The 115343-nt window shown below is 59.9% G+C and carries 99 protein-coding genes and 2 pseudogenes (2 of these 101 cut by a window edge); 52 read left to right on the top strand and 49 right to left on the bottom strand.

What is annotated here, in order from left to right:
* From ACA064_RS02060 to ACA064_RS01980, 17 genes are all read left to right on the top strand, one after another.
* Positions 1-96 carry the final stretch of a phosphopantetheine-binding protein gene (locus tag ACA064_RS02060; RefSeq protein ID WP_497671902.1) on the top strand. Its footprint begins 177 nt before the window's first position, so the window shows 96 of its 273 coding nt (coding positions 178-273); its start codon lies beyond the left edge, outside the window; it ends in the stop codon at positions 94-96.
* Positions 97-105: 9 nt separating this feature from the next.
* On the top strand, positions 106-360 hold the full coding sequence (locus ACA064_RS02055) for an acyl carrier protein (protein WP_497671901.1): 255 nt from the start codon (positions 106-108) through the stop codon (positions 358-360).
* The gene (locus tag ACA064_RS02050; protein ID WP_497671900.1) at positions 357-902 is read left to right on the top strand and encodes a COG4648 family protein; all 546 of its coding nucleotides are present in this window, start codon (positions 357-359) and stop codon (positions 900-902) included. The genes ACA064_RS02055 and ACA064_RS02050 overlap by 4 nt, the downstream gene beginning before the upstream one ends.
* Positions 899-2578: an ApeI family dehydratase gene (locus ACA064_RS02045; protein ID WP_497671899.1), complete on the top strand. Its 1680-nt coding sequence runs from the start codon at positions 899-901 to the stop codon at positions 2576-2578. Before ACA064_RS02050 ends, ACA064_RS02045 begins: the two co-directional genes overlap by 4 nt.
* A 167-nt stretch (positions 2579-2745) precedes the next feature.
* Complete coding sequence (locus ACA064_RS02040) at positions 2746-3480, top strand: glycosyltransferase family 2 protein (protein ID WP_497671898.1); 735 nt, start codon at positions 2746-2748, stop codon at positions 3478-3480.
* Positions 3477-4421, top strand: a complete 945-nt coding sequence (locus ACA064_RS02035) for a lysophospholipid acyltransferase family protein (protein WP_497671897.1) — start codon at positions 3477-3479, stop codon at positions 4419-4421. The genes ACA064_RS02040 and ACA064_RS02035 overlap by 4 nt, the downstream gene beginning before the upstream one ends.
* Positions 4402-5946 (top strand): HAL/PAL/TAL family ammonia-lyase, encoded by a 1545-nt coding sequence (locus tag ACA064_RS02030; protein ID WP_497671896.1) that lies wholly within the window; start codon positions 4402-4404, stop codon positions 5944-5946. Before ACA064_RS02035 ends, ACA064_RS02030 begins: the two co-directional genes overlap by 20 nt.
* The gene (locus tag ACA064_RS02025; protein ID WP_497671895.1) at positions 5939-6364 is read left to right on the top strand and encodes an acyl-CoA thioesterase; all 426 of its coding nucleotides are present in this window, start codon (positions 5939-5941) and stop codon (positions 6362-6364) included. The genes ACA064_RS02030 and ACA064_RS02025 overlap by 8 nt, the downstream gene beginning before the upstream one ends.
* Positions 6361-6963 (top strand): outer membrane lipoprotein carrier protein LolA, encoded by a 603-nt coding sequence (locus ACA064_RS02020; RefSeq protein ID WP_497671894.1) that lies wholly within the window; start codon positions 6361-6363, stop codon positions 6961-6963. The genes ACA064_RS02025 and ACA064_RS02020 overlap by 4 nt, the downstream gene beginning before the upstream one ends.
* Positions 6947-9286: an MMPL family transporter gene (locus tag ACA064_RS02015; RefSeq protein ID WP_497671893.1), complete on the top strand. Its 2340-nt coding sequence runs from the start codon at positions 6947-6949 to the stop codon at positions 9284-9286. The genes ACA064_RS02020 and ACA064_RS02015 overlap by 17 nt, the downstream gene beginning before the upstream one ends.
* The gene (locus ACA064_RS02010) at positions 9283-10443 is read left to right on the top strand and encodes a sodium:proton antiporter (RefSeq protein WP_497671892.1); all 1161 of its coding nucleotides are present in this window, start codon (positions 9283-9285) and stop codon (positions 10441-10443) included. The genes ACA064_RS02015 and ACA064_RS02010 overlap by 4 nt, the downstream gene beginning before the upstream one ends.
* Positions 10430-11677, top strand: coding sequence for an NAD(P)/FAD-dependent oxidoreductase (locus ACA064_RS02005; protein WP_497671891.1), 1248 nt, complete (start codon positions 10430-10432; stop codon positions 11675-11677). The genes ACA064_RS02010 and ACA064_RS02005 overlap by 14 nt, the downstream gene beginning before the upstream one ends.
* Positions 11678-11717: 40 nt before the next feature.
* Entirely contained in the window at positions 11718-12203 is a 486-nt protein-coding gene (locus ACA064_RS02000) for a hypothetical protein (protein WP_497671890.1), read from the top strand.
* Complete coding sequence (locus ACA064_RS01995) at positions 12200-13396, top strand: beta-ketoacyl-[acyl-carrier-protein] synthase family protein (RefSeq protein WP_497671889.1); 1197 nt, start codon at positions 12200-12202, stop codon at positions 13394-13396. Before ACA064_RS02000 ends, ACA064_RS01995 begins: the two co-directional genes overlap by 4 nt.
* Positions 13393-13857 carry a hotdog family protein gene (locus tag ACA064_RS01990; RefSeq protein WP_497671888.1) on the top strand — a complete coding sequence of 155 codons (465 nt, stop codon included), beginning with the start codon at positions 13393-13395 and terminating at the stop codon, positions 13855-13857. The genes ACA064_RS01995 and ACA064_RS01990 overlap by 4 nt, the downstream gene beginning before the upstream one ends.
* A complete protein-coding gene (gene fabG / locus ACA064_RS01985) occupies positions 13850-14578 on the top strand; it encodes a 3-oxoacyl-ACP reductase FabG (protein ID WP_497671887.1) in 729 nt (242 codons plus the stop codon). The genes ACA064_RS01990 and fabG overlap by 8 nt, the downstream gene beginning before the upstream one ends.
* Positions 14578-15804 (top strand): beta-ketoacyl-ACP synthase, encoded by a 1227-nt coding sequence (locus ACA064_RS01980; protein WP_497671886.1) that lies wholly within the window; start codon positions 14578-14580, stop codon positions 15802-15804. The genes fabG and ACA064_RS01980 overlap by 1 nt, the downstream gene beginning before the upstream one ends.
* 429 nt (positions 15805-16233) lie before the next feature.
* Here the strand turns inward: ACA064_RS01980 and ACA064_RS01975 are convergent, their stop codons facing one another.
* A complete protein-coding gene (locus ACA064_RS01975) occupies positions 16234-17133 on the bottom strand; it encodes a LysR family transcriptional regulator (RefSeq protein WP_497671885.1) in 900 nt (299 codons plus the stop codon).
* A 151-nt stretch (positions 17134-17284) separates the two neighbouring features.
* On the opposite strand from ACA064_RS01975, the gene ACA064_RS01970 reads away from it, so the two are divergent.
* On the top strand, positions 17285-18526 hold the full coding sequence (locus tag ACA064_RS01970; RefSeq protein ID WP_497674155.1) for an MFS transporter: 1242 nt from the start codon (positions 17285-17287) through the stop codon (positions 18524-18526).
* Between the two features lie 17 nt (positions 18527-18543).
* Here the strand turns inward: ACA064_RS01970 and ACA064_RS01965 are convergent, their stop codons facing one another.
* The 12 genes from ACA064_RS01965 to ACA064_RS01910 all read right to left on the bottom strand — a co-directional run bounded on the left by ACA064_RS01965 (position 18544) and on the right by ACA064_RS01910 (position 34835).
* The gene (locus ACA064_RS01965; protein ID WP_497671884.1) at positions 18544-18891 is read right to left on the bottom strand and encodes a YgiW/YdeI family stress tolerance OB fold protein; all 348 of its coding nucleotides are present in this window, start codon (positions 18889-18891) and stop codon (positions 18544-18546) included.
* A 109-nt stretch (positions 18892-19000) separates the two neighbouring features.
* Complete coding sequence (hemE, locus tag ACA064_RS01960; protein ID WP_497671883.1) at positions 19001-20068, bottom strand: uroporphyrinogen decarboxylase; 1068 nt, start codon at positions 20066-20068, stop codon at positions 19001-19003.
* 192 nt (positions 20069-20260) lie between these two features.
* Complete coding sequence (locus ACA064_RS01955; protein WP_497671882.1) at positions 20261-21679, bottom strand: FAD-dependent oxidoreductase; 1419 nt, start codon at positions 21677-21679, stop codon at positions 20261-20263.
* A 118-nt stretch (positions 21680-21797) separates the two neighbouring features.
* Positions 21798-26246: a glutamate synthase large subunit gene (gene gltB / locus ACA064_RS01950; RefSeq protein WP_497671881.1), complete on the bottom strand. Its 4449-nt coding sequence runs from the start codon at positions 26244-26246 to the stop codon at positions 21798-21800.
* Positions 26247-26594: 348 nt separating this feature from the next.
* The gene (locus ACA064_RS01945) at positions 26595-28181 is read right to left on the bottom strand and encodes an SPOR domain-containing protein (protein WP_497671880.1); all 1587 of its coding nucleotides are present in this window, start codon (positions 28179-28181) and stop codon (positions 26595-26597) included.
* Between the two features lie 10 nt (positions 28182-28191).
* The gene (gene aroB / locus ACA064_RS01940) at positions 28192-29292 is read right to left on the bottom strand and encodes a 3-dehydroquinate synthase (RefSeq protein WP_497671879.1); all 1101 of its coding nucleotides are present in this window, start codon (positions 29290-29292) and stop codon (positions 28192-28194) included.
* Positions 29293-29439: 147 nt separating this feature from the next.
* On the bottom strand, positions 29440-29958 hold the full coding sequence (gene aroK, locus ACA064_RS01935; protein WP_489358841.1) for a shikimate kinase AroK: 519 nt from the start codon (positions 29956-29958) through the stop codon (positions 29440-29442).
* 4 nt (positions 29959-29962) lie between these two features.
* Entirely contained in the window at positions 29963-32041 is a 2079-nt protein-coding gene (locus tag ACA064_RS01930) for a type IV pilus secretin PilQ (protein WP_497671878.1), read from the bottom strand.
* Between the two features lie 13 nt (positions 32042-32054).
* Complete coding sequence (locus tag ACA064_RS01925; protein WP_497671877.1) at positions 32055-32582, bottom strand: pilus assembly protein PilP; 528 nt, start codon at positions 32580-32582, stop codon at positions 32055-32057.
* Complete coding sequence (gene pilO, locus ACA064_RS01920) at positions 32579-33202, bottom strand: type 4a pilus biogenesis protein PilO (RefSeq protein ID WP_497671876.1); 624 nt, start codon at positions 33200-33202, stop codon at positions 32579-32581. The genes ACA064_RS01925 and pilO overlap by 4 nt, the downstream gene beginning before the upstream one ends.
* The gene (locus ACA064_RS01915; protein WP_497671875.1) at positions 33199-33771 is read right to left on the bottom strand and encodes a PilN domain-containing protein; all 573 of its coding nucleotides are present in this window, start codon (positions 33769-33771) and stop codon (positions 33199-33201) included. Before ACA064_RS01915 ends, pilO begins: the two co-directional genes overlap by 4 nt.
* The gene (locus ACA064_RS01910; protein ID WP_497671874.1) at positions 33771-34835 is read right to left on the bottom strand and encodes a pilus assembly protein PilM; all 1065 of its coding nucleotides are present in this window, start codon (positions 34833-34835) and stop codon (positions 33771-33773) included. Before ACA064_RS01910 ends, ACA064_RS01915 begins: the two co-directional genes overlap by 1 nt.
* Positions 34836-35056: 221 nt before the next feature.
* On the opposite strand from ACA064_RS01910, the gene ACA064_RS01905 reads away from it, so the two are divergent.
* Positions 35057-37495, top strand: coding sequence for a penicillin-binding protein 1A (locus ACA064_RS01905; protein ID WP_497674154.1), 2439 nt, complete (start codon positions 35057-35059; stop codon positions 37493-37495).
* A 142-nt stretch (positions 37496-37637) separates the two neighbouring features.
* Here ACA064_RS01905 and ACA064_RS01900 read toward each other — a convergent pair whose 3' ends face one another.
* Positions 37638-38906, bottom strand: coding sequence for a malic enzyme-like NAD(P)-binding protein (locus tag ACA064_RS01900; RefSeq protein WP_497671873.1), 1269 nt, complete (start codon positions 38904-38906; stop codon positions 37638-37640).
* A 369-nt stretch (positions 38907-39275) separates the two neighbouring features.
* On the bottom strand, positions 39276-39509 hold the full coding sequence (gene rpmE / locus ACA064_RS01895; RefSeq protein WP_150644193.1) for a 50S ribosomal protein L31: 234 nt from the start codon (positions 39507-39509) through the stop codon (positions 39276-39278).
* Between the two features lie 344 nt (positions 39510-39853).
* Here rpmE and ACA064_RS01890 point away from each other — a divergent pair, with 344 nt between their 5' ends.
* The 10 genes from ACA064_RS01890 (at position 39854) to ACA064_RS01845 (ending at position 52699) form a co-directional block, all read left to right on the top strand.
* Complete coding sequence (locus ACA064_RS01890; protein ID WP_497671872.1) at positions 39854-42073, top strand: primosomal protein N'; 2220 nt, start codon at positions 39854-39856, stop codon at positions 42071-42073.
* Between the two features lie 268 nt (positions 42074-42341).
* Positions 42342-44078 (top strand): arginine--tRNA ligase, encoded by a 1737-nt coding sequence (gene argS, locus ACA064_RS01885; RefSeq protein ID WP_497671871.1) that lies wholly within the window; start codon positions 42342-42344, stop codon positions 44076-44078.
* Between the two features lies 1 nt (position 44079).
* Positions 44080-44778: an SPOR domain-containing protein gene (locus ACA064_RS01880; protein WP_497671870.1), complete on the top strand. Its 699-nt coding sequence runs from the start codon at positions 44080-44082 to the stop codon at positions 44776-44778.
* Positions 44779-44931: 153 nt separating this feature from the next.
* Positions 44932-45462, top strand: coding sequence for an ATP-dependent protease subunit HslV (gene hslV, locus ACA064_RS01875; protein WP_150802257.1), 531 nt, complete (start codon positions 44932-44934; stop codon positions 45460-45462).
* Positions 45463-45518: 56 nt separating this feature from the next.
* Positions 45519-46856, top strand: a complete 1338-nt coding sequence (gene hslU / locus ACA064_RS01870) for an ATP-dependent protease ATPase subunit HslU (protein WP_497671869.1) — start codon at positions 45519-45521, stop codon at positions 46854-46856.
* 64 nt (positions 46857-46920) lie between these two features.
* Entirely contained in the window at positions 46921-47298 is a 378-nt protein-coding gene (locus tag ACA064_RS01865) for a gamma-butyrobetaine hydroxylase family protein (RefSeq protein ID WP_497671868.1), read from the top strand.
* Between the two features lie 250 nt (positions 47299-47548).
* Positions 47549-49228 (top strand): class II poly(R)-hydroxyalkanoic acid synthase, encoded by a 1680-nt coding sequence (gene phaC, locus ACA064_RS01860; protein ID WP_497671867.1) that lies wholly within the window; start codon positions 47549-47551, stop codon positions 49226-49228.
* Positions 49229-49362: 134 nt separating this feature from the next.
* Positions 49363-50220, top strand: coding sequence for a poly(3-hydroxyalkanoate) depolymerase (gene phaZ / locus ACA064_RS01855; protein WP_497671866.1), 858 nt, complete (start codon positions 49363-49365; stop codon positions 50218-50220).
* A 113-nt stretch (positions 50221-50333) separates the two neighbouring features.
* Entirely contained in the window at positions 50334-52016 is a 1683-nt protein-coding gene (gene phaC, locus ACA064_RS01850; protein ID WP_497671865.1) for a class II poly(R)-hydroxyalkanoic acid synthase, read from the top strand.
* Between the two features lie 62 nt (positions 52017-52078).
* Entirely contained in the window at positions 52079-52699 is a 621-nt protein-coding gene (locus tag ACA064_RS01845; protein ID WP_497671864.1) for a TetR/AcrR family transcriptional regulator, read from the top strand.
* A 163-nt stretch (positions 52700-52862) separates the two neighbouring features.
* On the opposite strand, the gene ACA064_RS01840 is transcribed toward ACA064_RS01845, so the two are convergent.
* The 3 genes from ACA064_RS01840 to ACA064_RS01830 all read right to left on the bottom strand — a co-directional run bounded on the left by ACA064_RS01840 (position 52863) and on the right by ACA064_RS01830 (position 54477).
* Complete coding sequence (locus ACA064_RS01840; protein WP_497671863.1) at positions 52863-53639, bottom strand: phasin family protein; 777 nt, start codon at positions 53637-53639, stop codon at positions 52863-52865.
* 10 nt (positions 53640-53649) lie between these two features.
* The gene (locus ACA064_RS01835; RefSeq protein WP_497671862.1) at positions 53650-54072 is read right to left on the bottom strand and encodes a phasin family protein; all 423 of its coding nucleotides are present in this window, start codon (positions 54070-54072) and stop codon (positions 53650-53652) included.
* 129 nt (positions 54073-54201) lie between these two features.
* Positions 54202-54477: a polyhydroxyalkanoic acid system family protein gene (locus ACA064_RS01830; RefSeq protein ID WP_497671861.1), complete on the bottom strand. Its 276-nt coding sequence runs from the start codon at positions 54475-54477 to the stop codon at positions 54202-54204.
* A gap of 155 nt (positions 54478-54632) precedes the next feature.
* Between ACA064_RS01830 and ubiE the strand changes: the two genes are divergently transcribed.
* From ubiE to ACA064_RS01775, 11 genes and pseudogenes are all read left to right on the top strand, one after another.
* Positions 54633-55403, top strand: a complete 771-nt coding sequence (gene ubiE / locus ACA064_RS01825) for a bifunctional demethylmenaquinone methyltransferase/2-methoxy-6-polyprenyl-1,4-benzoquinol methylase UbiE (protein ID WP_007989286.1) — start codon at positions 54633-54635, stop codon at positions 55401-55403.
* Positions 55403-56026: a ubiquinone biosynthesis accessory factor UbiJ gene (locus tag ACA064_RS01820; protein ID WP_497671860.1), complete on the top strand. Its 624-nt coding sequence runs from the start codon at positions 55403-55405 to the stop codon at positions 56024-56026. The genes ubiE and ACA064_RS01820 overlap by 1 nt, the downstream gene beginning before the upstream one ends.
* Positions 56023-57627 carry a ubiquinone biosynthesis regulatory protein kinase UbiB gene (ubiB, locus tag ACA064_RS01815; protein ID WP_497671859.1) on the top strand — a complete coding sequence of 535 codons (1605 nt, stop codon included), beginning with the start codon at positions 56023-56025 and terminating at the stop codon, positions 57625-57627. Before ACA064_RS01820 ends, ubiB begins: the two co-directional genes overlap by 4 nt.
* A gap of 79 nt (positions 57628-57706) precedes the next feature.
* Complete coding sequence (hisI, locus tag ACA064_RS01810; protein WP_497671858.1) at positions 57707-58099, top strand: phosphoribosyl-AMP cyclohydrolase; 393 nt, start codon at positions 57707-57709, stop codon at positions 58097-58099.
* Between the two features lie 2 nt (positions 58100-58101).
* Positions 58102-58434 (top strand): phosphoribosyl-ATP diphosphatase, encoded by a 333-nt coding sequence (locus ACA064_RS01805; RefSeq protein WP_007899279.1) that lies wholly within the window; start codon positions 58102-58104, stop codon positions 58432-58434.
* A gap of 26 nt (positions 58435-58460) precedes the next feature.
* The gene (locus ACA064_RS01800; protein ID WP_497671857.1) at positions 58461-58742 is read left to right on the top strand and encodes a twin-arginine translocase TatA/TatE family subunit; all 282 of its coding nucleotides are present in this window, start codon (positions 58461-58463) and stop codon (positions 58740-58742) included.
* A gap of 10 nt (positions 58743-58752) precedes the next feature.
* The gene (tatB, locus tag ACA064_RS01795; protein ID WP_497671856.1) at positions 58753-59211 is read left to right on the top strand and encodes a Sec-independent protein translocase protein TatB; all 459 of its coding nucleotides are present in this window, start codon (positions 58753-58755) and stop codon (positions 59209-59211) included.
* A complete protein-coding gene (gene tatC, locus ACA064_RS01790; RefSeq protein ID WP_497671855.1) occupies positions 59208-60008 on the top strand; it encodes a twin-arginine translocase subunit TatC in 801 nt (266 codons plus the stop codon). Before tatB ends, tatC begins: the two co-directional genes overlap by 4 nt.
* Positions 60005-60712: a 16S rRNA (uracil(1498)-N(3))-methyltransferase gene (locus ACA064_RS01785; RefSeq protein ID WP_497671854.1), complete on the top strand. Its 708-nt coding sequence runs from the start codon at positions 60005-60007 to the stop codon at positions 60710-60712. The genes tatC and ACA064_RS01785 overlap by 4 nt, the downstream gene beginning before the upstream one ends.
* Positions 60713-60906: 194 nt before the next feature.
* A pseudogene (locus ACA064_RS01780) lies at positions 60907-61965 on the top strand (methyl-accepting chemotaxis protein); the annotation flags it as partial.
* Complete coding sequence (locus ACA064_RS01775; protein WP_497674153.1) at positions 61960-62823, top strand: methyl-accepting chemotaxis protein; 864 nt, start codon at positions 61960-61962, stop codon at positions 62821-62823. The pseudogene ACA064_RS01780 and the gene ACA064_RS01775, both read left to right, overlap by 6 nt.
* A 105-nt stretch (positions 62824-62928) precedes the next feature.
* On the opposite strand, the gene ACA064_RS01770 is transcribed toward ACA064_RS01775, so the two are convergent.
* The 18 genes and pseudogenes from ACA064_RS01770 to hutC all read right to left on the bottom strand — a co-directional run bounded on the left by ACA064_RS01770 (position 62929) and on the right by hutC (position 85788).
* A complete protein-coding gene (locus ACA064_RS01770; protein WP_497671853.1) occupies positions 62929-63663 on the bottom strand; it encodes an amino acid ABC transporter ATP-binding protein in 735 nt (244 codons plus the stop codon).
* Positions 63656-64408, bottom strand: a pseudogene (locus ACA064_RS01765) (amino acid ABC transporter permease); the annotation flags it as partial. The pseudogene ACA064_RS01765 and the gene ACA064_RS01770, both read right to left, overlap by 8 nt.
* Before the next feature lie 224 nt (positions 64409-64632).
* Positions 64633-67200: a glucans biosynthesis glucosyltransferase MdoH gene (gene mdoH, locus ACA064_RS01760; protein ID WP_497671852.1), complete on the bottom strand. Its 2568-nt coding sequence runs from the start codon at positions 67198-67200 to the stop codon at positions 64633-64635.
* On the bottom strand, positions 67193-69031 hold the full coding sequence (locus tag ACA064_RS01755) for a glucan biosynthesis protein G (protein WP_497671851.1): 1839 nt from the start codon (positions 69029-69031) through the stop codon (positions 67193-67195). The genes mdoH and ACA064_RS01755 overlap by 8 nt, the downstream gene beginning before the upstream one ends.
* A gap of 275 nt (positions 69032-69306) precedes the next feature.
* A complete protein-coding gene (gene dtd / locus ACA064_RS01750) occupies positions 69307-69744 on the bottom strand; it encodes a D-aminoacyl-tRNA deacylase (protein WP_497671850.1) in 438 nt (145 codons plus the stop codon).
* Positions 69741-70712, bottom strand: coding sequence for a prolyl aminopeptidase (gene pip / locus ACA064_RS01745; RefSeq protein WP_497671849.1), 972 nt, complete (start codon positions 70710-70712; stop codon positions 69741-69743). Before pip ends, dtd begins: the two co-directional genes overlap by 4 nt.
* A 261-nt stretch (positions 70713-70973) precedes the next feature.
* Entirely contained in the window at positions 70974-71774 is an 801-nt protein-coding gene (hutG, locus tag ACA064_RS01740; protein WP_497671848.1) for an N-formylglutamate deformylase, read from the bottom strand.
* Positions 71775-71784: 10 nt separating this feature from the next.
* Entirely contained in the window at positions 71785-72990 is a 1206-nt protein-coding gene (gene hutI / locus ACA064_RS01735; RefSeq protein WP_497671847.1) for an imidazolonepropionase, read from the bottom strand.
* 17 nt (positions 72991-73007) lie between these two features.
* Complete coding sequence (locus tag ACA064_RS01730) at positions 73008-74417, bottom strand: amino acid permease (protein WP_497671846.1); 1410 nt, start codon at positions 74415-74417, stop codon at positions 73008-73010.
* Between the two features lie 152 nt (positions 74418-74569).
* Entirely contained in the window at positions 74570-76102 is a 1533-nt protein-coding gene (hutH, locus tag ACA064_RS01725) for a histidine ammonia-lyase (protein WP_497671845.1), read from the bottom strand.
* 121 nt (positions 76103-76223) lie between these two features.
* Positions 76224-77747, bottom strand: a complete 1524-nt coding sequence (gene hutH, locus ACA064_RS01720; RefSeq protein WP_497671844.1) for a histidine ammonia-lyase — start codon at positions 77745-77747, stop codon at positions 76224-76226.
* A 141-nt stretch (positions 77748-77888) separates the two neighbouring features.
* Positions 77889-78719, bottom strand: coding sequence for a quaternary amine ABC transporter ATP-binding protein (locus tag ACA064_RS01715; RefSeq protein ID WP_150644190.1), 831 nt, complete (start codon positions 78717-78719; stop codon positions 77889-77891).
* Complete coding sequence (locus ACA064_RS01710; RefSeq protein WP_150802289.1) at positions 78716-79567, bottom strand: ABC transporter permease; 852 nt, start codon at positions 79565-79567, stop codon at positions 78716-78718. The genes ACA064_RS01715 and ACA064_RS01710 overlap by 4 nt, the downstream gene beginning before the upstream one ends.
* 70 nt (positions 79568-79637) lie before the next feature.
* On the bottom strand, positions 79638-80606 hold the full coding sequence (locus tag ACA064_RS01705; protein ID WP_497671843.1) for an ABC transporter substrate-binding protein: 969 nt from the start codon (positions 80604-80606) through the stop codon (positions 79638-79640).
* 68 nt (positions 80607-80674) lie between these two features.
* Positions 80675-82147, bottom strand: coding sequence for a purine-cytosine permease family protein (locus ACA064_RS01700; protein ID WP_497671842.1), 1473 nt, complete (start codon positions 82145-82147; stop codon positions 80675-80677).
* A 165-nt stretch (positions 82148-82312) separates the two neighbouring features.
* Complete coding sequence (hutU, locus tag ACA064_RS01695; protein WP_497671841.1) at positions 82313-83992, bottom strand: urocanate hydratase; 1680 nt, start codon at positions 83990-83992, stop codon at positions 82313-82315.
* A 488-nt stretch (positions 83993-84480) separates the two neighbouring features.
* A complete protein-coding gene (locus ACA064_RS01690) occupies positions 84481-85053 on the bottom strand; it encodes a HutD/Ves family protein (RefSeq protein WP_497671840.1) in 573 nt (190 codons plus the stop codon).
* Between the two features lie 24 nt (positions 85054-85077).
* Positions 85078-85788: a histidine utilization transcriptional repressor HutC gene (gene hutC, locus ACA064_RS01685; RefSeq protein WP_497674152.1), complete on the bottom strand. Its 711-nt coding sequence runs from the start codon at positions 85786-85788 to the stop codon at positions 85078-85080.
* A 145-nt stretch (positions 85789-85933) separates the two neighbouring features.
* On the opposite strand from hutC, the gene ACA064_RS01680 reads away from it, so the two are divergent.
* Entirely contained in the window at positions 85934-87298 is a 1365-nt protein-coding gene (locus ACA064_RS01680) for a formimidoylglutamate deiminase (RefSeq protein ID WP_497671839.1), read from the top strand.
* A gap of 97 nt (positions 87299-87395) precedes the next feature.
* On the opposite strand, the gene ACA064_RS01675 is transcribed toward ACA064_RS01680, so the two are convergent.
* Positions 87396-87965, bottom strand: coding sequence for a lipocalin family protein (locus ACA064_RS01675; RefSeq protein WP_497671838.1), 570 nt, complete (start codon positions 87963-87965; stop codon positions 87396-87398).
* Between the two features lie 36 nt (positions 87966-88001).
* Entirely contained in the window at positions 88002-88256 is a 255-nt protein-coding gene (locus ACA064_RS01670; protein ID WP_497671837.1) for a hypothetical protein, read from the bottom strand.
* 256 nt (positions 88257-88512) lie between these two features.
* Between ACA064_RS01670 and ACA064_RS01665 the strand changes: the two genes are divergently transcribed.
* Positions 88513-90405 (top strand): methyl-accepting chemotaxis protein, encoded by a 1893-nt coding sequence (locus ACA064_RS01665; protein ID WP_497671836.1) that lies wholly within the window; start codon positions 88513-88515, stop codon positions 90403-90405.
* A 62-nt stretch (positions 90406-90467) separates the two neighbouring features.
* On the opposite strand, the gene ACA064_RS01660 is transcribed toward ACA064_RS01665, so the two are convergent.
* The 5 genes from ACA064_RS01660 to ACA064_RS01640 form a co-directional block, all read right to left on the bottom strand.
* A complete protein-coding gene (locus ACA064_RS01660; RefSeq protein WP_497671835.1) occupies positions 90468-91070 on the bottom strand; it encodes a DUF924 family protein in 603 nt (200 codons plus the stop codon).
* Between the two features lie 4 nt (positions 91071-91074).
* Positions 91075-92085 carry a class 1 fructose-bisphosphatase gene (locus ACA064_RS01655; RefSeq protein ID WP_497671834.1) on the bottom strand — a complete coding sequence of 337 codons (1011 nt, stop codon included), beginning with the start codon at positions 92083-92085 and terminating at the stop codon, positions 91075-91077.
* A 173-nt stretch (positions 92086-92258) separates the two neighbouring features.
* Positions 92259-93632, bottom strand: coding sequence for a DUF3999 domain-containing protein (locus tag ACA064_RS01650; protein ID WP_497671833.1), 1374 nt, complete (start codon positions 93630-93632; stop codon positions 92259-92261).
* The gene (locus ACA064_RS01645; RefSeq protein ID WP_497671832.1) at positions 93629-97186 is read right to left on the bottom strand and encodes a DUF2339 domain-containing protein; all 3558 of its coding nucleotides are present in this window, start codon (positions 97184-97186) and stop codon (positions 93629-93631) included. Before ACA064_RS01645 ends, ACA064_RS01650 begins: the two co-directional genes overlap by 4 nt.
* Positions 97187-97384: 198 nt before the next feature.
* Positions 97385-99835 (bottom strand): glycogen/starch/alpha-glucan phosphorylase, encoded by a 2451-nt coding sequence (locus tag ACA064_RS01640; protein ID WP_497671831.1) that lies wholly within the window; start codon positions 99833-99835, stop codon positions 97385-97387.
* A 264-nt stretch (positions 99836-100099) separates the two neighbouring features.
* Here ACA064_RS01640 and ACA064_RS01635 point away from each other — a divergent pair, with 264 nt between their 5' ends.
* Entirely contained in the window at positions 100100-100540 is a 441-nt protein-coding gene (locus tag ACA064_RS01635; RefSeq protein WP_149416955.1) for a YkgJ family cysteine cluster protein, read from the top strand.
* Positions 100541-100701: 161 nt separating this feature from the next.
* Here ACA064_RS01635 and typA read toward each other — a convergent pair whose 3' ends face one another.
* Together typA and thiI are read right to left on the bottom strand one after the other, a co-directional pair.
* Positions 100702-102522 (bottom strand): translational GTPase TypA, encoded by a 1821-nt coding sequence (gene typA / locus ACA064_RS01630; protein WP_497671830.1) that lies wholly within the window; start codon positions 102520-102522, stop codon positions 100702-100704.
* Positions 102523-102661: 139 nt separating this feature from the next.
* Positions 102662-104116 (bottom strand): tRNA uracil 4-sulfurtransferase ThiI, encoded by a 1455-nt coding sequence (gene thiI, locus ACA064_RS01625; protein WP_497671829.1) that lies wholly within the window; start codon positions 104114-104116, stop codon positions 102662-102664.
* Positions 104117-104447: 331 nt separating this feature from the next.
* On the opposite strand from thiI, the gene glnA reads away from it, so the two are divergent.
* The 6 genes from glnA (at position 104448) to ntrC (ending at position 110418) form a co-directional block, all read left to right on the top strand.
* Complete coding sequence (gene glnA / locus ACA064_RS01620) at positions 104448-105854, top strand: glutamate--ammonia ligase (protein ID WP_497671828.1); 1407 nt, start codon at positions 104448-104450, stop codon at positions 105852-105854.
* Between the two features lie 191 nt (positions 105855-106045).
* On the top strand, positions 106046-106471 hold the full coding sequence (locus ACA064_RS01615; protein WP_497671827.1) for a cupin domain-containing protein: 426 nt from the start codon (positions 106046-106048) through the stop codon (positions 106469-106471).
* Positions 106472-106498: 27 nt separating this feature from the next.
* On the top strand, positions 106499-107017 hold the full coding sequence (locus tag ACA064_RS01610) for a DUF4124 domain-containing protein (RefSeq protein ID WP_497671826.1): 519 nt from the start codon (positions 106499-106501) through the stop codon (positions 107015-107017).
* Positions 107017-107643 carry a DUF4124 domain-containing protein gene (locus ACA064_RS01605; protein WP_497671825.1) on the top strand — a complete coding sequence of 209 codons (627 nt, stop codon included), beginning with the start codon at positions 107017-107019 and terminating at the stop codon, positions 107641-107643. The genes ACA064_RS01610 and ACA064_RS01605 overlap by 1 nt, the downstream gene beginning before the upstream one ends.
* A gap of 253 nt (positions 107644-107896) precedes the next feature.
* Positions 107897-108982 (top strand): nitrogen regulation protein NR(II), encoded by a 1086-nt coding sequence (gene glnL, locus ACA064_RS01600; RefSeq protein ID WP_497671824.1) that lies wholly within the window; start codon positions 107897-107899, stop codon positions 108980-108982.
* The gene (gene ntrC / locus ACA064_RS01595; RefSeq protein WP_497671823.1) at positions 108979-110418 is read left to right on the top strand and encodes a nitrogen regulation protein NR(I); all 1440 of its coding nucleotides are present in this window, start codon (positions 108979-108981) and stop codon (positions 110416-110418) included. The genes glnL and ntrC overlap by 4 nt, the downstream gene beginning before the upstream one ends.
* Positions 110419-110969: 551 nt before the next feature.
* Here the strand turns inward: ntrC and ACA064_RS01590 are convergent.
* Positions 110970-111410 (bottom strand): hypothetical protein, encoded by a 441-nt coding sequence (locus ACA064_RS01590; protein ID WP_497671822.1) that lies wholly within the window; start codon positions 111408-111410, stop codon positions 110970-110972.
* Between ACA064_RS01590 and ACA064_RS01585 the strand changes: the two genes are divergently transcribed.
* Complete coding sequence (locus ACA064_RS01585; RefSeq protein ID WP_019691309.1) at positions 111409-111864, top strand: tRNA (cytidine(34)-2'-O)-methyltransferase; 456 nt, start codon at positions 111409-111411, stop codon at positions 111862-111864. The two genes, ACA064_RS01590 and ACA064_RS01585, sit on opposite strands and share 2 nt — an antisense overlap.
* Before the next feature lie 132 nt (positions 111865-111996).
* Here the strand turns inward: ACA064_RS01585 and secB are convergent, their stop codons facing one another.
* Genes secB through ACA064_RS01570 form a run of 3 tightly spaced genes read right to left on the bottom strand, consistent with a single transcriptional unit; the run spans position 111997 to position 113197 of the window.
* The gene (secB, locus tag ACA064_RS01580; protein WP_497671821.1) at positions 111997-112485 is read right to left on the bottom strand and encodes a protein-export chaperone SecB; all 489 of its coding nucleotides are present in this window, start codon (positions 112483-112485) and stop codon (positions 111997-111999) included.
* 42 nt (positions 112486-112527) lie between these two features.
* Positions 112528-112782, bottom strand: coding sequence for a glutaredoxin 3 (gene grxC, locus ACA064_RS01575; RefSeq protein ID WP_497671820.1), 255 nt, complete (start codon positions 112780-112782; stop codon positions 112528-112530).
* 1 nt (position 112783) lies between these two features.
* The gene (locus tag ACA064_RS01570) at positions 112784-113197 is read right to left on the bottom strand and encodes a rhodanese-like domain-containing protein (protein WP_497671819.1); all 414 of its coding nucleotides are present in this window, start codon (positions 113195-113197) and stop codon (positions 112784-112786) included.
* Between the two features lie 149 nt (positions 113198-113346).
* On the opposite strand from ACA064_RS01570, the gene gpmI reads away from it, so the two are divergent.
* Both gpmI and ACA064_RS01560 read left to right on the top strand, forming a co-directional pair.
* Positions 113347-114876, top strand: a complete 1530-nt coding sequence (gpmI, locus tag ACA064_RS01565) for a 2,3-bisphosphoglycerate-independent phosphoglycerate mutase (protein WP_497671818.1) — start codon at positions 113347-113349, stop codon at positions 114874-114876.
* Positions 114877-115165: 289 nt separating this feature from the next.
* Positions 115166-115343, top strand: the 5' portion of a protein-coding gene (locus ACA064_RS01560; RefSeq protein WP_497671817.1) for a murein hydrolase activator EnvC family protein. 1112 nt of this gene lie beyond the right edge of the window; only the first 178 of its 1290 coding nucleotides appear in the window; the start codon lies at positions 115166-115168; the stop codon falls past the right edge of the window.

The raw sequence follows: 115343 nt of genomic DNA, 5'->3' as shown, positions 1-115343 counted from the left end.
GGCATCAAGATCGACGCTGACGCCAAGGACACCCGCAATCACTTCACCAATGTGGCCAGCCTTGCGGCTTTCGTCACTGCAAAACAGGCAGCTTGAGACCGGACCATGCAAACTCGTGACGACATTTTCAACACCCTGCGCGATGCCCTGGTCGAACTCTTCGAGCTGGAACCCGAACGCGTCACCCTTGAGTCCAACCTGTATCAGGACCTGGAAATCGACAGCATCGACGCGGTTGACCTGATCGACCATATCAAGCGCCAGACTGGTAAAAAAATTGCCGCCGAAGAGTTCAAGGCAGTGCGCACTGTCAGCGACGTGGTCGAGGCGGTCTACCGTCTGGTTCACCCGGCCGCATGAGGCGTTTGATTGGCCTCGGCCTGCTGCTGGCGGGCCTGCTGTACCCCTTTGCGGTGTATTACGGCATGGAGCATTTCGCCCCGTGGCAGTTCGGCCTGCTGCTGGGCAGCCTGTGGCTGGCGCGCGCGCTGACCAGCGCGCGGCGTCCCGGCAGCCTGTGGATGGCAATCGCTGCGATTGCTTTTTGCCTGTTGCTGGCGTTGCTCGATAGCCCGCTGTTGTTGCGCTGGTACCCGGTGCTCATCAGTAGTTTCATGCTGGCGCTATTTGGCCTGAGCTTGAAATACGGGCCACCGGTGGTTGAGCGACTGGCGCGTTTGAGCGAGCCGCAACTGCCGGACGAGGCGATCCACTATACCCGCCAGGTAACGATTGCCTGGAGTGTGTTTTTTCTCTGTAACGGTTTGCTCGCCGCCGCCCTGACCCTCTGGGCGCCGCTGAGTTGGTGGGCGTTGTACACCGGCCTGATCTCCTACGGGTTGATGGGTTTGCTGTTTGCCATTGAATGGTTATTGCGACAACGCGTACGAGGCCGCGCATGAATTGGATAAAACTTGAGCATCTGTTGCTCAAGGCTCAGCCAGGGCGCGCCGTGACGGCTGACCCGGCACTGAACCATGTTGAGCTATGCACCCAGGCGTCAAGCCTCGCTGCCGGCCTGCAAGCCCAGGGCGTACAGCGCATTGCCGTGTCTCTGGAAGACGCCGCTGACCTGGCGATTGCCCTGCTCGGCGCCTGGCGCGCCGGAGTCAGCGTGTTGTTGCCCGCCGACCTGCAAGCCCAAACCCGGCAACGCTGGTCGAACGAGGTCGACCTGTGGCTGACCGATCAGGCGGACGACGCCGCACTCAGCGATCTGTTTCAAGCCCCGCTGCCTCCAGCCGAACTGGATCTGGACCAATGCCATCTGAGCCTGTGCACCTCCGGCTCCAGTGGCGAACCCAAACGCATCAAAAAAAACCTGCGGCAACTGGCCAATGAAGTTGAAGCCCTGGAGCAGCTCTGGGGCGCGGATCTGGGCGAGGCCTGCATCATCGGCAGCGTCGCCACCCAGCACATTTACGGCTTGCTGTTCCGCGTACTCTGGCCGCTGTGTGCGGGGCGCCCGTTCGTGCGCAGACAACTGCCATTCCCCGAAGACTTGCAGCGCGCCAGTCGTGAACACCCGGCCTTCGCCTGGGTTGCCAGTCCGGCGTTGCTCAAGCGCATGGGCGACAACCTCGACTGGCCTGCACTGAGCACTGTGCGACGGGTGTTTTCTTCCGGTGGCGCCTTGCCTGCCGAGGCCGCGCAGCGCTTGCGGCAACGCTTGCAGCAATGGCCCACGGAGATTCTCGGCAGTTCGGAAACCGGCGGCATCGCCTGGCGTCAGGGCGACAACCTGTGGCAGCCGTTTGCTGATGTACAACTGAGCCAGGACAGTGACGGCGCGCTGCGCGTTGCTTCGCCGTACCTGCCTGCAGGTCACGTCGAACAGACTGCCGATGCCGCACGAATAGCCACTGACGGGCGCTTCGAGCTGCTGGGACGGCTGGACCGGATCGTCAAACTGGAAGAAAAACGTATCTCGTTGCCAATGCTCGAACAGGCACTGGCCAACCACGCCTGGGTCGCCGAAGCGCGTCTGGGCGTGGTCCAGGAAAACCGTGCGTCCCTGGGTGCCTTGCTGGTGTTGAGCGAACAAGGCTTGCATGCCTTGCGCCATCAAGGCCGGCGCACCCTGACCGAGGAATTGCGCCAACACCTCAGCCTGCATTGCGAGACCCTCGCGTTGCCGCGGCGCTGGCGCTTGCTGCCTCAAATGCCGTTGAACGCCCAAGGCAAGCTGCCGCAAGCCGAGGTCGAAGCCCTGCTGCTGGCTCCGCGTCCGCAAGCGCCGCAAGTGCTGGAACAGCTCGAAGCCAACGGCGAGTGGAGCCTGCAACTGGCGGTGCCGCCGGACCTCGCCTGCTTCAGTGGCCACTTCCCGAAAACTCCGGTATTGCCCGGTGTGGTGCAAGTCGATTGGGCGTTGAGCCTGGGTCGGCAGTTGCTAGACTTACCTGGCAAGTTCGTCGGGATGGAAGTGTTGAAGTTCCAGCAACTGGTGCGCCCCGGCGATCAAGTCCAACTGCACCTGCGCTTCGACCCTGAGCGCGGCAAACTGTACTTCACCTATCGCAATGACACCGCGACCTGCTCCAGCGGGCGGATATTGCTGGAGGCGGTGCATGTTTAACCAGTTGCCTCTGTGGCGAGGGAGCTTGCTCCCGCTGGGCTGCGAAGCAGCCCCAAAACCTGCAATTGCGGTTTGTCTGACACAACTCGTTAGCTACATTGCGACCGTTTCGCGCTCGAGCGGGAGCAAGCTCCCTCGCCACACCAGGGATGCGGAGGTTGCGACCCATGCATAACCCCTGCGCCATCATCCCAGTCTACAACCACGAAACCACCGTCCCGACCGTGGTCGAGGCGGTCCGCACCAACGGTCTGCCCTGCATCCTGGTGGACGATGCCAGTAGTCCGTCCTGTGCAGCTGTGCTTGAGCAGCTGGCTGAGGCTGAACACATCTACCTGGTCAAGCACGCGGTCAACCAAGGCAAAGGCGCGGCAGTCATGGACGGTTTTCGCGAAGCGTCGCGCCTGGGCTTCAGTCATGCCCTGCAAGTGGATGCCGATGGCCAACACGACCTGCGCGACATCAAGGCCTTCATCGAAGCTTCACGCACTCATCCGCAAGCGCTGATCTGCGGACACCCGAAATATGACGCCAGCGTACCGAAAGGCCGTTTATATGCACGTTATCTGACTCATGTTCTGGTCTGGATCAACACCCTGTCGCTGCAGATTATTGACTCCATGTGCGGCTTTCGTGTCTATCCATTGCCGCCGACCCTGGCACTCATCAACTCGGTGCAGATCGGCAAACGCATGGACTTCGACTCGGACATCATCGTCCGCCTGGCCTGGCGCAATCTGCCGATGCATTGGCTGCACACCAAGGTCCATTACCCGCAGGATGGTATCTCGCACTTTCGAATGTTCCACGACAACGTGCTGATTTCGCGCATGCACACCCGGCTGTTTTTTGGCATGTTGCTGCGCGCGCCGATGATTCTTTGGCGACGGTGGCGGGCATGAGCATCAACACTGACAAGGAACACTGGGCCGAGCACAAGGAACGCGGCAGTTTCTGGCTGATGAAACTCATGGCGTTCGGCATCAAAATGCTGGGTCGCAGAGTGTTGAGCCCGGTGCTGCACGGTATCGTCCTGTACTTTTACCTGTTCGGTCGAAGCGCGCGGCAGAGCGCCTGGCAATACCAGCAACACCTCGCCGACTGGAGCGGGCGCACGGTGCTGCGCCCCACCCAGCGGCGGGTGTTCGGCCAGTTCATGGCCTTTGCCGACTCAATGCTCGACAAGCTCGACGTGTGGAACGGCAAGCTGGGCATCGAGCAAATCGAAATCGTCGATCCGGCGCTGCTGCGCCAACGGTTGCGCGGCGAGCGCGGACAAATGCTGGTGGGCGCGCATCTGGGCAACCTCGAGGTTTGTCGTGCACTGGCCGAGCTGGGCGAAAAAGTGACGATGAACGTGCTGGTGCACACCAAGCACGCCGAACGCTTCAACCGCCTGCTCGGCGAAGCCGGGGCGACCCACCTGCGACTGATCCAGGTCAGCGAACTGGACCCGGTGATCATGCTGCAACTCAACCAGCGGCTGGATCGCGGTGAGTGGCTGGCGATTGCCGGCGATCGCGTGCCGCTACACGGCGGACGCACTGTGCAAGTCGACTTTCTCGGGCATCCGGCAGCCTTTGCGCAAGGTCCGTGGCTGCTGGCCGGGCTGCTGAAGTGCCCGGTCAATCTGTTGTTTTGTCTGAAGCACGATGGGCGCTATCGGGTAATTCTCGAGCCTTTCGCCGACGCCGTAATCTGGAAACGCAGCGACCGCGAGCAAGTTATCGCTCAGTGGGCTGCACGCTACGCCGAACGTCTGGGGAAATATTGTCTCGAAGCGCCCCAACAATGGTTCAACTTTTACCCCTACTGGAAGACCGATGACGACGCATCCGCTTGAGCCGGTAATCTTCGGCGAACTCCCATTGAGCATTGAAAACGTGCTGGCCCTGGCTAACCGTCAGGTGCCTTTGCTGCTGCAAGGCGACCCCGAGTTCCGCCAGCGCATCGCCAAGGGCGCGCAGTTTCTCGATTCCTTGCTGGACAAGGAAGGCGTGATCTATGGCGTCACCACCGGCTACGGCGATTCCTGCGTAGTCGCGGTGCCGTTGCACCACGTCGAGGCCCTGCCCCGCCATCTGTACACCTTCCACGGCTGCGGTCTGGGCAAAATGCTCGATGCCAAGGCCACCCGTGCAGTGCTGGCGGCGCGTCTGCAGTCACTCTGCCAGGGTGTGTCCGGGGTTCGCGTGGAACTGCTGGAGCGTCTGCAAGCCTTCATCGACCTGGACGTTCTGCCGCTGATTCCCGAAGAGGGTTCGGTGGGCGCCAGCGGCGATCTGACGCCGCTGTCTTACGTGGCCGCGACCTTGTCCGGCGAGCGTGAAGTGATGTTCCGCGGTGAACGTCGGCAAGCCGCCGATGTGCACCAGGAACTCGGCTGGACCCCGCTGGTGCTACGCCCCAAAGAAGCCCTGGCGCTGATGAACGGCACCGCCGTCATGACCGGTATTGCCTGCCTGGCCTTCGCCCGCGCCGATTACCTGCTGCAACTGGCCACGCGCATCACCGCGCTGAACGTGGTCGCGCTGCAAGGCAACCCCGAGCATTTCGACGAGCGTCTGTTCGCCACCAAGCCGCACCCGGGGCAAATGCAGGTCGCCGCGTGGTTGCGCAAAGACCTGGCGATCGACGCGCCGACCGCACCACTGCATCGCCTGCAGGACCGCTACTCGCTGCGCTGCGCGCCCCACGTGCTCGGCGTGCTGGCCGATAGCCTGAACTGGCTGCGTTCGTTCATTGAAATCGAGCTCAACAGCGCCAACGACAACCCGATCATCGACGCCGAAGCCGAACGGGTGCTGCATGGCGGGCATTTTTATGGCGGGCATATCGCCTTCGCCATGGACAGCCTGAAAACCCTGGTGGCCAACGTCGCCGACCTGCTCGATCGGCAACTCGCGCTGCTGGTGGACGTGCGCTACAACCATGGCCTACCGAGCAACCTGTCCGGCGCCAGCGCCGAGCGGGCGATGCTTAATCACGGTTTCAAAGCAGTACAGATCGGCACCAGCGCCTGGACCGCCGAAGCCCTGAAAAACACCATGCCGGCCAGCGTCTTCTCGCGCTCCACCGAGTGCCATAACCAGGACAAGGTCAGCATGGGCACCATCGCCGCCCGGGATGCGATCCGCGTGCTGGAGCTGACCGAACAAGTCGCCGCCGCCACCTTGCTGGCGGCCAACCAAGGCGTCTGGCTGCGCAGCCAGGCTGAAGACGCGCGACCATTGCCGCCGGCCCTGGCGGAGATGCACGAAGAGCTGGCCAAGGATTTCCCGCCGGTTATCGAAGACCGTGCGCTGGAAGCCGAACTGCGCCTGTGCCTGCAGCGTATCGCCGAGCAACACTGGAGGCTGCATGCGTAGCAAGGGAGTGATTCACGCCGATACGGAAATCCTCGTACCCTTTTTCGACATCGACACCATGGATGTGGTCTGGCACGGTCATTACGTCAAATACCTGGAAGTCGCCCGCTGCGCCTTGCTGGACAAGATCGGCCACAACTACACGCAGATGAAAGATTCCGGATACGCGTGGCCGGTGATCGACCTGCAATTGCGCTACGTACGCGGCGCCACTTTCGGCCAGAAGCTCAACGTGCGCGCAAGCCTGGTGGAGTGGGAAAACCGCTTGAAGATCAGCTACCTGATCAGCGACCTGGAAAGCGCCGAACGCTTGACCCGCGCCTGCTCCGTGCAGGTCGCGGTGGATCTGGCCAGCCGCGAAATGCAGCTGGCATCGCCCAAGGTGTTTATCGACGCCGTCGAGAAGGTGTTGCCATGAGCCCGTTGTTCAGAATCCTCAGCGCCCTCGCGTTGCTCGGCCTGTCATCGCTGGCCAACGCCTTCGACCTGCAACAACTCAGTGATCAGCTCGCCAAACCAGAGGTGATTCACGGCAGTTTCATCCAGGAAAAACACCTGCGCGCTCTGCCGCAGCCGCTGACCAGCAAAGGCACTTTCGTCCTGGCGAAAAACCACGGGTTGCTCTGGCTGTTGAAAACCCCGCTGCCACAGGACTACCGCATCAGCGCCAAGGGCATTGCCCGGCGTGAGGGCAACGGCTGGCAAATGCTCCCGAACAAGAGCGCCGGCGCCGAGCAGAATCGCTTGTTCCTCGCTGTTCTGCAAGGTGACAGTAGCGGCCTGCAACGGGACTTCGATCTGCATCTGGAGGGCGACGCCCAACAGTGGAAGCTGACTCTGACGCCGCGCTCCGTGCTGCTCAAGCAAGTCTTCACCCAGATCAACATCGACGGCGGTGAGTTGGTACAACGCATCGAGCTCCTGGAAACCCAGGGCGACAGCACCCTGCTGCGCATGCAGGACACCACCAGCAGCCAACCGTTGAGCGATGCGGAGCAACATGACTTTGCCGAGTGAACGCTGGTTGCCTCGCCTGTTCCTGATCCTGTTGGTGGCCGTATTGGCGCTGGCCGGCTGGCAGTGGCGTGGCGCTGCGCCGTTGTCCGCCAACCTGATGGAGCTGGTCCCGGGCAGCGCGCCGGATGCGCTGGAATTGCGCGCCGAACAGCGCATACAAGAGCCGCTGAACAGCGAAGTGCTGGTATTGGTCGGTCATGCCGATCGCCAACAAGCCATCGCCATGGCCGAGCAGCTTGGGGATCAATGGAAGGCCAGCGGCTTGTTCGAAAAAGTCCAGTGGAACCTGCAAGCGGACCTGCCGGCGTTGCGCACCCAGTTGCTGCAAGGTCGGCTGGCAATGCTCGCGGAAGCGGATCGCCAGCAACTGATCGAGCAGCCCCAGGCGTTTATCCAGCAGCGCGTGCAAGCACTGTTCGATCCCTTTACCGGCTTCAGTCTGGTGCCGAGCCAGGACGACTGGCTGGGCCTGACCGGACGTATTCAGAACAGCCAGCCGCAGCGTGGCGCGGTGCAATTGGATATTGGTAGCGGCGCGTTGATTGCCGATGCCGACGGCAAGAGTTGGGTACTGCTACGGGCTCGCACTCAAGGCAATGCCTTCGATATGCACTTGCCGCTGCAAGTCGCCGAGCTACTGAAACAGAGTCGCGAACATGCAGCGCAGGCCAACGTGCAATTACTCGCGGCAAGCGGCCTGCTGTACGCCGCCGCCGGTCAGCAACAGGCAACCCGCGAAATCACCTGGGTCGGTGGCGGTGCCACCGTCGGCATTCTGTTGCTGCTTTTGTTCGCCTTCCGGCGTTTTCGAGTGCTACTGGCCTTCGTGCCGGTACTGGTGGGCATGCTGTTTGGCGCAGTGGCTTGCGTGGCGCTGTTCGGCCACATGCATGTAATGACACTGGTGTTGGGTTCGAGCCTGATCGGCGTCGCGGTCGACTATCCACTGCATTATTTGTCCAAGAGCTGGAGCCTGAAACCCTGGCACAGCTGGCCGGCGCTACGCCTGACCTTGCCAGGGTTGACCCTGAGTCTGGCCACCAGTTGCATTGGCTATCTGGCGCTGGCCTGGACGCCATTTCCGGCATTGACCCAGATCGCGGTGTTCTCTGCAGCCGGTTTGCTCGGCGCTTATTTGTCTGCCGTGTGCTTGCTGCCGGCAATGCTCAAAGGCACCGACCTGCGCCCGGCGCAGTGGCCGCTGCAAGTCGCACAATTCCTGGTGGACATGCGTAAAGCACTGCTGCGTCGGGTTCACAGCCCGATTCTTTTGGGGTTGCTGGTGCTGTTTTGTGCTGGCGGTCTGTGGCAACTCACCACCAAAAATGACATCCGTCAATGGATCAGCGCGCCGCCCCAACTGATGAACGAGGCCCAGACGATTGCGCGGATCACCGGCTATCAGCCCACCAGCCAGTTTTTCCTGGTGCGCGCAGCCGATCAGCAGCAACTGCTTGAACGTTCGACCGCCCTGAGCCAGCGTCTGGATCAACTGGTCAACCTGGATAAGCTTCAGGGCTACCTGGCCCTGAATCAACTGGTCAGCCCGCCCAGCGAACAACAACGGGTTCGCGACGCCCTGAAAAAACTGCCGCAGTACTGGCAGCCACTGCTCGACCTCGGTGTACCGGCCAGCGCGCTGCAAGCCGAACTGGCGCAGTTGCAGACGCTGCCCGTCCAGAACATCGATGCCGCCCTGACCGGGCCGCTCGCCGAGCCGTGGCGCCAGTTGTGGCTGGGCTCCACCAGCGATGGCGTGGCCGGGATGGTCAGCCTGCAAGGTCTGAACAACCCGGCGTTGCTGCGGGTTCAAGCGCTGGATTTGCCCGGCGTGCAGTTAGTTGATCGGCTGGGGGATCTGAACACTATCTTCGCCGCGACCCAGGTCAGCGCCGCTGAATTGAAACTGCTGTCCTGCGTGCTGATCGTGCTGCTGTTGATTCTGCCGTTTGGCTTCGGCGGCGCGCTGCGAATCGTTGCCCTGCCGTTGCTGGCGGCGTTGTGCAGTCTGGCCAGCCTTGGCTGGCTGGGGCAACCGCTGACGCTGTTCAGCCTGTTCGGGCTGCTACTGGTGACGGCCATCAGCGTCGACTATGCGATCCTCATGCGTGAGCAAATCGGCGGCGCGGCGGTGAGCCTGCTCGGCACCCTGCTGGCGGCAGTGACCACCTGGCTGTCGTTTGGTCTGTTGGCGATTTCCAGCACCCCGGCGGTGAGCAATTTCGGTTTATCGGTGAGCCTGGGACTGGCCTACAGCTTTATCCTTGCACCCTGGGCCAGACCTCAGGCCCACGGCGTACCAGCAGTGGAGTCGAGGGTATGATGATCGCACTGTTCTGGCTGCTGGCCCTGGCGCTGTTCGCGGTGGCGACCTGGGTCGGGCGGCGTTTCGGTATGATTCCGATAGTCAGCCAGTTAGTGCTGGCGACCTTTGGCCTGCCGCTGTTGATGCTGTTGTGGATCGAACCGCACTGGCAGCTGAGCGGTGCCGAACTGGTGTCGCCGGGCTGGCTGAAAAACCTCTACAGCCTGGGTTTTGCGCTGTTGCTTGGGCACATCCTGAGTGACGTGATCGAGCTGCGGCTGGATCGCCAGAGCCTGAAAATCGCCCTGCCGAGCTTCTGCATTCCGTTCGCCTGCGGGCTGGCCACTGCCCTCTGGCTGCTGCCAAGCCAGCCGTGGCTGAGTTCGCTGGCCGTAGGTCTGCTGTTCGCGATCACCGCGATCCCGGTGCTCTATTTGTACCTTCTACACATCGGCTATCCACTGGCGGCCACCCGCCGGCTGGTGCAGACCGCGATCGTCATCGACCTGACCTGCTGGAGCCTGTTCGCCATCGCCCAAGGCAGCCTGCACCTGAGCAGCCTGCTGCTGCCGCTGGCCGGCGCCTGCCTGCCATTGCTGCTACGGGTGCTCGGCCTGCGTCAACCGCGGCTCTACAGCCTGGGCTTTTTCGGACTACTGGTGGTCGCCGAACACTACAAGCTCAATGCGTTGATTCTGGGTATCGGATATGTGCTGTGGATGGCTGCCCTCAAACTGCCACTGGTACTACCGTTGAAAGCCAGCTGGATGAACCCGTTGCAGACCTATATCGCCATCCCCCTGATCCTGACCTTCGGCATCGTGCAGATCGATGTACACAGCGCCATGGACAGCCTCAGCTGGTTCCAGCTCGGCGCTCTGCTGATCCTGCCGATCCTCAGCAAACTGCTGGGCAACTGGCTCGGCCTCGGCTGGGCCGGTGCTTCCTTTGCCGGCGCCAGCCGCTGGCGGGAAAGCCTGCTGCTGAACATTCGTGGCTTGAGCGAGATCGTCTTTCTCAATCTACTGCTGCAACAACAGCTGATCAGCCCGGCGCTGTACTTTGCGCTGATGTTGATGGGCTTGATTGCGACCTTGTTGCCGGCCGTTGCCGGTATCCACCGTACCCCCTCCCAGATCGCCGTCCCGGCAAGGAACTCCAGTGCCCACAATTGAAATGGAACGTCGTCAGGTTGTGATCATCGGCGCCGGCCCTTCCGGTGCCATCGCCGCCGCGCTGCTCAAGCGTAAAGGCCACGATGTGCTGATCATCGAGCGCCAGCATTTCCCCCGCTTTTCCATCGGTGAAAGCCTGCTGTCCCACTGCCTGGATTTCGTCGAAGAAGCCGGCATGCTCGACGCCGTCAATGCCGCCGGTTTTCAGCTGAAAAACGGTGCGGCCTTCGCTTGGGGCGAACGCTACAGCGCCTTCGATTTCGGTGACACCTTCAGCAACGGCAAGCCGACCACCTTCCAGGTGCTGCGTGCCGATTTCGACAAGTTGCTGGCCGATCAGGCCGAGTTGCAGGGCGTGGCCATCCGTTATGGCGAAGAGATCATCAGCGCCGACTTCGACCTGCCGAAACCGCAGTTGAACGCCCGTCGCGAAGACGGCAGCGAGTACCGCATCGAAGCCGACTTCGTCCTCGATGCCAGTGGGTATGGCCGCGTGTTGCCACGCTTGCTGGATCTCGAAGCACCGTCGAATTTCCCGGTGCGCCAGGCGGTGTTCACCCATATCGAAGACCATATCGACAGCCCGCGTTTCGAGCGGGAGAAAATCCTCATTACCACTCACCCGATCCATCGCGATATCTGGTTCTGGACTATCCCGTTCAGCAACGGGCGCTGCTCGGTGGGCGTGGTCGCCGCAAAAGAACACTTTGAAGGTCGCCCTGACGATCTGGATGAGTGCCTGCGCAGCTTTATCGATGAAACCCCAAGCCTTTCAGGCGTGCTGAATAACGCTGTATGGGACACCCCAGCGCGGGCCATCGGCGGTTACTCGGCCAACGTCAAAACCCTGCACGGGCCGGGCTTCGCCTTGCTCGGCAATGCCGCGGAATTCCTTGACCCGGTGTTCTCCTCCGGCGTGACCATCGCCATGCGTTCGGCGAGCATGGCCGCCGGCGTGCTGCATCGCCAACTGGAAGGTGAAAACGTCGACTGGCAAAGCGAGTTCGCCGCGCCCTTGAAGCGTGGCGTCGATACCTTCCGTTGCTACGTAGAAGGCTGGTACGCAGGGACTTTCCAGGATGTGATTTACCATTCGGGCGGTGCGCCGGAGATTCGCGGCATGATCAGTGCGATCCTCGCCGGTTATGCCTGGGATGAGCGCAACCCGTTTGTCAGCGAATCCAAGCGACGCCTGCGGATGCTCTCGGAAATCTGTGCGAGCGAAGCGCCATGAAGAAAGGCCCCGCGCGCAACACCCTTGGAGGTAAAATCTGATGATCCGCGCGCTGCTCTTGAGCTGTGTTCTGCTGCTGAGCGCCTGCGCCAGCCAGGCACCGTTGCCTGAGAGAAACCCGAGCCTGGCGCTGCCACTGCAATTGCACATCGAACGTCAGCAGGCCGGGCAACGTCAGGACTGGCTGCTGGTGATCCAGCGTGAAGGGCCAGGCATTCGCTGGTCGCTGATGGACCCGCTGGGAATCCCGCTGGCCCGTCAGCGTCTGGTCGAGGGCCAGTGGCAGGCTGACGGCTTGTTGCCGCCCAACCCGGAAGCTCGTGAGCTGTTTGCCGCGCTGTTGTTTGCCTTGACGCCTGAGGGCGAACTGCTCGGCAACTACCCAAAGGCGCAACAACAAGGTTCGCAGCGCGAGCTAGGCCCGCGCTGGCAGATTCGCTATCAACAACCACGGATCTTTGAATTGAACCTGCCGCAAGGCTTGCGCTATCACATCACTCCACTGACCGCCGAGACTGCGTCATGACGGCTTATTTGAATGCCCTGGGGCTGATCTGCAGTTTAGGCCGCGGTAAGCAGGAAGTTGCGCGCAAGCTATTTGCCGGAGACTGCTCCGGCATGTGCCTCGAGTCCGGCTGGGTGCCTGATCGTACATTGCCCGTGGCAGCCGTAAAAGGCGACCTGGCGGCGATTCCCGTCGAACTCGCCCAGCAACGCAGCCGCAATAACCAGTTATTGCTGGAAGCCGCACTGCAGATTCGGGATGACATCGACCAGGCGATTCAGCGCTATGGTCGCGGCCGTATCGGTATCGTCCTCGGCACCAGCACCTCGGGCATCGATGAGGCCAGCCAGGGGATTGCCAGCTACCTGCGCGACGGTCATTTCCCCGCAAGTTACCACTATCAGCAACAGGAACTCGGCGCTCCGGCGACCTTTCTCGCCGACTGGTTGCAACTGAGCGGCCCGGCCTATGTGATTTCCACTGCCTGCACCTCCAGCGCCCGGGCCCTGATGAGTGCTCAACGGCTGCTGGACCTGGGCCTGTGCGACGCGGTGTTGTGCGGCGGCGTCGACAGCCTCTGCAAGCTGACCCTCAATGGTTTCTCGGCGCTGGAAGCAGTCTCCGAGCAACGCTGCAATCCGTTTTCGGTCAATCGCCACGGCATCAATATCGGCGAAGCGGCGGTGCTGTTCCTGATGAGCAAAAATGCCAATGCCAAGCAGCCTATTGCCTTGCTCGGCGGTGGCGCCAGTTCCGATGCCCACCATATTTCCGCGCCCGAGCCGAGTGGCCGCGGCGCGCTGCAGGCCATGAATAAAGCCTTGAGCCGCGCGCACTTGCAGCCCGAGCAGATCGGCTACCTGAACCTGCACGGCACCGCGACACAGCATAACGACGCCATGGAAAGCCTGGCGGTCGCGACGCTGTTCCCCGGCGGTGTGCTCTGCTCGTCGACCAAGCCCATGACCGGCCACACCCTCGGTGCCGCTGGGGCATTGGAGGCTGCCTTCTGCTGGTTGAGCCTGGATTGCGACAACATCGAGCATGCCTTGCCACCACACATCTGGGATGGCCAGGCCGACCCCGGGCTGCCCGCACTAAACTGGGTGACCGCGGCTGATCGCCTCGACCAAATTGCACCGCGCTGCCTGATGAGTAACTCCTTTGCCTTCGGTGGCAACAACGTCAGCCTGATTATCGGAGACGCCCCATGATTGATTGGCCGCTCGCCGATTTGATTCCCCACGCTGGCGACATGATCCTCATCGATCAGGTGCTGTCGTTCGACGAAGAGCAAATCCACACCCGCCTCACGGTCAAGCCCGGCGGCGTGTTCAGCCGCCCCGACGGCAGCCTGCCGGCCTGGATCGGCGTCGAGCTGATGGCCCAGAGCGTCGCTGCCTACGCCGGTTGTCGCGCGCGCTTGCTGGGCAATCCCGTGGAGTTGGGATTTCTGCTCGGTACGCGTAAATTTGAATGCAACGTGGAATACTTCCCTGCTGGCACCGAACTGACCCTGCATGCCCTGCGCTCACTGGAAGACGCCAGCGGCATGGGCATCTTCGAATGCCACATCTACGGGCCCGGCATCCATGCCACAGCGCGCCTGAACGTGTACTGCCCACCGCAGCCGACTCATTACCTTCACGAATCCCAGGAGTCCAGTCATGACTGAATCCGTACTGGTCACCGGTTCCAGCCGTGGCATTGGCCGCGCCATCGCATTGCGCCTGGCCCGGGCAGGTTTCGACCTGGTGCTGCACTGCCGCAGTGGTCGTAGCGACGCCGAAGCCGTTCAGGCCGAAGTCCAGGCCCTGGGCCGCAGCGCGCGCATCCTGCAGTTCGATGTGTCGGAGCGGGCCAGCTGCAAAGCCATTCTCGAAGCCGACGTCGAGACCCATGGCGCTTATTACGGCGTGGTGCTGAACGCCGGCCTGACCCGCGACGGGGCTTTCCCGGCGCTGAGCGAGGACGATTGGGACCTGGTGATGCGCACCAATTTGGACGGTTTTTACAACGTGCTGCATCCGGTGATGATGCCGATGATCCGGCGGCGCGCCGCCGGGCGAATTGTCTGCATCACCTCGGTGTCGGGGCTGATCGGCAATCGCGGGCAGGTCAACTACAGCGCTTCAAAGGCCGGGCTGATCGGTGCTGCCAAGGCACTGGCCATCGAGCTGGGTAAACGCAAGATCACCGTCAACTGTGTCGCACCGGGCTTGATCGACACGGCGATGCTCGATGAAAACGTGCCGGTCGAAGAGCTGCTGAAAATGATCCCCGCCCAACGCATGGGCACCCCGGAAGAAGTCGCCAGTGCGGTGAACTTCCTGATGTCTGCCGAAGCGTCCTATATCACCCGGCAGGTTCTGGCCGTCAATGGAGGCCTGTGTTGATGAAGCGCGTCGTCGTCACCGGCATGGCCGGCATCACCTCGCTGGGCAGCGACTGGGAAACCATCGCCGCCAACTTCCGCGCCAACCGCAGCGGCATCCGGCGCATGGATGAGTGGGATCGCTTCACTGAATTGAACACCCGTCTGGCCGGGCCGATCGATGACTTCAAGGTGCCCGCCCATTGGACCCGCAAGCAACTGCGCAGCATGGGCCGGGTTTCACGGCTGGCGGTCGCCGCGGCGGAACGAGCCCTGGCCGATGCCGGGCTGCTGGGCGATGAATCGATCAAGGATGGGCGCATGGGTGTGTCCTGTGGCTCGTCCACCGGCAGTACCGACGAGATCAAAGCCTTCGGCCAGATGCTGCTGAACTCGGTCGCCGAAGGCCTGAACGCCAACTCCTATGTGCGCATGATGCCGCATACCACGGCGGCGAATATCAGCATCTTCTTCGGTCTCACCGGACGGCTGATCCCGACGTCCAGCGCCTGCACCAGCGGCAGCCAGGGCATCGGCTATGCCTATGAAGCGATCAAGTTCGGCCGCCTGCCGCTGATGCTCGCCGGCGGTGCCGAAGAGCTGTGCCCGACCGAAGCCATGGTCTTCGATGCGCTCTATGCCACCAGCCTGAAAAACGATGCACCGCAATCCAGCCCGCGCCCTTACGACCTCGGCCGCGATGGTTTGGTGATCGGTGAAGGCGGCGGCATGCTGGTGCTCGAAGAACTGGAACACGCCCTCGCCCGCGGCGCGCATATTCATGCGGAAATCGTTGGTTTCGGCAGCAATGCCGACGGCCAGCACGCCACCCGACCGGAGCAAACCACCATGCGCCGGGCCATGGAACTGGCGCTGGAAGATGCCGGGATCACGCCTGCCGACATCGGCTACGTCAATGGTCACGGCACCGCCACCGAGCAGGGCGATATCGCCGAAACCCAGGCCACCAGCAGGCTGTTCGGCAGCCGCATGCCGATCAGTTCACAGAAGAGCTTCCTGGGCCACACCCTCGGTGCCTGTGGGGCGCTGGAGTCATGGTTCAGCATCGAAATGATGAACCGCGACCTGTACGCGCACACCTTCAACCTCGATGACATCGACCCCCGTTGCGGCGAACTGGACTACCTGCGTGGCGAGTTTCGGCAGATGAGCAACCAGTACGTGATGAACAACAACTTTGCCTTTGGTGGGGTCAACACCTCGCTGGTCTTTCGGCGTTGGCAGTAGCTGGCAACTGTGTCGCCTGAGTTGGCGCTATCGCGAGCAAGCTCGCTCCCACATTGAATCTTCGGTGTGCATGGGATCTGTATCGACACAGATCCCGTTTGGGAGCGAGCTTGCTCGCGAAGGATCTTGAGCCGTCAAGGGTGATGGGCACCTGGAGAAACTCTCGCTGCCCATCCTTGCCGATCTCTTCGAAATCACTAAGCCTGATTCGTTACCTGAGATGTCCACTCATCTCGTTAAAGATCAAAAGCTCGCAGCCTTCGGCAGCTCCTACGCCGACCATATTCACCTGCGGCATGACTGGTGTATGCAAATCCCCTGTAGGGGCTGCCGAAGGCTGCGATCTTTTATGGCCAGCAAATCGCCAAAGCCATGGTCGACCAGTCCATCGAGCACCTGTGGCCACGCACCCAGCCATAACCGAATGCTTCAACCGATGGGCTCGGCCTTGCGGGTCAACAACTCGACAAACGCCTTGGCCATCGGCGAGCTTTGGTCCTTTCTCTGCACCAGCCATACCGCGGAGATCGCTAGCGGATCGAGCAGCGGTCGATAGACCACGCCCTCGATGCGCATCTGCCGGTACGAGGCCGGAAGCACCGACACTCCCAGCCCCGCTGCCACAAGGCCGATAATGGTCATCGCCTCACCCGCCTCTTGAGCGAAGTGTGGGCTGAACCCGGCATCCCGCGCCAGGCTCAGCAGTTGTGTATATAGCCCGCTGCCATAGCTGCGCGGAAAAAACACAAAAGGCTCAGGGGCCAGCGCCGACAGGTATAGACCGTCCTCACTGCCGACCACCAGTGGATGTTTGGAGCTGAGCACCGCCACCAAGGGCTCGCGCATCAACTCGACCACAGTCAACGAATCCGGCAGTGGCAAGGGTCGCATGATGCCGACCTGAATCGACTGATCCACCAGCGCATCGGCCACTTGAGTGCTGCTCATTTCCCGCAGATTCAGGTGCACCGCCGGGAAGCTCTGGCGAAAGGCGAAAATCGCTTGTGGGATGTTCGAGTTGAACGGCGCTGACGAGGTGAAGCCGATCTTCAGCTCTCCCAGCTCGCCGAGTTGCGCGCGCCTGGCCACGTCGGCGGCTTTGTCGACCTGCGCCAGCACCAGCCGTGCCTCCTCCAGAAACAGTCGGCCGGCCTCACTAAGCTCGACCCGACGATTGGTCCGCTCGAACAATCGCGCACCGACCTCCTGTTCCAGGGCCTGAATCTGCTGGCTCAAGGGTGGCTGGGAGATGCCCAGAACCTGGGCGGCGCGGCCAAAGTGCAGTTCTTCGGCGACAGCGATGAAGTAGCGCAGGTGCCGCAATTCCATGAAAGCTCCATTAGGTCGTTAAACCTATCAAACAGGTCGAACAATATATTGGATAGAATCATTAGCCAGCTATATGCTTTTTTCATTGCCTGACCGGCTGCGCCCCACCGAGGTCCCCGTGAAAACTGCTGTCGCCCCACTAACCCACGAAATGCCGCCTGCCGCGCGGCCCGATGTGGTCGCCGAACTGAATGACACTTACATCGAAAAAGGCACGCCGTCGTTCATGCGCACGGTGCTGGCGCTGTTCTGCGGCGGCTTCGCGACCTTCGCCCTGCTCTATTGCGTGCAGCCGATGATGCCGTTGTTGTCCCGGGAATTTTCCATCAACGCCGCACAGAGCAGTTTGATCCTTTCGGTCGCCACCGGAATGCTCGCTATCGGCCTGCTGATCACCGGCCCGATTTCCGACCGCATCGGCCGTAAACCGGTGATGGTCGCGTCCCTGTTCGCCGCGGCGCTGTGCACAATCGCCAGTGCGATGATGCCCAGCTGGCAGGGCGTGCTGGTGATGCGCGCGCTGACCGGGCTGTCCCTGAGCGGGCTGGCGGCGGTGGCCATGACTTACCTGAGTGAAGAGATCCACCCACAGCACATTGGTCTGGCGATGGGGTTGTACATCGGTGGCAACGCTATTGGTGGTATGTGCGGACGTTTGATCACCGGGGTGTTGATCGACTTCGTCAGCTGGCACACCGCGATGCTGGTGATCGGCGGTCTGGCGTTGATTGCAGCGGCCGTGTTCTGGAAGATCCTGCCGCAGTCACGCAACTTCCGCTCACGCTCGCTGCACCCGCGCAGTCTGCTTGACGGCTTCACCATGCACTTTCGCGATGCCGGCCTGCCGTGGCTGTTCCTCGAAGCCTTCCTGCTGATGGGCGCCTTCGTGACCCTGTTCAACTACATCGGCTATCGCCTGCTGGCCGAGCCGTACCACATGGACCAGGCGTTCGTCGGTCTGCTCTCGGTGGTGTACCTGTCAGGGATCTACAGCTCGGCGAAAGTCGGCGCGCTGGCTGACAGCTTCGGTCGCCGCAAAATGCTCTGGGGCACCATCGTGCTGATGCTGGCGGGGATTGCCTTGACCATGTTCACGCCATTGCCGCTGGTACTCATCGGCATGTTGCTGTTCACCTTCGGCTTCTTTGGCGCGCACTCGGTGGCCAGCAGCTGGATCGGCCGCCGCGCGACCAAGGCCAGGGGCCAGGCGTCGTCGCTGTACCTGTTCAGCTACTACGCCGGGTCGAGCATTGCGGGGACCGCCGGCGGTGTGTTCTGGCACCTGGCGGGCTGGAACGGTATCGGGCTGTTTATCGGCAGTCTGCTGGTGGCGGCGCTATTGGTAGCGCTGCACCTGAGCAAGTTGCCGGTAAAAAACGAACAGGGCCGCTAAGCGGCCCGCGCGAGGGCTCAGTTGATGACTTCCACCAGGTCGACATCGACCTCGCGGCTCATCAGGCCCTTGTCGACCTCGCCGGTCAGCTTGACCTGGGTATTCTCATTGAAGCCCTCCGGCGGCAGATCCTCATCGTCGATCTCGACCGTGATGGTGCCGGTGGCGTCCTTGAATTCGTACTTCTCGCCCTTCAACTTCTGGGTCACATGGCCTTGCAGCACCACCGGAGTATCGTCGGGGGCTGTTTGCGCGGCAGCGACAGTGACCACCGATTGGGCGCCGGGACCGGTATAACCCGCTGTCGCCAAGGCGGCGGTACTGAACAGTGGGGCCAGCAGCAGAACGAAGTAACGGGTTTTCATGACAGTAATCCATTTCCGGTTTTGATGGGCTCAGCATAAGTCGCCAGGCTGAATTAAAACTTAATAAAAAACGCCCGGCATAAGCCGGGCGTTGTTTATTGGGTCGCGATCACTCGTGATACTGCGCCGACAGCTCATGCACCGCGCGCATGAAGGCGCCGGCGTGTTCCGGGTCGACTTCCGGAGTGATGCCGTGGCCGAGGTTGAACACGTGACCGCTGCCTTTGCCGTAGCTGGCAAGGATCCGACCGACTTCGGTGCGGATAGCTTCCGGTTTGGCGTACAGCACGGTCGGGTCCATGTTGCCTTGCAGCGCAACTTTGCTGCCGACGCGCCGGCGGGCTTCGCCGATGTCGCAGGTCCAGTCCAGGCCCAGTGCATCAGCGCCGGCGTCGGCGATGCTTTCCAGCCACAGGCCACCATTTTTGGTGAAGAGGATGACCGGTACTTTGCGGCCTTCGTGTTCGCGGATCAGGCCGCTGACGATTTTGCGCATGTAGGCCAGGGAGAATTCCTGGTACGCCGCCGCCGAGAGATTGCCGCCCCAGGTGTCGAAGATCTGCACCGCTTGCGCGCCGGCCATGATCTGGCCGTTGAGGTAGGAAGTCACCGACTGTGCCAGCTTGTCCAGCAGCAGGTGCATGGCTTGTGGGTTGTCGTAGAGCATGGCCTTGGTCTTGCGGAAGTCTTTCGACGAGCCGCCTTCGACCATGTAGGTGGCCAGGGTCCACGGGCTGCCGGAGAAGCCGATCAGCGGCACGCGGCCGTTCAGCTCGCGGCGGATGGTGCTGACTGCATCCATGACGTAGCCGAGGTCTTTGTGCGGATCAGGGATCGGCAGGGCTTCGATGTCGGCCAGGGTGCTGATGACTTTCTTGAAGCGCGGGCCTTCGCCGGTTTCGAAGTACAGGCCCAGGCCCATGGCATCGGGGATAGTCAGGATGTCGGAGAAGAGTATTGCCGCATCCAGCTGTGGATAGCGGTCGAGCGGCTGCAGGGTGACTTCGCAGGCGAACTCCGGGTTCATACACAGGCTCATGAAGTCACCGGCCTTGGCGCGGCTGGCGCGGTACTCCGGCAGGTAGCGACCGGCCTGACGCATCATCCACACCGGGGTGACGTCTACGGGTTGCTTGAGCAGGGCACGAAGGAAACGGTCGTTCTTCAGGGCAGTCATGTCGGCATCCGGAAAAAAAGTGCGGGCATTTTCTCAGAGCTAGACGCAAAAGGCACGGTAAGAGCCGTGCCTTTTGTCTATCGGGTCAATTGGTCGCAGGGGAGCAGCTCCAAGTGGCAAGCTGCAAGCCGCAAGCCGCAAGTACCGTGGCTTTTAGCTTGCCACTTGGAGCTTGAAGCTTGTCGCTGCTATTCAGACACCCAGGTAATCCAGGATCCCTTCGGCTGCGGTGCGGCCTTCGAAGATTGCTGTCACAACCAGGTCAGAGCCGCGCACCATGTCGCCACCCGCGAAGATTTTCGGGTTGCTGGTCTGGTGCTTGTACTGGGCTTGCTCCGGGGCTATGACGCGGCCCTGGCTGTCGGTCTGGATGTCGAACTGCTCGAACCACGATGCCGGGCTTGGACGGAAGCCGAAAGCGATGACCACGGCATCGGCCGGGATGATCTCCTCGGAACCCGGAATCGGCTCGGGGCTGCGGCGGCCACGGGCGTCCGGTTCGCCGAGACGGGTCTCGACCACCTTCACGCCTTCGACCCGGTCTTCACCGACAATGGCAATCGGCTGGCGGTTGTAGAGGAATTTCACGCCTTCTTCCTTGGCGTTCTTCACCTCTTTGCGCGAGCCCGGCATGTTCGCTTCGTCACGCCGATAAGCGCAGGTCACCGACTTGGAGCCCTGGCGGATCGAGGTACGGTTGCAATCCATCGCTGTGTCGCCACCGCCGAGGACCACGACCTTCTTGCCCTTCATGTCGATGAAGTCTTCCGGCGACTTTTCAAAGCCCAGGTTGCGGTTGACGTTGGCAATCAGGAAGTCCAGTGCGTCATAAACGCCCGGCAGGTCCTCACCGGCAAAGCCGCCCTTCATGTAAGTGTAGGTGCCCATGCCCATGAATACGGCATCGTACTCTTCGAGCAGTTGCTCGATGGTCACGTCCTTGCCCACTTCGGTGTTGAGACGGAACTCGATACCCATGCCGGTGAAGACTTCGCGACGATTACTCAGCACGGTTTTTTCCAGCTTGAACTCGGGAATGCCGAAGGTCAGCAGACCACCGATTTCCGGGTTCTTGTCGAACACTACCGGGGTCACGCCGCCGCGTACCAGCACGTCGGCACAGCCCAGGCCCGCCGGGCCCGCACCGATCACCGCGACACGTTTGCCGTTCGGTATGACCTTGGACATGTCCGGGCGCCAGCCCATGGCGAAGGCGGTGTCGGTGATGTACTTCTCCACCGAACCGATGGTCACCGCGCCGAAGCCGTCGTTAAGGGTGCAGGCACCCTCGCACAGACGATCCTGCGGGCACACCCGGCCGCAGACTTCCGGCAGGGTGTTGGTCTGGTGCGACAGTTCGGCGGCCTGGAGGATGTTGCCCTCAGCCACCAGTTTCAGCCAGTTGGGAATGAAGTTGTGCACCGGGCACTTCCATTCGCAGTACGGGTTACCGCAACCCAGGCAGCGGTGGGCCTGATCGGCCGACTGCTGGGGTTTAAAGGGTTCGTAGATTTCCACGAACTCTTTCTTGCGTTGACGCAACAGTTTCTTCTTCGGATCCTTGCGCCCGACCTCGATGAACTGGAAGTCATTATTCAGACGTTCAGCCATTCTCAAAACCTCTTAACAGCAGCTACAAGCTTCAAGCTGCAAGAAAATCATATTTAACCGGCACACCGCGCATCGCTTCGAGCTTGCAGCTTGAAGCTTGCGGCTTGCAGCTGCGTCGTTACTGCGGATTCGCACGAGTGCTGGAGAGCAGAGATTTCAAGCTCGCCGCCTTAGGTTTGACTAGCCAAAAACGACGCAGATAGTCATCGAGGTTTTCGGCGAGGTTACGGCCCCACTCGCTGTTGGTTTCCTCGACGTATTCGTTCAGCACGCGTTGCAGGTGGCTGCGGTAGGCTTCCATCGTTTCTCCGCTGATCCGCTGGATTTCCACCAATTCGTGGTTGACCCGGTCAACGAAGGTGTTGTCCTGGTCCAGTACGTAAGCGAAACCGCCGGTCATGCCCGAGCCGAAGTTGTAGCCAGTCTTGCCCAGTACACAGACGAAACCGCCGGTCATGTACTCGCAGCAGTGATCGCCAGTGCCTTCGACCACGGTATGGGCACCGGAGTTACGCACTGCGAAACGCTCGCCCGCGGTACCGGCAGCGAACAGCTTGCCGCCAGTGGCGCCGTACAGGCAGGTGTTGCCGATAATGGCGCTGTCCTGAGTCTTGTAGGCGCTGCCGATCGGCGGAACGATGACCAGCTTGCCGCCGGTCATGCCTTTGCCGACGTAGTCGTTGGCGTCGCCTTCCAGGTACATGTTCAGACCGCCAGCGTTCCACACTCCGAAGCTCTGACCGGCAGTGCCTTTGAAGCGGAACGTGATCGGCGCCTTGGCCATCCCCTGGTTGCCGTGAGCACGGGCAATTTCACCGGAAATCCGTGCGCCGATGGAACGGTCGCAGTTACAGATATCCAGCGAGAAATCCGCGCCGCTCATATCGTTGATCGCCGAAGTGGCCATCTCGACCATTTTCTCGGCCAGCAAGCCTTTATCGAACGGCGGGTTGCGCTCCACCTGGCAGAACTGTGGTTTGTCCGCCGGAATGTGATCGCTGCCGAGCAACGGGGTAAGGTCCAGATAGTTCTGCTTGGCGGTCTGACCTTCGAGGATTTCCAGCAGATCGGTACGCCCGATCAACTCTTCGAGGGTGCGCACGCCAAGCTTCGCCAGCCACTCACGGGTTTCTTCGGCGACGTAGGTGAAGAAATTCACCACCATGTCGACGGTACCGATGTAGTGATCCTTGCGCAGCTTGTCGTTCTGAGTCGCAACGCCGGTGGCGCAGTTGTTCAGGTGGCAGATACGCAGGTATTTGCAGCCCAGCGCAATCATTGGCGCGGTGCCGAAACCGAAGCTTTCAGCGCCGAGGATTGCCGCCTTGATCACATCGAGGCCGGTTTTCAAGCCGCCATCGGTCTGCACCCGGACCTTGCCCCGCAGGTCGTTGCCGCGCAGGGTCTGGTGGGTTTCGGCCAGGCCGAGTTCCCACGGTGCACCGGCGTACTTGATCGAGGTCAGCGGCGAAGCGCCGGTGCCACCGTCGTAGCCGGAGATGGTGATCAAGTCCGCATAGGCCTTGGCCACACCGGCCGCGATGGTGCCAACACCCGCTTCCGCTACCAGCTTCACCGAGACCAGCGCCTTGGGATTGACCTGCTTGAGGTCAAAGATCAGCTGCGACAGGTCTTCGATGGAATAGATGTCGTGGTGTGGCGGCGGCGAAATCAGGGTCACGCCAGGTACGGCATAACGCAGTTTGGCGATCAAACCGTTGACCTTGCCACCTGGCAGCTGACCACCTTCGCCGGGCTTGGCGCCCTGAGCGACCTTGATCTGCAGCACTTCGGCGTTGACCAGGTATTCCGGGGTCACGCCGAAACGGCCAGTGGCCACTTGCTTGATTTTCGAGCTTTTATTGGTGCCGTAACGCGCAGGGTCTTCGCCGCCTTCACCGGAGTTGGAACGCGCACCCAGGCGGTTCATGGCTTCGGCCAGAGCTTCATGGGCTTCCGGCGACAAGGCGCCCAGGGAGATCCCGGCGGAGTCGAAACGCTTGAGAACCGATTCCAGCGGTTCGATTTCGCTGATATCCAGCGGCTGCTCAAGGGTTTTGACCTTGAACATGTCGCGAATCATCGAGATCGGACGGTTGTCCACCAGCGCGGTGTATTCCTTGAACTTGCTGTAGTCGCCTTGCTGCACAGCGGCCTGCAAGGTGCTCACCACGTCCGGGTTGTAGGCGTGGTATTCGCCACCGTGGACGAACTTCAGCAAACCACCCTGCTGGATTGGCTTGCGCGGGCTCCAGGCTTCGGCAGCCAGGGCTTTCTGCTCGGCTTCGAGGTCGACGAAGCGCGCACCCTTGATGCGGCTCGGTACGCCACGGAAGCTCAGCTCGCAAATCTCTTCGGACAGGCCGATGGCTTCGAACAGCTGCGCACCACGGTACGAGGCGATGGTCGAGATACCCATTTTCGAGAGGATCTTGAGCAAGCCTTTGGTGATGCCTTTGCGGTAGTTCTTGAACACCTCGTAGAGGTCGCCCAGCACTTCACCGGTACGGATCAGGTCGCCCAGCACTTCGTAGGCCAGGAACGGATAGACTGCCGAAGCACCGAAGCCGATCAACACCGCGAAATGGTGCGGATCGCGCGCAGTGGCGGTCTCGACCAAGATGTTGCTGTCGCAGCGCAGGCCTTTTTCGGTCAGGCGGTGGTGTACCGCGCCGGTTGCCAGCGAAGCGTGCACCGGCAGTTTGCCTGGTGCGATATGACGATCGGTCAGCACGATCTGGGTGCGACCGGCACGCACGGCTTCTTCAGCCTGATCGGCGATATTGCGCACCGCAGCTTCGAGGCCGATGCTCTCGTCGTAGTTCAGGTCGATGATCTGACGCTCGAAGCCCGGCAGATCCAGGTTCATCAGCGAGCGCCACTTGGCCGGAGAGATGACCGGCGAGCTGAGGATCACGCGCGAAGCGTGTTCCGGCGACTCCTGGAAGATGTTGCGCTCGGCACCGAGGCAGATCTCCAGCGACATGACGATAGCTTCGCGCAGCGGGTCGATCGGCGGGTTGGTGACCTGCGCGAACTGCTGACGGAAATAGTCGTACGGCGTGCGGACACGCTGAGACAGCACGGCCATCGGCGTGTCATCGCCCATGGAGCCGACCGCTTCATAGCCTTGCTCACCCAATGGGCGCAGCACCTGGTCACGCTCTTCGAAGGTGACCTGGTACATCTTCATGTACTGCTTGAGCTGGTCGACGTCGTAGAAAGCCGAACCGTGGTCGTTGTCTTCCATGGTCGCCTGAATGCGCAGGGCATTCTTGCGCAACCATTGCTTGTATGGATGGCGCGACTTCAGACGGTTGTCGATGGAGTCGGTGTCGAGGATCTGACCGGTCTCGGTGTCCACCGCGAAGATCTGACCCGGGCCTACGCGGCCCTTGGCGATCACGTCTTCAGGCTGGTAGTTCCAGACGCCGATTTCCGAGGCCAGGGTGATGAAACCATTTTTCGTGGTGACCCAACGCGCCGGGCGCAGGCCGTTCCGGTCGAGCAGGCACACCGCGTAGCGACCGTCGGTCATTACTACGCCAGCCGGGCCGTCCCACGGTTCCATGTGCATGGAGTTGTATTCATAGAACGCGCGCAGATCGGCGTCCATGGTCTCGACGTTCTGCCACGCTGGCGGAATGATCATCCGCACGCCACGGAACAGGTCGATGCCGCCGGTGACCATCAGCTCGAGCATGTTGTCCATGCTCGAGGAGTCGGAACCGACACGGTTGACCAGCGGGCCGAGCTCTTCCAGATCGGGTATCAAATCGTTGGCGAACTTGGTGCGACGGGCCACGGCCCAGTTGCGGTTGCCGGTGATGGTGTTGATTTCGCCGTTGTGCGCGAGGAAGCGGAACGGCTGAGCCAGCGGCCATTTCGGCAGGGTGTTGGTGGAGAAGCGCTGGTGGAACACGCAGATCGAGGTTTGCAGGCGCTGGTCACTGAGGTCTGGATAGAAGGCGGTCAAATCCGCCGGCATCATCAGGCCTTTATAAATGATGGTCTTGTGGGAAAAGCTGCAGATGTAGTGGTCGACGTCGGCGGCGTTGGCCACGGACGAACGACGACGGGAACTGAACAGCTTGATGGCCATGTCCTGATCGCTCAGGCCTTGACCACCGACGAAGACTTGTTCGATCAGCGGCAAGCGCTCCAGCGCCAGGCGGCCGAGTACGCTGGTATCGATTGGCACTTTGCGCCAGCCGACGAGTTGCAGGCCGGCAGCCAGGATCTCGCGGTTCATGTTCTCGCGAGCGGCTTCGGCGCGGACCGGGTCCTGGTTGAAGAACACCATGCCCACGGCGTATTGCTTGGGCAGATCGATGCCGAAGGTTTCCTGAGCAATGGCGCGCAGGAACAGATCCGGTTTTTGCATCAGCAGACCGCAACCGTCACCGGTCTTGCCGTCGGCGTTGATCCCACCGCGGTGGGTCATGCAGGTCAGGGCCTCGATGGCCGTTTGCAACAGGGTATGGCTGGGCTCGCCCTGCATATGAGCAATCAGGCCGAAACCGCAGTTATCCTTGAATTCATCTGGTTGGTACAGACCTGCTTTCATAGACACTTTCTCACCAGGCTGCCTCTTATCGAGACAAATTTCTTTTCAATTCAACCACTTACCTTCCGCGCCGAACGTACGCCAGCTTTGCGGGGGCAAAAGGGAGGTCATTGTACACACCGACACAGACGCTCACAAATTTGGCGACGAAATGTCGCAAATCTATGTCGCATTTATGAAAGGTTTAAAGCGATCTGCTGTGCTAGTCAAAACTTTTTTAATTTTGACCGCTACGACTCAAAACTACAGTGACGCAGACACCACAAGGCACGCGGCTCTGAGAGCGGCATGCGCCTGCGGAAATTTTGAGGTGCCGGGAGAGGCGGCCTGGGTAAGGCCGCCCAATCATCAGCGAGTTGTTGCCAGTTCCTGTTGGACGCTGGCAACAGTGCGAGGCCAAGGTTTACCAGCCTGAACCTTCGCTGGCAAGGCCTTGATAGCGGCGACAGCTGCGTCGCGGTTGGCAAAGTTACCGTAAGTGATCACATACAGTGGCTTGCCTTGCAGGACTTTCTTGAAATAGCGGTACTCGCCGCCCTGCTCTTTGACAAAGTTTTGCGCAGAGGCTTCGGAGCTGGTGCCGAGGATCTGCACCACGTAATTGCCCGGCGCTTGCCCGGCGTACCAGCTACCGCCGGTGGCGGCCTTGGCGACATTGACCGGTTTCTCGACAGGCTTGGTGACCGGTGCTGGCTTGGCCACTGGAGCGGCAACAGGTTTGGTCACAGGCGCGGGCTTGGCGCTGGCAATCTGGGTCGGAGCAGGTGTCGGGCGTGCTGCTGGAGTGGCTGCCGGACCGGCCGTGAGACCTGCTGGCGGCGCGGTAGTGGTTACGGTCGGCGGCGTGTCGCTGGAGCCTTCGACCGGCACACCGTCGTCGCCTTCGGTGATGCCGCCAGCGGCTTCAGCCAAGGGACCGCGCATGACCGGTTGCGACTGACCGACCAGCGGCAGTGGCATCGGCTGCGAAGACCCGGCGAACTCGACAGCCGGATTGCCGCTGCCGTTCGGTTGTGGCGTCTCTTGCCCCAAGGGCAATTGCGCCTGTTCAGTGGCTGGAGCACCGGTAGTCGGCGCCTTGCTACGACCCGGCATCATCCAGGCTGCTGCTACCGCCACCACGACGACAGCGGATATCGCCAATACGTGTTTCTTCGGCATAGTGAACCCCATACTTGGACGCTTGACCGCTGAGCGGCTGGCAATCATGGCTTCGATCATTGCATCGCGAGCGACCTGATTGATCGTACCCGGCCAGCCATCGGAGCTTTCATGAATATCAGAGATCTGATCTGCGGTGAAAAGTTCGATTCCCCGGCCGGCGCCTTCGAGACGCTGGGCCAGATATTCCCGGGTTTCTTCTTCGGTGTAGGGCTGCAACTCGATGACGTGGAAGCGCTCTTCCTCGGTGCTCAACTGTTCAAGACCGGCGATCAGCGACGACTCACCGAACAGGAATACGTGCGGGCGACCTTCCGGAGCTCCCGCAGCCAGCGCCAGCAACACCTCGAGCGCGGACTCGTCGAGTTGCTCGGCATCATCGATCAGCAAATAGACTTCCTGACCAGTCAATGCAAGCTGCACCACCTGAGACAGAATCGCGCCGATCTCGGCCTGGGCCACGTTCAGCGCCTGAGCCACCTGACGCAACACACCTGCCGCATCGCTGGCGCCACGGGCGGAAACCACCACGCTTTGCACGGACTGCTTGTTGGTGCTGGCGACCAGCGCCTGACGCAACAGGGTCTTGCCACTGCCTTGCGGCCCGGTCACGACCAGCAACAGCTGGCTGTAACGAGCCAGATGGTGCAATTGCCCCAATACCGGCTTGCGCTGGGCAGGGAAGAATTTGAAGCCAGGCACCCGTGGAGCGAAAGGGTCATGACTTAACTGGTAATGGCCGAGGAAAGCCTCGTCGGCATGCAAACTAGTCATCGGGATCTTATCAACCTTTAAGCTGAGCCAGAGCGCGGTAATCCGCTCCCAGCGTGGCCTGTAAAACCTCTTTCGGATAATCGTCGGTCACTACGGCTTCGCCAATGCGGCGCAACAGCACCAGACGCAAACGACCGTCGATTACTTTCTTGTCGATTGCCATGTGTTCGAGAAAATCGGCTTCGGTCATCTCCTCCGGCGGAATGACCGGCAACCCGGCGCGCTGGAACAGACGAATCCCTCGATCACGCTCTTGCGCGGTGATCCAACCCAGCCGCGTGGACATTTCCAGAGCCATCACCGTTCCTGCGGCGACCGCCTCACCATGCAGCCAGACACCATAGCCCATATGGGTTTCGATGGCGTGGCCGAAGGTATGCCCCAGATTGAGCGTAGCGCGTACACCGGACTCACGCTCGTCAGCGCCAACCACTGCAGCCTTGGCCGCACAGGAACGTTCGATGGCGACGGTCAGCGCCGCCTGGTCCAGGGCCCGCAGCCGATCAACGTTTTCTTCGAGCCAGGTGAGGAAGGGTTCGTCGCAGATCAGCCCGTATTTGATGACTTCCGCCAGGCCTGCGGACAATTCGCGGGGCGGCAGGGTATTGAGCGTCGAGGTGTCGATAAGCACTACGTTGGGCTGATAGAAGGCGCCGACCATGTTCTTGCCCAGCGGATGGTTGATCCCGGTTTTGCCGCCCACCGACGAGTCGACTTGCGACAGCAGCGTGGTCGGCACCTGGATGAAATCGACGCCGCGCTGGTAACAGGCGGCGGCAAAGCCGGCCATGTCACCGATAACACCGCCGCCGAGAGCGATGACGGTGGTGCGGCGGTCATGCCGGGCGGTGAGCAAACCGTCGAAAATAGTCTGCAGGGTTTCCCAGGTCTTGAAGGCCTCGCCGTCTGGCAGCACCACGGAAATGACCGAAAACTGCGCGAGGCTGCGGGTCAGACGTTCGAGATAAAGCGGTGCAACGGTCTCGTTGGAGATGATTGCCACTTGCCGCCCGGCGATATGCGGCGCCAGGAGTTCGGGTTGCCCCAGCAAACCTTCGCCAATATGAATCGGGTAGCTACGCTCGCCTAAATCGACCTTAAGTGTCTGCATGTGTCCCCACAGTGAAAAATGAAGCTGGCGTCCGGCCCTGCATCAACGGCCGGCGACGCCAGATTTTCTGACGTCACTCGATAATCCCGAGCCCTGAGTTGAAGCGCTCAAGGCTGGAGCCGAGAATAGCGCATTTCGCCTCGCGCATTAACGAGGAGGAAGCTGCTGCAAGCGATCCAAAATGTCCAAAACGACCATTCGTGGCGGCCGCTCATCGGTTTCCACCACCAGATCGGCGATTTCCCGATAAAGCGGATCGCGGATCGCCAGCAAATCCCTGAGGGTTTTTGCTGGATCAGCGGTACGCAACAGCGGCCGATTGCGATCGCGGGCGGTGCGACCGACCTGCTGCTCCACCGAGGCATGCAGATACACCACACGGCCACCGGCATGCAGCGCCTTGCGATTGGCATCGCGCATGACCGCGCCACCGCCGGTTGCCAGCACTACGCCGTCGGCTGCGCAGAGCTCGGCAATCATCGCCTGCTCACGATCACGAAAGCCCGGTTCGCCTTCTTTATCGAAGATCCACGGGATATTGGCGCCCGTGCGCAATTCAATTTCCTTATCGGAATCTTTGAATGGCAGGCGCAGCTCTTTGGCCAGCAAACGGCCAATGGTGCTTTTTCCAGCACCCATTGGCCCAACAAGAATCAAATTTCGCACAGAATCAATGACTCACAGCAATCGCCTGGTTATTCATGATACGCGGAGTCAGGAATACCAGCAGCTCGGATTTTTTCTCCGAAACAACATCCCTTCGGAAAAGGCGGCCAAGATACGGCACATCTCCAAGAAATGGCACCTTATCTACCACCTTGCTTTGAGTATTTGAGAAAACCCCGCCGATAACGATGGTTTCCCCATCGTTGACCAGCACCTTGGCGTTGACTTCGTTCTTCTTGATAGGCGGGACATCGTTGAGCTTGTTCAGGTAATCCGGCTCATCCTTGGTGACCTTGACCTCCATGATGATGCGGTTGTCCGGGGTGATCTGCGGCGTCACCTCCAGCGACAGCGAGGCCTCCTTGAAAGACACCGAGGTTGCGCCGCTGGAACTGGCTTCCTGGTAGGGGATTTCAGTGCCTTTGAGGATCTTCGCGGTTTCCTTGTCGGAGGTGACCACTTTCGGCTGAGAGACAATTTCCCCGTTCCCGGTCTTCTCCATGGCCGTCAGCTCCAGGTCCAGCAGCACGTTATCGGTGATGAAGGCGATGCCCAGACCCGAGGTGTTGCCGACCGTGCCCATATCGACGAACGGCGAGTTGGTATTGGTGCCACCCGGGGTGCCGATAGTGCCCGACGTATTGCTGCCGTTGTCGACGCCCGAGGTGTTCCAGTTGCCCTTGTTCTGGAGCGAGCCACCCCAGCGCACGCCGAGGCTTTTGTCGTAATCGACATTGGCTTCGACGATCCGCGCTTCGATCATCACCTGGCGCACCGGGATATCCAGCTGGGCGACGATGCGCCGTAATTCATCGAGGCGGTCCTGGGTCTGGTAGGCAATGATGTTGTTGGTCCGCTCATCCACGGTAATCGAGCCCCGCTCGTCCGTTTCCGACTGTTTGTTGGTCACTGACTTGAACAGCTCGGCGATGTCCTTCGCCTTGGCGTAGTTGACCTGCAACAGCTCACGTCGCAGCGGTGCCAGGTCGGCGATCTGCTTTTGCGATTCCAGCTCCTGGCGTTCGCGGGCGGCGATTTCATCCGCCGGGGCGACCAGCAGGACGTTGCCGATCTTGCGTTTGTCGAGACCCTTGGTTTTCAACACCAGGTCCAGGGCCTGATCCCACGGCACATTCTGCAAGCGCAAGGTAATGCCACCTTGCACCGTGTCACTGGCGACCAGATTGAGATTGGTGAAGTCGGCAATCAACTGCAGCACCGAGCGCACATCGATGTCCTGAAAATTCAGCGACAGCTTTTCACCGCTGTAGGCGACGCGATCGGCGTTACGCTTTTGCAGGTCGTCGACGGTCATGGGCCGGACACTGACAGTCAGCTTGTTGTCGGTCTGATAAGTCGAATAGTCGAAGGCGCCACTGGGCTCGATGGTGATGCTGGTCTTATCGGCGGCAGCACTGGCGCTGACGAACTGCACGGGCGTGGCGAAATCCTTGACGTCCAGCCGGACTCGCAACGGTTCGGGCAATTGGGTTTTGGCGAAGTTCAGGATGATCTTGCCATTGTTTTCCTGGATATCCGGACTGATGCCCGGATCAGACAACTCGATGACCACGTTGCCCTCGCCCAACTCTCCGCGCTGGAAATCCACGCCGCGGATGGCCTTACCCGCTGGCGCAGATACCCTGGCCGGTGTCGGGGTGGCCGCTCGCGGCGCACTCGACGCGGGCTTCTGTGCAACCGCCCCGCCCTGACCGACCACCACGAACAGCTGGTTGCCCTCGACGCGCGTGGTGTACGGCGCCAGCGTCGTCAGACTGACGATCAGCCGCGTACGCCCCTTGGCCTCGACCACCGTCACGCTGCGCGCATTGCCTCCGCCCAGATCTCGACTCTTGTTCGCCAGCCCGACGGTCACCCCCGGCAAGTCGAGGGCGATTCGCGCGGGCTGATCGGTGGTATAGCCAGCGGGCGCGGGAGGCGGGCCGTCGAATGTCAGCTTCAGCTCGACACGGTCTCCCGGCAGCGCGGCGACATCCAGCGCTTTGAGGTTGGCCGCCAGAACCATCGGCGACAGCAGCGCTATCCATAGTGCAATACCGAGGGATGAAATAGTCCTGCTCATTATTCAAGTTCCACTATTGGCGGGCTTTCATTGGAATGGTCCGCGGTCGCTCCAGCCAGGCACCCTCGCCATCGGAAACGATTTCAACCACATCGACTTGCGAGTCACTGACAGCCACGACCCGGCCATCGTTACGCCCCAGGTAATCCCCGACTTTCAACCTGTGCACACCGCTGGCCCCACGCAGCAGGACGAAGGAGCCTGAGGTATTGGAGAGGGTGCCGACCATCTCGAACTGCTCGATATTGAAACCTTCGAGATACTGCTTCTGCCGATTCGGGTCCGGCTTTACGTTGCGCGATCCGTGCTGGCGTCTCGCCAGATCGACCCTGACCGGCGGTAGAAACGGGCTGCGCAAGGATGCGGCGTTATAGGTAAATGCCTGGTAGGAGCTGAATGTCGGCGTAGGTTCAATGTTGCCGGGAGGGCGCAGGCGCACCTCGTTCATAAAGGCGTCCAGATCGCTGAAATCGTTATCGCTGCCGCAGCCGGACAACCCCATCAGTACCACAACCATCGATATCCAGTGGGCTGCCTTCATTTCTGCAGCCCCTTGTCGTTGTAGCGATAGGTCTTGGCCAGAATGCTCATGCGCAGCTTCGAGCCAATATCCGGTGTGACCGGTTTGATCTCGAAATCATGCAGGGTGACGATTCGCGGCAAGCCGGCCACGCCGCTGACAAAGGTCGCCAGATCATGGTAGGCACCGGTGACGGTGATCTGGATCGGCAACTCGATGTAGAACTGCTGAGCCTCCTCTGGCAGCAGCTTTATCTCCTCGAACTCCAGGCCACTGCCCAATCCCGTACGAGTGATATCTTCCAGCAGACCGGGAACCTCGGTATCACCGGGAAGCTGGCGCAGCAGGACGCCGAAGGAATTTTCCATGTCCTTCATCTGCTCGCTGTACCGCTCCAGATTTGCCGCCAGGTGGGCCTTGTTCGCGAAATTTTGCTTCAAGTCGACTTCATCGGTACGTTGCTGGCCGAGTCGATCCTGAAGATCCTTGAGGAAACCGTTGTAACCCAGCGCCAGCACCAGGACCATCAGCAAGGCGCCAGCCATGGCTTTGACGGCCGCTGGCCAGGCGCCCATGTTGCTCATGTCCAGATCGTTCAGGTCGATCTTGCGCAGCCCCTGGAACCACTCGGACAGAGTCATTTCGCGCCCCCCGGAGCTGCTGCTGTCGGTCGAGCCTGGCGAACCGTCAGCTGGAAGACGTTAGCCTGATCCAGCGCACCGGACGTATTGGTCTTGACCTCGGTCAGACTCGACGCGTCGAACCAGTCCGACCCATCCAGGTTGCGCATCAAATCAGAGACACGGTTGTTCGAATCGGCGGCCCCACGAATGGAGAGCATGTTGTCGGTCATTTTCACTTCGGTGAAATACACGCCATCCGGGAGAGTGCGGGCCAACTGATCAAAGATTCGTCCACTGACCGGGCGATTGCCCTGCAAGTCCTGAATGATCCTCATCCGCTCCACGAGCTGCTGGCGACGGGTCTTCAATTCACTGATCTGCTTGATCCGATCATCGAGCTGCGCAATTTGCTGGCTGACATGGTGATTGCGAGCCATTTGCCGATCGATCTCGCCAGCGATGTATTGGTCGACCATGAGCACTGCACCGATCGCCGCCAACAGAACGCCCGCCAGGGCCAGCAAAAATCGTTTGCGGCGCATTTCGCGCAGTTCTTCGCGCCAGGGCAGTAGGTTAATCCGCGCCATCAGGCAAAACTCCGCAGAGCCAGACCACAGGCTATCATCAAGGCCGGCGCATCGCTGGCCAAGGCACCGGCGTTGACCTTGCTGCCGAGGGTCATATCGGCGAAAGGATTGGCCACTCGGGTCGACGTACCGAGGCGCTGCTCGATCAGTCGGTCCAGACCGCCGAGCGAGGCGGTGCCGCCCGCCAGGAGGATGGAGTCGACGCGGTTGTACTGCCCGGAAGCGAAGAAAAACTGCAGGGAGCGCGAGACCTGCTGCACCAGTGCATCCTTGAATGGTTGCAGAACCTCGTGGAGATAGTCATCCGGCAAACCGCCGTGTTTTTTTGCCAACCCTGCCTCTTCTTTCGACAAACCGTAGCGGCGCTGGATTTCGTCGGTCAGTTGGCGCCCACCGAACAACTGCTCGCGGGTATAGATGATCTTTCCGTTATGCAGCACGCTCAGGGTCGTCATGGTTGCACCGATGTCGACCACCGCCACCGTCAACGGGTCCTTGGGGCTTCCCAATTGCGCCTGGAGCAGGCCGAACGAACGCTCCAGGGCATAAGCTTCGATATCGACTACCCGGGCAGTCAGGCCGGCAATAGCCAGTGCCGCTTCACGAACCTCTACGTTTTCCTTGCGGCAGGCCGCCAGCAGCACTTCGACACGTTCAGGATTGCGCGCCGAGTAGCCCTGGACTTCGAAATCGATGGCGACTTCTTCGAGCGGATAGGGGATGTATTGATCAGCTTCGAGCTTCAGCTGGTTTTCCATCTCTTCGTCGGAAAGCCCGGCATCCATCTCGATGGTTTTGGTGATGACCGCCGATCCGGTTACCGCCACGGCGACGTTCCTGACCCCCGTTCCGGCCTTGAGCAATAATCTGGACAAGGCTTGCCCTACCCCTTCCAGCTCGGCAATATTCTTCTCGACCACGGCGTTGACCGGAAGCGGCTCTACCGCGTAGGCCTCCACCCTAAAGCGGTTGCCGGTGCGACTGAGCTCGAGAAGCTTGACCGAGGTGGAACTGATGTCGATGCCCAACAGCGTGTTGGCTTTCTTGTTGAAGAGTCCTAGCACTACCCATTCCCTATGACTATCCGTGAGTTACGGACTCTCGATTATTCGTTGCGTTCACTACCCTTCGTCTTGACAGAAGCGCAAATGACGCCCTCTGCCGAAAAATGCTTATAATGCCCAGCGCTTTTTTCTGCTTTTTATTTCGAGCGTGGGCCGATCTTGTATACCCTGAATCGCCTAACGCCTAATTCATTCTTTTCTCTGGAAATCCAAAAGCCTTGATTCGTCTGCTGAAGTTTTTCGGGTGGTCTATTGTCGCTGTTTTCTGCGGACTGCTCCTCGGTCTGAGTGGCGCATTTCTCTATCTTAGCCCCGGGTTGCCCTCCGTAGAGGCACTGAGAAGCATTCAGTTGCAGATTCCTTTGCGTGTATACAGCAGCGACAACAAGCTGATCGCGGAGTTTGGCGAAATGCGTCGCACTCCGATCCGCTTCGCCGACATTCCCCCCAATTTCATCAACGCGCTGCTTTCTGCCGAAGACGACAATTTCGCCAATCACTATGGCGTTGACCCCAGCAGCCTGATGCGTGCCGCCACCCAACTGGTAAAGAGCGGACACATTCAGTCCGGCGGCAGCACCATCACCATGCAGGTGGCAAAGAACTTCTTCCTCACCAGCGAACGCAGCTTCTCGCGCAAGACCACGGAAATTCTCCTGGCCCTGCAGATAGAACGCCAGCTGACCAAGGACGAGATCCTCGAGCTCTACGTCAACAAGATCTACCTGGGCAACCGGGCTTACGGGATCGAAGCGGCGGCACAAGTTTATTACGGGAAATCGATTCGCGACATCACCCTGGCGCAGATGGCGATGATCGCGGGCCTGCCGAAGGCGCCTTCGCGTTTTAATCCCCTGGCTAACCCGACACGAAGCAAGGAGCGTCGTGACTGGATCCTGGGGCGCATGTTCAAGCTCGGAAAAATCGATGAAGCGGCCTATCAGGCGGCTGTAAACGAACCGCTCAACGCTAGTTATCATGTGCCGACACCTGAAGTTAATGCACCGTACATTGCGGAGATGGCCCGTGCCGAAATGGTCGGGCGCTATGGCAGCGACGCTTACACCGAAGGTTTCCGCGTCACCACTACCGTGCCAAGCAATCTGCAGGAGATGGCGAACACCGCAGTCCATGAAGGCCTGATGACCTACGATCAACGCCACGGCTACCGTGGCCCGGAATCGCGCCTGCCTGGCAAGACCCGCGAAGCCTGGGCCATGGAACTGACCAAGCAGCGCACGATCAGCGGGCTTGAGCCGGCAATCGTCACTCAGGTCGACAAGAACGGTGTGCAGGTGCTGACTCGCACCGGCGAAGAACATGTCGGCTGGGACAGCATGAAATGGGCCCGGCCGTTCCTCAACACCAACAGCATGGGGGCCAATCCCAAGCAGCCGGCGGACGTTGCCCAGGTCGGCGACCTGATCCGCGTGCAACGCCAGGCGGACAACTCGCTGAAGTTCAGCCAGATCCCGGTCGCCCAGGGCGCACTGGTCTCGCTGGACCCGCAGAACGGCGCAATCCGCTCGCTGGTCGGTGGCTTCGCGTTCGAGCAAAGCAACTACAATCGGGCGCTGCAGGCCAAGCGCCAACCCGGCTCCAGCTTCAAGCCATTCGTCTACAGCGCAGCGCTGGACAGCGGTTACACTGCCTCCAGCCTGGTGAATGACGCACCGATCGTGTTCGTCGATGAGTACCTGGACAAGGTCTGGCGTCCGAAGAACGACACCAATACCTTCCTCGGTCCGATCCGTATGCGCGAAGCGCTATACAAATCGCGCAACCTGGTGTCGATCCGCCTGCTGCAAAGCATGGGCGTTGACCGCACGATCGACTACATCAGCAAGTTCGGTTTCAACAAGCAAGACCTGCCGCGCAACCTGTCGCTGGCATTGGGCACGGCCACCCTGACCCCGATGGAAATCGCCACCGGCTGGAGCACCTTTGCCAATGGCGGCTACAAGGTCACCCCGTACATCATCGAAAAGATCGACAGTCGCAACGGTGACAACCTGTTCACCGCCAACCCGCCCAGTGTGCCGACCGCCGAAAGTGTCAGCGACGGGGTTGCCGCGCCAGTCGCCAACGCCTTCACCGTCAGCTCGGTGCCAGGCGAAACACCAGCGGCGCAGCCAGCCGTGCAAACGCCAGCAGTGGCTGAGCGCATCGTCGATGGCCGAACCACCTTCATCCTCAATAGCATGCTGCAGGACGTGATCAAGCTCGGCACCGGGCGCCGCGCCATGGCCCTGGGCCGAACCGACCTGGCGGGCAAGACCGGGACCACCAACGAATCCAAGGACGCCTGGTTCTCTGGCTACAACGCCGATTACGTGACCACCGTCTGGACCGGTTTCGACCAACCGGAAAGCCTCGGTCGACGTGAATACGGCGGTACCGTCGCGCTGCCGATCTGGATGACTTACATGGCCGCTGCCCTCAAGGACAAACCGGCTCACACGCAGAACGAACCGGAAGGCATTCTGAGCCTGCGGGTCGATCCGATCAGCGGTCGCGCTGCCACACCAGGCACGCCAAACGCTTACTTCGAGCTGTTCAAGAGCGAAGATACACCGCCTTCAGTCAACGAAGCGGGCAACGGCAACGCACCGGGCAGCCCGCTGCCAGCGGATGAAGCGGCGCCGATCGATTTGTTCTAGGAGCAGCGGCAAGCTTTAAGCTACAAGCGGCAAGAGAAAAGCAGTGATGTGCCGCTCTTATCTTGCAGCTTGTTGCTTGTAACTTGAAACTGCCCCATAAAAAAACCCGGCTAATAGCCGGGTTTTTTTATGGGGCTGCTACTCAGCCATTGAACACATCATCCACGCTTTTCAGCGGGTAGTTCTTCGGATACGGCAGGGTAGCCACACCAGTCTCGATCGCGGCCTTGGCCACTGCGTCGGAGATCACGGTGATCAGGCGTGCATCCATTGGTTTCGGAATGATGTACTCACGACCGAATTCCAGCTTGATGCCACCGTAGGCATCGCACACTTCCTGAGGTACAGGCAGTTTGGCCAATTCGCGCAGGGCGTTGGCGGCAGCCACTTTCATTTCTTCGTTGATGCGCTTGGCGCGAACGTCCAGGGCACCACGGAAGATGAACGGGAAGCCCAGTACGTTGTTCACCTGGTTCGGGTAGTCCGAACGGCCGGTGGCCATGATCACGTCGTTGCGGGTAGCGTGAGCCAGTTCCGGGGCGATTTCCGGATCCGGGTTCGAGCAGGCGAAGACGATCGGGTTGGCTGCCATCAGCAACAGGTTTTCTGCGCTCAGCAGGTTCGGGCCGGACAGGCCGACGAACACGTCAGCGCCTTCCAGTGCATCGGACAAGGTGCGCTTGTCGGTGGCGTGAGCGAAGACTGCCTTGTACTGGTTCAGGTCGTCACGGCCGGAGTGGATCACACCGGTACGATCAACCATGAAGATGTTTTCGATATTGGCGCCCATGCTCACCAGCAATTTCATGCAGGAGATAGCGGCAGCACCGGCACCCAGGCAAACGATCTTCGCTTCTGGCAGGGTCTTGCCAGCGATTTCCAGGGCATTGATCATGCCGGCCGCGGTAACGATCGCGGTACCGTGCTGGTCATCGTGGAATACCGGAATATCGCACTGCTCGATCAGAGCACGTTCGATTTCAAAGCACTCTGGCGCCTTGATGTCTTCCAGGTTGATGCCACCGAAGGTGATGGAAATGCGTTTGACGGTGTCGATGAAGGCTTGCGGGCTTTCGGAGTCGACTTCGATATCGAACACGTCGATACCGGCGAAGCGCTTGAACAGAACACCTTTACCTTCCATGACCGGCTTGGAAGCCAACGGACCGAGGTTACCCAGGCCGAGAATCGCGGTGCCATCGGAAATCACTGCAACCAGGTTGCCCTTGCCGGTGTACTTGTAGGCGAGTTCAGGGTCGCGGGCGATTTCGCGGACTGGTTCGGCTACACCGGGGCTGTAGGCCAGCGACAGATCGCGAGCGGTAGCGGTGGCTTTGGTGAGCTCGACACTCAGCTTTCCTGGACGAGGATGGGCATGATATTCGAGAGCGGCAGTTTTCAGATCAGACATATCGGCATTCCGCTTTTTACTGTTGGACGACGGACCGCCGAGGATACTCGCGTCGCAAAGTCCCTACAAGACTGACCAGTCACTGGTGTCAAGCGCCCTGCCTTAAGACTTTGGGTGGGGAGCCACGGAACACAAGGGATTAACTGTTCACAATAACAAGAAGATATGTCTACAATTTTTTTCTTATTGCATCAGTTTTCTCGCTCACCAGAGTCAGCAAGCGACCTGTGCGCCGGCAATGCGGTCGGCGCTGGACAGAAAAGGCCTGAGCGCTGGAGAAGCAAATCGCGGACATGAAAAAGGCGCCCACCAGGGACGCCTTCTTCAACAGCGAGGAGAAGCCCAACGGGCTTTCCCGCACGACCAACCTTACTCTGCAGCAGCAGGAGCTTTGGTTGCGCCGAAAGCACCGAAACGCGACTTGAACTTGTCGACACGACCGCCGATGTCCAGAGTCTTCTGCTTACCGGTGTAGAACGGGTGGCACAAGTTGCAAACGTCAACCGGCAGTGGCTTGGCCAGGTTGGAACGGGTTTCGAAGACATTACCGCAGCTGCAAGTAACTGTGATGGCTTCGTATACCGGATGGATATCGGCTTTCATGGTGTATTCCTCAGGCTAGCGTGCCGCCACCCAACACTATTGTTGAATACCGCACGTAATTAGGCCGCGGATTCTACCAGACCTTGGCAATCGCGCAAGCTGTCATGGGTGTCCTCCATCAGAAAAGACTGTTCAATTTTGACGGCGTCTTTTAACGCCATGCGGCGTTCCCGCTCCTCCCCATAGCGCGCTATGGCTCGTCGCGGCGCCTTGCCTGACCGAGGCGTCGGACCGGTTAAAATCCACTCGTCAAATCTTGAACGCTTTCCTAATGCAGGACACTGAACCAGCGGTCTGCTAGGCTCCGGACCTTCTTCACCGCCCGTTACCGAGAAACCCCCCGCGTGCCCGACGCCATTCTGCGCCTCGCCCTGCCATCGCCGCTGCGCCGCCTGTTCGACTACCGCGCCCCGGCCGGTGTCCTGCGTGCCCATCTGCATCCGGGCATGCGCCTGCGCGTGCCGTTCGGTCGTCGCGAGATGATCGGCATTCTGGTGGAGGTCACCAGCCACAGCGAAGTCCCGGCAGAAAAGCTCAAGCCGGCGCTGGCATTGCTCGACGCCACCCCGCCCTTGCCTGCAGCGTTGTTCAAGCTGTGCCTGTGGACTTCTCAGTATTACCAGCACAGCCTGGGCGACACCCTGAGCTGGGCACTCCCGGTATTGCTACGCCAAGGCGAACTGGCTGAAGCCCGCCAAGAGCGCTTCTGGTCGATCAGCCCTGGTGCACGCCTCGACGATCCGCGCATCAGTCGCGCGCCACGCCAGCGTGAAGCCTTGGCGACGCTGGCGCAGCATCCCCATGGCGTGGCCCATCAGTTGCTGAGCAAGCTCATGCTCAGCAAGGACAGCCTTGACCTGCTACTGGCCAAAGACCTGGTGCAGGTGGAAATCCGCAAACACGCTCCCGGCGAACGCCATGAACACTGGCTGGCGCAACCGGAGTTGCCGCTCAATCCGGAGCAGCGCGCCGCCTATGAAGCGATTCGCGCGGGCTTCGACAGCTTTCATGCGTTCCTGCTGGCCGGGGTCACCGGCAGCGGCAAGACCGAAGTCTATTTACAGTTGATCCGCGAAACCCTTGAGGCCGGCAAGCAGGCACTGGTGCTGATTCCCGAGATCAACCTCGGCCCGCAAACCCTGGCGCGCTTCGAGCAGCGCTTCAACGCCCGTATCGCGCTGGTGCACTCGGCAGTCAACGACCGCGAACGGCTGGAAGCCTGGTTAGCGGCCCGGGACGGCGACGCCGACATCATTATCGGCACCCGCTCGGCACTGTTCACGCCGATGAAGAACCCCGGGCTGATCATCATCGATGAAGAGCACGACGGCTCTTATAAACAGCAAGAAGGCCTGCGCTATCACGCCCGCGATCTGGCATTGGTGCGCGCGCGTCAGGAAAACATCCCGATCGTGCTCGGCTCGGCCACCCCGTCGCTGGAAAGTCTGCACAACGCCTACACCGGCCGCTATGGCCTGCTGCGTCTGAATCAACGGGCCGGCGGCGCGCAACAACCGCGCTTCCTGCGCCTGGACGTTAAAAGCCGGCCGCTGGACAGCGGCATTTCCGGGCCGATGCAACAAGCCATCGGCCAGACACTCGCGGCCGGGCAGCAAGTATTGGTGTTCCTCAACCGCCGCGGCTTTGCGCCGACCCTGCTGTGCCACGACTGTGGCTGGATGTCCGAGTGCAACCGCTGCGATGCACGAATGACGGTGCATCAGCGCTCCGCTGAACTGCGCTGCCATCACTGCGGCTATGTGGAGCGTGTGCCACGCCATTGTCCGAAATGCGGCAAGGTGGATCTGCGCCCTGTCGGCGCGGGCACTGAGCGAGCCGAAGAGCGTCTGGGGATTCTCTTTCCGGATTACCCGGTGTTACGAGTTGACCGCGACAGCACCTCGCGCAAGGACGCGATGAACCAGCTATTCGCCACCATTCAGAAAGGCCAGCCGTGCATCCTGGTGGGCACACAGATGCTCGCCAAGGGCCATCACTTCCCGCGAGTGACCCTGGTGTCGATTCTGGATGCCGATGGCGGACTGTTTTCCGGCGACTTTCGCGCCAGTGAACGCATGGCCCAGCTGATCGTTCAGGTCGCCGGGCGTGCCGGGCGCGCCGAAGAGCCGGGCAAAGTGATTATCCAGACACATCTGGCCGACCATCCGCTGCTGGTGCAATTGACCGAGCAAGGTTATTTCGCCTTTGCCGAACAGGCTTTGAGCGAACGCCGCGCCGCGGGCTTGCCGCCGTTTGCGCACTTGGCGCTGTTGCGGGCCGAAGCCCATAAGCCGGGACAAGCCGAGAGTTTTCTCGATGAGGCCTGCAACGAGGCTGAACGCTTGCTGGGCGAACAGAAACTGACCGGTATCGAACTGCTCGGCCCGGTACCGGCACCCATGGAGCGCCGCGCCGGACGCTATCGCGCGCAACTCTTGCTGCAAGCCAGCGCTCGGGCGCCGCTGCATCGGCTGCTCAGCAGTTGGCTGCTGACGCTGGAGCAAATGCCCAGCGGGCGGCAGGTGCGTTGGTCCCTGGATGTCGATCCGGTGGATCTGTATTGATCGATAAATAGTCAAAAGATCGCAGCCTGCGGCAGCTCCTACGGGATCGATGCTCGCCACAAAATTGATGGCGTACTCTGGTGGTGTAGGAGCTGCCGCAGGCTGCGATCTTTAACGGTCTTGCCAGACGCGAAGATCTTCCTGCCCGGCTCCGCAGGTCTATAACCTGCCCACGAAGGTTGGCAAGCCCGCCTTCGCAACGGATAATGCCCAGTTTTTCCACCTGCGCATCGAAGCGCCACCGCGTCTGCGGTCGAAAGAGAAGACCATGAAAGACACCATTCGCCAGCTGATCCAGCAAGCCATCACCCAACTCGTCAACGAAGGTGTGTTGCCTGAAGGCCTGACGCCAGCGATTCAGGTGGAGAATTCCCGCGACAAGACCCACGGCGACTTCGCCAGCAACATCGCGATGATGTTGGCCAAACCGGCCGGCATGAAGCCGCGCGATCTGGCAGAAAAAATCATCGCCGCACTGCCGGCTGACGAGAACGTCAGCAAGGCCGAAATCGCCGGCCCGGGCTTCCTCAACTTCTTCCAGAACACCCAGGCCCTGGCTTCGCGCCTGGACGCCGCGCTCGCCGACACGAAAATCGGTGTGCGCAAGGCCGGTCCGGTGCAGCGTACGGTGGTCGACCTGTCGGCACCGAACCTGGCCAAAGAGATGCACGTCGGCCATCTGCGCTCGACCATCATCGGTGACGGCGTGGCACGGGTTCTCGAGTTCCTCGGCGATACTGTGATCCGTCAGAACCACGTCGGCGACTGGGGTACCCAGTTCGGCATGCTGATGGCTTACTTGCAGGAAAACCCGATCACCAGCGACGAGCTGTCGGACCTGGAAAACTTCTACCGCGCCGCCAAGCAACGCTTCGACGAATCGCCAGAGTTCGCTGATCGCGCCCGCGGCCTGGTGGTCAAGTTGCAAGCCGGCGACCCGGACTGCCTGGCCCTGTGGACGCATTTCAAAGACATTTCCCTGTCCCACTGCCAGAAAATCTACGACCTGCTGAACGTCAAACTGACCCCGGCCGACGTCAGGGGCGAAAGCGCCTACAACGACGACCTGATCAACGTGGTCAACGACCTCAAGGCCAAAGGCTTGCTGGTCGAGAGCAACGGCGCCCAGTGCGTGTTTCTCGATGAATTCAAAAACGCCGACGGCGACCCGCTGCCGGTGATCATCGTCAAGGCCGACGGCGGCTATCTCTACGCCACCACTGACCTTGCAGCCGTGCGTTATCGCAGCGGGGTGCTGAAAGCCGATCGCGCGCTGTACTTCGTCGATCAGCGTCAGGCCCTGCACTTCCAGCAGGTGTTCGCGGTGGCCCGCAAGGCCGGCTTCGTGACCCATCCGATGGAAATGGAGCACATGGGCTTCGGCACCATGAACGGCGCCGATGGCCGTCCGTTCAAGACCCGTGACGGCGGCACCGTGAAGCTGATCGATCTGCTGACCGAAGCCCAGGAGCGCGCTTACGCGCTGGTGAAGGAAAAGAATCCGGAGCTGGCCGAAGCAGAACTGCGCAGCATCGCCAAGGTCGTGGGCATTGGCGCGGTGAAGTACGCCGACCTGTCCAAGCACCGTACCAGCGATTACAGCTTCAACTTCGACCTGATGCTCAACTTCGAAGGTAACACCGCGCCTTACTTGCTGTACGCCTACACCCGGGTGGCCGGAGTGTTCCGCAAACTCGGCCAGGACTTCAGCCAGGTGCAAGGACAGATTGTGCTCGAAGCTGCGCACGAACACGAACTCGCGGCCAAACTGGCGCAGTTTGGCGAAGTGCTGAACAACGTCGCCGACAAGGGCACTCCGCACATCCTCTGCACCTACCTGTACGACGTCGCCGGGCTGTTCTCCAGTTTCTACGAGAACTGCCCGATCCTGACTGCCGAAACCCCGGCACAGATGCAGAGCCGTTTGCGTCTTGCGGCGCTGACCGGTCGCACTCTCAAGCAAGGCCTGGAGCTGTTGGGTCTGGAAACTCTGGAGCGTATGTAAGTTGGCTGCCAAGAAAAAACCTGCACCCAAGCGTGGCGCCAGCCGTTACCAAGCTCCTGCAAAGCAACCGATTCCGGGCTGGCTATGGATGGCCATCGGCCTGACCGTGGGCGCATTCATCGTTTTCTTGATGAAGCTCGATCCGGGCCAGGGCGATGACGTCAAGCGGGTCAAGCAAGAGCAGCAGAAAGCCACCCGGATCGCCGAAGCGAACAAGACGCCTCCGAGTCCACAGCAACCGGTGAAGCCGAAATACGACTTCTACACCCTGCTGCCGGAATCCGAAGTGATAGTGCCGCCGGATGCCGTGCCGGAGAAAACCTTGCCGACACCACAACCGGTACCCGTGGCTCCGGTGACGCCGGCCGAAGCGGCGAAGATCGACACTGCCCGGGCTCAGGCGGCACTCGCCGGCATTACCCCGCCGCCGGCACCACCGGTCTCGAAAGCGGCGCCAGTGACCAAATTCTTCCTTCAGGCCGGCTCGTTCCGCAAAGAGGCCGATGCCGACAAGGTTCGTGCGCAAATCATTCTGCTGGGGCAGAGCGTATCGGTTGAGTCCGGCACCGTGAAGGATGAGACCTGGTATCGGGTGTTGGTGGGACCGTTCAGCAATCGTGAACAGCTGACCACCGCGCAAAAACAACTGGCCGGCAGCGGTTTTAGCAATCTGTTGTTACAACAGCGCCAGAGCCGCTAAACAAAACCCAGGGATAGCTCCTACAGGACAGCGCACCACCTGTAGGGCCTTGCACCGCTCGTCCCCTTCCCCTTCTGCAGTTGAAAAACTCCGCGCCACCCCCATATGAGTTCCCATCAGGGCATTTTCGCCCCGCAGCGTGGAGACTCTCCCTTGACCACCATCGTTTCAGTTCGCCGCCACGGCAAAGTCGTCATGGGCGGCGACGGCCAGGTTTCTCTCGGCAATACCGTGATGAAAGGCAACGCGAAAAAAGTTCGTCGCCTCTACCACGGTGAAGTCATCGCCGGTTTTGCCGGGGCCACCGCTGACGCCTTCACCCTGTTCGAACGCTTTGAAGGCCAGCTTGAGAAACATCAAGGTCACCTGGTTCGTGCGGCCGTCGAACTCGCCAAAGAATGGCGTACCGATCGCTCCCTCAGCCGCCTGGAAGCCATGCTGGCAGTCGCCAACAAAGACGCGTCCTTGATCATCACCGGTAACGGTGACGTGGTTGAGCCCGAAGAAGGCCTGATCGCCATGGGTTCCGGTGGTGGTTACGCTCAGGCCGCAGCCAGCGCCCTGCTGAAAAAAACCGATCTGTCGGCTCGCGAAATCGTCGAAACCGCGCTCGGCATCGCCGGCGACATCTGTGTATTCACCAACCACACCTTCACCATTGAGGAGCAGGACCTCGCCGAGTAAGCCTGTGCAGGCCTAGCGCCACGGCTTTAACTCTTGCTTGAGGACCGCAAATTATTATGTCCATGACTCCCCGCGAAATCGTCCACGAACTCAATCGCCATATCATCGGCCAGGACGATGCCAAACGCGCCGTCGCCATCGCGCTGCGTAACCGCTGGCGCCGGATGCAGCTGCCCGAAGAGCTGCGCGTCGAAGTGACGCCGAAGAATATCCTGATGATCGGCCCGACCGGCGTCGGTAAAACCGAAATCGCCCGGCGCCTGGCCAAACTGGTCAACGCCCCGTTCATCAAGGTCGAAGCGACCAAGTTCACCGAAGTCGGCTATGTCGGCCGCGACGTCGAGTCGATCATCCGTGATCTGGCCGATGCCGCGATCAAGCTGCTGCGCGAACAGGAAATAACCAAGGTTCGTTTTCGGGCCGAAGACGCTGCCGAAGACCGCATCCTCGATGCACTGCTGCCTCCGGCACGCATGGGCTTCAACGAAGACGCCGCCTCGAGTCATGATTCCAACACCCGCCAACTGTTCCGCAAGCGCCTGCGCGAAGGCCAGCTGGATGACAAAGAGATTGAAATCGAAGTAGCCGAATCAGTCGGTGTCGACATCTCTGCGCCTCCAGGCATGGAAGAGATGACCAACCAGTTGCAGAACCTGTTTGCCAACATGGGCAAGGGCAAACGCAAGAACCGCAAGCTCAAAGTCAAGGAAGCGCTGAAACTGGTACGCGACGAAGAAGCCGGTCGCCTGGTCAACGAAGAAGAACTGAAAGCCAAGGCCCTGGAAGCGGTCGAGCAACACGGTATCGTGTTCATCGACGAAATCGACAAGGTCGCCAAGCGCGGCAATTCCGGTGGTGTCGACGTGTCCCGTGAAGGCGTACAGCGTGACCTGCTGCCGCTGATCGAAGGCTGCACGGTCAACACCAAGCTGGGCATGGTCAAGACCGACCACATCCTGTTCATCGCCTCCGGCGCGTTCCACCTGAGCAAACCGAGCGACCTGGTGCCGGAGCTGCAAGGCCGTCTGCCGATTCGTGTCGAGCTCAAGGCCCTGAGCCCGCAAGATTTCGAACGCATCCTCAGCGAACCCCACGCCTCGCTCACCGAGCAATATCGCGAGCTGCTGAAAACCGAGGGCCTGGCGATCGAGTTCTTGCCCGACGGCATCAAGCGTCTGGCCGAGATTGCCTGGCAGGTCAACGAGAAAACCGAGAATATCGGTGCCCGTCGCCTGCACACTCTGCTTGAGCGTTTGCTCGAAGAAGTCTCGTTCAGTGCCGGCGACCTGGCCTCCGCGCAGGATGCTCAGCCGATTCGCATCGACGCTGACTACGTCAACAGCCACCTCGGCGAATTGGCGGAGAACGAAGACCTGTCCCGTTATATCCTGTAAGCAATACTTGTAGGAGCGAGCTTGCTCGCTCCTACAGGGTTCCACCCATAACGGAACTCAAGTCATGACCAAACTCCCCAGCGCCATCGAACTGCATAAAGCCTCGAAAACCCTGACGCTGAAATACGCGCCGGATGAGGTCTATCACCTGCCCGCGGAATTCCTGCGGGTGCACTCTCCCTCCGCCGAAGTCCAAGGCCATGGCAATCCTATCCTGCAGTTTGGCAAGATCGGCGTCGGCCTGAGCAAGGTTGAACCGGCCGGTCAGTACGCACTGAAATTGACCTTCGACGACGGCCACGACAGTGGTCTGTTCACCTGGGATTATCTGTACCAATTGGCAGTCCGCCAGGACGATCTTTGGGCGGATTATCTTGCCGAGCTCAAAGCCGCCGGAAAGTCCCGCGACCCTAGCGAATCCATCGTCAAGCTGATGCTCTAACTCAGGCCTCTCGCTCTTTAGAGGGCATTTTCTAATTCCATCTGTTTGAATGCTCTGCCGCACGGCTGGCATTTGGCCTGCTTGCGAAAAAAATTAAACTCGGGTAACCAATAGAACTGGCAAGTTCCCTGCAATGCTCTCTGAAGCAGCGATGCAGAATTAACGGTCACCCGAGCAGTAGTACCTGGAGTTTGCTGTGAGACTGCACAGCTGGTCCCGGTACTCGCCTCAGGACAATGGAGCGTCGTAGATGAGTAACAAGAATAACGATGACTTGAATCATCAAGCCTCGGAAAACACCCTGGGGCTCAATCCCGTCGTCGGTTTGCGCGGAAAAGATCTGCTTACCTCTGCTCGCATGGTCTTGAAACAGGCCATCAAACAACCGATTCACAGCGTCAAGCACGTCGCGCATTTTGGCGTCGAGCTCAAGAATGTGATGTTCGGCAAGTCGAAGCTGCAGCCGGAAAGTGACGACCGCCGCTTCAACGACCCGGCCTGGAGCCAGAACCCGCTCTATAAACGTTATCTGCAAACCTACCTGGCGTGGCGCAAGGAGCTGCACGACTGGATCGGCGATAGCAACCTGTCCGAAGCGGACATCAACCGCGCGCACTTCGTGATCACCCTGATGACCGAAGCCATGGCCCCGACCAACAGTGCGGCCAACCCGGCGGCGGTCAAACGCTTCTTCGAGACCGGCGGTAAAAGCCTGCTCGACGGCCTCTCGCACCTGGCCAAGGACCTGATCAACAACGGCGGCATGCCGAGCCAGGTGAACATGGGCGCCTTCGAAGTCGGCAAGAGCCTGGGAACCACCGAAGGCTCGGTAGTTTTCCGCAACGACGTGCTCGAACTGATCCAGTATCGGCCGACCACCGAGCAGGTGCACGAGCGCCCACTGCTAGTGGTGCCGCCGCAGATCAACAAGTTTTATGTGTTCGACCTGAGCCCGGATAAAAGCCTGGCGCGCTTTTGCCTGCGCAACCACCAGCAGACCTTTATCGTCAGCTGGCGCAATCCGACCAAGGCTCAGCGCGAGTGGGGTCTGTCGACTTACATCGACGCACTGAAAGAAGCCGTCGACGTCGTCTCGGCCATCACCGGCAGCAAAGACATCAACATGCTCGGCGCCTGCTCCGGCGGCATCACCTGCACCGCGTTGCTCGGCCACTACGCCGCCCTCGGCGAGAAGAAAGTCCATGCCCTGACCCTGCTGGTCAGCGTGCTCGATACCACCCTCGACTCCCAGGTTGCGCTGTTCGTCGACGAAAAAACCCTGGAATCCGCCAAGCGTCACTCGTATCAGGCCGGCGTCCTGGAAGGCCGTGACATGGCCAAAGTCTTTGCCTGGATGCGTCCCAACGATCTGATCTGGAACTACTGGGTCAACAACTATCTGCTGGGCAACGAACCTCCCGTCTTCGACATTCTGTTCTGGAACAACGACACCACTCGATTGCCTGCGGCGTTCCACGGCGATCTGATCGAAATGTTCAAAAATAATCCATTGATCCGTGCCAATGCACTGGAAGTGAGCGGCACGCCGATTGACCTCAAACAGGTCACCGCCGACATCTACTCCCTGGCCGGCACCAACGATCACATCACCCCTTGGAAGTCTTGCTACAAGTCGGCACAACTGTTCGGCGGCAAGGTCGAATTCGTACTGTCCAGCAGCGGGCATATCCAGAGCATCCTGAATCCGCCCGGCAACCCGAAGTCGCGCTATATGACCAGCACCGAAATGCCGGTCAAGGCCGAGGACTGGCAAGAAAACTCGACCAAGCACACCGACTCCTGGTGGCTGCACTGGCAGGCCTGGCAGGCCGAACGTTCGGGCAAACTGAAAAAGTCTCCGACCAACCTGGGCAACAAGGCCCACCCGCCAGGGGAAGCCGCACCGGGCACTTATGTACATGAACGTTAAGTTGTAGGCAGTCACGAAGTCCGCGGCACTCGGAGGTGCCGCGAGCCCTACCCAACACGGACGAGGCCAGGCCTCGGATTTTCTGGAACAAGCTCAGGAAGGCTTGCCAGCGGTTTAACTACAGGGCTTCTGAGATGCCGCAACCGTTCATTTTTCGTACTGTCGACCTGGATGGCCAAACCATCCGCACCGCGGTACGTCCTGGCAAGCCTCATTTGACTCCCCTGCTGATTTTCAATGGCATCGGCGCCAACCTGGAGCTGGTGTTTCCGTTCGTCCAGGCGCTCGACCCGGATCTGGAGGTGATTGCCTTCGACGTTCCCGGGGTTGGCGGCTCGTCGACACCCAGCACCCCCTATCGTTTCCCTGGTCTGGCCAAACTGACTGCGCGCATGCTCGACTATCTGGATTACGGGCAAGTCAACATCGTCGGCGTGTCCTGGGGTGGCGCCCTGGCCCAGCAATTTGCCTACGACTACCCGGAGCGCTGCAAAAAACTGGTGCTGGCAGCCACCGCAGCCGGCGTCTTTATGGTGCCGGGCAAACCGAAAGTGTTGTGGATGATGGCCAGCCCCAGGCGCTACATCCAGCCGTCCCATGTGATTCGCATCGCGCCGCTGATCTATGGCGGCTCCTTCCGTCGCGACCCTAATCTGGCCGCCGAACACGCCAGCAAGGTGCGTTCGGGCGGCAAGCTGGGTTACTACTGGCAACTGTTCGCAGGCCTGGGCTGGACCAGCATTCACTGGCTGCACAAGATTCATCAACCGACCCTGGTGCTGGCCGGCGATGATGATCCACTGATCCCGCTGATCAATATGCGCATGCTGGCCTGGCGGATTCCCAACGCCCAGCTACACATAATCGACGATGGTCATTTGTTCCTGATTACCCGCGCTGAAGCCGTCGCGCCGATCATCATGAATTTTCTCGAGGAAGAACGTCAGCGGGCTGTGATGCATCCGCACCCGTCACCGTTTGGCAGGACTTAGCGTCTTGTGCATGTCGACAGAATCATCGCCCGCGCAGGAGAGCTCTGGACCGACTATGGTGTCTGTCTTGAATTGATGTGCTTGTTGAAGGCTTGACGAAGGAGTGTTGACCCATGAGAGACAAAGCAGCGCCGGGCTCGTTGCCCACCCCCGCGGCGTTCATCAACGCTCAGAGTGCGATTACCGGTCTGCGCGGCAGGGACCTGTTCTCGACCCTGCGCAGCGTGGCGGCCCACGGCCTGCGCCATCCGGTGAAAAGCGCCCGTCATGCGCTGGCCCTGGGTGGTCAGCTGGGTCGCGTGTTATTGGGTGAAACGCTGCACACGCCGAACCCTAAGGACAACCGGTTTGCCGACCCGACCTGGAGCCTGAATCCGTTTTATCGCCGCAGCCTGCAGGCCTATCTGAGCTGGCAAAAACAGGTCAAAAGCTGGATCGACGAAAGCGGCATGAGCACCGATGACCGCGCTCGCGCGCATTTCGTTTTCGCACTGCTCAATGACGCCGTATCACCCTCCAATACGCTGCTCAATCCGCTGGCCATCAAGGAGCTGTTCAATTCCGGCGGTCACAGTCTGGTCCGCGGTCTCGGCCATTTGTTCGACGACCTGCTGCACAACAACGGGCTGCCAAGTCAGGTCAGCAAACACGCCTTCGAGATTGGCAAGACCGTGGCGACAACCACCGGCTCGGTGGTGTTTCGCAACGAACTGCTCGAGCTGATGCAATACAAGCCGATGAGCGAAAAGCAGTACAGCAAGCCGCTGCTGATCGTGCCGCCACAGATCAACAAGTACTATATTTTCGACCTCAGCCCGGGCAACAGTTTCGTCCAGTACGCGCTGAAAAACGGCCTGCAGGTGTTCGTGATCAGTTGGCGCAACCCGGATGTTCGTCATCGGGAATGGGGCCTGTCCAGTTATGTGGAGGCGCTGGAGCAAGCGATGAATATCTGCCGCGCCATCAGCGGTGCGCGCGAAGTCAATCTGATGGGCGCCTGTGCCGGCGGCCTGACCATCGCCGCCCTGCAAGGCCACCTGCAAGCCAAGCGGCAACTGCGACGGATCTCCAGCGCCACCTATCTGGTCAGCCTGCTCGATAGCCAGATCGACAGCCCTGCCACCTTGTTCGCCGACGAGCAGACCCTTGAAGCCGCCAAGCGCGATTCCTATCAGCGGGGCGTGTTCGAAGGGCGAGACATGGCCAAGGTCTTCGCCTGGATGCGCCCCAATGACCTGATCTGGAATTACTGGGTCAATAACTACCTGCTGGGCAAGGAACCACCGGCCTTCGACATCCTGTACTGGAACAACGACAACACACGCCTGCCCGCGGCATTGCATGGCGACCTGCTGGATTTCTTCAAGCACAACCCGCTGAGCCATCCTGGCGGGCTGGAGGTATGCGGCACGCCGATCGATCTGCATAAGGTCAACGTCGACAGCTTCAGCGTGGCCGGCATCAACGACCACATCACTCCGTGGGATGCGGTGTACCGCTCGACCTTGCTGCTGGGCGGCAATCGCCAATTCGTGCTGTCCAACAGCGGACACATCCAGAGCATCCTCAACCCGCCGAGCAACCCCAAGGCCAATTTCATCGAGAACCCCAAGCTCAGCAGCGATCCACGCGCCTGGTATTACGACGCCACCCATGTCGAAGGCAGCTGGTGGCCACGGTGGCTGAGCTGGATTCAGGAACGCTCGGGTACCCAACGGCCAACCCTGATGGCTCTCGGCAACCAGAATTATCCACCGATGGAGGCGGCGCCAGGTACTTACGTGCGCGTGCGCTGAATGCTCTCTGCACCACGGTCGGGCTGTCGGCCGTGGCATGACTCAACAACCAAGAAGACTGGATGAAAACCCGCGACCGGATCCTCGAATGTGCCCTGCAATTGTTCAATCAAAAGGGCGAACCGAATGTCTCTACCATGGAAGTTGCCAATGAAATGGGCATCAGCCCGGGCAACCTCTATTACCACTTTCACGGCAAGGAACCGCTGATCCTCGGCTTGTTCGAACGCTTTCAGGCGGAACTGACGCCGCTGCTCGACCCACCAGCGGATGCGCAACTGTCTGCTGAAGATTACTGGCTGTTCCTGCACCTGATCGTCGAGCGCCTGGCGCACTATCGCTTTCTGTTCCAGGATTTGTCCAACCTGGCCGGACGCTTGCCGAAACTGGCCAAGGGCATTCGCAACCTGCTCAACGCCTTGAAGCGGACCCTGGCCTCATTGCTGGCACGCTTGAAAGCACAGGGGCAACTGGTCAGCGAAACCCAGGCGTTGGGGCAACTGGTCGAACAGATCACCATGACGCTGCTGTTTTCCCTCGACTATCAACGGATTCTGGGACGCGAGGGCGAAGTTCGGGTGGTGGTTTACCAGATCATGATGCTGGTCGCGCCGCACTTGCTGCCACCGGTGAAACTGGCGACTGAGCAGATGGCGTTGCGGTATCTGGAAGAACATGTGTGATTGGAAGATCAAAAGATCGCAGCCTTCGGCAGCTCCTACGTCGGCGTAGGAGCCGCCGATAGGCTGCGATCTTTTGCGCTCGATCAGGCACTGGAGAGTTTTCTGTCAGAAACAAAAACGCCCAACCTTTGCAGGCCGGGCGTTTTTGTCTGTCCCGAAAAAATCAGGACTGACTGGATGGCGTCGATGGAGTCGACGCAACAGTCGGGGTGACCGCAGGGGTCGGCGCAGCTGCAGAGTTCGAAGGGCTGACCGCAGCTGCCGGTTTGGCCTCTACTGCCGGCTTCGGCGCCGCTGCTTTGGGTGCCGCAGGTTTCTTGGCAACCGGCTTCTTCGCAGCTGCTGGTTTAGCGGCCACCGCTTTGGTTGCCGGCTTGGCCGCGGCAGGTTTGGCTGCTGCGGTTTTCGCAGCTGGCTTGGCTGCTGCTTTGGTTGCCGGTTTAGCGGCGGCTTTTACCAGAGGTTTGGCCGCGGTTTTAGCTGCCGGTTTGGCCGCTGCGGTCTTGCTCGCCGCTGGCTTTGCCACCGAAGCACCGGTCAGGCGCTCGATCTGCTTGGTCAGGGTATCGACCTTGCTGTGCAGCGCTTTGACTTCATTGCGGCTCGGCACGCCCAGACGCGAAATGGCGCTGTTGAGTCGCTTGTCGAAAGCCTCTTCCAGCTCGCCCCATTTGCCCAGCGCGCGGTCTTTGACATCACCGACACGGGACTTGGCCGATTGAGCCGAATCCTTGGCGGCATCGACTTTTTTACCGACGGCGCTCTTGGTGAGCTTCTCGGCTTTCTCACCATCTTTGACCAGGGTATCGAAGAGTTTGCTGCCGTCAGTGTCGATCTTCGAGTACACGCCTAAACCAGCAAGCCAGATTTTGCGGGAGTAGTCTTCGACTTTCCCGATCCACGAGCTGCCTTCTTTTTCAGTATTCTTTTTACCAGCCATCCCGTTCTCCTTAATGTTTACGCGCGACACGTTCAAGCAATGCCGTCAGCCCATCGAGCTTAGCAGAGAGTGTCTCAACATCATGTTTAGACGCAATGCCGAAGCGATTCAAGGCACTTGCGACGCGCACGTCAAAAGCCTTCTCGACTTTATCGAGCTGCACTTCGACCTTGCCCTTGAAGCTGGTGACATCGCCCTTGACTTCATCGATCTGAGTGTTGGCCGCTTCAAGTTGTTGAGTCACAACTTTTTTGCCTTTCTTTTCAATAGTTTGACCCGCTTCGATCAACTCCTGAAAGTACTCGCTGCCTTCCTTGCCGACCTTGGCGTAAGCCCCCAGGCCTGCCAGCCAGATCTTGCGGGCGTAGGATTTCACTTCGCTCGGAGCGGTTGTCTGAACGTCGGTTTTTTTCTTCAAAGTTACTGTGGCCATGGTGCACCTCACGCGCAAAAGGTTTGAGGAACTGCCCGCAGGAATGAGGGCTTAGGCACAAAGTAGTGAGAAAAATTAGAAACGGCACCCTAAGAAATGCCACAAATCCAGGGGAAACAAAAACGCCGATTACGCCAAGGCTTTATCCAATGCCTTTTCGATTTCCGACTTGATCGTGCCGCTCATGGCCGACATCAGCAGGCCCAACTCTACGTCGATCCTGATCGAGTCCTCGCCCACATGCACCGCGCCTTTTACCCCGGGACGCTTGAGATTCAGGATGTCGCCTGACCACTGCGGCTCCAGGCCATATTGATCAGACAGTTTCTGCGCCAACATGTCGGCCTTCTCGCGGGCTGCTTCCTTACCCAGGCCGTGGGCACGCTCAACACTAATACGGGCCATCGAATGACTCCTGCTTTATCGGGACTTGCTCAAGACATCTTGACCTTGCATGCGTCAAAACGTCCCGGCGGTTGCCTATCTTACATTCAGCCTTGCCAAGACAAAGACTGTCACCGGGATTAGAATGTCCCGCATTCTCTTCTGGTGACAGCGATATGACTGATCAGCGCAAAGGCAGCGATGCCGAACCCACCACTCACTTCGGCTTCAAAAACGTTCCGGAAAGCCAAAAGGCGGAAAAAGTCGCAGAGGTTTTCCACTCGGTAGCAGCCAAGTACGACCTGATGAACGATCTGCTGTCGGGCGGCATGCACCGACTGTGGAAACGTTTCGCGATCGAGTTGTCCGGTGTACGTACTGGCAACCGCGTGCTGGACATCGCTGGCGGTACCGGCGATCTGACCAGAAAATTCTCGCACCTGGTGGGCCCGACCGGTCAGGTGGTGTTGGCTGACATCAACGAATCCATGCTCAAGGTCGGTCGCGATCGGTTGCTCGATCTGGGTGTGGCCGGCAATGTCGAGTTCGTCCAGGCCGACGCCGAAAAGCTGCCGTTCCCGGACAACCATTTCGACTGTGTGACCATCGCCTTCGGCCTGCGCAACGTGACCCACAAGGAAGATGCCCTGCGCTCCATGCTGCGGGTGCTCAAGCCCGGTGGCCGGCTGCTGGTGCTGGAGTTCTCCAAACCGACCAATGCGCTGATGTCCAAGGCTTACGATGCCTATTCGTTCGCCTTCATGCCGTTGATGGGCAAGCTGATCACCAATGACTCGGAAAGCTACCGCTACCTGGCCGAATCGATCCGCATGCACCCGAACCAGGAAACCCTGAAGTCGATGATGGTCGAGGCCGGTTTCGACCGGGTGACCTATCACAACATGACCGCCGGTATCGTCGCCCTGCATCGCGGCATCAAACCCTGATGTTGCTCAGCGGCCTGCTGGTCGGCGTCGAACTCGGTCTCAACCGCGTGCTGCGTCTCGACAGCACGGCGTTGCCGCGCCTGCAACACTTGAGTGGCAAGGTGATCGCTGTCGACTGCCGCAGCCCGGCGTTGCAACTGTTCATCATGCCGAGCGATGCAGGCCTGATGCTGGCCGCCCATTGGGCCGCCGAGGCCGACTGCACCTTGCGCGCTCCGGCGTCGAGCTTGCTGAGCCTGGCGCTGAGCAAGGACAAGACCGCGGTCCTGCATGGCCCTGAGGTCGAACTCGAAGGTGACAGCGCGGTGCTACTGGACCTGGCGGCGATACTGCAGGACCTGGAGCTGGACTGGGAGTACGAGCTCTCGCGCTGGCTCGGTCCGGTCGCCACGCAACTGGTCGGCGGCCATCTTCGCAGCCGCGCACAGTGGTACCAGCAGGGTTTCGCCAGCCTGAACCAGAACCTCGCCGAGTACCTCAGCGAAGAGTCGCGCACCCTGGTAGGCCAACGCGAAGCCGAAGCCCGTTTTAGCGAACTGGACCAGATCAAGCTTGATCTGGAACGTCTTGAGGCGCGTTTCGAGCGCCTTTCCCGATCCCTTGATTCAAGCGATAACGCATGAAGCTGCTTGCCGTCCGCCGTTTGTTGCGCATCCAGCGCGTCGTGATCCGCTACCGCCTCGATGACCTGTTGTTCGCCCTGCCACTGCCCTGGTTCCTCCTGGCGCTGCGCTATGCCTTGCCGTGGCGCTGGTTCCCGCGCAAGACACTGATGCTGACCCGCGGCGCGCGCCTGCGCCTGGCGTTGCAGGACCTGGGACCGATTTTCATCAAGTTCGGGCAGATTCTTTCCACTCGCCGCGATCTGCTGCCAGAAGACATCGCCGATGAGCTGATGAAGCTGCAGGACCGCGTACCGCCGTTCGATTCGCAAGTGGCGATAGACCTGATCGAAAGCCAGCTCGGCAAGAAAATCAGCGATGTTTTCAGCCGTTTCGACTTCGAACCGCTGGCATCCGCTTCGGTGGCGCAAGTTCATGCCGCACAGCTGAAAAGCGGCGAAGAAGTGGTGGTCAAGGTCATACGCCCGGGCCTCAAACCGATCATCGCCCAGGATCTGGCCTGGCTGTTCATCCTCGCCCGTGCCGCGGAAAAACTCTCCGCCGATGCGCGCCTGCTGCACCCGGTGGATGTGGTCCTGGACTACGAAAAAACCATCTACGACGAGCTCGATCTGTTGCGCGAGGCGGCCAATGCCAGTCAGCTCAAGCGCAACTTCGACGGCTCGCCGCTGCTATATGTGCCGCAGGTCTACTGGGACTGGTGCCGGCCGAAAGTGCTGGTGATGGAGCGCATCTACGGTATTCAGGTCACCGACCTGGCCACCCTGGCCGACCAGCGCACCGACATGAAAATGCTCGCCGAACGTGGCGTGGAGATCTTCTTCACCCAGGTGTTCCGCGACAGTTTCTTCCACGCCGACATGCACCCCGGCAATATCTTCGTCAGCACCGTGCAGCCGTGGAGCCCGCAGTACATTGCCATCGACTGTGGCATCGTCGGCAGCCTGACTCCGGAAGACCAGGATTACCTGGCGCGCAACCTGTTCGCCTTCTTCAAGCGCGACTACCGCCGCGTAGCCCAATTGCACATCGATTCGGGCTGGGTGCCGGCGGAAACCAAGCTCAATGAGTTCGAAGCGGCGATCCGCACCGTTTGCGAACCGATTTTCGAGAAACCGTTAAAAGATATTTCCTTCGGTCAGGTGCTGATGCGCCTGTTCCAGACGGCACGGCGCTTTAACATGGAAGTGCAGCCGCAGCTGGTTCTGTTGCAGAAAACCCTGCTGAACATCGAAGGCCTGGGGCGTCAGCTGTACCCCGAACTGGATCTGTGGAACACCGCCCAGCCGTTCCTCGAACGCTGGATGCGCGAACGGGTCAGCCCCAAAGCCCTGCTGGGCAACCTGCAGAGTCAGGTCGAGCAACTACCGCACCTGGCCAACATGACCCGCGACCTGCTGGAGCGCATGTCGCAACCTCACGCGTCCGATGCGCCACCACCCTGGCACCGACGCAAGGACGACTGGTTCCTGCGTCTGCTCGGCTGCGCACATCTGGCTTTCGGCACGGTACTCGCTGCCGGTGGCCCATTGAATGAATTGGGGCACTGGCCGGCCGGAATCATGGTGGCGGTCGGTTTGTATCTGGTCGTGCGCCGATAGCCAGCAACGCGTGCTGCTGGCACACTGTTTCAACGCCTGGGCGCAGCAATAAGCGCTGTGCCGGTTGTCGGAGTCGAAGATGAAAAGTTGGCTGGACGAGATCAAATGGGACAACGACGGCCTGGTGCCGGCGATTGCCCAGGATCACAAGACCGGGCGCGTACTGATGATGGCCTGGATGAATCGCGAAGCGCTGGAACTGACCGCCGCCGAGAACCGCGCCATCTACTGGTCGCGTTCCCGTGGCAAACTGTGGCGCAAGGGCGAAGAGTCCGGGCACGTGCAGAAACTGCATGAGATGCGCCTGGACTGCGACGCCGATGTGATCATCCTGATGGTCGAGCAGATCGGCGACATCGCTTGCCATACCGGCCGCCAGAGCTGCTTCTACCGCGTCTACGAAAACGGTGACTGGAAGACCGTCGACCCGGTACTCAAAGACCCGCACGCCATTTATAAGGCTGGACACTGAACATGAGCGATACCCTGACCCGCCTGGCCCAAGTGCTGGAAGAGCGCAAAGGCGCTGCCGCCGACAGTTCCTATGTCGCCAGCCTGTACCACAAGGGCTTGAACAAGATTCTGGAAAAGGTCGGTGAAGAATCGGTTGAAACCATCATCGCCGCCAAGGATGCCGCCATCAGCGGCGATTGCAGCGATGTGATCTACGAAACCGCCGATTTATGGTTCCACAGTATGGTCATGCTCGCCCAACTGGGGCAGCATCCACAGGCTGTGCTGGATGAACTGGACCGGCGCTTCGGTCTGTCCGGACACGCCGAGAAGGCTTCGCGCCCGTCCGCTTGAATAACGTTTAAGAGAGGAATTGCAGCATGGGCATTTTTGACTGGAAACACTGGGTCGTCATCCTGGTTGTCGTGGTACTGGTATTCGGCACCAAGAAACTGAAAAACCTCGGCACTGACGTCGGCGAGTCGATCAAGGGCTTTCGCAAGGCCATGAACGACGATGAAAAACCTGCTGACCCGACGGTGACCCCGGCCCAACCGGTACCACCGGCACAACCACAGGCACAGGCTTCGACACTGAACGAGCCGCACACCATCGACGTGCAAGCACAAAAAGTCGAAGAGCCGATCCGCAAAGACTCGTGAGCACTGACTAATGTTTGGTATCAGCTTCTCTGAACTGCTGCTCGTCGGCCTCGTCGCGCTGCTGGTGCTCGGCCCTGAACGGCTGCCGGGTGCTGCGCGCACGGCCGGCCTGTGGGTCGGGCGCCTGAAACGCAGTTTCAACGCGATCAAACAGGAAGTTGAACGGGAAATCGGTGCCGACGAGATTCGTCGGCAACTGCACAACGAACACATTCTGTCGCTGGAGCAGGAAGCGCGGAAGATTCTCGCTCCGCAACAGCAGACGCCGAGCACCTTCGAACCAGTGACGGAGCAGCCAATTCCTGCACCGGCGCAGGTAACGACGACCGTCGAGCCCGCGCCGGCAGTCACCACCGTCAGCCCTGCCGAACCGGCTGTCGGCCCGACTGCGACAGAAACTGTTTCTCCTGCGCCGGCACCCAGTGCGCCTGCCCCCCTTGACCCAACTTTGCCGCCGCGAGCCCCATGAGCGCTGATAAACCGGAAAACGACCAGCACATGCCGCTGGTTTCGCATCTCACCGAGTTGCGCACCCGCCTGCTGCGTTGTGTCGCGGCGATCTTCGTGATCTTCGCCGGGCTGTTTGCCTTCACCCAGCAGATCTACACCTTCGTCTCCACACCACTGCGCGAGTATCTGCCGGTGGGCGCGACGATGATCGCCACCGATGTGTCCTCGCCGTTCCTCACACCGCTCAAGCTGACGATGATGGTCTCGCTGTTCCTGGCGATCCCGGTGATCCTGCATCAGATCTGGGGCTTTATCGCGCCTGGCCTGTATAAGCACGAGAAGCGCATTGCGGTGCCCTTGTTGGTCTCGAGCATCATGCTGTTCTACACCGGGATGGCTTTCGCCTACTTTCTGGTGTTCCCGCTGATCTTCAAGTTCTTCGCCGCGGCCACCCCGGCCGGCGTGGAGATGATGACCGATATCACCAGCTACCTCGATTTCGTCATGACGCTGTTTTTCGCCTTCGGCGTAGCGTTTGAAATCCCGGTGGCCGTGGTGCTGCTGGTATGGATCGGCGTGGTCGACGTCAAATACCTGAAGAAAATCCGCCCGTATGTGGTCATTGGCTGCTTCGTGGTCGGCATGATCCTCACCCCGCCGGACATCTTCTCGCAGACGTTGCTGGCGGTGCCAATGTGGTTTCTGTTCGAAATCGGCATCCTCTTTGGCAGCCTGATCAGCAAGCGCGGCGAACATCCGGACGACCAGCCTGTCGACAGCGACCATAACGACCAGCCGCCAGCGACCCAAGCGTGAACCTGCTGCTCCTCGAAGAGGCCGACTTCATTGCGGCCGACCGGGTGATCCTGCGTGATCGGCGCCTGACTCACATGCAGGAAGTCCATCGCAGTGTCGTCGGTGACAGCCTGCGGGTCGGACGCATCGGCGGGTTGATGGGTTCTGCCGAGCTACTGCGACTGGAAGCCGGCGAGGCGGAATTGCGGATCAGCCTCGACCAGCCACCCCCGGCGAAACTGCCACTCACCCTGCTGCTGGCCCTGCCACGGCCGAAGATGCTCCGTCGGGTACTGCAAACCGTCGCCGCCATGGGCGTGCCGCGGGTAGTGCTAGTCAACAGCTATCGGGTCGAGAAGAGCTTCTGGCAGACCCCGTTCCTGGAGCCGCAAGCGGTTCGCGAGCAACTGATCCTCGGCCTGGAACAGGCCCGCGACAGCGTGATACCGGAAATCATCATCGAAAAACGCTTCAAGCCCTTCGTCGAAGACCGCCTGCCGGCCATGGTCGAAGGTACTCTAGGTCTGGTCGGGCATCCCGGCAACTACCCGCCCTGCCCACGCGGGCTGGACGAACCGGTGACCCTGGCCATCGGCCCTGAAGGCGGCTGGATCCCCTACGAAATCGACATGCTGGCCAAAGCCGGCCTGCAACCGGTACAGCTCGGCGAACGCATCCTGCGGGTCGAGACAGCCGTCACAGCCCTGCTTTCCAGATTGTTCTAATCGTTTCGCACCCCCCTGTAGGAGCGAGCTTGCTCGCGATGGACTCAAGGGCGGCGCGTTTATTCAGAGAACCCGCGTTATCGTTAACGTCCATCGCGAGCAAACGGAACGCCGCCCGGCTGCTCCTACAGTTTTCCTCCGGCCAGCCGATACGCTCCTGATAGATCCATCCATGCGTAAAGGGAGTTCGCAGCATGTACCGTTGGTTAGCCCAAAATCTTGGAAATGTGAGCGTCAATCTGAAACTCGGCTTCGGCTTCGGCCTGGTACTGCTGCTGACTCTGCTGATCACCTTCACCGGCTGGATGGGCCTGAATAGCCTGATTGAGCGCGGCGACAAGCTGAGCTACATCTCCACGCTGAACCAGCTAACCAAAGACCTGCGCATCGCCCGCCTTGACTACGAAATGCACCGGGGCGAGCAAGGCCCGGCGGTTGTCAGCGATTTGCTGAACCAGCTGGACGAGGGCCTGCAAGTCGCGCGTAAACGGCTTGAACAGCCCGATAGCATTGCCATGCTCGACAAACAATTGGCCGCTGTAAACGAATACAAACGCGCCTTTGCCGACATGACTCAAGCCACTGTGAACCGCGAAGCCAGCCGCGCCAGACTCGGCGCCGCCGCCGATAACGCGGTGGCCCGCGTGACGGAAGTCGAGAAGTCCGTGCTGCAAGGTGACAGCGTCGCCCAATTCAACAGCGTGATCGACCTGAGCAAGTTGATTCAGCAGGCGCGTTTCCAGGTCCGCGGCTACACCTACAGCGCCAAGGTCGAGGCTGAAAAGCCGGCGCTGGACGCCATCGACAATGCCTTGAACAACCTCGAAAGCCTGCCCGGTAAACTGCCGGAACAGCATATCGCCAACCTGCAACAGGCTAGCGAGTCGCTCAAAGGCTATCGAGTGGCGGTCAGCCAGTTCCGCGACTCCCAGGTGGCCAGCGCTACCGCCCTGAAACGCATGGCAGACCAGGGCAATATCCTGTTCGACATGAGCAAGCAGCTGAGCGCCGCGCAAATCACCAAGCGTGATAAAGATGCGGCGCAGGCCAAAAACACCCTGGCCCTGGTTACCGTACTGACGCTGCTGTTCGGGCTGATCGCCGCCTGGGTCATTACCCGGCAGATCGTCATTCCGTTGCAACAGACCCTGACAGTGGTCGAGCGCGTGGCTTCCGGCGATCTGAGCCAGGACCTCTACGTTCAGCGACGCGACGAACTCGGCCAACTGCAAAGCGCCATACAACGCATGACCGTCGGCCTGCGGCAACTGATCGGTGGCATCGGCGAGGGCGTGACGCAGATCGCCAGCGCCGCCGCGCAGCTGTCAGCCGTCACCGAACAGACCAGCGCCGGGGTCAACAGTCAGAAGGTAGAGACCGATCAGGTCGCCACCGCCATGCATGAAATGACTGCCACCGTGCAGGAAGTCGCGCGCAACGCCGAAGAGGCCTCAGAAGCCGCCGTCGCTGCCGACCAGCAGGCCCGTGAGGGCGATAAGGTGGTCGGCGAGGCCATCGCACAGATCGAACGCTTGGCCACCGAGGTCGGCAATTCCACCGAGGCCATGAGCCATCTCAAGCGCGAAAGCGACAAGATCGGCAGTGTGCTCGACGTGATCAAGTCGGTGGCGCAACAGACCAACCTGCTGGCCCTTAACGCCGCCATCGAGGCCGCCCGTGCCGGTGAAGCCGGACGCGGTTTTGCAGTGGTCGCCGATGAAGTGCGCAGTCTCGCCCAGCGCACCCAGAAGTCCACCGAGGAAATCGAAGAGCTGATCGTCGGCCTGCAAAGCGGCACCCAGCAAGTCGCCAACATTATGGACAACAGCCGCAGCCTGACCGAGAGCAGTGTCGAGCTGACTCGCCGCGCCGGCGGCTCACTGGCCAACATCACCCGCACCGTCTCAGCCATTCAGGCAATGAACCAGCAAATCGCCGCCGCCGCCGAACAACAAAGCGCCGTGGCCGAAGAGATCAACCGCAGCGTCTTGAATGTGCGTGATGTGTCCGAACAGACCTCGGCCGCCAGTGAACAGACTGCCGCTTCCAGCGTTGAGCTGGCGCGCCTGGGGACTCATCTGCAGATGTTGGTGGGTAAGTTCAAGGTTTGAGTAAGGCGTGAAGCCTAAAAGATCGCAGCCTGCGGCAGCTCCTACAGGATTGGTGTACATCTGTAGGAGCTGCCGCAGGCTGCGATCTCTTCGCTGGCGACGAGGTTATAGGACCTGGCGCAAAAACGCCTGAGCCCGCAGATCCTTCGGCGAAGCGAAGAACTCGTCCGGTGGGGAGTCTTCCAGCAGTTTACCGTGATCGAAGAACAGCACCCGATCCGCCACCTCCCGGGCGAAGCCCATTTCGTGGGTGACGCAGACCATGGTCATGCCTTCCAGGGCCAGGGTTTTCATGACGTCGAGGACTTCACCGACCATTTCCGGGTCGAGCGCCGAGGTCGGTTCGTCGAACAACATGACCTTCGGTTCCATGGCCAGTGCGCGGGCTATCGCCACCCGCTGTTGCTGACCGCCGGACAGGCGTGACGGGAATTCGTTGGCCTTCTGCGCAATACCGACCTTTTCCAGCAACGCCCGAGCCTTTGCTTCGCGCTCCGGCTTGCCGCGCTTGCGCACGACTTTCTGGGCGAGGCAGAGGTTTTCCAGCACGGTCATGTGCGGGAACAGGTTGAAATGCTGGAACACCATGCCGACTTCGCGGCGGTAGGCATTCACGTCGGTTTTCGGATCGGCCAGTTGCAGGCCGTCGATGCTCACCGAGCCCGAGTCGAACTCTTCCAGGCCATTGAGGCAGCGCAGGAAGGTCGACTTGCCGGAGCCGGACGGACCGATCACCACCAGTACTTCGCCCTTGGCCACGTGCGTGGTGACGTTATCCACCGCGCGGACCACCTGGCCACGGGTATCGAAGACTTTTACCAGTTCGCGGACTTCAATCACTTTGCGCGAGCCTCCGCTCAAGCCGGCTGGCGATTTTCGACAGCGGCAGGTTGATCAACAGATACAGTCCCGCCACGCAGAACAGGATCTCGAACGGCGAAAACGAGGTGGTGATGACTTCCCGACCGCTTTTGAGCAGTTCGGTAATGGCGATCACCGACACCAGCGAGGTGTCTTTCACCAGGCTGATGAATTGCCCCGCCAACGGCGGTAGCACTCGCTTGAAGGCCTGTGGCAGGACCACATGGCGCATTGACTGGCCAGCGCTCAAACACAGCGAACGCGCAGCCTCGTTCTGGCCACGAGTAATCGACTGCACACCGGAACGGACGATTTCCGCGACATAAGCACCGGTGAACAGCGATAGCGCGGCAATCCCGGCGAACTCGCGGGACAGATTCAACACCGTACCGATGAAGAAGTAGAAGATAAAAATCTGTACCAGCAGCGGCGTGCCGCGCACCAGCTCGACATAGACCGTCGACAGGTCGCGCAAGGTCGGGTTGTTCGATAGCCGGCATAGCCCGGTCGCCAGACCGATCAGCAGCCCGAGCACGCCGGACACCACCGACAGCCACAGTGTCGTCCAAAGGCCCCAGAGCAGCGGCCCTGCCGCCCAATGGCGAGTAACACCAATCACATCGCCTTCGGCCACATCATCGCCACGGGCGACTTGCAGGCTGTTGTCGTCGACCGTCAGGTGTTGTTCGTCGCCCGCCTCATTGCGCAGGGTGACTTCGGCTTTATCGCCTTTACGCACCAGTTCGCTGACAGTGTCGTTTGAAAACCGGTAGATACGAACAATAAGTTGTCCGGGCGCACCAATTCGGGGAGCGATGCTAACTCACTCGTTTGTTTGCACAAGGGTTTAGGCAGGATTTGTTGTTGCGCGGTGACAGAAAGGACAGTGGGAACGATCAAGCCCCACAAACAAAAAACCCCGCTTCTTCTCAGGAGCGGGGCTTTTCATCAGGCCAGCTGTGCTTCAGCCGATATCGGCTGGAGCGGCAGCAGCGGCGCATGGGGATCGGCTTCGATCGACTGGCGCCAGGCACTCAGCCATTCGGCGTGACCTTCGTTCCAGACCTGTTCATGCAGGCGCCCCAGGGCTACCGGATCGCTCAGCAGAGCCACCCTTTCATCGTTGGTGAGTCCGGCAGGACCAGCTTTCAGCGCGTGACGTACCCGCTCGATACGCAGCCACTCAATCGGCTCGACCGAACGGTGACGGGACGTGGCCAAGGCACAAGCCAGCGCATTCTGCTGCGGGTCGACCACTGCTCGAATGAAACCTTCCTTGAGCGCGTGCCAACGGTTTTCGTGGGTGTACTGATCGGTCGCCAGCAAGGCCTGTGGCGGTGCATATTCCTCAGGGATCAGGAACAGGCTTTCATCACGGGACTTGAGGCCCAGACCGACACGGCTGGAGATCACCGAGACCGGTATCGACAGCATCAGCGAACCGACGATCGGTACCAGCCACCAGAGAAAGCTTGGGTTGAGCCAGATCACCAGCAAGGCCCAGAAGAAGCCCAGCAAGGTTTGCGGACCATGGCGACGCACCGCTTCGCTCCATGGCGTGGAGTCGTCGTCACGTTGCGGGGAGTTCCAGGTCGCGGCCCAGCCGAGGAACGCGGCGAGAACGAAGCGAGTGTGGAAAATCATCCGCACCGGCGCCAGCAGCATGGAGAACAGCATCTCCAGCAACATCGACAGGGTCACCTTGAACTTGCCACCGAACTCTTTCGCGCCCTTGGCCCAGATCAGGATGATGCTCAACAACTTCGGCAGGAACAACAGCACGACGGTGGTCGAGAACAGCGCGATCGCCTTGTCCGGATGCCATTGCGGCCACAGCGGATAGAGCTGTCGCGGCTCGAGGAAGTACTGCGGCTCCATCAGGGTGTTGACCGCCAGCAAGGCCGTCGACAGCACCAGGAAGAAGAACCACAACGGCGCCGACAAGTAGGACATCACGCCGGTCAGGAACACCGCACGGTGCACCGGGTGCATACCCTTGACCAGGAACAGCCGGAAGTTCATCAGGTTACCGTGACACCAGCGACGGTCACGCTTGAGTTCGTCGAGCAGGTTGGGCGGCAGTTCTTCATAGCTACCGGGCAAATCGTAGGCAATCCACACGCCCCAACCGGCACGGCGCATCAGCGCAGCTTCGACAAAGTCGTGGGAGAGGATCGCACCGGCGAACGCGCCTTTACCGGGCAACGGCGCCAGGGCGCAATGCTCGATGAACGGCTGCATACGAATGATCGCGTTGTGACCCCAGTAATGGGATTCACCCAGCTGCCAGAAGTGCAGGCCAGCGGTAAACAGCGGACCGTATACACGGGTCGCGAACTGCTGCATGCGGGCATACAGCGTGTCCATGCCCGAGGCACGCGGCGCGGTCTGAATGATCCCGGCATCCGGCGTCGCTTCCATCAGGCGCACCAGGCTGGTCAGGCATTCGCCGCTCATCACGCTGTCGGCGTCGAGCACCACCATGTACTTGTAATCACCGCCCCAACGACGGCAGAAGTCGTCGAGGTTGCCGCTTTTGCGTTTGACCCGACGGCGACGGCGGCGATAGAAGATCTTGCCGAAGCCTTTGGCCTCGCGGCAAACATCCAGCCAGGCGTGCTGCTCGGCGACGCAAATGTCAGCGTCGTTACTGTCGCTGAGAACGAAGAAGTCGAAGCGATCCAGGTCACCGGTCGCCGCAACCGACTCGAACGTCGCTCGCAAACCGGCGAATACCCGCGGTACGTCTTCGTTGCAGATCGGCATCACCAGCGCGGTGCGTGCGTCCTTGGCGATCGGCTCGTTGCCAGCACTTTTACCGGAAATGCGGTATTTGTCATGCCCGGTGAGCAACTCGAGGAAGCCCATCAGCGCGGTCCAGAAGCCCGCCGATACCCAGCAGAACAGGATCCCGAACAGAATCAGGATGCTGGTTTGCAGCGCATACGGCAGCACTTGCACAGCGGTTTGACTCAACGATTGATGCAGAACTTCGTTCAGATCAACGAACGACCAGCCCTGGTACGGCATGATGCCTTTCATGTACCAGCCGGCAACGATGGTCTGGCCAAGCATCAGCACCAGCAGAATGTAGCGACGGATCGAGCCGACCGTACGCCAGCGAGCAGCCGGCAGCACGCGTTCATCGCGCGGCGGTGCCGGCGGATTGGTGCGCCCGGTCAGACGACGCCAGCCGCGCACCAGGATATTGGTGCGCCACGGCTCCGGTACGACCTTGGTCCGGCGAATCGGCGGAGTTGCCTTGAGACAGATCCGGCCCTCGGCGTCGACCGCCAACATCTCGGCCTCCTCCAGCTCTTGCGCGCCGAGGATCAGGCGGCCGCCCACCGAGGCTTGCGCAGCCTCGACAGGCGCGTCGAATGTTGCAGAAGACAGACGCTCGTGCAACTCGCTGAACGATTTGCAACCCGCAAGCTCGGCGCGTTGCTCATCACTCATTGGCAGATGCGCCAGATACTCGGCAAGAGTCTCTGGCTGTACTTGAGAATTACTCATCGGCAGGCAACTGGTAGCTCCAGGTCTCGGTCAATACTTTTTCAGTATTTTCCGGTTCCGGGGTGGCTGGGGCCGCTTCGGCAGCAACAGGCTGCTTGGCGTCTGGTTCTTTCTGGTCTTTCTGGTCTTTCTGTTCTTTTTGCTCTTGTTTCTCTTGTTTCTCTTGTTTCTCTTGCGCAACTTGCGCAACTTGCGCCGCTTGTGCAGCGTGCTTCTCTTGCTGGCTGGCGGCGATTTTGTCGGCCTTGGCAATCGACGATTCGGTCACAGGAGCTACCTTGGCCGGCTCCGAGGCCGCGATGGTCTGGACCAGGGAGGCACGCATCTCGGTCGGCTTGCTCGGGTCCTTGATCTTCATTCGTAGGGTCAGGCGCCAGCCTTGGGTCAGCGGATTGTAACGAACGCTGTTTTCCACCAATTCGGCATTGTCACCAACGCTGACCTGGCTGCGAACTTCCGTGTCCTCCGGCAGAGCTTTGAGGGACGGACCTTCGAAGTCCACCAGATAAGCAACGCTACCGTCCGGCTGACGGATCAGGTTGGACTGCTTCACGTCACCGGTAGAGCGCAGGGTCTGCTGGACCCAGGAGCTGTCGACCGGATGCAGTGCAGCTTCGTCCATGGTCCAGTGCATACGGTAGGCGAAGTTCAGCGGCTGGCCTGGCTCAGGGAGCTTTTCCGGGCTCCAGAAAGCTACGATATTATCGTTGGTTTCGTCGGCAGTCGGAATCTCGACCAGATCGACGGAGCCTTTGCCCCAATCGCCCTTCGGTTCGATCCAGGCACTTGGACGTTTGTCGTAGCGGTCGTCGAGGTCTTCGTAGTGGCTGAAGTCACGACCACGTTGCAGCAGACCGAAACCACGCGGGTTCTCGATCGAGAAGTTGCTCACGGCCAGGTGTTTCGGGTTGTTCAGCGGACGCCAGATCCATTCGCCATTACCGGCATGGATCGACAGACCGCTGGAATCGTGCAGCTCGCGACGGTAGTTGAGCACTTTCGACGGCTGGTTGGCGCCGAACAGGAACATGCTGGTCAACGGGGCGATGCCGAGCTTGTTGACCTTGTCACGCAGATACACCTGCGCCTTGACGTCGACGATGGTGTTGCTGCCCGGACGCAGGGTCAGTCGATAAGCACCGGTCGAACGCGGCGAATCCAGCAAGGCAAAGATCACCAGGTGCTTGTCGCCCGGCTTGGGTTGCTGAACCCAGAATTCAGTGAAGCGCGGGAACTCTTCGCCGGATGGCAGCGCAGTGTCGATCGCCAGGCCACGGGCGGACAAGCCGTAGACATGGCCTTTGCCGACGACGCGGAAGTAACTCGCGCCGAGCATGGTCATGATCTCGTCTTGCTTGTCAGCCTTGTTGATCGGGTACAGCACACGGAAACCGGCGTAACCCAGCTGTTCGGTAGCCTTGGGATCGACTTTGACGTCGCCGAAATCGAAGCGACTCGGGTCGTATTTGATCTCTTGAACGGTGGTGGAGGTGATCTCGTTGATCTTCACCGGCGTGTCGAAGTGCATGCCCTGGTGATAGAACGACAGCTTGAACGGGGTTTTCTGATCGGCCCATTCGGCTTTTTCGCTGCGGAAACGAATTTTCTGATAATCGGCAAACTTCATTTCACGAAATTCGTTCGGCAGGTTACTGCGCGGGGCTTCGTACTTTTGCCCGGCCAGCTCTTTGGCCTTGGCCGACACATCATCCAGATTGAAAGCCCAAAGCTGGCCGGCGCTGAGCAGACACAGCAATGCAGAGCCTGTCGCTAGAGCGTTTCGTAACCGTTTGGCAGACAATTTTGGTGCAATACAGGGACTAACAATCACGAGCAACCCTCGCCGAAAACAGATCAAAAAACCAACGGCCAGCTTCTATATGCCAGGTTGGCGAGCATTGTTCCGACTCCGACGGGGCTAAATGATTCCCCAAACGGTTCCGGACAAGTCTCTACCTAAGTCAAAATGGACCAACGAACGCTGATCTTCGTAGCGCGCGATTATCTAGTAGGCCGCGTTACAACGCATCAGGGGTAACAAAGTATTTATCGCGAAAACACCCGATTTCAGGCCAAAAAGGCTCTAAAAAGATGTTTCAAGCGCTTTCAGGTCTGCAACAGGAAGGTCACTGGGCCATCATTGACCAAATGCACCTGCATGTCCGCGCCAAATATCCCTGATGCCACATTGCCATGCAACTGCCGCGCCCTGGTTAATAGATAATCAAAAAGCTCTTCTCCCAATGCCGGAGGAGCAGCAGTAGAAAAGCTCGGGCGCAAACCGTTTTTGGTATCGGCGGCCAAGGTGAACTGCGACACCAGCAGCAAACCGCCACCGACGTCAGCCAAAGACAGGTTCATCTTGTCTTCGACATCACTGAACACCCGATAGTTAAGCAGCTTATGCAGCATTTTGTCGGCATTGGCCCGAGTATCCCCGGGCTCGACCGCCACCAGCACCAACAAGCCCTGGTCTACGGCGCCAACGACTTTTCCCGCCACTTCGACTCGCGCGCCACGTACACGCTGTAGCAAGCCCTTCATGCTTCTTCGGGTGGTAAGTCGAGCAAGCGTCGGGCCATTTTAGCCGCCGCGCGCACCAAGGCATCAGTGATCCCCGGTTCGGACGCCGCATGGCCGGCATCGCGAATCACCTGCAACTCGCTGTTCGGCCAGGCCTGATGCAGTTCCCAGGCATTATCCAGCGGACAGATCACATCGTAGCGGCCATGGACGATCACCCCTGGCAGGTGGGCGATCTTCTGCATGTCGCGGATCAACTGATTGGGCTCAAGGAAGGCATTGTTGGTGAAATAATGGCATTCGATCCGGGCAATCGACAGCGCGCGCTGCGGCTCGGAGAAACGATCGACCACCAATGGGTTGGGACGCAAGGTTGCAGTGCGACCTTCCCAGGTCGACCAGGCCTTGGCCGCGTGCATCTGGGCGATCTGGTCGTTACCGGTCAGGCGCTTGTGGAAAGCCGTGAGCAGATCATCGCGCTCATCCAGTGGGATCGGCGCCACATAGTCCTGCCAGTAATCCGGAAACAGGCGGCTGGCACCGGCCTGGTAGAACCACTCGATCTCTTGCGGACGACAGAGGAAGATCCCTCGCAGAATCAGCCCATGGACCCGCTCCGGGTGGGTCTGCGCATAGGCCAGCGCCAGGGTCGAGCCCCAGGAACCGCCAAACAGCACCCATTTTTCGATGCCCAGATGCAGGCGAATCCGCTCAAGGTCGGCAACCAGATCCCATGTGGTGTTGTTTTCCAGGCTGGCGTGGGGGGTCGAACGACCGCAGCCGCGTTGATCGAAGGTAATGATGCGGTACAGATTCGGATCGAAATAACAGCGACTCTGCGCATCGCAACCGGCCCCTGGCCCGCCGTGGATGAACACCACCGGCAAACCTTCCGGTGAACCGCTTTCGTCGACATACAGGACATGTGGCTTATCGACGGCCAGATCGTGCCGGGCGTAGGGTTTGATCTGCGGGTACAAAGTCTGCATTGCGCGCTCCGTAAGGGGTCGAGGTCATCCCTGGGGGGACTCTATTATTTTGCCGTCCGGCATCATAAACCCGAATTGTGCAATGAGCATGTCCTTGGAGAAATTGGGGCTGGCTGGCAGAGGGGAAGTTCTTTTTTGCCTGTCAGGCCGTCTTCGCGGCCAAGCCGCTCCCACAGGTACTGCGCCTGACTTTGTGGGAGCGGGCTTGCCCGCGAAAGCAATTTTTGAACGTGCTACAGCATTTGCAAACTGTAGCCGATTTCAGCGGTAATGCTTCTGCCCCCACGCCAGCAACCCTTGCAGCAACTCCTTGAGCACCACCTGAGTCGGGGCGGCCAGATCAGCGCGATAGCGGAATGGCTCGACCTCCTCCATATAAGTGCGTTGCCCTAGCTCAAGCTGCACCGCATGGATATTTTCCGCCGGGTTGCCGTAATGCCGAGTGATGTGACCGCCCTTGAAGCGCCCGTTCAACACATGACTGTAATCCGGGTGACGGGCGCAGATGGCTTCCAGCTGGCTAGCCAGTTGCGGATCGCAGCTGGCGCCATTGAAGGTGCCAAGGTTGAAGTCCGGCAGTTGTCCTTCGAACAGGTGCGGGATCACCGAACGGATCGAATGCGCATCGAACAGCAGCGCATAGCCAAACTCGGCCTGCAGCCGCGCCAGCTCTTGTTGCAAGGTGCTGTGATAGGGCGTCCAGACCTGCTCTAGATAACGGGCGCGTTCCTCGGCCGAAGGCTCCAGCCCTTCGCGGAACAACGGCACGCCGTCGAACAGCGTCGCCGGGTACAAACCGGTGGTAGCGCCGACATACAAAGGTTTGTCGTCGGACGGTCGGTTCAGATCGATGACGAACCGCGAGTATTCGGCCGCCAGGGTGCTGGCGCCCAACTCTTGCGCAAACTCATAGAGCTGCGGGATATGCCAGTCGGTGTCCGGCAGGCTTTGCGCCTCGGGAATCAGCCCGGCTTCTACCGCGGGAGTCAGACGCAGGCCGGCATGGGGCATGCTGATCAGCAACGGCACCCGGCCTTGTTTGAAGTTCAGAACCTTATCCACAGCCATTCTCCTAAATCGTGACTTCAACGCCGTGACGCACGACGCGTTTTTCCAGGTCGCCGCCCAGCCAATACGCCAGGTCGGCCGGACGATCGATTTGCCAAGCGACGAAATCCGCGACCTTGCCGACTTCCAGCGAGCCATGGGTTGTGTCCATGCCCAGCGCGGTGGCCGCATGAATGGTCACGCCGGCCAAGGCCTCTTCCGGGGTCATGCGGAAACAGGTGCAAGCCATGTTTAGCATCAGCCGCACCGACAAGGCCGGCGAGGTGCCTGGGTTGAGGTCGCTGGCGATGGCGATTTTCACCCCGTGTTTACGCAAGGCTTCCATCGGCGGCAGCTGGGTTTCGCGCAGGAAGTAGAAAGCGCCTGGCAGCAAGACCGCAACGGTGCCGGATTTGGCCATAGCGATGGCGTCATCTTCGGTCATGAACTCCAGATGGTCGGCCGACAACGCGTGATAACGCGCCGCCAGGCTCGATCCATGCAGGGATGACAGCTGCTCGGCGTGCAGTTTCACCGGCAAACCAAGGTTCTGCGCGGCAATGAACACCCGCTCGACCTGCGCCGGCGAAAACGCCAGGTACTCGCAAAACGCGTCCACCGCATCCACCAACCCTTCAGCGGCCAGCGCCGGGAGCATCTCGCTGCAAATGTGCTCGATATAGTCGTCAGCGCGATCCGCATATTCCGGCGGCAAGGCGTGAGCGGCCAGGCAGGTGCTGCGCACACTGACCGGCAACTCGGCACCGAGACGACGGATCACCCGCAGAATCTTGCGTTCACTGGCAAGGTCCAGGCCGTAGCCGGACTTGATCTCGACGCTGGTGACACCGTCGCGCAGCAAGCTTTTCAAGCGTTTATGCGCGCTGGCGAACAACTCTTCCTCGCTGGCCGCCCGAGTCGCGCGCACGGTGCTGGCAATGCCACCACCGGCGGCGGCGATTTCGGCATAGCTCACGCCCTGCAGACGCTGCTCGAACTCGCCACTGCGATTGCCGCCGAACACCGTGTGAGTGTGACAGTCGATCAAGCCCGGGGTGACCCAGGCGCCAGAGAGGTCATGCACCTCAGGGTATTCGCCAGCCGGCAGCTCACTGCGCGGGCCGATCCACTCTATGTGCGCTCCTGACGTCACGATGGCGGCATCCTCGATGATCGAGTAAGTGCCCTGCGCCATGCTTGCGACGTGGCAGTGTTGCCAGAGAGTTTTCATCCGAGGCCTCCGTTAGATTATCGATGAGACAAAGAAGGGTCGTGGTTGACCTCGACCGCCTGTCCGGCCGCCGGTTTGACCCACAGTTTATAAGCAATCACCAACAGCACGATCCACACCGCACCCACCACCAGCGCCGCCTGGGTATCCGGGAAGTAGCCCAGGACGCCGAAGACGAACAGCATGAACACAATCGCTGCCGCTGGTGCATAGGGCCAGAACGGAACCGGAAACTGCAGCTGGGCGACTTGTTCGCGAGTCATGGAACGACGCATAGCCACCTGGGTGACCAGAATCATCAACCAGACCCAGACCGTGGCGAAGGTCGCAATCGAGGCGATCACCAGGAACACGTTTTCCGGGATCAGGTAGTTCAGCACTACGCCACCCAGCAAGGCTGCACCCATGACCACCACGGTCATCCAGGGCACGCCTTGTTTCGACAGTTGAGCAAAACTTTTTGGCGCCTGCCCCTGCTGCGCCAGGCCGTACATCATGCGTCCGGCACCGAAGATATCGCTGTTGATCGCCGAGACTGCCGCCGATATCACCACGATGTTGAGAATGGTCGCCGCCGAGCTGATGCCCAGGTTGTCGAAAATCTGCACGAACGGGCTGCCCTGGCTGCCGATCTGCGGCCACGGATAGATGGCCATCAGCACAAACAGCGTCAGCACGTAGAACAGCAGAATCCGCAGCGGCACCGCATTGATCGCCCGTGGAATCACCCGCTGGGGGTCCTTGGCCTCACCAGCGGTGATGCCGATGATTTCGATCCCGCCGAACGCGAACATCACCACCGCCAACGATGCGATCAGGCCACCGATGCCATTAGGCATAAAGCCGCCATGGGCCCAGAGGTTGCTCAAGCCGGTAGCCTGTTCGGTGCTGGCCGAAGCGATGCCGAACAGCATGATGCCGAAGCCGCCGAGGATCATTGCGACGATGGCGGCGACTTTCAGCAACGACAGCCAGAACTCCATCTCACCGAAGACTTTGACGTTGCACAGGTTCAGCCCGCCGATCAGGAACACGATGCCCAGCACCCAGACCCAGCGTGCGACCTCCGGAAACCAGAACCCCATATAGATGCCGAACGCAGTGACGTCGGCCAGACAGACAATGATCATCTCGAAGGCATAGGTCCAGCCGAGGATGAAACCCGCCATCGGGCCCAGGTAGGTGCTGGCGTACTGACCAAAGGAACCGGCGACCGGATTGTGCACGGCCATCTCACCGAGGGCGCGCATGACCATGAACACCGCAGCGCCACCAATCAGGTAGGCGAGCAGTACGGCCGGACCGGCCATTTGAATGGCCGAGGCAGAACCGTAAAACAGCCCGGTGCCGATCGCCGACCCCAGTGCCATGAAGCGAATATGGCGAGCCGATAGCCCGCGTTTCAAGCCTTTTGCTTGCTGCTGCATTTCTCGTCCTTAATTGTATTTATCCTGAGAAAGTCGCTTTTTTGTAGGAGCGAGCTTGCTCGCGATAGACTTGAGGGCGCCGTATTTAGCCAGAAAGCACGCGTCATCGTTAACGTCCATCGCGAGCGAGCTCGCTCCTACAGGGGGGTAGGTCACAGACTCGGCAGCAACTTCGCCAGCACCAGCTCGTTCAGGCAACGGGTCGCCAGCAGTTCGCTCGCGGCGTTGATGTCCGGCGCAAAGAAACGGTCCTTCTCGTAGAACGGCACTTTGCTGCGCAGGATGCCGCGGGCTTTTTCGAGTTTGCTCGAAGTCTTCAGACCGTCGCGCAGGTCCAGGCCCTGACAAGCGGCGAGCCATTCCACAGCGAGAACACCACGGGTGTTTTCGGCCATTTCCCAGAGACGCTTGCCGGCGGCAGGCGCCATGGAAACGTGATCTTCCTGGTTGGCGGAAGTCGGCAGGCTGTCGACCGAATGCGGATGCGACAGTGCCTTGTTTTCGCTGGCCAGCGCCGCCGCAGTCACCTGGGCGATCATGAAGCCGGAGTTGACCCCGCCGTTGGCCACCAGGAACGGTGGTAATTGCGACATGTGCTTGTCCATCATCAGCGAGATGCGGCGTTCGCTCAGCGAGCCGATTTCAGCGATGGCCAATGCCATGTTGTCCGCGGCCATGGCTACGGGTTCAGCGTGGAAGTTACCGCCGGAGATCACGTCGCCTTCAGCGGCGAACACCAGCGGGTTATCCGACACGGCGTTGGCTTCGATGCTCAGCACTTCGGCGGCCTGACGGAACTGGGTCAGGCAGGCGCCCATGACTTGCGGCTGGCAGCGCAGGGAATACGGGTCCTGAACCTTCTCGCAATTCTCGTGGGAGTCGGAAACTTCACTGCGCTCACCCAGCAGGTCGCGATAAGCGGCAGCGGCGTCGATCTGACCGCGTTGACCGCGAGCATCGTGAATCCGTGCGTCGAACGGCGAGCGCGAGCCCAGTACTGCCTCGACGGTCAAGCCGCCACACGCCACTGCCGCGGCGAACAGGTCTTCGCCTTCGAACAGGCCACGCAGAGCGTAGGCGGTGGATACCTGGGTACCGTTGAGCAGCGCCAGACCTTCTTTGGCCGCCAGAGTCAGCGGCTCCAGACCGGCAAGCTTGAGGGCGCTCACTGCGTCCAGCCATTCACCTTTGTAACGCGCCTTGCCTTCGCCTAGCAGCACCAGCGACATGTGGGCCAATGGCGCCAGGTCGCCGGAAGCACCGACCGAACCTTTAAGCGGAATATGTGGATAAACCTCGGCGTTGATCAGGGCGATCAGCGCATCGATCACCTGACGACGGATGCCGGAGAAACCACGGCTCAGGCTGTTGACCTTGAGCACCATAACCAGGCGCACCAGCGCGTCACTGATCGGCTCGCCGACGCCGGCAGCGTGGGACAGCACCAGGGAACGCTGGAGATTTTCCAGGTCCTCGCTGGCGATGCGGGTCGAGGCCAGCAGGCCGAAACCGGTGTTGATGCCATAGGCAGTGCGGTTTTCAGCGAGGATCTGTTCCACACAGGCCACACTGGCTTCGATCTGCGCCGAAGCGCTGTCGTCGAGGCTGATTGTTACCGGCTGCAGGTAGACGGTCCGCAGCTGGGCAAGGGTCAGTTGGCCGGGAATCAAGTTTAGCGCAGTCACTTTTATGCTCCTTTTGAGAGTTTTATTAACTAGCCAGTCGCTCCGGATGATTCCGTTGTCCGTCGCTGCCCGCTTTGTGAGGGGTGGCGCCTTGGCACGCTGGCTTTTGTGGAAACAGGTTTCAGTGCAAATTCGGTAACGCTTTGTGCAGCAAGTGCGGGTCTTTCAGTACCGACGCGGCGCTGGCGATATCCGGCGCCAGCCAGCGGTCCTGGTCATAGGCCGCAACGCGCTCGCGCAGCAGTCGCCAGGCGACGTCGGTGCCGGCACCGAAGCGCTGTTCTTTCAGGAACTCGAAGGCCTGGGCGGCCAGCAGGTATTCAATCGCGAGGATCTGCGTGCAGTTTTCCAGGACCTGATGCAGCTTCAGCGCGGCGCTGGTGCCCATGCTCAAGTGGTCTTCCTGCAGGCCCGAGGTAACGTAGTTATCGAGCACCGCCGGTTGCGCCAACTGGCGGTTTTGCGCGCAGAGCGAGGCGGCGACGTACTGGACGATCATCATCCCGGAGTTGACCCCGGGGTTGCTCACCAGAAACGCTGGCAACCCGCTAACGTGGGGGTTGATCAAACGGTCCAGGCGACGCTCGGCAATCGAGCCGATTTCCGCCATGACAATGGCCAGCAGATCCGCCGCCAACGCCACCGATTGCCCGTGCGGGTTGGCCTGGGACATCACCCGAAAGTTGTCCGGAGTGCCCAACAGCAACGGGTTGTCGGTTGCCGCGTTGAGTTCGATTTCGATCTGCCGGGTGGCGTGCTCGAGCTGATCACGGGCCGCACCATGCACTTGTGGAATCGAGCGAATGCTCAAGGCATCCTGGGTACGAATGCCTTTGCTGCTGGCGATCACTTCGCTGCCGTCGAGCAGGCCGCGCAGGTTGATGCCGACTTGCTGCATGCCCGGATGGGGTTTGAGGGCGATGATTTGCGCGTCGAAGGCGTCGATCTGACCGCGCAGGGCTTCGAAGCTCATGGCGCTGATCACGTCGGCCCACTGGATCAAGCGGGTAGCGTCGGCCAGGGCCAGGCAGCTCAGGCCGCTCATGCACGGCGTGCCATTGACCAGGCACAGACCGTCTTTCGCACCGAGTTGCACAGGCTTCAGACCTTCTTCAGCCAAGGCTTGCTGGGCGGAAACGATCTGCCCGCGATAGCTGACTTGGCCGACGCCGAGCAAGCTGATGCCGATATGTGCCATGTGGGTCAGGTAACCGACCGATCCCTGGGACGGCACTTGCGGGGTGATGCCATGGTTGAGCAAGGCCAGCAGCGCCTCGACCACTTGCCGATGCAGGCCGGATTTGCCCTGGCTGAAATTGATGATCGCCGCGCACATGATCGCCCGCGTCTGCTCGTCGGGCAGTGGAGCGCCGACGCCACAAGCGTGGCTGAGCAAAGTATTGCGCGACAATTGGCTCAGTTGTTCGCCTTGCAGCGAGACATTGCACAATGCGCCCAGGCCGGTGTTGACGCCATAAGCGCGCTCACCGCTGATGACGATGCGCTGGACGATGGCCTGGGCATTGTCGATCCGCGCCCAAGCCTGAGGCGACAGTTCAAGCACAGCGCCCTGCCGGGCGACTGCGACCACATCCTGCCAACGCAAAAGTGCATCGGCGATAACGATTTTTTCAGCCAACGACATGTTCAACCTCATCCAAATAACATCAAAAGATCGCAGCCTGCGGCAGCTCCTACGCCGACCGAGTGCGCCCTCGAATCCGCGGCCGTACGCAACCCTGTAGGAGCTGCCGAAGGCTGCGATCTTTTCGGGCCTCACTCATTCTCAAACCACCGCAGCACGCCGCTGAACAAACCTATCCACATATTCATCGGCAGGCGAATGGAGGATTTCTTTCGGCGTACCGACCTGGATCAACCGGCCGTCTTTGAGAATCGCGATGCGGTTACCAATGCGCACGGCTTCGTCGAGGTCGTGGGTGATGAACACAATGGTTTTGTGCAGGGTCTTTTGCAGCTCGAGCAACTGATCCTGCATCTCGGCGCGGATCAGCGGGTCGAGGGCACTGAAAGCTTCGTCCATCAGGATGATGTCAGTGTCCGCCGCCAGCGCACGCGCCAGGCCGACACGTTGCCGCATACCGCCAGACAGCTGGTGCGGGTATTTGTTTTCGTAGCCTTTGAGGCCCACGGTATTGATCCAGTGCAGCGCGCGTTCAGCGCAGACTTCCTTGGTCTCGCCACGAACTTTCAGGCCGTAGGCGACGTTGTCCAGCACCGTCTTGTGGGGCAACAGGCCGAAGCTCTGGAACACCATGCTGATCTTGTGCCGACGGAATTCGCGCAGGGCTTCCATGTCGTATTGCAGGATGTCCACACCGTCCACCAGGATCGCGCCGCTGGTCGGGTCGATCAGGCGGTTGAAGTGCCGAACCAGGGTCGATTTGCCAGAACCGGACAGGCCCATGATCACGAAGATCTCACCGGTGCCGATGGACAGCGACAGATCATTCACGCCGACCACGCAGCCGGTTTCGGCCAGTACCTGATCCTTGCTCTTGTTCTGGCGAATCATCTCCAGCGCATCCTTGGAACGGGCGCCGAAAATCTTGAAGACGTTTTTGACTTCGATCTTGCTGATGGCTGCGTTACTCATTTGTTCACCTCATGCCGTGGCCGACCGTAGGCCTGAGTAATGCGGTCGATGACCACTGCGAGAATCACGATCGCCAGACCGGCTTCCAGGCCGCGACCGACGTTGAGGGTCTGGATACCGACCAGGACATCTTCGCCCAGGCCACGGGCACCGATCATCGAGGCAATCACCACCATCGACAGGGCCATCATGGTGGTCTGGTTGATCCCGGCCATGATGCTCGGCAGGGCCAGCGGCAGTTGCACGCCGAACAGTTGCTGCATACGGTTGGCGCCGAAAGCGTTGATCGCTTCCATCACTTCGTTGTCAACCTGACGAATACCCAGATCCGTCAAACGAATCAGCGGTGGCGCGGCGTAGATCACCGTGGCGAAAATCGCCGGAACCTTGCCCAGTCCAAACAGCATCAGCACCGGAATCAGGTACACGAAGCTCGGCATGGTCTGCATGATGTCCAGCAGCGGCATCAGGAACGAACGCAGGCGATTGCTGCGCGCCGAAAGAATGCCCAACGGAATGCCGATCAGTACCGAGATCACCGTTGCCACCATCATCAGCGCCAACGTCTGCATAAGCTTGTCCCAGAGGCCAACCGCGCCCACCAGGAACAACAAACCGACGATCACTGCGGTGGTCACCACTTTACGGGTGGCGTGCCAGGCAACGCCGGCTACAATCGCCAGCATCAACCACCAGGGCGCCGCACGCAGCAAGCCTTCCAGGTTGACGATGGCCCACAGCAGGGTGTCAGAGATCTGTCGGAACACATCACCGTAGTTGGTGACCAACGAATCGACCCAACTGTTGACCCAGTCGGCGATGGAGAATGTGAAATTTTCGGGAAACATAAGGTGCTCTCGATCAAGTGGTTGAGGTGAGTCTCCCGGTCGACCTTACGACCAACCGGGAAAGTTCAACCTACAAAGCCGCGTCGATTTTCTTGGCTGCGTCGTCGCTTACCCACGCATGCCAGACTTCAGGATGTTCCTTGAGGAAGATCTTCGCCAGCTTTGGCGATTCGATACGTTCCTTGGCCATGCGCGCCAGATTCTGGTTGAGCAGGTCGATAGGCAGGTTGACCTTCTCAAGCACTGCGACAAGTTCCGGCGCTTGTTCATGAAACGTCTTGGACAGTCCGACCTTGATGGTCACGCTCTTGTCCACTCCCGGTTTTTCTTCCAGTTTCACCAGATCCACCTGACCCATTAACGGGGTTGGCGACCAGTAATAAAACAGGATCGGCTCACCGCGCTTGTAGCTGGAAAGCACGGCCGCATCCAGCGCCGGGCCGGTGCCTGGGCGGAAGTTGGTGTAGCTGCTTTCCAGGCCGTAGCTCTTGAGCATTTCGCTATTGTCCAGTTCACAGGTCCAACCGGCCGGGCAGTTGTAGAAACGACCCTTGGCTGGCTCTTCCTGATCCTTGAATACCGCAGAGTATTTGCCCAGATCAGCGATGCTTTTCAGGTCCGGGGCCTTGGCTTCCAGTTTACGCTTGGCGTCGCCTTCGATCACATAACGCGGCACATACCAGCCTTCGATCGCACCGACCACCGGGGCGCCGACTCCGACGACTTTGCCGGCCTTCTCGGCCTTGTTCCAGACTTCGCTGCGGCCTACCCACTCCTCGGCGAAGACCTGGATATCGTTGCTGCTCAGGGCGTTTTCCATGGTGATGGAGTTGCCTGGCAAGGTGTCGACCTTGCAGTCGTAACCCTTCTCCAGCACCACCTGCAGCACGTCAGTGAGCAGCATGCCGCTTTCCCAGTTCAGTCCGGCGAATTTCACCGGTTTTCCGGATTCGCACCAGCCGGCGGCCTGAGTGGCGCCAGCACTGGCCAACAGGCCCATGGAAAGTAACGTGGTCAGCAGGGTCTTGTTCGATTTCATTGTTTGACGCTCCTAATCATGAGTTGGCTTACGGCAGTCAAGAGGCATCCAGCCCTGTCCACGTCCAATCAGGCCTGCGCCGCAGCGCGACCGGCCCCGCTTGTTTTAGGTTGTACAACGCTGTCCTGCTCGACCGGCAGGATCAGTTGATCGGGTACTGCGCTGTGCCATTTTTTCGCGCACACGTAATACAGGGCTGCGGGAAGCACCAGACCGATGATCCAGGAAATATCCACACCACCCAGAGCGTCCACCAACGGACCGGTATAGAACTTGGTAGAGATGAACGGCAGTTGCACCAGCACACCAAAGACATAGACGCTGATACCGAGCGGGTTCCAGCGGCCGTAGCGACCGTTCGGATCGGCCAGCGCCGGCACGTCATAGCGCTCGCGAGTGATGCAGTAGTAGTCCACCAGGTTGATCGCGCTCCATGGCGTGAAAAAAGCCAGCAAAAACAGGATGAAGGACTTGAACGCACCGAGGAACGAGTGCTGACCGAGCAACGCGATCAGGGTCGCAGTGCCGACGATGACCAGCACGAAGACCAGACGCTGCAAGCGCGTTACCCGCAGGTCACCACGGAAACCGCTGATGACGGTCGCAATGCACATGAAGCTGCCGTAGGAGTTCAGCGTGGAGATGGTGACCTTGCCGAACGCGATGCTGAAGTACAGCAGCGCAGCGGTGGCACCGCTGCCGCTCAAACCAACGATGTAAGCCACTTCGTGGCCGGCGAATTGCCCGTTGGCCATGGCGGCGGCAAACACGCCGAGGATCATCGCCACCTGTGCACCGATAACCGAACCGGCGCCGGCGGCGAAAAAGGTTTTCACCGAAGACGTGCTGCTCGGCAGGTAGCGTGAATAGTCAGCCACGTAGGGGCCGAAGGCGATCTGCCAGGACGCCGCGAGCGATACCGCGAGCAGGAAGCTGGTCCAGCTGAAGTGGCGGATTTGCAGGAGTGCGCCAACGTCAGTCTGGCTCATCAGGCGACTGAACAGGTAAACAAAGGCAATCACGCCAATGACGCTGGCGACACGGCCGATGAAATGAATCACCCGATAACCGAGCACCGTGACCAGCACGATGACGCTGGCGAAGATGAGGATACCGACGCTGTCGCTGACGCCAAACAACTGGCCCAGCGCCTGGCCGGAAAGCACGGTGCCCGTTGCGGTGAAACCGAGGTACATCAGACAGACCAGCACGATCGGGATGGCCGCGCCATACACGCCGAACTGTACCCGGCTGGATATCATCTGCGGCAGGCCAAGCTTGGGCCCTTGCGCCGCATGCAGCGCCATTACGCCACCGCCGAGCAGTTGACCGATCAACAGACCGATCAACGACCAGAACACGTCACCGCCCAGCACCACGGCCAGGGCCCCGGTGACAATCGCGGTGATTTGCAGGTTGGCACCCATCCACAGGGTGAACTGGCTCAACAGACGACCGTGTCTTTCCGCTTCCGGGATGTAGTCGATCGAACGTTTCTCGATCAACGGTTTACTGCTTGCACGATCGCCATTAACAGCCATGACTCAACCTCTGTGGATTGTTCTGGATTTCATCGGTCCCCGTAGGAGCTGCCGCAGGCTGCGATCTTTTGATTTTTCGGCGTCCTTGATGACGCTAAAAGATCACAGCCTGCGGCAGCTCCTACAGGTTTTGCGTTAGGCCGCCCATCAAGGGCGGCTCGTTTCTCAGCCAGTAATCATCGGCAGGTTCAAACCCTGCTCCTTGGCGCAGTCGATCGCGATCTGATAACCGGCATCGGCGTGACGCATAACGCCAGTGGCCGGGTCGTTGTGCAGTACGCGAGCGATACGCTCGGCCGCTTCGTCAGTACCGTCGCAAACAATCACCATGCCCGAGTGCTGGGAGAAGCCCATGCCGACGCCGCCGCCGTGGTGCAGGGAAACCCAGGTCGCGCCACTGGCGGTGTTGAGCAAGGCGTTGAGCAGTGGCCAGTCGGACACGGCATCGGAGCCGTCCTGCATGGATTCGGTTTCGCGGTTCGGGCTGGCTACGGAACCGGAGTCCAGGTGGTCGCGACCGATCACGATCGGCGCCGACAGCTCGCCGCTGCGGACCATTTCGTTGAACGCCAGACCGAGCTTGGCACGCAGGCCCAGACCGACCCAGCAGATACGTGCCGGCAGACCCTGGAAGCTGATGCGCTCGCGCGCCATGTCCAGCCAGTTGTGCAGGTGGGCATCGTCCGGAATCAGTTCTTTTACTTTGGCGTCGGTCTTGTAGATGTCCTGCGGATCGCCCGACAGTGCAGCCCAACGGAACGGGCCGATGCCACGGCAGAACAGAGGACGGATGTAAGCCGGTACGAAGCCCGGGAAGTCGAACGCGTTTTCCACGCCTTCTTCTTGCGCCATCTGACGGATGTTGTTGCCGTAGTCGAAGGTCGGAATACCCATTTTCTGGAATTCGAGCATCGCTTTAACGTGCACGGCCATCGATTGCTTGGCGGCTTTGACCACGGCAGCAGGCTCGGTCTTGGCGCGAGCGCGGTATTCGTCCCAGGTCCAGCCGGCTGGCAGGTAACCGTTGAGTGGGTCGTGGGCGCTGGTCTGGTCGGTGACCATGTCCGGGCGCACGCCGCGCTTGACCAGTTCCGGCAGGATTTCAGCCGCGTTGCCCAGCAGGGCGATGGAAATCGCTTTGCCTTCCTTGGTGTATTTGGCGATGCGGGCCAGAGCGTCGTCGAGGTCGGAGGCTTGCTCATCGACATAACGGCTGTTCAGGCGGAAATCGATACTGACCTGCTGGCATTCGATGTTCAGCGAGCAGGCGCCGGCCAAAGTTGCGGCCAGAGGCTGAGCGCCACCCATGCCGCCCAGGCCTGCGGTCAGTACCCAACGCCCTTTCAGGTCATCGTTGTAGTGTTGGCGACCGGCTTCGACGAAGGTTTCGTAGGTACCCTGGACGATGCCCTGGCTGCCGATATAGATCCAGCTGCCGGCGGTCATCTGGCCGTACATGGCCAGGCCCTTGGCATCCAGTTCGTTGAAGTGCTCCCAGCTCGCCCAGTGTGGAACCAGGTTGGAGTTGGCGATCAGTACACGCGGTGCGTTGCTGTGGGTCTTGAACACGCCGACCGGCTTGCCGGATTGCACCAGCAGGGTCTCGTCGTCATTCAGGTTGGTCAGGCTTTCGACGATCTTGTCGTAGCATTCCCAGTTACGCGCGGCACGCCCGATACCACCGTAAACCACCAGCTCTTTAGGGTTCTCGGCAACTTCCGGGTCGAGGTTGTTCATCAGCATGCGCAGCGGCGCTTCAGTCAGCCAGCTTTTGGCGGTCAGCTTGTTGCCGCGGGCAGCGCGGATTTCAACGTCACGGTATTTCGTCGGTTTATTCTCAGTCACGAAAAGAACTCCTCAGCAATCAATCCAAACCAACCCAGGCAGTGGGCGAGCAAGCCAATGCGCAAACTGTGCACACCGGCGAATGAACGGACGATGGTCGAGTCTTCGTGACTCATACGCATACGTCTTTACTTGTACATACAAGCATATGCAATCAAGCGGCCAACTTACTGGCGAAGCGTTCAAAAAAGATTTGAAACGAGCTGGAAGCTGTCTGGATAAAGGGCTTTGAGGCGCAAGGAATTTTTCTGGGAGGTTTTTTTGAAGGGGAAAACGTTGTTACCGAAGCATGATTTTGCGCCACGCTGGGGCGTTCGGTAACATTTTGAGAGATGTTGGTGCGCGATGGGGAACGGATCAGGGGTAATCGGAGGGCGAAAAAAAGATCGCAGCCTGCGGCAGCTCCTACGGGATTTGCGTACCCCCTATCTGGCGGGGACCCGGTCGGTGTAGGAGCTGCCGCAGGCTGCGATCTTGGCAGTGCTGGATCAATGCGCAGTGAGTTCAATCACACAGCATTGTCCGGTCACCGCAATTTCCAACAACCCATTGTTACCGTCCAGTTGCAGGCAGTCATGCAGCCCCAGTACTTCGGGTGCACCGTCGCCCAATTCAACCTGCACCTGCTGCGTCACACTGAAGATCAGCAGCGTACTCGCCGAGCTGAAAAACCGCTGCTCGCCCTCAAGCCATTGCAACCGTGCGCTGTAGCGGTCCGGCGCGTAGATCAGATTGAAGTCACGAATCGCACCGCCGAGCAGGGTGCAGGAAACCTGGCTCTCGCCGCTGAAGGCAAATGGGTCCAGCGGTAACAGTGGCCGTGTGTCCTGGCCGTCGACCGTCAAGGTCATGCCCGGACCTTGCAGCACAGTGATGACCCGCTGATAACCGGCAAAAGTAGAGAAGCCGCCCGACTCGCCGATATCGGCAATCGACAGCCGCCAGCCAAATCCATCCAGGCCGGTGCCGGCATCGCGGGTGATTTCTTCGGTGCTGCCGCCGCCGTTTTTCCACGGCATGCGCGGATAGTTGGCCGCGCGCAAAACGTTCAACTGATTCATTTATGTCTCTTTATTTATATCTTTTTATTTATGAAACCGTCCTTCCAGACGATGACGGGAACCGGGGTGGATCAAGCGTGCGGCGGTCACCGGCTGGCGCCCGGACCAGGTCCGGCGGCGGATCAGCAGGCACGGCTCGCCGCGTTCGATCTGCAATAACCTGCATTCTTCCGGCTCGGCCAGAATCGCCTCAACCACGTGCTCGCCTTCGGTCAGCGGTGCGACCTGGGACAGATAGGCGTAGGGCGTCTGCAAGGTGAAGTCTTGCTTGAGGTAGTCCGGCGCCACCAGCGCGTTGACGAAACGGTCTTCGATTTGCACTGGAATATCGTTTTCGAAATGCACGATCAACGAATGAAAAACCTTCTGCCCTTCACGCATGTCAAGCGCGACAGCGCGCTCGGAACCGGCGGACTCTTCGCCGAGGGTGATCACCTTGCAGGTGTGGCGATGGCCACGGGAGGCGATCTCATCGGCAATGTTGTGCACTTCGAACAGGGCTGACTGGCTCTTCGGTTCGGCGACGAACGTACCGACACCCTGCATGCGCACCAGCAGACCGTCAGCGGTCATCTCGCGCAAGGCCCGATTGATGGTCATGCGACTGAAACCCAACTGGTTGACCAGCTCGCTTTCCGACGGCACGCGATAGTGCGGCGGCCAGTTTCCACTCTCGATTTGCTGAGTGATCATCTGTTTGACGCGGGCGTACAAGGGCGCCGGACTGTCACCCATTTGGGCAGCCAGCGGGGAGATGGCAGGGGGAGTCGGCACAGGAAATCCTTGTGAGTGAGTGAAGGTTGCTAGCTTGCCGGAGTTTACCGAGCAGGCAAACGTCTGTATATGTATATACAAATAACACACGATGGGGTGCTGAACCATGTCCGCCTTCTTTGCCGAACGCGCGCTACTGCCTAGTGGATGGGCCAATAATGTACGTCTTGAGGTCAGCGCCGATGGCTTGCTGACCCACATCCAGGCCGATGCCAGCGCCGATGGCGCCGAACGGTTGAACGGTCCTCTGCTGCCGGGCATGCCGAATCTGCATTCCCACGCGTTCCAGCGGGCGATGGCCGGGCTGGCGGAAGTCGCCGGCAATCCGAATGACAGTTTCTGGACCTGGCGCGATTTGATGTATCGCCTCGTCGGAAAAATCAGCCCGGAACAACTCGGGATCATCGCCCGTCAGCTCTACATCGAAATGCTCAAAGCTGGCTACACCTCGGTCGCCGAGTTCCATTACGTCCATCACGACACGAATGGCCAGGCCTATGCCGACCCGGCCGAGCTGTCGTTGCAGATCAGCCAGGCCGCCAGCGCAGCCGGTATCGGCCTGACCCTGCTGCCAGTGCTCTACAGCCACGCAGGTTTCGGTGGGCAAGCGCCGAATGAAGGCCAGCGACGTTTTATCAACAGCACCGAAAACTATCTGAAGCTGCAGGCGCGCTTGCAACCGCTGCTGGCGCAACAGCCTGCGCAACACGTGGGCTTGTGCTTCCACTCGCTGCGCGCGGTAACACCGCAACAGATCAGCGAGGTACTGGCGGCCAGCGACAAACAGTGCCCGGTGCACATCCACATCGCCGAGCAGCAAAAAGAAGTCGACGACTGCCTGAGCTGGAGCGGTCGTCGCCCCTTGCAATGGCTATATGAAAACACCGAGGTCGATCAACGCTGGTGCCTGGTCCACGCGACCCATGCCAACCCCGAAGAAGTCACGCTGATGGCCAAGAGCAAAGCCATCGCCGGGCTGTGCCTGACCACTGAAGCCAACCTGGGAGACGGGATTTTCCCGGCTGTGGACTTCCTTGCTCAGGGCGGCCGGATGGGCATCGGCTCCGACAGTCATGTGTCATTGAGCGTGGTCGAAGAACTGCGCTGGCTGGAATATGGCCAGCGTCTGCGCGATCAACGGCGCAACCGCCTGTATCGCAGCGATCAACCAATGGTCGGGCGCACCCTGTATGACGCCGCGCTGGACGGTGGGGCCCAGGCATTGGGTCAACCGATTGGCGCTCTGGAGGTGGGCAAGCGTGCCGACTGGCTGGTGCTCGACGGCAACGATCCTTACCTGGCAACGGCAAATGGCGACGCGATTCTCAATCGTTGGCTATTTGCCGGCGGCGATCGCCAGGTGCGGGATGTGCTGGTCAACGGTCAATGGGTGATCCGCGACGGTCATCATGCCGGGGAAGAGGACAGCAGCCGGGCGTTTACCCGAGTGTTGCGTGAGCTCTTGGGCTAAAAGCCAAAGATCGCAGCCTGCGGCAGCTCCTACAAGGGATCCTGTGTACGCACACATTCCGGAGTTGCCGCAGGCTGCGATCTTTTTAGCTACGCCGCTAATTCGAGGTCTTGGCCATCTTGGTATCCGACACTCGCCAGATCAGCCGCGTGGTGTCGTATCCCTGCCCGCGCGCCTTGCTCAGCAGTTCCTCTCGGACTACCCCATTGACCTCGGGTGAACGTGACAGCAGCCAAAGGTGCCGACGACTCGGATCGCCGACGATCGCGGTCTTGTAGTCGTCGCTGACGAACAATACCCAGTATTCGCCCTTGGCCACGCCTGGCAGCAGGCGGGAAATCCAGTTATCGAATTCGACCCAGAGCTTGTCGGTCCTGCCGGGAATCTGCGGCGATGCCGTGCCCCTGGCTTCTTCCCATTGCCAATCGGTGGTCAGGCAGCGGTTTAGTACCGCAATATCGCCATCGACCTTGAGGTTGTAATGGGCCTCGGATTGCGCACAGTTGCGCTGGAAATACATCGGCAGACGAGCCAACTCGTACCAGGTCCCCTGGTAACGCTTGAGATTGACGCTGTTGACGGTTTTGGGCGCCAAAGGGTCATTGCCAGAGGTGGCACAGCCGGCCAATACCAGGCCGGCTAAAAGAACTACTACGAACCGCATCATTGTTTTTCTCCCGTGGGCTCTTGGCCCCGGTTTTTTTTACTTCAGGCCTTGCCCGGAAAACATCAACACTTTGTCACCGGCGTACTGCACGCTGATAAAGCTGTTCTTGTCGCCCCAGGTGCAACTGGACATACCCAAGGCGCCGGAACAATCGGATGGCTTGCCCAGCAAGGTTTCGACTTCGGCTTTGGGCATCCCGGTCTCAAGCTTTGAGTAGTTTTCCTGGTTTACCTTGCTGCACGCGGCGAGCAGCACGCAGAACGACAACAAGGCAAGAGATCGCAGCGACATGGTGAAACTCCTGGGGGGATGGGGAAGGCATGGCTGCCAACCAGAAGCTTAGAAGAGAAAAGACCCATCTGGTTCCCGAAGCCACCGGCTATTTCTTGAACCGCCTATCCGCCAATCCCTTCTGAAATCAAGCTCTTCTCTGCGTTCAAGGGTATTTCGTCGAGTTTTGCCAAAAACGCCTCATTTTTGGCGTTCGCCGGTCGACATAAAAACAGTGCAAAGCCTCACTGACCAGTCCCTCGCGGTAGTTCATTTAATGACCAGAAACATGAAATTCAGCCATAAGATTCTGCTTGCAGCCGCTCTTGTGGTCGCCGTTGCATTCGCCTGCTTCATCCTGTTCAACGACTATCGTCAGCGCCAGACCTTGCGCAGCAGCACCGAATCCTCAATGCAGGAACTCGGTAGCCTGACCACCAGCAACATCCAGACCTGGCTGGAAAGCCGTATGCAGTTGCTGCAATCGCTGGCACAGCAAATCGCGGTTGACGGCAGCGCACCTGACAGCCTGAAACGCGCCGTCGGCTTACCGGCCTACACCAGCAATTTCCAGCTCAGCTACTTCGGTGGCCAGGACGGCGTGATGTTCTCGGTCCCGGCCGGCAACCGCGCGGCCGACTATGACCCGCGCTCCCGTGGCTGGTACAAAGCAGCCAACAGCGCCCGGCAGACTATCGTCACCGAGCCTTACATCGCTGCGTCCTCGGGCAAACTGGTGATCACCGTCGCCACCCCGGTGCAACATCAGAACCAGTTTATCGGCATCGCCGGCGCCGACATCGACCTGAGCAGCGTCAGCGCGATCATCAACTCACTGAACTTTGGCGGCCATGGCCACGCCTTTATCGTCAGTGCCGACGGCAAGATCCTGATCCACCCGGACAGCAAACTGGTGCTCAAAAGCCTGATCGACGCCTATCCCAATGGCGCGCCAAAGGTCAGCCCGGGCATGAAGGAAGTTGAAGTGGACGGCAAGTCGCAGTTCATCTCCTTCACCCGCGTCAACGGTGTGCCGTCGGCGGACTGGTATGTAGCGCTGGTGCTCGACCAGGACACCGCGTTTTCAATGCTCAGCGAGTTCCGCACCTCGGCAATCATTGCCATGCTAATAGCCGTAGTGATCATCATCGCGTTGCTGGGCCTGCTGATCCGGGTGCTGATGCAGCCACTGCTGACCATGGGCCGGGCGATGCACGATATTGCCGAAGGTGAAGGCGACCTGACCCGGCGCCTGACCATTCATGGCCACGACGAATTCGGCGCCCTGGGCATATCCTTCAACCGCTTCGTCGAGCGGATTCACACCTCGATCCGCGAAGTGTCCTCGGCCACCCAGCACGTCAACGAAGTGGTCTTGCGGGTAGTCAGCGCTTCCAACTCGTCGATGTACAATTCCGACCAGCAGGCTTCGCGCACCAGCAGCGTCGCTGCGGCGATCAATCAATTGGGCGCCGCCGCCCAGGAAATCGCCCAGAACGCCGCCCTCGCCTCGCAGCACTCCAGCGACGCCCGCAGCCTGGCCGAGGACGGTCAGCAGGTGGTGGATAAAACCATCGCCGCGATGCAACAACTATCGGCCAAGATCAGTGATTCGTGCGGCAATATCGAAACACTGAACAGCAACACGGTAAACATCGGGCAAATCCTCGAAGTCATCACCAGCATTTCGCAACAGACCAACCTGCTGGCGCTCAACGCTGCCATCGAAGCCGCCCGCGCCGGTGAAGCCGGACGCGGCTTTGCGGTAGTCGCCGACGAAGTGCGCAACCTGGCGCATCGCACCCAGGACTCGGCACAACAAGTGCAAAAGATGATCGAAGAACTGCAAGTCGGCGCCCGCGAGGCAGTCCTCACCATGACCGACAGCCAGCGCCAGAGCGAAAGCAGCGTAGGCATCGCCAACCAGGCCGGCGAACGCCTGAACAGCGTGACCCAGCGCATCGGCGAGATCGACGGCATGAACCAATCGGTGGCCACCGCCACCGAGGAACAGACTGCAGTAGTCGAGTCGATCAACGTCGACATCACCGAGATCAACACCCTCAACCAGGAAGGCGTGGAAAACCTGCAGTCGACCTTGCGCGCCTGTACCGACCTTGAGCAGCAAGCGGCGCGGTTGAAACAACTGGTGGGGAGTTTCCGGATCTAAGGCGCTATTGAAGGCCTCATCGCGAGCTTGCTCGCGATAGCGGTTTCAGCAGCACCGAAGATCTAGAACCGCGATCCCGGCTCACGCAAAAATGCCAACTCTTCAGGCGTAGAAACCCGTCCGAGCGCTTCGTTGCGATGGGGAAAGCGGCCAAACCGGGCGATGACTTCCTGATGCTTTTCGGCATAGTCGAGATGATCGGCAAATACTGGCTGATCGGCCACCGGCTGTTCCGCCTGCAAGGCAGCAAATCGCGACACGCCTTCGTTCTGCACCGCGAGATTCTCGCAATGTTCGAACACCAGGTAGAGGAACGCCCGGCGCATGGCCGGCAGCTGTCGATCGAAATCCGCGACAATCCCTTGAGCCACCAACGCTTGAGCACGCAGGTCACCCGAAAAGGCCTTGGGGGTATCGCGATAGATCATTCGCGGCAATTGATCGAGCAACAGCACCAAGGCCAGCCAACCTTGCGGGCATTGCGCCCACTCAGCCAATTCGCCAGCCAGTGCCTGCTCGACCCAGGCCCCGAAACGCTCACGCGCTTCGAGGTCCTGGCTGTCGCGCTTGCCGAACCACAGCCTGCCCTTTTCAGCTACCACTTCGGCAGGAGACTCGGCTGTACCGAACCACCAATCAAGCAATGGCTGCCAAGGTGCAGGCACAGGTTTACTCCTTGTGGTAAGCGGTGACGCGTTCAACTTCTTCTTTCGAGCCAAGGAACACCGCTACACGCTGGTGCAAGCCTTCAGGCTGAATGTCGAGAATCCGTTGATGACCGTCGGTAGAAATACCACCAGCCTGCTCGACCAGGAACGACATCGGGTTGGCTTCGTACATCAGGCGCAGTTTGCCCGGCTTGGACGGATCGCGGTTGTCGCGCGGGTACATGAACAGGCCACCACGAGTCAGGATCCGGTGCACGTCGGCAACCATCGCGGCAATCCAGCGCATGTTGAAGTTCTTTTTCAGCGGACCTTCTTCACCGGCCAGCAACTCGTTGACGTAGCGCTGTACCGGAGCTTCCCAGTGGCGCTGGTTGGACATATTGATGGCGAATTCCTGGGTGGTTTCCGGGATCTTGATGTCTTCGTGGGTCAACACGAAGCTGCCCATTTCACGGTCCAGGGTGAAGCCTTTGACGCCGTCGCCCAAAGTCAGCACCAGCATGGTTTGCGGACCGTAGATGGCATAGCCGGCAGCGACCTGCTCGGTACCCGGCTGCAGGAAAGCCTTCTCGCTGAGGGTTTCGTTCTGGCTCAGATGCTCGTTCGGGCAACGCAGTACCGAAAAGATGGTGCCGACCGAAACGTTGACGTCGATGTTCGACGAACCGTCCAGCGGGTCGAAAACCAGCAGGTACGCGCCTTTCGGGTATTTGCCAGGGATCTGGTAGGCATTGTCCATTTCTTCGGACGCCATGCCGGCCAGGTGACCGCCCCATTCGTTGGCTTCGAGCAGGATTTCGTTGGAAATCACGTCGAGTTTCTTCTGCACTTCGCCTTGCACGTTTTCGGTGCCCATGCTGCCCAGAACACCACCCAGGGCGCCTTTGGAGACGGCGTGGCTGATTTCCTTGCAAGCACGCGCCACCACTTCGATCAGGAAACGCAGATCGGCAGGAGTGTTGTTGCTGCGGGTCTGCTCAATCAAATAGCGACTCAGGGTAACGCGGGACATGGATGGCTCCGGAGAAAGGGGTGGGGGCTAAAAACCCGCGCAGTTTAGCGCGAGTCGGGGTGCTTTTCCTCTTATCAGACGTGATCCGCCCCATAGAGTTCATGTACCGGGTTGAGCGTAGACCGAAACCGACCGAAGGTGCCTGAAGATTTTCCACAGTTTCAGGTTCGTATTCAGATTTTTGCCAGTGGTTTGCGCAACAGACTGAACGCCATGACCCCGAGAAAAAGCACACCCAGCAACAACACCGCCCACAAACCGACTTTCTTCCAGTCGGTGCCCGCGACAATCGGTGGTGTCGCAGTGTTTGATTGAGCGAACAACAAACCACCGTCCACTTTTGCCTGACCCAAAGCCCCCAGACGCCCAGGGCTGTAATCAGGAATCAAGGTCGGCAGCGGCAGATTTGCCGCTTTCACCGCCGGGCTGCCCAGGGCCAAGGTATAGGGCGCTGCTCCGCGAGCGAGGAACACCAACTGCGTCGCCCGCACGGCAAAGTGCACGGCCGGGGCTTCAGCGCCCAGGCCTCCACCGCGCTCGTCGACGACCAGTTTCAATTGCTGAACAGTCTGACCGGGCATCTGCAATTCATCTTGCACCACATCCTGACCATTCTGGGTCAGGCGATAGAGCAACCCGCTGCTCAAAGGCTGCCACGCCTGGCTACTTTCGCGACGGCCATACAAGGTAACGGGAGCAAGGCTGTTAGCCTGGCTCAGCTCCACCCGCAAGCGCTCTATTTTCAAACCTGCCGGCAGTTGCCAGGTGTATTCGCCCGGCTTCATGCCAGTCCCGGCCAGTGGCTGCGACCAGACCAAAGGTAGCGGCAGGCTGTTGATGCTGGCACTTTCCAGTTGGGCCGAAGTCAGGATCGGCGCCGACTGCGGGGCGTCCCACAGCAAGCGCAGATACCGCGCCGACTGTCCCGGCAACCCGACCTCATTCTGCTCGATCTGCTCGTCGGCAAACGACAGACGCGCCACTTGCCCTTCGCCCCACGATTGCCAATGCTGCAAATCGTCACTGGCTTCAATGCTGAAGCGCTGGAAACCTTCCCGTTCGCTGTTCCAATCGAGAATCAACTGCTGCAACGGCGCCTTGATTGCGCTGACATCCAGCAACCAGCCACGCAGCACTTCCTCGCCGGCTTCAATCTGGCCGGAAGGCCGGACTTCGACCAGGGTGCCGTTTGCACTCGATTTCACCTGGATACTCGGGGTTGCTTCGCTGGCGTCCGTCGAGCTGTAGAGCGGGAACCATTTAACGTCGGTCAGGACGCGATTTTCGCTGGTCTGCGCCTGCTCCCGGGCCAACGCGTAGGCCTGGGCTTCACCGGCAGCGTTAAACACCCGCACGTCGCCGAGATCGGTCTGACGTGCGTTCATTTGCACTGCCAGCGGTAATTCAAGGCGATACCATGGGCCTTCGCCACTCAGCGTCAACGGCATTTGGGTGGTGAAATCCCCCGGTTTTTCCTGGCCATGGGCCGACAATACCGCACACAATCCGACAGCCCCCAACCAGCCCAGGCTCAGCTTCTGACTCAAGACGACACTCCTTCGGATTCATTAGCCGGTTTTCCAGCAGCCGACGCGGTTTCCGCACGTTTGGGCGGCAGCGGCGCGAAATAACCCACCACCAGCAGCAACACCCCTACCCCGATAAACGACACGATCCGCGCCAGCCCGCCACGGTTACTCAACTCGACAAAAAACAGTTTGGTGACCACCACAGCGATCAGCGCCGCGCCGATCAGCCAGACTTCGCGACGGTGACGCCAATGGCCGCCGATCATCAGACTCAAGGCAATCAGCGTCCAGACGATCGACAGCCCGGCCTGCACCTGCATCGACCGCAGCAGCGTGTCCAGCTCGAGCGGCACACCGCCCCAATGGTGAGCGCTGCGCATCACCAAGGCGGTGAAGAAGGCGAACAGCGAGACGCCAGCCACCAGCTGCGTGGCAGGTTCGGCATAGTCGGCGCGAACGACCCATTGCGTGAGCGCACTGCGCGACCAGGCATAAACCCCGAACAAGGCGAACAACAAACCCACCTCCAGCGGGTTGAGCAGCGGCACATAAGACAGCGGCTCAGCGGTACCGTCACTGGCGATGTTCGCCAGCCAGAACCAGCCCAGCATCAACACTGCCAATGGCAGTGCCGCGTATAAACGGTATTCACGGGAATAGCTCGAGACCGGCCACGGCCAGTGGCGTGGCGCGGCCATCAGCACCAGATACAGACTTGGCAGAATCGCCCAACCCAGCCAGCGCCAGGCGTTGTATTGCTCGGACAATAGCAGCAGCCCGTAACGCAGCTCCAGCGCCAGTACGCCGATCAACAGCCAGCAACCCAGCACATGAGCGGTGCTCAGGGCCGCAGCAGGCAGCATTGGCGCCAAACGCCGCAACGCGAAGAAATGCACGACAAACAGCGCCGCCCACGCCAGCCAGCCGAAATTGGCCCCAGGGTGATAACGAGTGTGCCAGGCCGCGACCAAGACCAGACTCGCTGCCAACACCAGCAAGGTGCAGAGCAGACCCAGCGCCGGCCACTTCAAGCGCAAAGCCAACAGACACCACACTGCGACACTCAGCGCCGCGATGCCAAGCAGCAACGTCGCCTGCAGATCCGCCGGTGCAAAGCGCAACACTTCACTGACCAATGCCAGCGCCCACCAGGCCGCTCCCCACACCAGCAGCAGTTCTGACAAACGCTGCAGGCTCAAGGCATCGAAGGCCGTTGCATGGCTGCCACGCTGCAAGCGCCAGGCGCCGATCAGTGCCGCCAACCCAAGCACCATCGGCGTCCAGAACCCGCCATGAGCCAGTGGCCGCAAGCCTTCGCTGGACAACGGCCCGAGCAGATCGGGCCCGGCAATCAGGAACGCCGCACCGCCAATCACCTGCAACAGCAGGCCAAAGACAAAACTCACACGCTGGTGCATGTACAGGCTCAGCCAGATGATTACCAGGCCGCTGGCAGCCCAGACCGCGCTCGCCGTTTGCCATGGCAACACAAACAACACTGCCAGGTTGATCAGCACCAGTCCCGCGAGCAACACTACCGACAGGCCACGCAGCAGCCGCAGGTCATTGCGCACCATGTCATCACGAGCAGCCAGCAACATGCCGCCGATCAACGCCAGGCCGATCAAGGATGCACTGAGCAAACCGCTCCAGCCGGCACTGAACACTGCAGAGTCGCCCTGCGCGCCTTGCAGGCGCAGCAGAAACAGCGCACCACCGAGCAATTGCACAGCGAAGGCGCTGAACAGGAACGTCCGTGATTGCAGGCGCAGGCCGACAAACAAGGTCGCCAGCCCCGCCAGCGCCCAACTGATAGCGGTCCCTTGGGAGAAGAAGAACAACGGCGCCAGCAGATAAAGAAATGCCAGGCCGCCGCAAGCCAACACCGGCAGCGCTTTACGTTCCCGGTTCGACGCTTGCCTGGGCAGGGCTTTGCGCAATTGATAGAAACTGAACAGCAAGGCTGCGCCCAGCATCAGCGCCCCCAGCGGCGCAGCGTCCAGCAGGCTGGTTTTGCCAACCCGCAGCTCACTGAGGAACGTCAGCGCCGAACCCGTTTGCAGCAGCAAGGCAAACGCCCGCGCCAAGGGTCGCTGCTGACGCAGGCCGAGCCAGAAAATCCCCGCTCCTTCCACCGCCCAGGCCGCCGCCGTCCACCGCGCATCCAGCCCCAGCGGAATTGCCAGGCTGGCGAAAATCACCCCCAGCGCCAGACACGTTTCCCCCAGCAACAGCGCTCGCCCTCCGGCGAGCAAACGCGCCAGCCCCATATAGACAATGCCCAGCACCAGCGCGCTGAACGCCGCGGCGAACTGCAGATGCTCGACCAGCGCGAACTGCAAGCCAAAGCCAACCAGTGGTGGGCCGAACAGCATAGTGCCGTCAACGTAATCGCCCTTGCGCGCCGACCAGCGCAGCAGCGCTTCGCGGCTGGCGTCTTCGGGAGCATCGCTCAGCTCCAGCAGCTTGCGCCTTGCGAACAGCAGCCCGATCGCCAGGTACATCAGGAAGAACAGAATCAGGAACGGCTCGGTGCTCCACAGCAGGTCCGCTGTGTAAGAGCGCAGTCCCCAGGCCAAGCCAATGCCGAAGGTGCCGACGAAACCGATCAGGTTGAGCAAGCGCCAGGCCTTGAACCAGGCGATGGCCAGGATGCCAGCGTTGAGCAAGGCGAAATAGCTGAACAACGCGACATGGTTGCCAGCACCAGTGGAGGTCAGGATCGGCGCGGCAAAACCACCGAGGGCCGCCGCCGCAGCCAGACCCAGCGCATCCTGGGTGATCGCCAGAATCGCCGAGAACAGCGTGACCACCACCAGCAAGCCTAAAGCCGCAGTCGGATCAAGCAGCGGATGCAGGCGCATGGCGGCGAACACTGTCAGGTACAACACCGCGATCCCTGTGCCCTGCAGCATCAGCGCGTAGTTGCTGTTGCGCAGACGCAGCCACCAACCGAGCCCGAGCAGGCCCAAGGCACAAGCGGCAACCCCGGCATAACGCAACTCGATCGGCACCAGCATGTCTTCTGTGGCATAGCGCAGCAGGAACGCCAACCCGAGGAACAACAGCAGCACACCGACCCGCAGCACAGTGTTGCCGCCGAACAGCCAGGCTTGAGCGCCGCTAATGGCGCGGTCGATGAGATCAGGTTCGCGAGCGGCCAGTCCAGGTTTCCAGGCATCGACGGGCAGTGGACGGCTGGTTTCAGCGGCGGCCGCGGTAATGGGATCGAGTTCGGGTGGAAGCTCCCAGATCAACTCCGGAGTGGCGACAGGTGTTTCATCGAGAATGATTTCAGGTGATGGGACGGGTTCGCTGGTAACAGACCCGTCAGTTTGCGGCGCTCTGACGCCCGATACCTCCAGCAATGCCAACCGCTGCTCGACCGCTTTTAGCGCAACCTGCGTCTGCTCAAGCAGAAGGTGCTGCTCGGTGGCCTGTGAACTTAGACGGCCAATTCGAATGGTCTGGCCAATACCCAGTCCGAGCAGCCCACCTAACAACACATCGCTGAACGACTCGCCGAGTATCCAGCCCGGCAGCAGCCCAATCAGCATGAACATCCATTGCATGGTCGATATCCCTAAGTACTATGGCCAACCCGAGAAGATTAGCGAGTCCGAAATCGCCAAGATCGCAGCCTCCGGCAGCTCCTACACCGACCGCATTCACAAAAGTCGCCTGTGAACACTGACCGTAGGAGCTGCCGAAGGCTGCGATCTTTTCCAGAGCACCACAGTATATCGAGCCAATCAAATACCGCCTGAAAACTACTCCAGCGCCTTCCAGATATCCGTCGCGTACTCACGAATCGTCCGGTCGGACGAGAACCAGCCCATCCGGGCACTGTTCAGCACCGCCGAGCGCCACCATTCTTTCGAATCGTGCCAGTGTGCTTCGACCCGTAACTGAGCATTCCAGTAGGAGTCAAAATCGGCGCAGACCAGAAAGCGGTCATGGTCGACCAGCGAATCGATCAACCCGGTGTAACGGGTCGGATCATCCGGCGAGAACACCCCACTGCGAATCGCTTGCAACACATCTCCCAGTCGATGGGAGGCCGCAATATCGGGTACGGCGCTGAATTCGGCGTTGAGTGTGCGCGCTTCGACCTGCTGGGCGCTGAGACCAAAGATAAACATGTGTTCGGCACCGATGCGCTCGCACATCTCCACATTGGCACCGTCCAGCGTGCCGATGGTCAGGGCGCCGTTGAGACCGAATTTCATGTTGCTGGTGCCTGACGCCTCGAAACCGGCGGTGGAGATCTGCTCCGAGAGGTCGGCTGCGGGAATGATGCTCTCGGCCAGGCTCACGTTGTAATTGGACAGGAACACCACCTTGAGCAGGCCGTGCACGGTCGGGTCGTTGTTCACGGTGCGCGCGATGTCATTGGCCAGTTTAATGATCAACTTGGCCTGGTGATAACTGGCCGCGGCCTTGCCGCCGAAAATTTTCACCCTCGGCACCCAGTCGACTTCCGGTTCCGCGCGGATCGCCTGGTACAACGCCACGGTGTGCAGCAGGTTGAGTAACTGGCGCTTGTATTCGTGAATCCGTTTGACCTGCACATCGAACATCGCCGCCGGGTTGACCGTGATCCCCAACTGCTCCTGGATGATATTGGCCAGGGCTCTTTTGCTGTGCAGCCGCTGCTCGGCGAATTGCTTGCGGAACGCCGCCTTCTCGGCGAACGGCTCCAGGTCGATCAAGCGCTCTTCAACGTTATCCAGCAGCTTGGGACCCAATGCATCAACCATCATTGAGGTCAGTTCCGGATTGGCCTGGTACAACCAGCGACGGAAAGTGATGCCGTTGGTCTTGTTGTTGATCCGTTCCGGGTAGAGCTTGTGCAGTTCGGAGAACACCGTGCTGCGCATCAATTGGGTATGCAGGCCGGAAACACCGTTGACGCTGTGGGAGCCGAGAAACGCCAGGTTGCCCATGCGTACCCGGCGGCCGTTGTCTTCCTCGATCAGTGACACGGCGCGCAGCACGTCGAAATCGTGGATGCCCTTGGCCCGCAGAGAGTCGATGTGCTGGGCGTTGATCAGGTAAATGATCTGCATGTGCCGCGGCAGCATCCGCTCCATCAGCCCTACCGGCCAGGTTTCCAGCGCTTCGGGCAACAGCGTGTGGTTGGTGTAGGACAGCGTGTTGACGGTGACTTGCCAGGCCGCATCCCAAGGGATGTCGTGCAAATCGACCAACTGCCGCATCAGCTCGGCCACCGCAATCGAGGGGTGGGTGTCGTTAAGCTGGATCGCGGCGTGATCGCCAAGGCTCAGCACCGAGTCATGCATGTTCTTGTGCCGGCGCAGCAAATCCTGCAACGACGCAGAGACGAAGAAATATTCCTGACGCAGCCGCAATTCCTGGCCGGCCTCGGTGCTGTCGGCGGGATAGAGCACACGGGAAATACTTTCCGCCCGCGCCACTTCGGCCACAGCGCCCAAGTGGTCGCCAGCGTTGAAGCGTTCCAGGTGCAGGTCTTCCATGGCCCGCGCCCGCCACAGACGCAGGGTGTTGACGCTGGCACCGCGCCAGCCGACCACAGGCGTGTCGTAGGCCACCGCTCGGACTGTTTCCGCCGGCCACCAGACTTGCTTGGTCTTGCCGGTTTCATCCATCACGGTCTCGACACCACCGCCGAAGCCGATCGGGTAAATGACCTCAGGCCGCTCGAACTCCCAGGGGTTGCCGAAATCCAGCCAGTGCTCGGTCTGTTCCTGCTGCCAGCCGTCGACAATGGCCTGACGGAACAAGCCGTGCTCATAGCGAATACCGTAGCCATGGCCAGCGATGCCGAGAGTCGACATGCTCTCCATGAAACACGCAGCCAATCGCCCAAGGCCGCCGTTACCCAGCGCCGCATCGGGCTCCAGCAGGCGGATACGCTCAAGATCGACGCCCAGTTCGGTCATCGCCTCGCGCGCCACATCCAGCAGGCCGAGGTTGCTCAGGCTGTCGTAGAGCAGACGGCCGATGAGGAACTCCAGCGAAAGATAGTAAACACGCTTCTGGCCTTTGCGGTAGATCTGCCGCGTGTGGTCCATCCAGTGTTCAACCATATGGTCTCGCGCGGCCAAAGCAATTGCTTCGAACCAGTCATGGTCAAACGCGTGATCCGGGTCTTTACCCACTGCATAGGTAAGTTTGGTCAAGACAGCGTCGCGAAATGCGGCCACCTCTGCGTCACGAACAAGTGGTTCCTGAGTCATCAATACAACCTCGAGCGAGATAGACGGCATGGAATTGTCTGAGCCTAGTCGGTCTGACACGAGGCAGAGGTTCCGGTTCGGCATTTTCTGCAATTACCCAAGTAAACATTTTCTCCCGACCGATGCGCCCTGAAAAGATGCAGATGTCGTGCCGATCCGGACTAAATGTCCTGAAACGGACGAAAAACCGGCAAATGGTTGTTCATACCTTCACCAACCCCGGTATCATCGCGCGCCCTGATACACCCCTGGTAACAACCGATGATGAAGTCCAACCTGATCGCCGCCGCAGAGATCGATCGCCTCGATACCTGGGCCAAGTATTCTGCGCCGATGTGCGGTTCCTGCGTGTCCAGCTGCTGCACACTGCCGGTCGAGGTCAAGATCAAGGATCTGATCCGTATTGGCATCGTCGATGAATTCGAGCGCGGCGAGCCAGCGAAGAACATCGCCAAGCGCCTGCAGAAGGAAGGGATCGTCGAGCGTTACAACCAGAAGTCCGAGATTTTCACCCTCCAGCGCATGAGTAACAACGATTGCCTGTACCTGGATCGTAAGAGTCGTCTGTGCACTATTTATGAAAAGCGTCCGGATACCTGCCGCAACCACCCGAAAATCGGGCCGCGGCCGGGGTATTGCGCCTATAAGCCGAAAGAAGTGGCGCGTGAGACGAGCAGTAGCCGTCGGACGCTGGAAAAGTTTTAAGCTCAAAAGATCGCAGCCTTCGGCAGCTTCCTACATAGGATTGATGTACACCTGTAGGAGCTGCCGAAGGCTGCGATCTTTTGATTTTTGCTCCAGATAAATAAAAACGCCCCCGACCTTGCGGTCGGGGGCGTTTTTTTAAGCGTTAACTAAGTCGTAACTCAGTTGCCGCTTTTCTTGGCAGCGCGGGTACGCTCGCTTTCGCCCAGGATCTTCTTGCGAAGACGGATGGACTTAGGCGTTACTTCACACAATTCGTCTTCTTGAACGAATTCCAGAGCTTGCTCCAGGGTGAAGCGGATAGGCGGAACCAGTGCGATGGTTTCGTCTTTACCGGAAGCACGCATGTTGTCGAGCTTCTTGCCTTTGGTTGGGTTGACACCCAGGTCGTTGTCGCGGCTGTTGATGCCGACGATTTGACCTTCGTACACGTCTTCGCCATGGCCCAGGAACAGCTTGCCACGAGCCTGCAGGGTTTCCAGCGAGTAAGTCAGAGCCTTACCGGTAGCAACCGAAACCAGCACGCCGTTCTGACGGCCGGACATGTCGCCGGACTTCATCACGTCGTAACGGTCGAAGATCGAGGTCAGGATGCCTGCACCGGAGGTCAGGGTCAGGAACTCGTTACGGAAACCGATCAAGCCACGAGCCGGGATGTTGTACTCAAGGCGAACACGGCCCTTGCCATCCGGAACCATGTTGGTCAGGTCGCCTTTACGGATACCGATCTGTTCCATGATTGCGCCTTGGGATTCTTCCGGCAGGTCGATGGTCACGTTTTCGTACGGTTCGTGCTTGACGCCGTCAACCATACGGATGATCACTTCCGGACGACCAACACCCATTTCGAAGCCTTCGCGACGCATGGTTTCGATCAGTACCGAGAGGTGCAGCTCACCACGGCCGGAGACTTTGAACTTGTCGGCGGTATCGCCTTCTTCAACGCGCAGAGCAACGTTGAACAGCAGTTCTTTATCCAGACGTTCCTTGATGTTACGGCTGGTGACGAACTTGCCTTCTTTACCGCAGAAAGGCGAGTCGTTTACCTGGAAAGTCATGGAAACGGTTGGTTCGTCAACGGTCAGCGGCTTCATCGCTTCGACGTTCAGTGGATCGCACAGAGTGTCGGAGATGAACAGCTGGTCGAAGCCGCTGATGCAAACGATATCGCCGGCAGCTGCTTCGTCAACGTCGATGCGGTGCAGACCGTGGTGACCCATCAGCTTCAGGATACGACCGTTACGCTTTTTGCCATCAATGTCGATGGCTACAACCTGGGTGTTCGGCTTGACGCGACCACGAGCGATACGGCCAACGCCGATCACACCCAGGAAGCTGTTGTAGTCCAGTGCCGAGATTTGCATCTGGAACGGGCCGTCACGGTCAACTTGTGGAGCTGGAACGTGGTCAACGATGGCCTGGTACAGCGGGGTCATGTCTTCCGCCATGGCGGTGTGTTCCAGACCGGCAATGCCGTTCAGGGCCGAAGCGTAAACAACCTGGAAGTCCAGCTGCTCTTCAGTAGCACCCAGGTTGTCGAACAGGTCGAAGATCTGGTCCAGAACCCAGTCCGGACGCGCGCCTGGACGGTCAACCTTGTTGATTACCACGATTGGACGCAGGCCGGCTTCGAAAGCCTTCTTGGTCACGAAACGGGTTTGCGGCATAGGGCCGTCTTGAGCGTCAACCAGCAGCAGAACGGAGTCAACCATCGACATTACGCGTTCTACTTCGCCGCCGAAGTCGGCGTGGCCCGGGGTATCCACGATGTTGATGTGGTAGCCGTTCCAGTTGATGGCGGTGTTTTTCGCCAGAATGGTAATACCGCGCTCTTTCTCCTGGTCGTTGGAGTCCATCACGCGCTCGTCGTTGAGCTCGTTGCGCTCCAGGGTGCCGGATTGACGCAAGAGTTTGTCTACCAGGGTGGTTTTACCATGGTCAACGTGAGCAATGATGGCGATGTTGCGTAGATTTTCGATCACTTGTGTATCTCGATCAGAGGATTCGGTGTGCTGACAGGTCGTGGCAGCGATTTTCAGTAGAGTCAGGCCTTGCCGTTACAGCTTGACGGCGGCGTCGGGGGGCCGGTGACGCAGGCCACAGGCATACAGCCCCGGGCTCTTAGCTCGGTCGATAAACGCGCACATTGGCATGCCCCTCACTGAGCAAATGGTGGGCATGCAGGCGACTCATCACGCCTTTGTCGCAATACAACAGGTACTGGCGAGTAGGGTCCAGTTCCTTGAAACGAGCGTTCAATGCATAAAACGGCATCGCTTGTACCTCGATGCCAGGCAGCTCCAGCGGCTCGTCGTCCTGAGCATCCGGGTGACGGATGTCGATCACGATCTGACCAGCCAGTGCTTCACTGACTTCTTCGACCTGCAAATCCTGGCCCAATTCATCGATCACTCGATCGATCGGCACCAGTTTGGCGTTCTCGAGCGCACGCTCGAGCACCGCCATATCGAACTGTTGTTCTTCATACTCCACGCGGTTGCGCTTGGCGTGGGTCTTGGGGTTGACCGAAATCACCCCACAATATTCCGGCATGTGCTTGGCGAAATCGGCAGTGCCGATCTCGTTGGCCAGATCAATGATGTCCTGCTTGTGACTGGCGATCAGCGGGCGCAGCACCAGCTTCTCGGTTACACAGTCGATTACCGATAGATTCGGCAGCGTCTGACTGGACACCTGGGAGATCGCCTCACCGGTAACCAGCGCATCGATCTCCAGCCGATCGGCAATTCTTGAAGCAGCGCGCAACATCATACGCTTCAATACTACGCCCATATGACTGTTATCGACTTTACCGAGAATTTCTCCGAGCACTTCCTCGAATGGCACGCTGACGAATAGCACGCGTTGAGAGCTGCCGTACTTCTTCCAAATGTAGTGCGCGACTTCCATCACGCCTAGCTCGTGGGCGCGGCCGCCCAGGTTGAAGAAGCAGAAATGACTCATCAACCCGCGACGCATGATCTGGTAGGCCGCCACCGTCGAATCGAAACCGCCGGACATCAGTACAAGCGTCTGTTCCAAGGCACCCAGCGGATAACCGCCGATGCTGTTGTGCTGGCTGTGGATCACAAACAACCGTTGGTCGCGAATTTCCATCCGCACTTGGATTTCCGGCTCTTTTAAAGAGATTCCGGCGGCACCGCACTGACGACGCAGTTGACTGCCGACGTATTTCTCGACTTCCATCGAGGTAAATGAGTGCTTGCCGGCACGCTTGCAGCGCACGGAAAAGATCTTGCCCGACAACGCATCGCCGAAGTGCTGCTTGCACTTGGCGACGATGTCGTCGAAGTCGCCCAACGGGTACTCATCAACCTGCAGGAAATGCGCGATGCCCGGCATGCAACTCAGGCGATCCATCATGTCCTTCAAGGCTTTCGGCTCGCTGACACGGGTTTCCATCACGAGATTATCCCACACACCGTTCACCACCACAGCCGGGTCCAGATCGCGGAGCACGGCACGGATGTTTTTGGCCAACTGGCGGATGAAACGCATCCGTACCGGGCGGCTCTTGATGATGATCTCGGGGAAGACTTTTACGATTAGTTTCATGAAAACAGCGCGCGAAGGGCCAGCCTAAAAAGGGGGGCGCGGATTATAGCGGAAATTGCTCAAGGTTTAACCAGTTAATATGCAGACGGTTCCGCACGCACCGAAACAGGGCGATTATGCTTTTACGCGCAACATTTCAGTGCGGAAAGTCTCCAGGTTTTCTCATTTCCACCTTTATATGGGAGAGTTTGGGGCGAAAAACCCAAGTCGGGGCACTGGCATGCAAATTGCTCCCTTGTGAGGCAGGTTGCCTTGGCAGAGTATTCGCGCCGGCATCACCCACATTCTAAGGGCACTCCACTACTAGCCCGAAGCCACCCCGGAGGACACTATGTCGAAGTCGGTTCAACTCATCAAAGATCATGACGTCAAATGGATTGATCTGCGCTTCACTGACACCAAAGGCACTCAGCACCACGTCACCATGCCGGCTCGCGACGCGCTGGATGACGCCTTCTTCGAAGAAGGCAAAATGTTCGACGGCTCCTCCATCGCTGGCTGGAAAGGTATCGAAGCTTCCGACATGATCCTGATGCCGGACGACTCCACTGCTGTCCTGGACCCGTTCACCGAAGAGCCGACCCTGATCCTGGTCTGCGACGTGATCGAACCTTCGACCATGCAAGGCTATGACCGTGACCCACGCGCCATCGCCAAGCGCGCCGAGGAATACCTGAAGTCCACCGGTATCGGCGACACCGTATTCGTTGGTCCAGAGCCAGAATTCTTCATCTTCGACGAAGTGAAGTTCAAGTCCGACATTTCCGGCTCCATGTTCAAGATCTTCTCCGAACAAGGCTCGTGGATGTCTGACCAGGACGTGGAAGGCGGCAACCGCGGCCACCGTCCAGGCGTCAAAGGCGGCTACTTCCCGGTTCCTCCGTTCGACCATGACCACGAAATCCGTACCTCCATGTGCAACGCCATGGAAGAAATGGGCCTGGTCATCGAAGTTCACCACCATGAAGTGGCAACTGCCGGCCAGAACGAAATCGGTGTGAAGTTCAACACCCTGGTAGCCAAGGCTGACGAAGTTCAGACCCTGAAATACTGCGTACACAACGTTGCTGACGCATACGGCCGCACCGCGACCTTCATGCCTAAGCCACTGTACGGTGATAACGGTTCGGGCATGCACGTTCACCTGTCCATCTCCAAAGATGGCAAGAACACCTTCGCTGGCGAAGGCTATGCCGGCCTGTCCGATACCGCTCTGTTCTTCATCGGCGGCATCATCAAGCACGGTAAGGCACTGAACGGCTTCACCAACCCGTCGACCAACTCCTACAAGCGTCTGGTCCCGGGCTTCGAAGCTCCAGTGATGCTGGCCTACTCGGCTCGCAACCGTTCCGCTTCGATCCGTATTCCTTACGTGTCCAGCCCTAAAGCTCGCCGTATCGAAGCTCGCTTCCCGGATCCGGCAGCCAACCCATACCTGGGCTTCGCTGCACTGTTGATGGCTGGCCTGGACGGCATCCAGAACAAGATCCACCCAGGCGACGCAGCTGACAAAAACCTGTATGACCTGCCGCCTGAAGAGGCGAAAGAGATCCCACAAGTTTGCGGTAGCCTGAAAGAAGCCCTGGAAGAGCTGGACAAAGGTCGTGCATTCCTGACCAAAGGCGGCGTTTTCAGCGACGACTTCATCGACGCTTACATCGCTCTGAAAAGCGAAGAAGAAATCAAGGTTCGCACCTTCGTACACCCACTGGAATACGAGCTGTACTACAGCTGCTAATCCGGTAGCGCCTGCGCAAGCGGCGTAACAGAGGCCTCCTTCGGGAGGCCTTTTTTGTGGGCAATTTCCGACACCCGATGGCACCTCGTCTGCGCGCACTCACAGCCCCATCCGGCAGCATTGCCATTGCGCTGCACGTAGCCTGACAGCGCTCATTCGAGCCTTCACGCCACCTCGCAAAGGATAGAGACATGAAAACAACATCCCCGGTCAGGACCTTACTCATTGCGCTCGCCTGCCTGCTCACTCTGGGCTGCAGCAATACCGACAAAAAAACCGGGATAGAAAAGGAAGTCTTGCTGCAGAGCAGCTCTTCCTGGGACGGAACGCCCTATGCGTCCTATCCGCAAGGCAGCCCCGAGCTGACGCTGCTCAAACTGAAGATATCTGCCAACACCGAACTTAAGTGGCACACTCACCCGATTCCCAATGCGGCTTACATCCTCGCGGGCGAGCTCACCGTCGAAGCCAGAGACAGCGGCCAGACCCGGGTACTAAAACAAGGGCAGACCCTGGCCGAGATGGTCAACACTGTGCATCGCGGCAAGACTGGCGACAGCCCGGTAGAACTCATTGTGTTCTATGCTGGCAGCCAGGGCATTGCGTTGTCGGAGTAATCTTGCTCAATTTATCGGGAAGCTTTAATGCGGCCGTTTTTACTGTTTCTGCTTTTATCTCTCGCGTTCTCGGCGACAGCGCAGATCTATAAGTACACCGATGCCAACGGCAACACTGCCTACAGTAATCAGCCGCCCGACGGCACCCGGAGCCAGCCTGTCGAATTGCCGCCACTCAATAGTGTCGAGCGTCAGCAGGCTGTTCCGCCAAAAACCAGCCCGGCACAAAACGCCAGCCAGCAAGCCAGTAGTGCCACATACGAAGTACTGGAGTTGACCGGCCTGCCCAGCGAAGAAGCCTTGCGCGCCAACAATGGCACCTTCACCGTGGGCGTCGCGCTGCAACCGCGCCTTCAAGGTGCGCATCGCCTGCGCCTCTTGCTGGACGGTCAGCCATATGGCCAGCCGAGCAATGTTCCGCGCCTGCAACTGGTCAATGTGGATCGAGGAGAGCACAGTCTCGCGGTGCAGGTGCTCAATGGTGAGACCGTTGTGCAACAAAGTCCGACCGCCACCTTTACCGTGCAACGGGTGCATATCCCTTGATGCCTTCCATCAGTCCACTGGCCCTCTGCCTGCTGCTGATCGCTCTTCCAGCTACGGCCGAAATCTATACCTATATCGATGCCCAGGGGAATCGGGTTTTCACCGACCAACCGCAACCGGGCAATGCCAAACGTGTTCCGCTGGCACCCGGCAATCGCATGTCAGCAACCCCGAGCGCAACCATCCCGACGCCAGCCGCCAGGAAGGCTCAGGACAAACCGCTCTTCCACTATCAGATGCTGCGGGTTCTGGTGCCAGACCCGGACGCCACGGTTCGTAGCACTCAGGGTGAGTTGATTGTCAGTGTCACCAATGAACCCGGCCTGCAACGCGGTCACCGCTATCGCCTTCTGCTGGACGGCCAGCCAACCGCTGCTCCAGGCCCCAGCCCGGTATTCGCCTTGAGCAATATTGACCGCGGCAGCCACCACCTGGCCGTGGAGATCCTCGATGAGCAAGGGCGGACCGTCGAGCGAACCGCCAATCAGCCTTTCCATATGCTGCGCATGTCCCTGGCGCAGAAGCGCCAGGTCAAACCTTGCACCCTTGTCGACTATGGCCAGCGTCCGGAATGTCCTTTGGCAGACAAACCTGAAGAAGAGAACGGTATTTTTTCATTCTTCTAAACGCCCTTCACGTTTGCGCACTATCTTGGTGCGATTAGTTGCACCCTAGTCACTTATCAACCCATTTTGGTTCGAAAATACCCGGCGGAGCTGGCAGAACGCCACGCAATCGAGCCTTAAGCGCCTTATTCAGGGGTTTAACGCTTCTTTTCGGAGCCTTGGTTTGGTTTTTGCATTTTCCTCACATCAGCGCTTTATTCGCGCGCGCAATTCGGGACCGGCCTCGGGTTGCCCTGCTCCAAAAGAGGTCCTAATGACCATCACCGACGCACTGCACCGCTTGCTACTCGACAACCTGACCACCGCAACCATCCTGCTCAACGCCGAGCTGCGCCTTGAGTACATGAATCCGGCGGCGGAAATGCTGCTGGCCATCAGCGGCCAGCGCAGTCATGGACAATTCATCAGCGAACTATTCACCGAATCAGCCGAAGCCCTGAGCTCCCTGCGCCAAGCCGTCGAGCAGGCGCATCCGTTCACCAAACGCGAAGCGATGCTCACCGCCCTGACCGGCCAGACCCTGACCGTCGATTACGCGGTGACGCCGATCCTCAGCGATGGCGCCACCCTGCTGCTGCTGGAAGTCCACCCTCGCGACCGTTTGCTGCGGATCACCAAGGAAGAGGCCCAGCTATCCAAGCAGGAAACCAGCAAGATGCTGGTGCGCGGCCTGGCCCACGAGATCAAGAACCCCCTCGGCGGGATTCGCGGCGCTGCCCAGTTGCTGGCCCGCGAACTGCCGGAAGACAGCCTCAGGGACTACACTAACGTGATCATCGAGGAAGCCGATCGCCTGCGCAACCTGGTGGATCGGATGCTGGGCTCGAATAAGTTGCCGTCACTGGCGATGACTAATATCCATGAAGTGCTTGAGCGCGTGGGCAGCCTGGTGGAGGCCGAAAGCCAGGGCCGCATCACTTTGGTGCGCGATTACGACCCGAGCATTCCTGACGTATTGATTGACCGTGAGCAGATGATCCAGGCGGTGCTCAACATCGTGCGCAACGCCATGCAGGCCATCGGCAGCCAGAACGAACTGCGCCTGGGCCGGATCAGCCTGCGCACCCGTGCGATGCGCCAGTTCACCATCGGCCATGTGCGCCATCGCCTGGTGACCAAGATCGAAATCATCGACAACGGCCCGGGGATTCCCGCCGAGCTGCAAGAAACCATCTTCTTTCCAATGGTCAGCGGCCGTCCGGACGGTACCGGGCTGGGCTTGGCCATTACTCAGAACATTATCAGCCAGCACCAGGGCCTGATCGAATGTGACAGCCATCCGGGCCACACCACGTTCTCGATCTTTCTGCCACTGGAACAAGGAGCCCCATCGACATGAGCCGTAGTGAAACCGTGTGGATCGTCGATGACGACCGTTCTATCCGTTGGGTTCTGGAAAAGGCCTTGCAACAGGAAGGCATGACCACGCAAAGCTTCGACAGCGCCGATGGCGTGATGAGCCGCCTGGCGCGCCAGCAGCCGGACGTGATCATCTCCGACATCCGCATGCCGGGCGCCAGCGGCCTGGACCTGCTGGCACGGATTCGCGAACAGCATCCACGGTTGCCAGTGATCATCATGACTGCTCACTCCGACCTGGACAGCGCTGTCGCGTCCTATCAGGGCGGCGCTTTCGAGTACCTGCCCAAGCCATTCGATGTCGACGAAGCCGTGTCCCTGGTCAAACGCGCCAACCAGCACGCTCAGGAACAGCAAGGCCTGTTGGAAGTGGCGCCAGCCCTGACCCGCACCCCGGAAATCATCGGCGAAGCGCCGGCGATGCAGGAAGTGTTCCGGGCTATTGGTCGGCTCAGCCACTCGAACATCACAGTATTGATCAACGGCGAATCCGGTACCGGTAAAGAGCTGGTGGCCCACGCCCTGCACCGCCACAGCCCGCGGGCGGCGTCACCGTTCATCGCCTTGAATATGGCGGCGATTCCCAAGGACTTGATGGAGTCCGAGCTGTTTGGCCATGAAAAAGGCGCATTCACCGGTGCCGCCAACCTGCGTCGCGGACGTTTCGAGCAAGCCGATGGTGGCACGCTGTTTCTCGACGAGATCGGCGACATGCCGGCAGACACCCAGACGCGTCTGTTGCGGGTATTGGCCGATGGCGAATTTTATCGGGTGGGCGGGCATACCCCGGTCAAGGTCGATGTGCGGATCATCGCCGCGACCCACCAGAATCTGGAAACCCTGGTTCATGCCGGGAAATTCCGCGAGGATTTGTTCCATCGCCTGAATGTGATCCGCATTCATATCCCGCGGATGTCCGATCGTCGCGAAGACATTCCGACCCTCGCCAAGCATTTCCTCGCCCGCGCCGCGCAAGAACTGGCGGTCGAGCCTAAATTGCTGAAAAGCGAAACCGAGGAATACCTGAAAAACCTGCCGTGGCCCGGCAACGTGCGCCAACTGGAGAACACCTGCCGCTGGATCACGGTGATGGCTTCGGGTCGCGAAGTGCATATCAGCGACCTGCCACCGGAGCTGCTGAATCTGCCGCAAGACTCGGCACCGGTGACCAACTGGGAGCAGGCGTTGCGTCAATGGGCCGATCAGGCACTGGCACGCGGCCAATCGAACCTGCTCGACAGCGCGGTGCCGAGCTTCGAGCGGATCATGATCGAAACCGCCCTCAAACACACCGCCGGCCGTCGCCGAGACGCTGCTGTGCTGCTGGGCTGGGGCCGCAACACCTTGACCCGCAAGATCAAGGAGCTGGGGATGAAAGTCGATGGGGCAGAGGATGATGAGAGTGATGAAGGTTAAGGCCTGATCGACCAGGCAATGTTGTTCTTTAGATCCATTCGCGGGCAAGTCGGATCGCTGCACCGCCGCTCCCACAAGGTACTGCGCGAAACCTGTGGGAGCGGGGCTTGCCCGCGAAGCTTTTTGTGCACCGCAATGGTGTGCGTGCACTGCCTCAATGCGTCGCGAACTGCGATCGAGCAGGGATCGATATCTGAAAATCCTCGCTTTCATCTCCGCAATCAAATCTACAGAAACGCCAAAGCCCCGTAACACGGGCTTCACAGAGATGTGACAAAGCTTTTCTGGAGGGTTTTGCAAAAACTGGCACGCCCCCTGCAATAGCTCAATCACTACCCAGTTTCGGGGACCTTGGTACAGGCAGGCCGGGGATTCCCCTCTTTACATCCGGGGCTCACAACGCGAGCAGCGACGAGCCCACCCAGTTTTGGGGACCTTGGTACAGGCAGGCCGAGAATCCCCCTCTTTACACCCGGAGCTCATGACGCATCAGCGTCGAGCCCCACCCAGTTTTGGGAACCTTGGTACAGGCAGGCCGGGGATTCCCTCTTTTATTGCTCCCGGAGACGGATCTCCAGCCGCCAGCGACCTTCCACTTCGGCACCGGACCATTCGCCACGCAACGGCCGGGCTGCCAGCAGATTCAGCAGCAACCCTCCATCACTGGAGCGCACCCGCCAATTCGCGTCCTTGCCGTTGACCTTCAGCTGACCCTTCTGCGCCCTGCCCGTCGCCTCGAACAGCAAAGCCACGGTGCCCTCGATATGTTCGCCATGCAGCTTGGGCTCATTGTTGAACCACAGCACCAAGCCATCCGTGACGACATCCACCTGCTGCAGCTCGGTCGGATCCGGTGTGGTCAGGCGGCCGATCATCAGGCCGACCATTACGCCGACTATCACCAGCGAGAAAAACATCCGGCGCAATAGCTTCGGCCGCGGATCCGCTTCAGGGGTAGAATGCAGCCCATCTTTACCTTCGGAGCCGTGCATGTTTCACGTCATCCTTTTTCAACCAGAAATTCCGCCGAACACCGGCAACGTCATCAGGCTGTGCGCCAACAGTGGCTGCCACCTGCATTTGATCGAGCCGCTGGGCTTTGAGATGGATGATAAGCGCCTGCGCCGGGCCGGCCTCGACTACCACGAGTATGCCACCCTGCAACGCCATGCAGACCTTGCCAGCTGCCTCGAAAGCCTCGGTCACCCACGCTTGTTCGCCTTTACCACCAAGGGCTCGCGACCGTTCCACGACGCCAGCTTCGCCGAGGGCGACGCCTTCCTGTTCGGTCCGGAAAGCCGGGGCTTGCCGGCCGAGGTGCTGGACGCCCTGCCAGCCGAGCAACGCCTGCGCCTGCCGATGCGCGAAGGCTGCCGCAGCCTGAATCTGTCCAACACGGTCGCCGTGGCGGTTTACGAAGGCTGGCGTCAACTCGGTTTTAAATAACACCACATAACAAATGTGGGAGCGGGCTTGCTCGCGAAGGGGGCATCGGCTTCAACATTAATGTTGACTGACACACCGCTTTCGCGAGCAAGCCCGCTCCCACATTGGGCTTGCTTCGACGCTCAGGACCGCTTATTGAACGGTCGGAGTCTCGCCCGCGGCCTGCATGCGTTGCAGCTCTTGTGCGTACAGCGCGTCGAAGTTCACCGGAGCCAGCATCAGCGCCGGGAACGAACCACGAACCACCAGGCTGTCCAGGGTTTCGCGAGCGTACGGGAACAGGATGTTCGGGCAGAACGCGCCCAGGGTGTGGCTCATCGAAGCGTCGTCCAGGTTCTTGATCAGGAAGATCCCGGCCTGTTGCACTTCAGCGATGAACGCGACTTCGTCACCGTTCTTCACGGTGACCGACAGGGTCAACACGACTTCGTGGAAGTCGCCTTCCAGACTCTTTTGACGAGTGTTCAAATCCAGAGCTACGCTCGGCTCCCACTGCTGGCGGAAGATCGCCGGGCTTTTCGGCGCTTCGAAGGACAGGTCACGCACATAGATACGCTGCAGGGAGAATTGCGGAGCAGATTCGTCTTCGCTGGCAGCAGTAGTGTTCTGTTCATCAGTCATCGCAGATCCTTCTCACTTTTAGGGTCTAACAGGGTTGGGGATTCAAGCCTTGAGCAGCGCGTCCAGCTTGCCGGCGCGCTCCAGAGCGTGCAGCTCATCACAACCACCGACGTGTGTGCTGCCGATCCAGATTTGCGGTACGGAAGTCCGGCCGGCCTTCTGGGACATTTCAGCGCGCACCTGCGGCTTGCCATCGACCTTGATCTCTTCGAAGGCTACGCCTTTACTCTCGAGCAGATACTTGGCTCGCGAGCAATAAGGGCAGTAGTCGCTGGAGTAGACAACGACCTGGCTCATATCACTTCACCAGCGGCAGATTGTCGCCTTTCCAGCTGGCAATGCCGCCGGACAGCTTGGCGGCGGTGAAGCCGGATTTCAGCAGTTCACGGGCGTGAGTACCGGAAGTCTGGCCCTGAGCGTCGACCAGGATGATGGTCTTGGCCTTGTGCTTTTCCAGTTCGCCGACGCGAGCGGTGAGTTTGTCGTGAGGAATGTTCAGCGCGCCAACGATGTGACCGGCGGCGAAATCCTTGGTCGGACGAATGTCGATCACCACGCCTGCGTCCTTGTTGACCAGCCCGGTCAGTTCACCGGTGCTCAGACTACGGCCGCCGCCTTTCATCTCATGGGCGATTAGCAGTGCCAGCAGAACGACGAAGATACCGACGAGCAGATAGTGTGTAGTGGCAAATTCAATCAGGTGAGCAACCATCTAGGAGGTTCCAGGACGTTAAAATGTCGGCCAGTATACACAGCCGCCATGGCCGACCAAACCCCGCCCGGCGGTGACGGCGATTGAACTTGCCTTTAAACTGCCACTCTTTTTTCCATACCCTATCAATCCAGCCACGAGTGGGATCTATGACTACCACGCCTAAACCTTTGGTCCTGATAATTCTGGATGGCTTCGGTTACAGTGAAAGCCAAGAAAACAACGCCGTTTATTCGGCCAAGAAGCCTGTGCTAGACCGCTTGTGCGCCACGGTGCCCAATGGTTTGATTTCGGGCTCGGGCATGGACGTCGGCTTGCCGGACGGCCAAATGGGCAATTCGGAAGTCGGCCACATGAACCTCGGCGCCGGCCGCGTGGTGTACCAGGACTTCACCCGGGTAACAAAATCGATCCGTGACGGGGATTTTTTCGAAAACCCGACCCTCTGCGCTGCCGTAGACAAAGCCGTTGCCGCTGGCAAAGCGGTGCATATCCTCGGTTTGCTGTCCGATGGCGGTGTGCACAGCCATCAGGACCACCTGATAGCCATGGCCGAACTGGCATCCAGGCGCGGCGCCGAGAAAATCTACCTGCACGCCTTCCTCGATGGCCGTGATACGCCGCCGAGAAGCGCCCAATCGTCGATTGAACTGCTGGATGAGTCCTTCAAAACCCTCGGCAAGGGTCGGATCGCCAGTATCGTGGGTCGTTATTTCGCCATGGACCGCGACAACCGTTGGGACCGTGTGTCCCAGGCCTACAACCTGATCGTCGATGGCAACGGCGAATTCAACGCCGCTACCGCTCAGGAAGGCCTGCAAGCGGCCTACGAACGCGGCGAGAACGATGAATTCGTCAAAGCCACGACCATTGGTGAGCCGGTCAAGGTCGAAGACGGCGATGCCGTAGTGTTCATGAACTTCCGCGCCGACCGCGCCCGCGAGCTGACCCGGGTGTTCGTCGAAGACGACTTCAAGGACTTCGAGCGCGCCCGCCAGCCGAAACTGGCAGCTTTCGTCATGCTGACCCAATACGCGGCCAGTATTCCGGCACCCTCGGCCTTTGCTCCGGGCAGCCTGGAAAACGTACTGGGCGATTACCTGGCAAAAAACGGCAAAACCCAACTGCGCATTGCCGAGACCGAGAAGTACGCCCACGTGACCTTCTTCTTCTCTGGCGGTCGTGAAGAGCCCTTCCCCGGCGAAGAACGCATCCTGATCCCGTCGCCGAAAGTCGCGACCTATGACCTGCAACCAGAAATGAGTGCACCAGAAGTCACCGACAGAATCGTCGACGCCATTGAAAACCAGCGTTACGACGTCATCGTCGTCAACTACGCCAACGGCGACATGGTCGGTCACAGCGGCATATTCGACGCGGCAGTGAAAGCCGTTGAATGCCTGGACCTGTGCGTTGGCCGGATTGTCGAGGCCCTGGAAAAAGTCGGCGGTGAAGCTCTGATCACTGCAGACCACGGTAACGTCGAACAGATGTCCGACGAATCCACCGGCCAGGCCCATACTGCGCACACCACGGAGCCTGTACCGTTCATCTACGTCGGCAAGCGCGACTTTAAAGTCCGCGAAGGTGGGGTACTGGCCGATGTGGCGCCGACCATGCTCAAACTGCTGGATCTCAAGCAGCCTGAAGAAATGACTGGCACTTCGATTCTGGTCTGACGCCCTGCACTGAATGAGGGCTCTTGTAGGAGCGAGCTTGCTCGCGATGGACGTTAACAATAATGCGTGTTTTCTGAATTAACGCGCCGCTCTTGAGTCCATCGCGAGCAAGCTCGCTCCTACAGGGCGCAGCTCCCACAAAGCCCGCACACATTGGTTTTGCGCTGTTTTTGCGTGCCAGACCCGACTCAACCCCACTCCAGTCATCACACAGCCTGAATTGGGCATTTTTTTTGCGGTCCGCGGCGGGCATACTAGGCCATCCCTTTCCCTGGTGTCGCCCGCCGCTATGCTTCGCGCCCTGATTACCCTTGCTCTTGTCTGCCTGCTCCAACCGGCCTTCGCCGACGAGCGCGTACAAACCCAACAACAGCTGGACGCTACGCGTCAGGATATTGCCGAGCTGAAAAAGCTCCTGGGCAAGCTCCAGGAGGAAAAAACCGGTGTGCAGAAAGACCTGCGCGGCA

The sequence above is a fragment of the Pseudomonas sp. LBUM1658 genome, from assembly GCF_059716055.1.
The sequence above is the reverse complement of the archived record's forward strand: the minus strand, read 5'-3'. Positions and strand labels throughout refer to the sequence as shown.

Excerpts from the sequence above, each read along its gene's own strand:
- ACA064_RS02055 (WP_497671901.1), top strand. The coding sequence starts at position 106 with ATGCAAACTCGTGACGACATTTTCAACACCCTGCGCGATGCCCTGGTC.
- ACA064_RS02050 (WP_497671900.1), top strand. The coding sequence starts at position 357 with ATGAGGCGTTTGATTGGCCTCGGCCTGCTGCTGGCGGGCCTGCTGTAC.
- ACA064_RS02045 (WP_497671899.1), top strand. The coding sequence starts at position 899 with ATGAATTGGATAAAACTTGAGCATCTGTTGCTCAAGGCTCAGCCAGGG.
- ACA064_RS02040 (WP_497671898.1), top strand. The coding sequence starts at position 2,746 with ATGCATAACCCCTGCGCCATCATCCCAGTCTACAACCACGAAACCACC.
- ACA064_RS02035 (WP_497671897.1), top strand. The coding sequence starts at position 3,477 with ATGAGCATCAACACTGACAAGGAACACTGGGCCGAGCACAAGGAACGC.
- ACA064_RS02030 (WP_497671896.1), top strand. The coding sequence starts at position 4,402 with ATGACGACGCATCCGCTTGAGCCGGTAATCTTCGGCGAACTCCCATTG.
- ACA064_RS02025 (WP_497671895.1), top strand. The coding sequence starts at position 5,939 with ATGCGTAGCAAGGGAGTGATTCACGCCGATACGGAAATCCTCGTACCC.
- ACA064_RS02020 (WP_497671894.1), top strand. The coding sequence starts at position 6,361 with ATGAGCCCGTTGTTCAGAATCCTCAGCGCCCTCGCGTTGCTCGGCCTG.
- ACA064_RS02015 (WP_497671893.1), top strand. The coding sequence starts at position 6,947 with ATGACTTTGCCGAGTGAACGCTGGTTGCCTCGCCTGTTCCTGATCCTG.
- ACA064_RS02010 (WP_497671892.1), top strand. The coding sequence starts at position 9,283 with ATGATGATCGCACTGTTCTGGCTGCTGGCCCTGGCGCTGTTCGCGGTG.
- ACA064_RS02000 (WP_497671890.1), top strand. The coding sequence starts at position 11,718 with ATGATCCGCGCGCTGCTCTTGAGCTGTGTTCTGCTGCTGAGCGCCTGC.
- ACA064_RS01995 (WP_497671889.1), top strand. The coding sequence starts at position 12,200 with ATGACGGCTTATTTGAATGCCCTGGGGCTGATCTGCAGTTTAGGCCGC.
- ACA064_RS01990 (WP_497671888.1), top strand. The coding sequence starts at position 13,393 with ATGATTGATTGGCCGCTCGCCGATTTGATTCCCCACGCTGGCGACATG.
- fabG (WP_497671887.1), top strand. The coding sequence starts at position 13,850 with ATGACTGAATCCGTACTGGTCACCGGTTCCAGCCGTGGCATTGGCCGC.
- ACA064_RS01980 (WP_497671886.1), top strand. The coding sequence starts at position 14,578 with ATGAAGCGCGTCGTCGTCACCGGCATGGCCGGCATCACCTCGCTGGGC.
- ACA064_RS01975 (WP_497671885.1), bottom strand. The coding sequence starts at position 17,133 with ATGGAATTGCGGCACCTGCGCTACTTCATCGCTGTCGCCGAAGAACTG.
- ACA064_RS01970 (WP_497674155.1), top strand. The coding sequence starts at position 17,285 with ATGCCGCCTGCCGCGCGGCCCGATGTGGTCGCCGAACTGAATGACACT.
- ACA064_RS01965 (WP_497671884.1), bottom strand. The coding sequence starts at position 18,891 with ATGAAAACCCGTTACTTCGTTCTGCTGCTGGCCCCACTGTTCAGTACC.
- hemE (WP_497671883.1), bottom strand. The coding sequence starts at position 20,068 with ATGACTGCCCTGAAGAACGACCGTTTCCTTCGTGCCCTGCTCAAGCAA.
- ACA064_RS01955 (WP_497671882.1), bottom strand. The coding sequence starts at position 21,679 with ATGGCTGAACGTCTGAATAATGACTTCCAGTTCATCGAGGTCGGGCGC.
- gltB (WP_497671881.1), bottom strand. The coding sequence starts at position 26,246 with ATGAAAGCAGGTCTGTACCAACCAGATGAATTCAAGGATAACTGCGGT.
- ACA064_RS01945 (WP_497671880.1), bottom strand. The coding sequence starts at position 28,181 with ATGACTAGTTTGCATGCCGACGAGGCTTTCCTCGGCCATTACCAGTTA.
- aroB (WP_497671879.1), bottom strand. The coding sequence starts at position 29,292 with ATGCAGACACTTAAGGTCGATTTAGGCGAGCGTAGCTACCCGATTCAT.
- ACA064_RS01930 (WP_497671878.1), bottom strand. The coding sequence starts at position 32,041 with ATGAGCAGGACTATTTCATCCCTCGGTATTGCACTATGGATAGCGCTG.
- ACA064_RS01925 (WP_497671877.1), bottom strand. The coding sequence starts at position 32,582 with ATGAAGGCAGCCCACTGGATATCGATGGTTGTGGTACTGATGGGGTTG.
- pilO (WP_497671876.1), bottom strand. The coding sequence starts at position 33,202 with ATGACTCTGTCCGAGTGGTTCCAGGGGCTGCGCAAGATCGACCTGAAC.
- ACA064_RS01915 (WP_497671875.1), bottom strand. The coding sequence starts at position 33,771 with ATGGCGCGGATTAACCTACTGCCCTGGCGCGAAGAACTGCGCGAAATG.
- ACA064_RS01900 (WP_497671873.1), bottom strand. The coding sequence starts at position 38,906 with ATGTCTGATCTGAAAACTGCCGCTCTCGAATATCATGCCCATCCTCGT.
- rpmE (WP_150644193.1), bottom strand. The coding sequence starts at position 39,509 with ATGAAAGCCGATATCCATCCGGTATACGAAGCCATCACAGTTACTTGC.
- argS (WP_497671871.1), top strand. The coding sequence starts at position 42,342 with ATGAAAGACACCATTCGCCAGCTGATCCAGCAAGCCATCACCCAACTC.
- hslU (WP_497671869.1), top strand. The coding sequence starts at position 45,519 with ATGTCCATGACTCCCCGCGAAATCGTCCACGAACTCAATCGCCATATC.
- ACA064_RS01865 (WP_497671868.1), top strand. The coding sequence starts at position 46,921 with ATGACCAAACTCCCCAGCGCCATCGAACTGCATAAAGCCTCGAAAACC.
- phaC (WP_497671867.1), top strand. The coding sequence starts at position 47,549 with ATGAGTAACAAGAATAACGATGACTTGAATCATCAAGCCTCGGAAAAC.
- phaZ (WP_497671866.1), top strand. The coding sequence starts at position 49,363 with ATGCCGCAACCGTTCATTTTTCGTACTGTCGACCTGGATGGCCAAACC.
- phaC (WP_497671865.1), top strand. The coding sequence starts at position 50,334 with ATGAGAGACAAAGCAGCGCCGGGCTCGTTGCCCACCCCCGCGGCGTTC.
- ACA064_RS01845 (WP_497671864.1), top strand. The coding sequence starts at position 52,079 with ATGAAAACCCGCGACCGGATCCTCGAATGTGCCCTGCAATTGTTCAAT.
- ACA064_RS01840 (WP_497671863.1), bottom strand. The coding sequence starts at position 53,639 with ATGGCTGGTAAAAAGAATACTGAAAAAGAAGGCAGCTCGTGGATCGGG.
- ACA064_RS01835 (WP_497671862.1), bottom strand. The coding sequence starts at position 54,072 with ATGGCCACAGTAACTTTGAAGAAAAAAACCGACGTTCAGACAACCGCT.
- ACA064_RS01830 (WP_497671861.1), bottom strand. The coding sequence starts at position 54,477 with ATGGCCCGTATTAGTGTTGAGCGTGCCCACGGCCTGGGTAAGGAAGCA.
- ubiE (WP_007989286.1), top strand. The coding sequence starts at position 54,633 with ATGACTGATCAGCGCAAAGGCAGCGATGCCGAACCCACCACTCACTTC.
- ACA064_RS01820 (WP_497671860.1), top strand. The coding sequence starts at position 55,403 with ATGTTGCTCAGCGGCCTGCTGGTCGGCGTCGAACTCGGTCTCAACCGC.
- ubiB (WP_497671859.1), top strand. The coding sequence starts at position 56,023 with ATGAAGCTGCTTGCCGTCCGCCGTTTGTTGCGCATCCAGCGCGTCGTG.
- hisI (WP_497671858.1), top strand. The coding sequence starts at position 57,707 with ATGAAAAGTTGGCTGGACGAGATCAAATGGGACAACGACGGCCTGGTG.
- ACA064_RS01805 (WP_007899279.1), top strand. The coding sequence starts at position 58,102 with ATGAGCGATACCCTGACCCGCCTGGCCCAAGTGCTGGAAGAGCGCAAA.
- ACA064_RS01800 (WP_497671857.1), top strand. The coding sequence starts at position 58,461 with ATGGGCATTTTTGACTGGAAACACTGGGTCGTCATCCTGGTTGTCGTG.
- tatB (WP_497671856.1), top strand. The coding sequence starts at position 58,753 with ATGTTTGGTATCAGCTTCTCTGAACTGCTGCTCGTCGGCCTCGTCGCG.
- tatC (WP_497671855.1), top strand. The coding sequence starts at position 59,208 with ATGAGCGCTGATAAACCGGAAAACGACCAGCACATGCCGCTGGTTTCG.
- ACA064_RS01775 (WP_497674153.1), top strand. The coding sequence starts at position 61,960 with ATGACCGTCGGCCTGCGGCAACTGATCGGTGGCATCGGCGAGGGCGTG.
- mdoH (WP_497671852.1), bottom strand. The coding sequence starts at position 67,200 with ATGAGTAATTCTCAAGTACAGCCAGAGACTCTTGCCGAGTATCTGGCG.
- dtd (WP_497671850.1), bottom strand. The coding sequence starts at position 69,744 with ATGAAGGGCTTGCTACAGCGTGTACGTGGCGCGCGAGTCGAAGTGGCG.
- pip (WP_497671849.1), bottom strand. The coding sequence starts at position 70,712 with ATGCAGACTTTGTACCCGCAGATCAAACCCTACGCCCGGCACGATCTG.
- hutI (WP_497671847.1), bottom strand. The coding sequence starts at position 72,990 with ATGAAAACTCTCTGGCAACACTGCCACGTCGCAAGCATGGCGCAGGGC.
- ACA064_RS01730 (WP_497671846.1), bottom strand. The coding sequence starts at position 74,417 with ATGCAGCAGCAAGCAAAAGGCTTGAAACGCGGGCTATCGGCTCGCCAT.
- hutH (WP_497671844.1), bottom strand. The coding sequence starts at position 77,747 with ATGTCGTTGGCTGAAAAAATCGTTATCGCCGATGCACTTTTGCGTTGG.
- ACA064_RS01715 (WP_150644190.1), bottom strand. The coding sequence starts at position 78,719 with ATGAGTAACGCAGCCATCAGCAAGATCGAAGTCAAAAACGTCTTCAAG.
- ACA064_RS01710 (WP_150802289.1), bottom strand. The coding sequence starts at position 79,567 with ATGTTTCCCGAAAATTTCACATTCTCCATCGCCGACTGGGTCAACAGT.
- ACA064_RS01705 (WP_497671843.1), bottom strand. The coding sequence starts at position 80,606 with ATGAAATCGAACAAGACCCTGCTGACCACGTTACTTTCCATGGGCCTG.
- ACA064_RS01700 (WP_497671842.1), bottom strand. The coding sequence starts at position 82,147 with ATGGCTGTTAATGGCGATCGTGCAAGCAGTAAACCGTTGATCGAGAAA.
- ACA064_RS01690 (WP_497671840.1), bottom strand. The coding sequence starts at position 85,053 with ATGAATCAGTTGAACGTTTTGCGCGCGGCCAACTATCCGCGCATGCCG.
- hutC (WP_497674152.1), bottom strand. The coding sequence starts at position 85,788 with ATGGGTGACAGTCCGGCGCCCTTGTACGCCCGCGTCAAACAGATGATC.
- ACA064_RS01680 (WP_497671839.1), top strand. The coding sequence starts at position 85,934 with ATGTCCGCCTTCTTTGCCGAACGCGCGCTACTGCCTAGTGGATGGGCC.
- ACA064_RS01675 (WP_497671838.1), bottom strand. The coding sequence starts at position 87,965 with ATGATGCGGTTCGTAGTAGTTCTTTTAGCCGGCCTGGTATTGGCCGGC.
- ACA064_RS01670 (WP_497671837.1), bottom strand. The coding sequence starts at position 88,256 with ATGTCGCTGCGATCTCTTGCCTTGTTGTCGTTCTGCGTGCTGCTCGCC.
- ACA064_RS01665 (WP_497671836.1), top strand. The coding sequence starts at position 88,513 with ATGACCAGAAACATGAAATTCAGCCATAAGATTCTGCTTGCAGCCGCT.
- ACA064_RS01655 (WP_497671834.1), bottom strand. The coding sequence starts at position 92,085 with ATGTCCCGCGTTACCCTGAGTCGCTATTTGATTGAGCAGACCCGCAGC.
- ACA064_RS01645 (WP_497671832.1), bottom strand. The coding sequence starts at position 97,186 with ATGCAATGGATGTTCATGCTGATTGGGCTGCTGCCGGGCTGGATACTC.
- ACA064_RS01640 (WP_497671831.1), bottom strand. The coding sequence starts at position 99,835 with ATGACTCAGGAACCACTTGTTCGTGACGCAGAGGTGGCCGCATTTCGC.
- ACA064_RS01635 (WP_149416955.1), top strand. The coding sequence starts at position 100,100 with ATGAAGTCCAACCTGATCGCCGCCGCAGAGATCGATCGCCTCGATACC.
- thiI (WP_497671829.1), bottom strand. The coding sequence starts at position 104,116 with ATGAAACTAATCGTAAAAGTCTTCCCCGAGATCATCATCAAGAGCCGC.
- glnA (WP_497671828.1), top strand. The coding sequence starts at position 104,448 with ATGTCGAAGTCGGTTCAACTCATCAAAGATCATGACGTCAAATGGATT.
- ACA064_RS01615 (WP_497671827.1), top strand. The coding sequence starts at position 106,046 with ATGAAAACAACATCCCCGGTCAGGACCTTACTCATTGCGCTCGCCTGC.
- ACA064_RS01610 (WP_497671826.1), top strand. The coding sequence starts at position 106,499 with ATGCGGCCGTTTTTACTGTTTCTGCTTTTATCTCTCGCGTTCTCGGCG.
- ACA064_RS01605 (WP_497671825.1), top strand. The coding sequence starts at position 107,017 with ATGCCTTCCATCAGTCCACTGGCCCTCTGCCTGCTGCTGATCGCTCTT.
- glnL (WP_497671824.1), top strand. The coding sequence starts at position 107,897 with ATGACCATCACCGACGCACTGCACCGCTTGCTACTCGACAACCTGACC.
- ntrC (WP_497671823.1), top strand. The coding sequence starts at position 108,979 with ATGAGCCGTAGTGAAACCGTGTGGATCGTCGATGACGACCGTTCTATC.
- ACA064_RS01585 (WP_019691309.1), top strand. The coding sequence starts at position 111,409 with ATGTTTCACGTCATCCTTTTTCAACCAGAAATTCCGCCGAACACCGGC.
- ACA064_RS01590 (WP_497671822.1), bottom strand. The coding sequence starts at position 111,410 with ATGCACGGCTCCGAAGGTAAAGATGGGCTGCATTCTACCCCTGAAGCG.
- secB (WP_497671821.1), bottom strand. The coding sequence starts at position 112,485 with ATGACTGATGAACAGAACACTACTGCTGCCAGCGAAGACGAATCTGCT.
- grxC (WP_497671820.1), bottom strand. The coding sequence starts at position 112,782 with ATGAGCCAGGTCGTTGTCTACTCCAGCGACTACTGCCCTTATTGCTCG.
- ACA064_RS01570 (WP_497671819.1), bottom strand. The coding sequence starts at position 113,197 with ATGGTTGCTCACCTGATTGAATTTGCCACTACACACTATCTGCTCGTC.
- gpmI (WP_497671818.1), top strand. The coding sequence starts at position 113,347 with ATGACTACCACGCCTAAACCTTTGGTCCTGATAATTCTGGATGGCTTC.